The organism is Pantoea sp. Ap-967 (assembly GCF_011752565.1).
In the GTDB taxonomy this organism is placed as follows: domain Bacteria; phylum Pseudomonadota; class Gammaproteobacteria; order Pseudomonadales; family Pseudomonadaceae; genus Aquipseudomonas.
Window position 1 is genome coordinate 56,903 of record NZ_VWXK01000013.1, and the last position, 110,120, is coordinate 167,022.

Genomic DNA, 110,120 nt, shown 5'->3' on the forward strand with positions numbered 1-110,120 from the left:
GTGTCCACTTCCTTGGTGGTTGAATTCATGCCGAAAAAGTACCGGGGCTCTCGTCTAGCCATGTTGACCTTGGTCTGGTTTGCAGGTGCGGCTACAGCCTATTCTGTTGGAGAAATCATCTTCCGCACCATGGGCGTTGATGCGTGGCAATGGGTATTGGCAAGCTCGGCAGTGATTGGCCTGATCACCATCTTGATCCGCCTTGGCACGCCTGAGTCCCCGCGCTGGTTGCTGAGCAAAGGCCGCTTTGCTGAAGCCGAGGCAGTGCTAAAGTCGGTATACGGCAATGATTTCAGCCTCAAGAACCTTCCCGAAGAATGCCGTGAAAAGCGGGTAACGCTGTTTAGCCTGCTGCACTCGGGTTACGGCAAGCGCATGCTTTTTGTCCTGACTTTCTGGACATGCGCTATCGTTCCGATCTTTGCGGTCTATTCATTTGCACCCAAAGTCCTTGCTGCCTTGAACGTCAAAGGCGATGTAGCCTCCTTGGGCTCAGCACTGATCACGCTGTTGTTTTTCTCTGGCTGTTTGATTGCCACGCGCATCATCAACCTGATCGATCGCCGCAGCATGTTGATTTACAGCTTCCTGTTGTCCGCCATTGCCTTGTTGGGCCTCGGCTATTTCCACAACCAATCTGGTGGACTGATCCTGGCGTTGTTCGCTGGCTATGCCTTGTTCACGGGTGGTTCTCAGGTACTGATCCTGGTGTACCCGAATGAGATATTTCCCACAGAGTTGCGCACCTTTGCCGTAGGCATCGGCACTTCGATTTCGCGTATCGGCGCTGCGGTGGGTACTTACTTTGTCCCCATGTCGCTCGACACGTTGGGTATCGCCCAGACGATGTATATCGCGGCCATTATCTGCTTGATCGGCCTGGTTGTTTCGTTCGTGTTGGCACCTGAAACTCGGACACTTGATCTTCAGCAAGCAGCTTCGCTGAGCTGATCTGCAGGCTTTGCTTTAAACCAATTACTCACCCAGTCGTAAGGAGAATGTAACGTGGCTGAATTGCTGAGCAAGGAACAATACGCGGCCATTGCCGCCGATCTGCAACTGCGCACCAAGGCGTTCATCGACGGTGAATTCCGCGATGCCATCTCGGGCCGCACCTTCGTCACCACCAACCCGGCTACCGGCAAGCAGCTGGCTGAAGTCGCAGCCTGTGATGTCAACGACGTCAACGTGGCCGTGGCTGCGGCCAAGCGCGTGTTCGAGGAAGGCACCTGGTCGAAGATGCAGCCGAACGACCGCAAGCATGTGCTGCAGAAGTTCGCCCAGCTGCTCGAAGACAACGCCCATGAACTGGCGGTGCTGGAAGCGCTGGACAGCGGCAAGCCGGTCAGCGAGTGCCAGACCGTCGACGTGCCGGAAACTATCCACACCATTCGCTGGCACGCCGAGCTGATCGACAAGATCTACGACGCCACCGCCCCGACCGGCAACGCTGCCGTGACCATGGTGGTGCGCGAAGCCATCGGCGTGGTCGGCCTGGTGCTGCCGTGGAACTTCCCGCTGCTGATGCTGGCCTGGAAGATCGCCCCGTCGCTGGCTGCCGGTTGCTCGATCGTGGTCAAGCCGGCCAAGGAAACCAGCCTCAGCGCCCTGCGCGTGGCCGAGCTGGCCCATGAGGCCGGTATCCCTGCTGGTGTGTTCAACCTGGTGCCTGGCGGTGGCCGTGAAGTGGGTGAAGCCATTGGCCGCCACATGGACATCCCGATGGTCAGCTTCACCGGCTCCACCGACACGGGCCGACTGTTCCTGAAATACGCCGCCGAGTCCAACCTCAAGCGCATTGTCCTGGAACTGGGTGGCAAGAACCCTGCGGTCGTCATGAATGACTGCGAAGACCTGGACGAAGTGGCCCAGTTCGTTACCGCTGGTGCGTTCTGGAACATGGGGGAAAACTGCTCGGCCTCCTCGCGCTTGATCGTACATAAAGACGTCAAGAACAAGCTGCTGCAACTCATCATGAAACATCTGGGCGACTGGAAGATGGGCGACCCGCTTGATCCAGACAACCGCCTGGGCGCCATGGTCAGCAAGTCACACTTCGAAAAAGTGAAGTCCTACCTGGAATATGCAGCCGAACAGAAGCTGCACGTTGTCCACGGTGGCGAGACCGAAGATGGCGTCTTTGTGCATCCCACCATCGTTGATGATGTAGACCGCACCAACAAGCTGTTCATTGAGGAGATCTTCGGGCCGGTGCTCAGTGTGACCAGCTTCGAGACCATCGATGAGGCGATCGAGCTGGCCAACGACACCGTCTACGGCCTGGCCGCCTCGGCCTACACCGGCAGCCTGCGCAATGCGCTGCGCCTGGCGCGGGAAATCCGCGCGGGCGTGGTGACCGTGAACTGCTTCGGCGAAGGTGATGTCACCACGCCGTTCGGTGGCTACAAAGAGTCTGGTTTCGGTGGGCGCGACAAGTCCATCTGGGCACATGACCAATACACGGAGCTGAAGACCATCTGGATCAACGCTTCGTGACCTGAGCAAGACCGGTGCTGTTCTGACGGAGCTCAGCACCATCCGGCCACCGACTCCACGCGGGCGGTGGCCATCTCAAAGCAGGAAGTCGCGTGCGACACCCAGGCCAGTGGGCATCAGAGCCGCTTGCCTAGAAATGTGAAAGTATCCAGTCCCTGACTCGGCAGCAAGCGTCGTCTATCTTTTTTTCTTCGTTGAAGGTCAGGTAATGCTGACTGTCTTTGTGCACCAACTCTTCTTGTACAGGCCTGACGAGTGCGCCCTCTTCGATGAAAGGCTCCACCAGGTAATGCCAGCCTAAAGCCACCCCCTGCCCTCGCAAAGCGAGCTGAACAAGTGCATTGTAATCGTTAGAGCTAAATATCTGATTCTCGGTCATAGAGCGCGCATCCAACTCAACGTCGTGATAACCAAACCAGATATACCAATCGACATGCTCAGCAACTTGGGCCCGCCCATAAGGCGAGAGATTCAAAAGAGACCCAGACTTAATGCCGTCCAGCGTGCTCACTTCAGGATGAAGCCTCAGGTAATCCGGAGTACAGACAGGATAGATAACGTCATGCACCAACGGATAACTGCAGTACCCCTCTCGAATCCTTGAAAGCTTGGACACAAAAATGTCCGGACGCACGCCTGGTTCCATTGCCAAAAAGTTCTGAGTCGTTACGAGGTTCACATCGATATCTGGATTAACTTTCAAGAATTTTGAAAGTCTTGGCGTTAACCACAAACTGGCAAAAGCCGGTGTGCAGCAAACGGTCACAACTCGCTTACGATAGTTGTGCTTGCGAATGCGGTCGGAGGCTTGTGATATGTTCAGCAGCGACAATTGAACTGCATCGAAAAATATGGTGCCTGCTGAAGTCAAAGCAACTGTACGTCCTACTCGGTCAAATAGCTCAGCATTCAAAAAAATCTCAAGATCACGAATCTGTCTGCTGATGGCCGCCTGTGTAACACACAGTGATTCAGCCGCGCGCGTAAAATTCTGATATTTAGCAGCAGCCACGAAGGCCTTCACGGCTCGTAGCGAAGGCATGTTAATCAACGATTGATCAGGTTCTGTGTGCTTAACCATTACTCGACACCACTCGACATATATTGTTATTCAAAAACAAAAAGGGCCTGTCTAGGGCCCTTTCTGAATCTTGACTATGCGGTTTCACTCATCGCCGGCACGAAGTTCTTTGAACTTCATATTGGCTTTCGCCCCGATGGTCAAGAAAGGCTGCGGCGGCAGCTTTTTCGGCTTGTCATAGCCAGTGAATATCTGAAGAAGCTCACTGTTAACACCCAACGCCTTGTCGGCGGCCGCGATACCCGCTGCGCTGGATTTGGATGCTCCCAGGCCATTGCAACCGCAAGCCGCAATCACGCCGGAGGCGACCTCACCGAATGCAGGCACGCTGTTCCAAGTAAGCGCCATTGGCCCACCCCAACGATGCTCCATCCGCAGCCCTTTCAGCGTCGGGAATCGCGTCAGGAACTTCTCATCATGAACCCGTCCTGCGCTGTTCACCTGGCTATCGCCGATGGTAAGGCTCGGATTGTAGGTATACCGCCACCGCACCAGAATTCGATCGGCATTACCATCGCTGATGCGGCGCACGGTAGTGCCCATTGGCAGTGCCGGTGTGGCAGCCCATGTCCGCTGACCTGGCAATCTTTTCGGATCAAAGCGCTCAGTTAGAGACGCGTAGGTGAACACATGCAGCAGTTCACCTTTGAAGAAGCCGAAACTCTGCGCATGGCCGTTATTGGCGAGGATGATCTTCCCTGCAGTAACCACACCGCGCGGGGTCTTGATAACCCATGACCCCCCTACCTGATTGAACGACACAGCTGGCGTGCGCTCGTACAGCGTAACGGGCTCGCTAAACGAGTCCGCAAAATGACGTACATAGTCAGCCGGCTGGATCATCACAGTGCCAGGCATGAACATACCGGAGGTGTAGGCGTTGCTTCCCGTCACCTCACCAATTTCCTTGGTATTCAGCAGTTTGTAGGACTCCCCCAGAGCATCGAGCTGCTTCCCATAGGAGAGAATGTGCTCATCGCCATGGGCGCCGCGCGCCACGCTGAAACGTCCGCTGGGGTCAAAAATTTCTTTACCCCAGCCGTGTTCCTCGGCCAACTCCCTGCCCATATCGATAGCCGTGCGGTACATCTTGATGTCCCGACGGGCTCGATCCAGCGATCCACCGCCGAGGCCTTCCGCTGAAACTTCATGCGGCAGGTCGATAATGAAGCCCGAGTTACGACCGGATGCGCCTTCGCCTACCAGGCCTGCCTCCAGGATCACCACTTTCAGCTTCGGATCGAGACGAACCAGTTGGCGTGCTGCTGACAACCCTGCGAAGCCGGCGCCGATAATTGCGACATCGGCAGTAACCGAATTCTCAAGTGCGGGCTTTGGGATCCGGCGAGGCAGCATTTCCACCCAACCAGAGCTCCCATTGTTCTTGGGCAGTTTAGAGGCTACGAACATGATTCATGCTCCTTCGGCAATCACGAGGCGGAAGTTTCGCGCTCGATCAAAGGAGCCAGGGCATCACGCAAGGCCACTTGCTTTTCATCCGACAGACGAGCCAATGGGCGGCGTGGATTACCAGCACCGTACCCCATGATTTCTGCACCTGCGTAAACAGACTGGACGTAGTCGCCCTGCCAGATCAGTGACATGACTGGAGCCAGGGCTTTCCAGATTTGTTGCACCTCGTCCCACTTGCGCTCTTGGGCTGCATTGACCAAGGCCACGCAGGTTTTCGGAGCCATGTTGGCACCACCCCAGATCAGGCCTGCGGCACCGGCAAACAGGGCAAAAGGTACCAGTGGATCAGCACCGTTCATGGTCGGGAGACCAGTGCGAACCAACGAAGCCTGGGCCGCCAAGTCACCACTGCTGTCTTTCACGGAGACGAAATTGGGGATTTCGCTGAGCTGTTTGAACAGCGATGGAGTGACTTCCACGCCGACAGCCTGAGGTACGTTGTAGCCAATGATTGGCAGACCAGCTTCGGAGACACTCGAATAAAAATCGATGATCCCTTGGTCATCAGTCGGGCCTTCAAAGAACGGTGGCAGCACCATCACGCCGTCAGCACCGCAGTCTTTAGCGTGGCGAGTACGCTCTACCACTTCTTCAACCAACAGAGCGGAAGTCTGTGCAATGACTCGGGCACGGCCATTGATCACCTTGGCGCCGAATGCAACGAGTTCTTTGGACTCGTCTTTGCTGAGATACACATGCATACCGGTGCCAGAGCTGAGTACGAAGCCATGAACTCCAGCTGCAAGGTAGCGTTCGATCAACGCTTCAAATCGCGCACAATCAATCTTGTCGTTTGCATCGAATGGAGTAGTAATTGCAAGATTGACACCGTTAAACATGAATGCAGACATTATTCTATTTCCTATTCTTATCTTTCAACGAGCAACAAGAGATATGCGCAAAAGTCCTTCAAATGAACCTACGCATTCGAGCAGAATGATCAGAGCAGAGCATGTGAGCCCAATAGCTTTAGATAAAATCACCCTGTAGCAATTCGCTACGAATGAGCGACTTACTCAGTTTCTTTTCTCACCTGTCTTGTGGGAAAGGGTAGGCGTCATGAAGCCTTAAAAAAAGCGACTTTTAAGAAGAGCATGTGATGACAAAAAGTTATGGTTCCAGCGAATGCGAGCGACACTGATGCAGCGCTGGGCCACCCGTGAGCCCTTAGGAAAGGACTCCGGGCACAGGCTCAATCAGCCAAAGGACGCGACTGGACTGCTAAATGTGGACTCATCTGGAATGATGCCAAGGCCTGGCTTGCTCGGTACCGTGATGTGCCCGCTCTCAACCTTGATGCCATTTTCGGAGTCATAATTGCCTTCGATGTAGGGGGCCGCAATCCAGACACCCTCCAGCAAACGCGGTGCAACAGTGGCGCCGATATGGGTACACGCCGCCGCCATGATGTCCCCTCCCCAGGTGTCATCACAAGTATGCGGCAGGCCCCGAATCGCGCAGATATCACGCATGGCACGCATCATGTGCAACCCACCAAGCTGGGTAACCTTGAGCCCGAAGCCATCCACCAGGCCGGTACCTGCCGCGACAACGGCGGTGTTCGGGTTGATGGTGTTCTCATCCATGTAAATCGCATGCCGCACGATCGGCCTGATCGCCTGCAGGTCTTCCACATTGTTGCAGGGTTGTTCGATCACGAGGGGGATGTCGTGGCACTCGCGGCTGATGCTCAGCACATCTCGGGTCAGCAAACTCCGGTTTGCGTCTATCACCAGACGAACACTTTTGCTTCGAATGGCTTCCCACACTCTCCTGATCGTTTCGATGTCTTCTTCAACAGGACGCCCTCCGACCTTCAGTTGCAGTCGAGGGTATCCTTCTGCGCACTTGTCCAAGGCCTTTCGGGCAGCCTCCTCAGGGGATGCCACGTTTAGCGCGTAATACGAAGGCACCCGGTCAACCAGAGCTCCACCGAGTAAATCTGCGACGCTCAACCCCAGATGCTTACCCAGCAAGTCGTGGGCAGCGATATCGAGCGCCGCTTTCGCATACTGATGCCCCGTCAACAGATCATTCATCCGACGGTGCAGAGGGACTGGGAAGACAGACGTGCCGATCAACCCTTGGGCCATTTCGGCAATCGCACCAGCTGCCCCTGATGAGTAGGACTCGTTGTAGGTCGAGCCTACGGGGCACGTCTCGCCCCAGCCGAATTGGCCGTTGTCGGCAACGATCTTCACCAGTGTCGACTTCAGTGACCACACTGATGAATGTGACATTTTGTATGGCCCATTCACCACGGGAAGATCGACCTGGTAGACGTGAATCTCAGAAATTTTCATCTACAACCTCTTCTTATTTTCATGAGTTAGGGCTTAAAGAGAATCGGGGCGAGGCGAAGACCAGGATGAAGTTCGCCGGTCAAAGGCCCAGCTCATTCCTGCGGAGGCACAAGCACGAGCTTGCCGGTATGTTTCTTCTGCACGAAGTCATTCTGAGCGTTTGCGATTTCGGCAAGAGGATAAATCTTGCTTACAATCGGACGAATTTTTCCTTCCTCAACATAGCGCACGACATTTTCAAAGACGCAGTCTTCCTGCCAGGTACCGCCGAACAGCGATAGGTCTTTGAGATAAACGGTGCGTAGATCCAGTTCGACCACTGGGCCAGCGATTGCACCTGACACGGAATAACGCCCACCGATTTTGAGCACTTGCAGTAAGGCCGGCCATTCTGGCCCACCTACAATATCCAGCACCACGGAGACACTGTTCTTTCCGAGAGTTTTCACCAGATCGGAACCACGATCTACGACCTGGTCTGCACCGATGGCGAGAATTTGCTCTCGCTTGCTTTCGCTGGCGATGGCAATCACGTGAGCGCCCCGGCACTTCGCCAGCTGGACAGCTGCAGAACCAACACCGCCGCCTGCGCCCGTGATCAACACGATGTCCGAAGCTACGACGCTCGATCGATGGAGCATCAGTTCAGCGGTCGAATAGGCGCAGGGAATAGACGCAAGATCCGTGTCGCTCCAGTCGGAGTTGACGGTCAATACATCGCTGTCCGGCGCTACCGTGTATTGCGCAAACCCACCGTTGCATTCGGAACCAAACGTCCAGCATTCGTAGGGTCGACGCCCCACAGGAGCGCGAAGCATGTTGCGCACCAGAACACGCTCACCAATCCGTCCCTTATCGACCCCCTCACCTACCGCCACAATGTGACCGCAGCAGTCAGCCCCTTGGATGAGGGGGAATTGGAGAGGTACCCCAGACCAGGACGCATCGTCACTATCGATTTCTTCGAAGCCAGCGGAGCTGCCACTGTTTGTATCCGAGTTGACCTTCTTGGAGTACCAACCAATACGGGTATTAATATCGGTGTTATTAACAGCTGACGCCCCTACCCGAATCAACACTTCACCTGATTTAGGGGACGGCACTGGCACATCGGTTCGATACTCAAGCTTATCGGCACCACCATACCCTGTGAGCAAAACAGCGTGCATAGTGTCGGGTATTGTATTATTCATTATCACTCCCTTTATTGACCGATGTCTTATATTGAATACACAACTAGGAATTCAGATGCCAATTGCACAGCAACAGCGAGATATACACCACCGTATAGGCGGCATCTGAGCGGGCAAAGCAATTTTTTGTGCTACAAGCTGATGAGATTTTTTTATGGTCCGACCATGTCGCGGCAAGCACACTCTATGCCACGGAGCCCAATCGCGATTGCCTAGGTTACTGGCGGTGTTGCTTTGCACCAACTCAACCGGATAGTCTTATCCGTTTGCGGGAGAGCTTTCAATGACGACAAGGTCTTCGAGACTGAGATCTTTAGGCCCTGCTTTTATCGTTCTAGCCACATCCCTGATGGCGCTTCAAGACGTCATGGTAAAGATCTTCAGCGATTCGCTACCCTTGTGGCAGCTTTTCTTTTTACGTTCCATTGCGCTGATACCTTTTCTTCTATGGATGGCCAATAAAAATAAAATTAGCTGGCGTGATGTATGTGGCGTAGCGGTTAACCTCAGAAGCCTACTCATCGTTGCCATGTATGTCGCATTCTATGCGGCAATGCCAAGTCTCGACTTGCCCGTAATCGCTGCCTGCTATTACACGGCACCACTAATTATCACAGCACTCTCCGCAGCAATTCTTAAAAAGAAAATTTCCAAGACACAACTGGCCCTTATGCTCATCGCCTTTCTGGGTGTTTTGGTTGTACTCAGGCCGGACAAGTACAGTTTCTCACTCTTCATCTTGATACCCTTCGCTGCAGCACTGTTTTACGCAACGTCAGCCATCCTGACACGAAGCGAGGTGAGCCACATCTCCCCTCTGGCAATTCTGCTTTCGCTTAACGTCATCTTTGTTATTGTGGGTGGGATTGGCATAGCAGTTTGCTTTGCGCTTGATTCAGCAGAAAGCTATCCATTCTTGCTTACGCCTTGGCAGCCACTGGAAGCTGAGAATGTTGGGACAACCATACTTCTAGGGCTAATTTCCCTCGCCATCCATTACCTGCTGGCAAGAGCTTACCAGCTCGGCCCTACGACCGTGGTGGCAGGCCTGGACTTTTCCTATTTGGCATTCGCATCGCTGTGGAGCTTCTTGCTCATGTCCTTGACGCCCGAAATCCATGTGCTGGTTGGGACTGCTATGATTGCAGGAGCAGGTCTGGTCACAGTGTTAATGTCAACCTCTGCACCACTTACAGGGAACAGGCAGCCTCTCACAGACTAAACCAGGCGCAGCAGTTAAATAGAACATGCGAGAACACGATGGACTTAGTTTATATACTGAAGGTTTTCATAGCCATTGCAGAGCTAGGAAATTTTGGTGAGGCCGCTGCCAAACTAGACGTCTCTCCTGCCGCTATATCACGAGCTATCAACGCCTTGGAGAAACGGTTAGGTGCCTCATTAGTGCTTCGTACTACAAGAAACGTTGGCTTGACTGAGGCTGGCCTTCGTTATTTAGAGCATGCAAAAAACATCATCCAGATAGTCAGTGAAGCAGACCAATCAATCACAGAGATCAATGCCAATCCGACTGGAAACATCTGCGTGACCGCCCCTACCCTGTTCGGCAAATTTTTTGTCATGCCGACGATCAGGAACTACCTGGAAAAATACCCTCAAGTAGATATTTCCGCGTACTTTAATGATCGCATCATCAACTTGGTCGATGAGGGGGTGGATGTAGCCGTGCGGATCGGCCATCTACCTGACTCTGGTTTCAAAGCCATTCGAGTTGGAACTGTCAGAAGGGTTCTCTGCGCATCGCCTGCCTATTTGGAAAAACACGGAACACCCGCCACCCCTCGTGATCTTCCAAATCATGCCGTCATCGCTGCAAGCGGTGTAGCGCCCAGGGTTGAGTGGAAGTTTACAATCGAGAATGAGTCCACAGTAATGCGCATCACCCCTAGGCTAACCGTCACCAGCAATGATGTCGCTATTGAGGCCGCGACAGAAGGTTTGGGGATTGCTCGCGTGCATTCCTATCAAATCCTCACAGAGCTGAAAAACAACAAGCTTGCCTTGATACTAGAAGATTTTGAAAACGACAGTTACCCGATAACCATCTTGCACCGTGAAACCAAACAAAGCTCGATCAAAGTTCGTGAATTCATTGACAACTTGACCAACGACCTAAGATCACACGATCTCAATTAAAACCCATAAACCAAGGAGCATTCTTTCGCAAATCGAATAACTCTTCCTCGCAGCGCGTTGTTGCGCTCTGTCGCCTGTCAGCAAATCATAAACACACCCCACAGCCGTGGGTACCCGCTGTTTACCTATTCCCCACGAGCAAACGCTCTGCGCGAGAGGCTTGGTGATGAAATTTGCTGACAAAGTAGCTCTTGTAACCGGTGGCCGCAGTGGCATTGGCCAGGCCATTGCAAAGAAGCTTCGGCTCGAAGGTGCTCACGTATTCACAGCCCAACGAGGGGCTGACCCTGAATTCGATCATGTCCAGGCTGATTTTTCAGAGCCTGATAGTGCTGCGGCGTTGATACAGGAGGTCATCAACCGCGCTGGCAGGCTTGATGTATTGGTGAACAACGCCGGCATGATGCAGGAGGTACTCGCTGAGGATATGAGCCTGGAGGACTGGCACAGGAACCTTACCGTCAACCTCACGACTCCATTTGCCCTCATCAAATCGGCGTTACCCTATCTGAGGGACGTGCAAGGCTCCATAGTGAATGTTGGCTCAACCGAGGGGATTGGCTCCAACCCCAAGCATGCAGCTTATTGTGCCTCGAAAGCAGGACTTCACGGCCTCACACGCGCCATCGCCGTTGACCACAGTGCAGAGGGCATCCGGTGCAATGCTGTCGCACCTGGGTGGATCGACACTGATTTGAATATCGACTTTATCGAGAGCATGCCCAACCCGAAGAGCTTCCGCGAAGGGTTGGCCAAAATCCATCCGGTCGGCAGGACAGGTAGCCCAGACGAAGTGGCCAACCTTGTCGTATGGCTGGCGTCAACGGAAGCCTCCTTCATAACGGGCCAGGTCTGGAAGGTCGACGGTGGTCGCATGACCAAGTTGAGCCTTCCCAATTGAACTCCCTGCCATGCGGCGCTGCTGCATGGCGTTTCTAAAGTTGTAGGTAGGAACAGTAAATGCCCAAGGTCGGCATGCAGCCAATTCGCAGAAAGCAGCTAATTGAAGCCTCACTGCGCGTCATCCATGACGTCGGCTTGGCAGATGCCAGCGTGAAGCTTATAGCTAAGGAAGCGTCTTTATCTAATGGCATAATTAGCCATTACTTCCGAGACAAAGATGACTTGATATACTCAGCAGCACGTCACTTAACGCTAGAAATAAAATCAAAAATTGATCAGTCTTTTGAGGCTAACAACTCCACATGCCCGGTCGAGAGTACCTCCGCATTCTTATCGGCAATTTTTTGCGTTGAAAACTTCCGCAATAATCATGGTTCGGTTTGGGTTGGCCTGTACGCGAAAAGCTATCACCATAAGGATTTGGGGCGATTATTAACCATTAGCCGACGGTACCTACAAGGCTGCATTGACCATCTGCTCACCTCAGCAACCCTCACAGAAGCAAAAAGCGGTAGGAACTTAACAGTATTAATAGAAAGTTTTTTCCTGCACGCCTCAATTAATCCAAGCGGGCATGCCCTGGAACTTTTTAAGAGCATTGCTCTCGCTCACTTAAAGGACTGCTTCGAGAAACGCTAACGCTTGAAGAAAATCCATAATAATATATCTGCGGTGACTGTAATTATCAATTCGAACACATCGGATTCGCAGAGTGCGGGTAGCTATCTTCTTCTTCGATGGTGCTGACAGCCTTGTGGATTGTCAGCGACGCTGATTTTCCAGGAAAAAATTCGGACAGCGAGCTGACCAGTTTCTTCTTGGTGGCCGCTCGTTTCAAAGCACTTTAGGCACCTGCCTACTTGAGCCCCCAACCTTCGGCAGTCGAGCTCAGCCATTCGAACGGCATGTACTCATGCGCTCCCGCCGGCAGTAGTGGCTGGTCAGTGATCATCCGTTGATGAGCGCGCAAGCCATCCGCTTTTCGACATCGCTGACCATGCCTACATCATGGCCACGGTTGTCGAAGGTGAAACCTCAGCCCTGCGCTACTGGCGTTCGGTTGGACTGGAACCCAAGGTCGCGTTTCGCACGTCTTCGATGGAAGCGTTGCGTGGGCTTGTCGCTCACGGATTCGGTGTCACCATCCTGTCGGACATTCTGTATCGACCTTGGTCATTGGAGGGGCGAAAAATCGAGGCACGCCCGATCACGGATGTGATTCCGCCGATGGAGCTCGGTCTAATCTGGCGGGCGGGGGAACTGAGCGCAGTTGCGTCAGCCTTTCAGCAGTTTCTGATTTCGGCCAACGAGCTCTAAGCTTTGTAAGAAAAGTGCCTGCGCTACTGAGCAGCACTCACACGAGTGTCTGCAAGAAGTCCAAGAAGCTTTGGGTGGTAGCGCTGCGCATTTCGCGTGGGTGGGCGACTACATGAAACTGACGGCTTGCCCACGCATCCTCCAAAGGGACTCTGACGAGCGCTGGCCCTTCTGGCGACTCGCAGACCGCTCGATCAGGAATGACAGCGATGCCTAGCCCGCCCTGAACCATCCTGCAGACGGCATCAAAGCTTTGAAGATGCACACCATAATTGATAGTCGCCTGCCCGGCCTTGGCCGCTTTATCCAGGGTCTGGTATAGAGGGCTGTCGCGATGCAGGGCAATATGCCGGTAGGTCAGGGTTTCAGCGAACTCGATGCTGACCCGCTCGGCTAATGCATGATCTTCCCGCACGACCAACGCCAGACGATCGACGTGGTAGTCCTGGACAGTCAGCCCAACCTGGACAGCCGACTCCAGGCCAGCGCCGATTCCAAGATCACACTGGTTACCCAGAAGGTTCTCAACGACCTGCTCGCTAGTGCGCTCTTCAAGCTCGACATCCACGTGCGGGTGAGCAGACAGGAAGCTGCTCAAGTCATCAGGCAAGAACTGGATGATGCTCGAGCGATTCGCGTGAATCCTCACATGTCCTCGTTCACCACTGGTAAAACGCGAAAGGTCGGCACTCAGCTTGAGCATCTCAGCCAGCAATCGCTGTGCATGCTCCAACAGGCATGTACCGGCTGGCGTAGGCTGAACCCCTTTACTAAATCGGTACAACAGCGGTGAGCCGACGGCTTCTTCGAGCTCGGCGATGCGCTTGCTGACTGCGGAGGCGCCCATGCATTCACGTTCCGCTGCCTTGGCAAAGCTGCCCTCTTCACAGGTTGCGATGAAGAGCCTCAGGGTGGTCGGGTCGTAACGCCAAGTCGTGTGCATAGGTAACCGGAATTTTTATCGTGGCAAGCAAGAAGAAATATCGCGGCAAGCCTAAGGCATAGCTTCCTATGATGATCCCCGTTGAGGAGATGATCATGACAAAAAAAATACGCTTTGCTGGCCGGTTCCTGTTTTTATCCTGCGACAGCGCCGTAGTGCAACGCCAAATTGCAGGCGAAGACCTCGATCTGCGGGCTGCGCTGCCACTGCGTGACAACATATCCACTGATGAAATTACGCCTGTCGTTATCATGATGACGTACGACGAGCGCCTGGGCACTTACCCCTACGTTGGCTTCAAGACGGAAGGACAACTACCGATCGGCAACGACGCGGTGAGGAACGGCGGCTTCGAGATCACCGTCGCCGGCAAGCGGTATGGGAAAGGCTCTTCACGTGAGTCCAGCCCACTGGCCGAGAAATCCGCAGGCATTCGGTTGATCATCGCTGAGAGCTTTGAGCGGATTTATCGGCAAAACTGCGACAATATCGGCATCTACACGTCGACCGATTTCTCACTCATTGATCGCATTCGTGCAGGCGAAGAGATCGCCCTCGAAGAGTTCCTGGCCGGTCGCGATGCAGTTACTCAGGACGTGATTCGCGCTGGCGGGCTGTTGCCGTACAGCAAGCAGCAGTTGCCTCGCAATCCGGAGAAGGTGTTCAAACCGCTCGCTGGCAACCGACGCCCGATGACGCTGGTAGAGAAGATCATTGAACGACGACGCGTCGCTCCCCAAGGGGATCTGGCACGCGGGGACGGTGTTTTCCTGTCCGCCGATTGGCGTTTCAGCCATGACTATTTCACGGGCATGTGCGCACACCTGATGCACGGTGCATTTGGCCAAGCGCTCGAGCTAGCGCGACCCAGCGAGATCATCGCATTCCAGGATCACCTGATCCTGGCCAGCCAGAGTTTCCCTCATGTACGCGACAACCTACTGGCAGCGGTGGGTGGGCTCGCATCGGCCCACGACGAATTTGTACGACGTTATCCAGTTCGTGCCCATGGTGCGCTGGTTGGGCTGAGTGGATCGGAAGGTATCTGCCATGCCCTCTTGACCGAGCAATACGCGCTGCCCGGCCAGGTCGTGGTAGGTACCGACTCGCATACACCGCATTCCGGTGCACTGGGCTGCCTCGCGTTTGGCGCCGGCGCCACAGATATCGCCAACAGTTGGGCAACAGGCTTCATCCGTTGCCGTATGCCTGAGGTCATCAAGGTTGAGCTGACGGGCAAACTGCGCGCAGGGGTAACGGCCAAGGATATCGTCCTTGAGCTTCTGCGCAGCGAGCCAATCCGACAGGGCCAGGCCATTGGTGCAGTTTTCGAATATTCCGGCGAGGCTGTGGCCGCGCTGTCCATCGATGAACGAGCAACGTTGACCAATATGGTTGCCGAACTGGGTGGATTTACCGGCATTGTGATCCCTGACCAGAAGGCGGTCGACTTTATCCGTGAGCGCCGCGGCGTAGAGATCGAGCTGGAGGATTGGCTATTCAGTGATCCTGAAGCTGAATACAAAGAGCAGATCAGAATCGACTGCAATGCGCTCGCCCCGCTTGTCGCTGCACCAGGTGATCCGGGAAATGGCATGGCGATCAGTGATCTCGATGCCGCGATTCCCATCGACATCGCCTACGGCGGCTCCTGCACTGCAGGTAAGCGAGAAGATTTCGATTACTACCATGAGGTGCTTGCCTGGGGTATTGAACGCGGATTGCGCATCCCTGATCACACCAAGCTCTATCTACAGTTCGGTACCCTCGCCGTCCGCGATTACTGCAAGCAGCAGGGTTATCTCGAGACCTTCGAGAAAGCTGGAGTTGAACTGATCATGCCGGGTTGCGGTGCTTGCGCCAATTGTGGCCCGGGGTCATCGACACGGGCTGAGCAGGTAACCGTGAGTGCTATCAACCGTAACTTCCCTGGGCGCTCAGGCCCCGGCCAGGTTTGGCTTGCCAGTCCTTACACCGTCGTCGCAAGCGCCCTGCTCGGGAAGCTCGCCAGCTTCGAAACACTGCAAGAGGTCGTGTCCTCTGAAGTGGCTACAGCATGATATCTACCGCCGACCTTTGCGATATGCACTCTGGCCTTCTCGCCACTGGCGAGTTGCGAATCCTGCACGGAACTTGGCGCTGGTTCAGCGAAGCCCGCTCTCTTTGCGGACAAATCATGACGCTGGAAGCGCGTGGCTGTAATGCCGAGCTACGCGATCTGCTGGCACAACCTGGTCATGCGAGAGTCCTGATCATAGATGCCGGTAATGATTCAGGAGCGTTACTGGGTGACAACCTAGCCAAAGAGGCGCTTCGCAACGGCTGGGGCGGCGTATTCGTGAACGGCAATGTACGAGACTGCTCCGCGTTGGCATCCATCGCACTGCCAGTGCTCGCGATGGGAAGTTGGCCGCAGCGATCAAAGAACCAACGCGGTGGAGGTGTTGGAGCACCTTTAACTATTGGCGGCGCACCTATCTCTCCTGGCGACTGGATCTATGCGGACGAGGATGGCGTGGTGGTAAGCAAGAGCGAACTGAAGTCAGGCTGAAACTCCCGGGGCAGCCGCCTACGACCGTGAGCTGAAGACCTGATTAGTGGCTGATGATAGCCTCATCGGCCAAGCATATCTCCGACAAATACAACTATGGAGAATTTGAATGGCTACTCTGACCCAAGGCGCAACCCACGTTGCTTCGGATGTGCAAGAGCTGCTGCTTTATCGTCGCATTGCCTGGCGCATCCTGCCGCTGACGATTGTCTGCTTCCTGTTTTCCTACTTCGACCGAATCAACATCAGCTTCGCCAAGACCCAGATGCAGGCTGAGCTGGGCTTGAGCGATGCCGCTTATGGATTTGCCGCGAGCATCTTCTTCTTCGGCTATGTGATGTTCGAGGTTCCAAGCAGCTATGGGCTGAAGAAATACGGCGCGCCCAGCTGGATCTGCCGGATCATGGTGTCGTGGGGGCTTGCAACCGCCTGCCTGGTGTTCGCCTACAACGAGTACACCCTGTACTTCCTGCGTTTTCTGATTGGTGTGATGGAGGCTGGTTTTGGCCCGGCACTGTTGTTCTATCTCGCCTGCTGGTTCCCGAAAAAGAACCTGGCCAGCATGAACGGCATCTGGTTCCTGTCCATACCCCTTTCCGGTGTGCTAGGCGCACCAGTTTCCGGTGTCATTCTGGAGTACATGAACGGTTTCCTGGGGCTGGCTGGATGGCATTGGCTGTTCGTGCTGTCGGGCCTGCCATGTGCGCTGCTGGGCGTCATTGTGTTGTTCAAGCTGGATCGCGATATCCAGTCGGCCAAGTGGCTCACCCAGCCGGAAAAAGACCTGCTCCAGCGCAATCTGGATAACGACAGGAAGGACTCGAAACCGATCCACGCCTCCTTGCTCAAGGTAATCCTGACCCGCGAGGTAGCGATACTTTCGGCGATCTACTTCATGGTCAAGCTGATCGGCTACGGCCTGAACTTCTGGATGCCGCATCTGATCGGCTCATCCGGGGTGCAGAACCAAATGGCGGTAGGCTTTCTCACCGCCTTGCCCTATCTCGTCGCGGCCATCGGCATGATCTTTGTTACACGCCGCTCGGACGCGAGTGGGGAACGTAAGCGGTACCTGTGGCAATGCATGGTCGTGGGCGGTATCGGCTATTTCGCGGCATGCTATTTCAATGACAATCACTACTTGCTGACCGCATTCCTGGTGCTTGCCACGGCAGGTGTGTTCATCGCCATTCCAATTTTCTGGACAATTCCCCAGACAGCGTTCGCAGGGCTGGCCATCGCCGGTGGTATTGCGGCTATCAACACCGTCGGACAGCTGAGTGGCATGGTGGCACCACTGCTGGTCGGCTATATCAACGACCTCACCGGCAATACCTATATGGGCATGCTGGCGCTGGCGCCCTTCTGCTTTATCTGTGTTGCCCTGATCCTGTGGGGCATTCCGAACGATCGCAAGATCGCTTGATCCCTAGGGTACCCAGCACTTTTGCCGAACTGGTCAGCACGCGAGCCTTGGCGCCGCGTGCTGTGCTCTGACGTGTGTGCAACTGGAGTCGACAATGATAAGAACATGCTCTGGCACGCTTTTCGTACCCCTTCTGGGACTTGCCATCCCTTGCGTATCGCAAGCCGACTTCCTGAGCGATAGCAAGGGTACGCTTGAGGCCCGAAACTTCTATTTCAGCAGAGACTTCCGTAGCGACGCCTCTGCCCAATCGAAGCGTGAAGAGTGGGCTCAAGGCTTCATTCTTCGGACTCAGAGCGGCTATACGGAGGGTACTGTGGGATTCGGACTCGATGCCATTGCCATGCTGGGTAGCAAGCTCGACTCGAGTCCGGATCGCACGAGTACCGGTCTGCTGCCAAAACAGGGTGATGGACGCGCAGCCGATGAGTTTTCGACCCTCGCCCCAACCGCCAAAGTGAAAATCTCGGCTACCGAACTGAAGGTTGGCGCTCTGACGCCTACTTTTCCGCTGCTGGCGGCCAACTTCAGCCGACTCGTCCCCCAGGCCTTCGATGGCGCGCTATTGACATCGAGCGACATCGAAAACCTCTCTGTATCCGTTGGCCGAATCGAAAAAGTAAAAGCCCGCGACTCCTCGAACTTCGAAGATATGACCATTACGTCCATGTCGGGAGCGTTTTCCGGCTCTGCGAGCAGTAACGGGATGGACTACTTGGGACTTGATTACAAACTCGGCTCAAGGCTCATTCTGAGCGCTCACCACGCCACGCTTGATGACATCTATCGTAAAAACTACCTGGGGCTGCAGTACAGCCTGCCGATCGGATCAGGTCGGGCCTTTACTGAAATCCGCTATTTCGACGCTGGCAATGAAGGACGCGCCATAGCCGGGAACGTGGACAACAGAACACTGAGTACAAACCTGGGTTACAAACTGGGCCCTCACACAATCAGCGGAGGGTATCAAAAGAGCCGCGGGGCTTCGGCGTACCCCTACCTCGCCGGCAGTGATACCTACCTGTTCAGCGAAATGCTGGTTAGCACGTTCGGCATGGAGAATGAGCGGGCTTGGCATGCCAGATACGACCTCGACTTTGTCGCGTTTGGGATTCCTGGGCTCACATTTACGGCCAGGTACGTCCGAGGGGATCAGATCGATCCTGAGCAAGTGTCCGGAAGGAAAGCAGCCAATCTGCGCAGGTCGAACGACGACGGCACTGAATGGGAGCGCTCGACGGACATCACCTACATTGTGCAGTCGGGGCCGCTCAAGGATTTCTCGATCCGCTGGCGTAATGCGACGTATCGTTCGACCTACACGAATAGCGCAGACGAGAATCGGCTGATCGTCAGCTACCTCTTCAACTTCTAAGTCAGTTCTACCGTACATAGCCTGTATGAATTCAGGCAGAGGCTCAATCTATTATATGGTCAGGACGCCATTACCTTGAATCGAGGCGATTTTAAATATAATTATCAAGTAATTTCGATCACTTAAATGTGCTGCATAATTCTCACAGCTTGACCAACCCATTCAAGAGTTTTGAAATATTTTGTTTAGCCTCTGAGAATGAGGGGTACCCACCTGTCATACAGCCATGAACAGCAGCTCCTTCCACATAGGCATATAAAAATCTCGATGCAACGCAACCGTATCGTGAATTCAAAGCGCCGATGGCGACGTTTCTCCACTCATGCAAAATACCATGATGACATGGCTTCCCTAGCAAAAACCAATAAAACTCCATTACAGCCTTTTTGCTTGGACTGTTTTCTCGGTTTCCGCCAGATGCAACTAATGCTAAGTAATCGCCAACCTCTTCACTTTTAGAGCCAACTAAAATCTCTGTATCTAAAAATCCACCAACATAGGGGATATACCTTGCTGCTGCCTGGCCAATGACCTGATCTAAACCGTCGAAATAGTATGTGATTGTTCCAGGTGATACGTCCGTCCTCAAAGACAATTTTCGATAGGTCAACTTCCTTATGCCCTCGTCTAAAATAATCTCTACAGCAGCATCAACAATGTCTTGCCATTTCCCAGAGGTGCCATGCGCTCCTTTAGGTCTACCCCTTTTTTTCATAGAGCAGCAATCCTTAGCGCTAATAGAGTGCAAATCACAACAAAAAGGCTCACCCTAAACACCATTGGTGTCTTAGGCGAGCCTATCTCAATCTACAATTAACAGCTTGATTAGAACACGGTGGTCAAAACTTGCTTACTGACCGCTTCCTCAATGCTCAGTGCTGCAAGCCAAGAAGTCTTGACATTGTCGGGCAACGGATTGTTAGCAAGCCAAATCCCCAACTCGCCGAATGCACCTTTCACCTTAACTTCATGAACGTTCTTCTGGACGGTAGGGTCGGCGACCAATTCAACTTGAGTCGCATCAAACCCGACACCAGACAGAGCAACGGCTGCGGTGACGTTAGCATTTTTCGGGAACTTCATGGACGCTTCAGCTGCGGTACCACGGAAAATAGTTGTTGGGACGGTGATACCTGCCAAGTCAAACTCCTGCTCTGCCGGAGTACCAGTCCAAGCCTGCGGAGGCTTACGCCCGGTATAAACCACTTCATCCAGGCCTGCAGCCCGAGCTGAACGCATAGCGTCAAGGCCGCCAATTGCACCCGATACCAGAATCAAGCGAGCACCGCCTTCCTCTGCAGCAGCTTCAAGATCCTTAGCCAAGGCCTTGTCAGCCAATGCGCCGATCGAAGCAATGACAACGTCCACACCAGCCTTAAGCACAGGCGGCACAACATGAACCACAGCACCATGCCCTGCGCATTCAATAACGAGGTCAGGCTTCCAACTGATCAGACTTTGCGCATCCGAGAAAAGCTCAATGCTGCTTTCTTTAGCAAAGCCTACGGAAGCTGCGGATGGGTCGATTGCGGCGTATGTTGCCTCAGGGAGGTGCTGGGTCTTGAGTGCATTCAAGACGCGTTTGCCGATTGCACCAAGACCGATAATGCCAACACGGTTGATAGTCTTTGTAGTCATTTTTGCGTCTCCCAGAAATTACGCAGCAGGGATGTATATACAGAAGTACGAGTAACCGGCGCAAAATGCCCGCCGCTCAACTCAATAAGTTTCGCGCCTGGAATCAGACGAGCCAACTCTTCGGAATGGTGATAAGGAATGATAAAATCATCCTGAGCACCAATTACGCATGCAGGGAGAGCAATATGTTTCAATTCATCCCGGCGAGTATAGCTCTGCAGCATATCCATCCGAGCTTGAGTCATATCCACATCAACTTCGGATGGCGCGCTGTAATCCAGAGTCTCGTCAACAGCAAACTGCTCGCCATACCAGCTAGACGGATACGCCACTAAACGGGTCATCGCGTTATAAGCGGTACCGCCCAGATTAGCCAAGACAAACTGACGATAAGCAAAGAAATCCAAGAACCGCTTATCCGGCTTTGTCCATCCACTGCTCAAAACGATGGATTTAACCCGGTGCGAATGGTCAAGTGCCATTGCCTGTGTGACGAGCGAACCCGTCGAGTGCCCTACAATATGAGCACGTTCGATACCACAGGAGTCAAGGACAGAAAGCAAAGCATCTACGATACCGGGAATTGTCGGTTTCCCGACAATTCCACTCTGACCTACACCTGGGTGATCGAAAGTAATCACACGGTAATCGCCAACCAACTCATTGACAACGGGCTGCCAAAAAGCACTCAAACCGCCCAAACCGGAGACCAATACGACCGCTTCGCCTGCCCCCTGGTCTACCGAGTAGATATTCTTACCCATGGTGCACTCGCTTAATTCTTGGTGTAAGCAAACACACCGCTTGCTTCAATTTGTTCAATGTTCGATGGACGCTCAAACGGTTCCGGAGCTGGCTCGCCATGAGTACGAGGACGACCGACATCACGGAAGAAATCTTCCAGTCCGCTTGGGTTCATGAACCAAACCCAGTGAAGATCAACGTCGCCGGTGTTTTCGAAAGTATGCGAGTTGTGCTCACCCAGGAAGAGAGTAACGCCAGGCTCGAGCTTGTATTCCTTGCCATCTACAATGGCAGTGCCGGTGCCAGAGACGAAGTGCAAGACCTCTTCGTTGGTGGAGTGCGCGTGCTCACGTACACGACCTCCCGGTGGCATCATTTGAGTACCAACGGAGAAATTGCGATTCATTTTGAAAAGATTCGGGGACACGGCTACCGATACATAGCCGTTCGCTGGCTTCGGCTGCCAGTAACTAGCTTCGGTTTCGCGAGTCACGTAAACCAAGGAGCCTTTGGTTACCTGGGTTTCAGTCTCATTTACTGCTTGATTGCTCATAATTATTCCTCTTATCAAACCAATGCAAAGACAGCATTCACGGACTCGTAAACGATTACATTTTTTTGAATAGGAAAGCCGTGCTTCCTCGCCGTCACCTCAGACGCAAGCCCGGGTGGTCAACCGATGGAAAAAACGGCATCCCTCATGACACCTTTGTAATCGTTTACTTTTCCGCTTGCAAGCGATTTCGACCAGCGAGAGGCCTACTCTCCGATTGCTTTTTACCGCAGCGCCGCCCTAGAGCGGTTGACGCAGATCAACAAATTTTTGCCCACCGTCGAGCAGGCAGTCGCTCAGGAACCAAAGAGTTGTTGCCTTGGCTGTCAAAGCAGCCCGCATCGAGTAGGCAGGCCGATGAGGACATGCAAAGCCATGCCCGACACCCTGGTGAATCTCGAATGAAGCGTCCCCACTCATCTCGATAAGCGGCTGCAACGTCCTTACCTCATTCATCGTGATCAGATGGTCTTCTGCTGCAAAGTGAAACAGGAACGGAAACGCCATCGACCTAATACGCTCCGCTGTGCTAGCGATTCCACTTCCGTAGTAGCTGACTCCCGCACTGAGCTTCGGATTGTCTGCTAGCTCGTAAGCGAGCTTTCCACCCATACAGAAGCCAACAACCCCCATCCGACCTGTCACGGCATCAAGCCGCTCAAGAAAGTCGACAGCCAGATCAAGATCGCTCTTCGCCTGAGACACATCCAAAGACTGGTAGTGGAGGTATGCACGCTCAGTTCCGCTCTGGTCGTAGCCAAGCTCCACGCGATGCTCGCTTCTCCAGAAGACATCGGGAGCCAGCACAACAAAACCTTCAGCTGCGTACTGGTCTGCAAGCTCACGGATGTGCGCGTTAACCCCCCAAATTTCCTGTATCAACAGTAGGCCGGGCCCGGAGCCCTCGCGCGGCAAGGTCAAGTAGCCGGAAAAGCTGTCAGGGCCATGCCCGGAAATATCAATCCAACGCCCCACGGCAGCCCCTTGCGCAATCAGAAATAAAATCAAAATCAACGTAGAAAAAAAGCCCGCGTGAACGCAGGCGAACGAGTGTGAGAAAGCCTAACGAAGCAACGGCCCCCAGAGCCTACTAGCGGGTGACCAAACCCAGTAAACCTCCGCAGCCTCATGCTCCACCTCAGACCTGGGGCATGAAAACCAAGCTTGAGATGCATAAATGTAATCGTTTACAAGGCCGCTCGTCAACCGTGAAATCAAGTCCTGCTGAGATCCGAACACGTAATGGCCAAGCACTATCAATACGCCACTGTAATCGTTTACGATCAGATCAACAATGATAAATCAGGGAATTGAAATGCAGTTCTTGCAGCTTGGAATCAAAGGGCGGATTGTGCTGTTCTCAAGCCTATGCCTTCTAGCGGTCGTGGGGTGTCTCGTCAGCTTCTCAGTGATGCATCTACGCGTCTCAACCGGTGTTGTCTCGGATCTGAGCTCCAAGTCACTGAGCGACTCTGCCCTGCTTTACTTGAGCTCGGCAGCAAATGAACAAGCCCACGTCATCCAGGAACGCTTCATCGTTGGCAACACGTTTCTGAACACCGTCGGAAACCAGCTACTGCAGCTGCGAAGCTTGTCCTCTCTTGACTCCAAACTTTCCCGCCGTTTGGAAGCCTTCAACCTTATCGAAGGGCAAGTAAAGCTGACCCCAGCAGTGCTTGGGGTCGCCCTCGCTTTTGAGCCAGACGCATTCGACGGCAAGGATAGCGAATGGATCCGTGGGCAAAATCACACAGGTAATGAGACTGGAAGGTTCGCCGCGTTTACCTCCACAAAAGAGAGCTTCACGATCCCGGGAGCGGACTTGGTTGATGATGGTGCCCCGAGCAAAGAGTGGTACAACTGCGCGAAAAAGAGCCTGAAGACGTGCGTATTGGAGCCTTATAGCTACGTTCTAGACGGACACACTACCCTCATGACAAGCATCGCGACGCCCTTAGTTGATGAGGGTAATTTCGTGGGGGTAGTGAGTGTTGATCTGACACTGGAAGGCCTAGACCAAGGGGCTCGCGAGGCAAGCACCAATCTCTACGGCGGCAAGGGCAATGTGACTTACCTCAGCCCTAAAGGCCAAATCGCCGGCACCAGCGGATCGTCTGATCGTTTGGGCCAAGCCTGGAAAACCTCTGACAACACCCACTGGAGCAGCAATGTCGATCAAGCTCGTAGCCTTGGGCAGACTGTTGTCGAGAAGCACAATGACGAAACGCTCAGTGTAGCAGTCCCCTTCGTTCCTACCCCGACCTCCGCTCCATGGCAGGTTATCTTGAATGTACCGGTTGTCACTCTGATGCAGCCTGCTCAAGCGCTAGAGAAGACGCTGAAGTCCTCAAACGAATCGAGTATCCAAACCCAATTATTCTTGGGCCTAGGAGTAGCTTCTGCAGGGCTTCTTGCCATGTGGTTTCTGGGTAACAGCATCAGCTGGCCAGTGAGCCGCGTGTCGGAGATGCTGGAGCAAATCGCAAATGGCGACGGTGACCTCACTCAGCGACTAGCCAGCAATCGCCAGGACGAGATCGGCAGCCTAGCCAAGTGGTTCAATCTGTTCCTAGACAAGATCCAACCGGTTATCGCAGAGCTAGGAAATACATCTCTTCAAGTACAACGATCTGCAGATACAGCCGCCGATGCCGCGGCCCAAACGAGCAGTGATATGGAACATCAGCTCCGAGAGGTGGAGCAGGTCGCCACTGCCGCACATGAAATGAGTGCCACCTCCCAGGATGTAGCACGCAACACAGCACTGGCCGCCAGCGCAGCCAGAGAAGGTGATGAAGCAGCACGCCAGTGTCGCAAGCTTATGCTGGATACCCAATATGCCATTGAGTCGCTCTCAGAGGGCATGAACTCGGCCATGGCCGACGTCCATAGCCTGGCTCAAAACAGTTCCACCATCGGCGGGGTTCTGGAGGTCATCAGATCAATCGCAGAGCAGACAAACCTGCTTGCCTTGAACGCGGCAATTGAGGCCGCGAGAGCCGGAGAGAGCGGACGGGGGTTTGCCGTGGTAGCCGATGAAGTCAGACATCTTGCCAAGAGAACTCAGGATTCCATCAGCGAGATCCAGGTGGTGATCGAGCGCCTGCAAGATGGCACCCGAACCGTTGTGGAAGCCATTGAACATCAGCATCGAAGCGCCAGCAGCAGTGCAGCTCAAGTGGTGGGTGCCACGGCAGCACTGTCGAAAGTGAACGAAAGCATCGACGTTATCGCACAGATGAACCTCCAGATCGCAAGCGCCGCCGAAGAGCAAAGTGCCGTATCAGAAGAGGTGAACCGCAACGTCTCTGCGATCCGAGACGTAACAGGGGTCTTAGCGGGCCAGGCGAAATCCTCAGCAGAATCCAGTCAACACCTTAGCCAGCTCGCCGACACCCAACAGAAATTGGTTAGCCGCTTCCGAACCTAGTCGATTGGCGGGCATCTCAGATGCCCGCTCCCTCACACATTTTCGGGCGCTAGTTTTTTATCTTGAGCGCCACGCCGTAAATGACAGCCGATGCAAAAGCCAAGACGGAACTGATGCTGAGCGCCAGGGAAAACGATGAGGTTTGTTCCACTAGAACCCCGGTCACAATGGGAGCGGCAGAGCCCCCAAGGTACCCACCAAAAGTCAGCAAACTGCCCATGCTGGCTACGAATCGGGTATCGACCATTACGCCAACCATGGCCCAAGTCCCGACATTGGCAAAATAGATGAAGAACATCGACGTGGAGATGGCGATCAGGGCAACCGTTAACGACGGTGTGTAGGCCGCCACTAAAGTGGCAATACCCGCCCCCACCAAACCGCCGCAAACCGGAATTTTCCGACTTGCCGAAATGGAAAATCCTCGGCGAGCCAACGCATCCATCAAAAAGCCGCACGACAACTGCCCGACTGTCCCCAGCGCGTAGGGAATTGCAGCCATCCAACCTGCCGTTGCGATGCTGACATGTCGTTCCATCTGAAGATAAACCGGCAGCCACGACATGAACAGCCAGATGGTATAGATGACCCCTGCAGATCCAAAAATCATCGCCCAGGTGTTCAGTGATTTGAACAGGCCCAGCCACTCTGCAAAGTTGATCGGCCGCGTCTTCTCCACGCTCGCCACTGGAAGCAAATGGCTCAGCTGATCACGATTGCGATAAAACATGAGCCACGCGCAGCCTAACGCGATACCCAAGGCACCCAGGACGATGAACATCCCTCGCCAGCCCATCGTCAGCATCATGAACGTCAGCAGCGGGGGCGCCAGTGCGGGTGCCACTGTACCCGCAATGAGAAACAGACCTGTCGGCCCTCCTCGCTTTTCCTTATCGAACCATTCGCTGACAGCTTTGGCACTCGCAGGGTAGTGAGGAGACTCACCAACGCCCAGCACTGCGCGCCCGATCAGCAACTGTGTGAAGCTGTTAGCAAGTCCGCAGAATGCTTGTGCTGAAGACCATATGATCAGCCCCCACCCTAGAACGAGCCTTGCCCCCACTCGATCAAGCAGTAAACCAACCGGTAGCTGGGAACACGCATAAATTAGAGAAAACGCGGACAGTAAAACCCCCATCTGCGCAGGGCTGAGTGACAGCTCCTGAGAAATTAAGGGGTTGGCGATGGCAAGCGCACTTCTGTCCAGATTATTGATCAGGCCGGCAACAACCAGCATAGAAAGGGTCGTGACCTGCATCCGCTTTAGTGAAGCGGCGCGCCATTGAAGTGTTGAATTTGTTGTATCCATGGCAATAGTTTCCCATCCCGCCAGGGCTGGCAGAATTATCTGTGGTCAAAAAAAAGCCCAGCAGGCTAGCTGGGCTTGTCTTTCACTTGTTCTTACGCCAGGTGTCGCTCAGCGTGTAACCCGTAGGGAACGGGTCATTCGGATCAAGCACATACTGGTGGAAACCAGTCAGGAAAGCTTGACCCTTGATAGTTGGGCGAATGCCGGGAACACCACCAACTGTCAGCGTCTCGGCAATCTCGCCAACAAACTCGGTACTCAGGATCGACTCATGGATGAGCTTCTCGCCCACCTTGATCTGGCCGCGGGCATGCATGACAGCCAATCGAGCACTGGTGCCTGTACCGCAAGGCGAACGATCCATGCGACCTGGCGAAACGATCACGCCGTTTCGGGCGCGCTTACCTAACGGATCATCGCGAACAGGGCCGGCGAACAGCGTTTGGTTGATGGTATGGATCTCCGGCTGCTCTGGGTGCACGGCGGGCAACTGCTCGGCGGCAGCGGCTTTGATCTGCTCGCCGACAGTCACCAGATCAGCAGCTTCATCAGGAAGAATGCCAAACCCAAGCGCTTGAGCATCGGCCAGTACATACATCATGCCACCATACGCCGCGTCGACTTTCAGCGTACCGAGGCCGGGTACCTCGATCACTTTATCAAGGCCGATTACAAAGCAAGGCACGTTCGAGAACTTGACGCTCAACACCTTACCGTCGCGGCACTCAGCTTCGACGCGCACCAGACCACCCGGGGCCTCAAGGGCGAGATGAGTAACCGGCTCCACCATTGGGATCATTCCCGTTTCGAGAAGCACAGTTACAGTACAGATGGTGTTGCTGCCGGACATCGGAGGGTAGAACTCCGACTCCATGATCACAAAACCCGCATCTGCTTCCGGGTGATTGGAAGGCAACACCAGGTTGACGCACTGGGTGACAGTCCCTCGAGGCTCCTGGAGGATGAGCTTGCGCAAATCGTCTCCCTTCGTTTCGAGATACTTCATTTTGTCGAACATCGTTTGGCCTGGAACATCCAGCACGCCACCGGTGATCACGTCGTTACGCTCGCCGGCTACGTGGGCGCCGACCACGTTTACCATTCGTTTGAATTTCATTGTCGTTCTTCGCGTAAATGATGCTGACTGTCGTAGCGAAGGGTGGGTCGAACCCACCCTCCCCCTTGTTAGTCGACGGTATTCGGCAGAACAGGAGCACGCTCACCCATTTTGATGAAGGTGGACTTGGTCTCCATGAACTCGCGCAGGCCGTCTACACCATTTTCACGACCATAACCGCTCTTCTTGAAGCCACCGAAGGGCAGCTGCGGCGAAGTCTCGAGGTAGGTATTCACAAAAACGGTACCGCTTTGCAACCGCTGCGAGACCTTGATCGCCTTGTCGACGTCCTTAGTCCACAGGCCATTGCCCAAGCCGTATTCAGTGTCGTTGGCCAGCGTAATCGCTTCGTCGACAGTCTTGAAGGTGGTAACGGTCAGCACTGGGCCAAAGATCTCTTCTCGGAAGATACGGTGCTCAGGCTTCACGTCGGTGAAGATGGTCGGCCCGACGAAGTAGCCTTTGTCCAGACCATTGGCGGTCAGGCGATCGCCACCGTATACGAGACGAGCACCTTCTTGCTTGCCGATCTCGATGTAGTTCAGCACGCTTTCCATGTGTTGAGCATGAATCAGTGCACCCACTTGGGTCTCTGCATCCAGCGGCAGACCAACAACTACTCGCTTCGAGCGCTCGATCAGTTTGGTGACAAACTCTTCAGCAACGGATTCTTCAATCAGAAGGCGTGTGCCTGCAACGCATTCCTCACCCTGGTTGAGAATCACCCCGAACAGGACACCATCAAGGGCCGCATCCAGATCAGCATCTGCGAAGACCACGTTAGCTGCCTTGCCACCCAACTCGAGTGCTACACGGGTCAGATCCGATGCCGCTGTGGCTGCGATCTGCTTGCCCACACGGGTCGAACCCGTGAAGGAAATCATCGAAACGTCAGGGTGACGAGTCAGGCGATCGCCTACCTGCGCACCGGTACCCGTCACGACGTTGATCAGGCCAGCAGGGAAGCCGGCCTCAGCCGCCAGCTTGGCCACTTCCAGAGCGGTACCCGATGTCAGCTCGGAAGGCTTGATTACCACTGGGCAACCTGCAGCCAGCGCATACGGCAGCTTCTGGAACAGGCAGACCATTGGGAAGTTCCAAGGTACGATCAGACCAACGACACCACGTGCTTCATGGGTCACCAAGCCAAGCTTGTTATCGCCCAGGTGGCTATAAGCCTCGCCCTGGATGTTCCAGGCCAGCGAAGCCGCATAACGAGTCAGCTCAGCCGACCACAGCACTTCACCCTTCGCATAAACGACAGGCTTGCCCACCTCCTCGGCCTCGATCAGTGCCAGGCGATCAGCATCACGCTCGATCAGGTCAGCCAACTTGCCAAGCAGCTTGGCACGCTCCGAACCCGGAACAGAAGACCACGCGCCGCTGTCGTGCAGCGTCTTGGCTACCAGTACCGCGGCATCGACATCAGCTTCAGTGCCGGCGGCAAATTTGGCCAGCAGCTCACCGTGGGCCGGAGAAGTCCGCTCTACATATTTGCTTTCGGCGGGTGCGTAGGTAGCCCCATTGATCCAATGATCGTACTGACGAACGCTCATATCAAAACCTCTATAACTTTGTATTCGTTTACATTTCTGTCCAGCATACGCTGCTGGATCAGGCTCGAAAATCGCTCGAGGGCTGTTCGAGGCCCAAGGGTTGCAGACGACGCGTTTCAATGGCCACAGCTGCACTCAGCGTAAGCACCGGGGCTTCTTCCGTCGAGGTCATCGCGACCACTTGGTTGGGGTCGGAAAACTCTGTCCCCCACAAACCGCATAGACGCTTGCGGGCCTCTCCCTTAACGCCACCGATCTGCTGAATCACACTGGCTGCTTTACCCGTGGGGCAGCGATAGCTGTGCAGGTAACGTGCGGCCGCCAGGCCTGCCTCACCCTCATCCAGCTTGGGAATCAACACTTGGAGAAACTGCTGGCTGACATGCTGTGCTGCTTGGGGCAAAAACTTCTCGCGCCAGTCATCGATCTTGATCAATTCCGCACGAAGGTGCGTTCGGGCATCCAACGACTCATACCGCCATACGTGCCGGAAAGACACCGTGTCGCCGATACGGTCGTACCAAAGCCCTCGCAACTGACCAAAGTCATTGCCGCGGATGGGCATGCACATACTGGTGAACAGCTCCCAGTATTGCTCCCAGGCCTCCACACTGAAGGTGTACTGACGCAGCTCATCGATCATGGTTTATTACCTCACCAGGCGGTATAGCCGCCGTCGACAGTGAACATAGCGCCAGTAGCGAAGTTCGAGTCCTTGGACGCGAGGAACAGGATCATGTTGGCGATGTCGATCGGCTCACCCATCTTGTTCAGCGGCGAGCGCGCTTCCAGGCCCTTCTTGAAGGCAACCGGATCTGGCACGGTTTCAAAGATTTTGTCGTAGTAGCTCGATGCGATTACGCCCGGAGCCACGCTGTTGACGCGCACGCCATCCAAGGCGTGATCCAGAGCCATTGCACGCGTCAGCGCGGCCACGCCACCCTTAGCGGCGACGTAGGCTGCACGATCCTTGATGCCGACCACCGAGATGGTCGAAGCCAGGTTCACTACCGAGCCACCGCCACGGCGGATGATTTCTGGCACCGCGTACTTCGAACAGAGGAAGACGCCTTTCAAGTTAACGTCCACCACCTGATCCCAGGTGTCTTCATCCAGGGTCACGACGGTGCCGAGGGTACCGAAACCAGCGTTGTTGACCAGGATGTCGAGGCCGCCAAAATGAGCCACGGTTTTCTCAACCATTGCTTTGACTTGCGCGGCATCAGCAACATCGACCTGCACTGCGATCGCGGCTTCACCCAGCTCGTCAGCGACCTTGCTGGCGAGTTCGATATTGCGGTCAGCAATGACCACCTTGGCACCTTCCTGCACGAACAACTTGGCGGTGGCTTCACCGATGCCAGCGCCGGCGCCGGTGATCAGGGCTACTTGGTTCTTGAGCTTCATTTGTCTTTCCTTCAGGAGTTCACGCCCTGCCCGCTTCGGGGCAGAGCAGGCAGTTAATCAAGCGGGTACGTAGTACTGAGCTTTGGCACGAGGCAGAGCGTTACGACCGCGGATGTCATCTGCGATTTTCTCGGCCATCATGATGATCGGTGCATTCAGGTTGCCGCTGACGATCTCAGGCATGATCGATGCGTCGACAACGCGCAGGTTTTCCACGCCGTGGACTTTAGCCCTGGCGTCAACCACGCTGGTCGCAGCATCGGTACCCATGCGGCAGGTGCAGGACGGGTGATAGTTGGTACCCGCCAGTTGACGCAGAGCAGCCAGAATCGCCTCATCCGATTGGACGGCAACACCCGGGGTGACTTCTTCACCACGGTAAGGATCCCAAGCCGCCTGCGAAACGACGTTGCGGATAGCCCGCACTGCAGCAATCGCGTCTTCCTGGTCTTCTTTGGTCGACAGGAAGTTGAAGCAGAATTTCGGCGCAGCGAGAGGGTCTTTCGAGCCCAGCCATACGCGACCGGTGCTGGTTGGACGCATCAGGCTGAAGAAGTACTGGAAGCCGTTTTCCAGCTTCACGCTACCGTGTTGGAACTCGCCCAGCATGGGAATGAACTCAAACTGTACGTTCGGCACCTTGAGCTCTGGACGCGTGCGGATGAATGCGCCGACCTCGAAGAAGTTTGTCGCCCCCAGACCTTTTTTGAAGAACGTCCACAGGGCACCCAATTTCAGCTTCCCGATCGGGGTTAGCTGCTTGGCAATTGAAACGTTCTGAGTGGCCCGATACTGAACCGGGGCAGCAATGTGGTCTTTGAGACCCTGGCCTACAGCGGGCAGATCAGCCACGCATGGAATACCGAATTCGGCCAGATGCTCAGCATCACCGATGCCGGAAAGCATCAGGAGGTGCGGCGAATGGATGGCGCCAGCAGCCAGGATGACTTCGCTACGCACATCCACCACTTCCGGATTGCCGTTGCGAATGAAGTGAACCTTGGTTGCGCGCTTGCCGACGAACTCGATCCGAGTAACCTGAGCTCGATCGCAGACATGCAGGTTTTCGCGATCACGATTCGGGTGAATGTAAGCCTGCGACGTGCTCCAGCGGATGCCCTTGTGGACGTTTCGCTGGGTGACGTGAACACCCTCTTGGCGATACCCGTTATGGTCTTTGACATGGGGATACCCTGCCTGGACACCCGCTTCAAGGAACGCTTTGTACAGCGGGTTGTTGGCAGCACAGGTTTGGATGTGCATTGGGCCACTGTCGCCGCGGTAGTCATCTGGGCCCTGGTCAAAGGTTTCCGCCTTGCGGAAGTAAGGCAAGCAATCTTTGTAGCTCCAGCCTTTCAGGCCCATCGCTTCCCAGTTGTCGTAATCCCATGGGTTACCGCGCACCCAGTTCATGCCATTGATGGAAGACGAACCGCCGAGCACCCTTCCGCGTGCTTCATAGATGGTTCGACCGTCGAGCTCTGCTTCAGGCTCGGAATGCATGTACCAGTTGAATTTGTCATCCATCAGTGGGAAGCCCAAGGCTGCCGGCATCTGGATGTAAATGCTCTTATCGGAAGGCCCCGCCTCAAGCATCAGCACCGAGCGGTTTGTTTCCTCTGAAAGCCGGCCCGCCAGCACGCTACCGGCCGAGCCGGATCCGATCACGACGTAGTCGTAGGCTTTGAGGGTATTACGGCCGTTAATATCACGCATGTGGCTCACCTGAATCGCTATGAAATGGCGCGTTTTTGTAATCGTTTACAAGCGCAGCCAAAGGATACATAACAGCCCTTAGGTATGCTACCCCTGGGAGGCGCTTTTGCTCATAAAAGCCAAAGTCGTGCCAGAATCCAAATTTCATGAGCTGATAGCCCTAGTCTGCACGTTTCGGCTGTTTACGTGCACAATGGTGATGCATTGAGCTTGGGGCGCGCACTGCTTAGGTGCGAAACTTGGTAACGTTTACAGGTAACGATTACAAGTATCCGCTACTGCTGACCACGCGCAAAGAGAGCGCTTCAAATGGATCAAGGCTTATGAGGAGTCAGCCGCCTTCGCTGAGGCCTCCTTTTACAGGGCCTTCGCTCGACCTTGCGCAGCTTTGATCATGGATTGGCCTACCAGCCAATCCACATAGCGCGGGCCTGGTGCTGTCATCACTACCTCCATCAAAAATCTGACGCGTCAACCATGCGCTGATGCCCATCCGGTGAAATCATTCTGAAAATCGCGAATAAACAGCCCTCCGGGAGCGTCTACAGCAGGGACTCGGAAAAATTCGCGGTAATCGTTATCATAGGATGATCCGCAGTGGGTCTTTTGCACCACGCTGAGATCACTGAAGAGAGGTTGATGTGTCTACAACAATGAAAGCACCTGGCCGCGTGAAGGTCACTGACGTTGCGAAAGCGGCAGGCGTCTCGGTGGCGACCGTATCCCGCAGCTTCAATCTGCCCACTCATGTACGTGACGACGTCCGGGAAAAGGTTCTCTCGATCGCAGCCAAGCTGGGCTACAGCCCGAACCCAGCGGCGAAGGCGCTGCGCCTTCAAAAGACCAACATGATTGGCGCGATCATCCCGACGCTCGATCACGCGATCTATGCGACGATGGTTAAGAGCTTTCAAGACAAGCTCGCAGAGTACGGTTATGTGGTTTACGTCTTGAGCTGTGGCTTCGACGCCGGCTCCATTTTCGAGAAGGTCAAGCTCCTGGTCGAACGCGGGGTTGAAGGGCTGCTCATCGTAGGTGAGGTTGCCGACCCGGCACTGAAAAAGTACCTGCAGGAGTATCGGATGCCTGTCATCTGTACCTACTCCTACCTGAAGGACAAAGAATTCCCGTTCATCGGCTTTGATAACTACCAAGCGACGCAGCAGCTGGTTGAGTACCTACTCGGCCTAGGACATCGAAATTTTGCGATGCTTACTGGGCCAATGAAGGGCAACGATCGCCAGCAAGCCCGCTACCAGGCCTTTATCGACACGTTGAGTGACTACAAGGAGAAATGTGAGCACTTTAAGTATGAAAGCGAAGGCGGCTACACGATTGAGTTTGGAGAGCGCACCCTTCGCCGTATTCGTCTAGAACACCCTGAGGTCACGGCTGTGATTTGCAACAGCGACGTTATTGCGTTCGGTGTTCTTTCGGCGTGTAAGAAGCTTCAGCTCAACGTACCTAAGGACGTCTCGGTTGTGGGCTACGACAATCTGGAGTTCGCTGAGTACCTTGAACCTCCACTCACGACACTGGCAATCCCAGCAGGTGAAATGGGTGTGCGTAGCGCGGAGAGTCTCATCTCCAACCTGAAGCACGGAACGGAAATCAAACCGATCCTACTCGGCACCCAGCTCATGATTCGCCAGTCCAGCCATTCAGTTGATTGAGTTTCTCCTCTGCACTATGCCCCTAAGCCTACGTTCAGGCCATGGGGCTAGTAAGCATCGCGATTCGGCAGTCGCACTCCTCAATCGCCGGGCGCCCTCCCCTTGTATTCTGCTCTTCCCTGCATAAGTCCTTTGCAACCCCGGCATTTTCCACTCTGGCTTTACTCCTCATAGTCATCGTGCAAACCGTGACCAAATGAGGATGTACCCATGAACCTCCCCGCCATTACCGGTGCAGTACACGCCATCGACCAATCATCGGATGCGCAGTTCTACGAATACAGCAAGGCTGCCAACCCAATTGGCGCCGGCCTGACACCCAAAATCCCCTACAGCCTCTTCCCTGAAGCTCTTTATGACTCAGGGCCTTCAAGGCTTGTCCCGCTTGATCTCAGCGCAAAGCTTAAGTGCACAGCCCCAGCCACTGGCCCTGGGCTTTGTGCCAACTTCATCAGGCTCAATGCTGAGGACTCCATGGATCTGCAGCCAAACGCGACATCCCAAGTCATGTATGTGATCGATGGCTCGGGGGAACTTAGCTACGGAGAGACAAGGCTGAGCTGGGACAAAGGCTGCTTCATTGCGCTACCCGGGCTTGAAATCACACACCTTACCGCAAAGACAGACTCTCGCCTTTACTACGTGCATGACGAGCCACTCCTGCAATATTTGGGCGTGAAAATCAGCGCCGATCGATTTCGCCCCACGCTGTACCCTGCCAATGTCGCCCAGCAGAAACTTCGCGAGGCCGCAGATGATCCCAGGGCAGGTGACCGGAGCCGCATCAGCATCTTGCTAGGAAATCGTAATTTTGAGCAGACCCGAACAGTGACCCATGTGCTTTGGGCCATGTACGGCATCGTGCCTCCCGGAGCAATTCAGAAACCTCATCGCCATCAGTCCATTGCACTGGACTTCATCGTCGACTGCCCAGAAGGATGCTACACCTTGGTCGGTACGCAACTCGACGACTCAGGCCAGATCAAGAACCCGAGGAGAGTGGATTGGTCACCAGGGCTCGCATTCGTCACACCGCCAGGCTATTGGCATGCACACTACAACGAATCGGAAGCCGAAGCCTTCCTCATCCCTATACAAGACGCAGGGCTGCAAACCTACCTCCGCTCACTCGACATCCGGTTTACCTAAGGACGCCAAATCGCTATGGAGTACAAATGTGCTCCATAGTGAAATCAATAAATGATCGAACCTTTGTCGAGACAATTTTCTTAGGTGGATAGATGAACCACAGAGCTGTTGCTCCCTTCGCAGGGTTACATTTCCATTGAGGCAGGCAATCTTGAAGCTCACCGCAATTGAGCGCCTCTTCTACCAGCCATACCGGAAGAAATGCGATGCCCATTCCATGTCGAGCAGCAACCAACTGCCCTTCCAGATCATCAATCTGGATGCGGCGCACATGCACATGCCGGAATATGTCACTACCACGCGACCAAGCCAGCTCAATTTGCCCCAGCTTGTCTCCAATGATTTCCAACTCGTCGAGCTCGCGAGGATGCAGTAACCCTTTCTGCAAGTAGCTTGGTGATGCGCAAGCCACCCATCGCTCATCAGCAATCCTTCGCGCCTTGAGAGAGGAGTCGTCCAAGCGCCCTGCTCTCACAGCAAGATCTGCTCCGGCGTCGATGAGGTTGAATTCAGCATCGACGCAAGTGAGATGAACCCTCACCTCCGGATGCCGGGCCATGAAAGCGCCGAGCAGAGGAATGAGGTAACGCCTGGAAAAGGCAGAGGGGGCAATCAAGTGCAGATGCCCACGCGGATGCTGATTCAGAGCCGAGGCTGCTGCTTTCGCACGTCCAAGCCCGTCAAGCACCTGGATAGCATGCTCAAGGAACGTCCTCCCACCCTCCGTGAGCGCTAGAGACCGTGTAGTGCGATTAAAAAGCGCGATACCGAGATCAGCCTCCAGGTCTCTCACTGACCTGGAGACCGTAGAAGCTTTAACATCAAGCTTCTCAGCCGCCCTCGAGAAATTGCCAAGGTGGGCAGCCTCAACGAATGCGGACAGAGCAGCAAAGTAATCCAAGAATTGCGCCTCCAGAGCATGATGAGATGGCTTGCGTTAGTCCCTCACAACCTCACCGCAAGGCAGCCTTGGGGTCGGCAAAGACGCCTTGAATCGTTGCATTCTGACCTTTTGGAAGTGACTCCCCATTAGAAGGATGAATGCAACGAAGGGGATGACCATAGAGAGCTTCAATCCGAACGACTCGGAAAGGAAACCAATCACTGGCGGAGCCAAAAGGAAACCCGTGTAGCCCAACGTCCCGTTCATAGCCAGCCCAAGACCTGGAGCCCCGGGGTATGCCTTGCTCGCCTGACTGTAGAGCAACGGTGTCATATTGGAGAGCCCTACTCCAACCAGGATGAACCCTGCGATGGAGGTTGCCGGCAGCGGGAAGATAACTGCCAATGCGACGCCCGCGGCACCAATGCCGCCCGAAACAGCCAGGACGGTATTGGCTCCCAACTTTCGGATCAACACATCCCCGCCAAGCCGCCCGATAGCCATAGCGAAGCTGAAGGCACCGAAAGCAAAAGCCGCAATGTTCGCAGAGGTGTGACTCACATCAGTGAGATAGAGGGAGCTCCAATCAATCACCGTGCGTTCGATAAACAGCGCCAAGAACGTCAGGCTTGCGATACAGATCAATGCTCGATTTGGCCAGGCAAAGCTCTTCGCCTTCGTCACTGGCTGGCAATCATCTCCAACTTTGACGCAAGGTCTCAGATCGCCCAGCCAAAATGCTGCAAACAATGCAACGGTAGCGGTGGCAGCAGCCGAGATGATCAGACATTGAAGTAAACCCAATGTATTCGAGAGCAGGGTCGCAACCGCGGAAGCTCCTGCAAGCCCCCCGATACTGAAAACAGCGTGAAACGAGGACATCAACGATCGCCCTTTTCTCGCCTCAATCAGAGAACCATGGGTATTCATCGCAACATCTAGGATGCTATTTGCGACACCCAGTACGAAAATAGCAGCAGCAAGCGACCAAGCAGAGCTCGCAAGCCCGCAGAGAGGGAGCACCGCCGACACTAAGCCCGCCCCCAACAGAAGGGATTTACGGCTGCCAATGCGTGTTACTAGCGCACCAGCCAAGCACATCATCAGCATCGTGCCTGCAGCAAATGCACTAAGGGCGATTCCGAGCTCCGAATCACTTAGGCGCAAAGCCTGCTTCATACCAGGGATATTGGTCGCCCAAATGGCGAGCACGGCACCATTTGTGAAAAATACGGCGGATGTGGCCACGCGCGCGCGACCCAGGATTTTTTGTTCAGACACGTCTACCTCTCACAACTTCAAGCATAGCCACAAGCCAGACAAAGCGTCAGGCACGGCAAAGCACGACGATCAGGCTCCTTGGAAAAGGTAACACTCAATCATCACAGCAGAATTAGCAGGAAATGTTCCACACCGAAGCCAACCTCTCGTTAAAGCGGATGGATGGTGCTATGAAGGGCAGACAAGCATTCAAGGCATTAGGCACTGTGTTTCCCCGCGTAGCGATTTGTTATTGGTTCTGGGGTTCATGCCAGCGAGGGCATGCAGGGTGCTTTACGTAAGGGCCAGAAGAGATGGATCTCCTAGCATTCCGATTCACTAGCTTGTGGCCGGTGTAATCGTTTACAGCATGACAGCAAAATTAGCAGAAGCTCCCTACGCCGTCGACATTTTTTTACAGCGCTCGGTAAGAAGCTCAGCTGAGTCCACAGTCACAGGGGAAGGGTTGGCGCCTGCGAGACAGGCGCCAGGAAGAAAGCCAAGCCGCACAAGGCCTAACGATGCTTCTCAAACACTGGAATAAATGGATCTGCCAAGGGAGGGCCGAATGCAGTCGTTTTCTCGATATCGAGCACGTTCTTCGGGCGAGGGAATGGCTCTGGATCAGGTTGACCAGGATGCTTCTCGATACCAATGTCGCGGAAAAATACCTCCAGCCCGTTGGGCTGAATGAACCACAGCCAGTGCAACTCCTCATCGCTGTCGTTGATGAACATATGCCTGCGGTTTTTGCCGACAAAAATTGTCACGCCAGGCTCAACGACATGCTCAATCCCATCAATCCTTGCCTTACCTTTCCCGCGGATGAAATGCAGCACCTCATCATGAACCGGATGGTAATGCTCCCGGACATAGCTTGATGGTGGTAGCGTTTGGGTTCCTAGACTGAAAGGGCTTTGGATATCCAGCTCTTCTGGATCAATGCGGACTGAGATGAAGCCATTGGCCGGGACAGGCTGCCAGTAATCCTTACCATCATCTGGCCCCAGCACCAGGATGTCCCCGAGGTCTTCGTTACCTTTCACCACTTTGCTCATGCAGCGCTCCCTCTACGATTGGAGATGGCGTCGACACATGCCAGCAGTGCCGACCCCCAGAATGTAATCCTTTACATAGACGTTTTGCAAAGCGAAAGGTTTACTCTGTCGACCTAGGCTCTGACGAATCGACCCGACATTGCGACCAGGAGTAACCCGATAGCCACGACAGCCAACGAGACCCCGAGCGAACTTGCATGCGCAATGAACCCTATGAAAGCAGGCCCGACAAGAACGCCGGCGTATCCCACAGTCGTCATGGCCGGGATAGCAACAGCTTTGGGCATGGACTTTTGGTCAGCAACTGCAGAAAACAGTACCGGCACGATGTTTGCGCATCCCAGGCCAATCAGGCTGTACCCCATCAATGAAACCATCCATTCGGTCGTGGCAAGGGAGATGACTAAACCCAGAGCGGCAATTGCCCCACCCAGGCCTACGACCAGCTTGCGCCCTACCTGGGCCACAATTCGATCTCCTAAGAGGCGCCCGACTGTCATTGCCGTAGCAAACGTGGCGTAGGCGAGCCCGCTTAGCTCAGTCTGCAGATTTTGCTGGGTAATCAGGTACAACCCGCTCCAGTCCAGCATTGCCCCCTCTGCAAGAAAAACGATGAAGCACAACGCACCAAGGAAGAGCACTTCTCCTTTTGGTATAGCAAAAAGCGGAGCCCGCTTTCGCTCGCCGATAGTCAGCAGCCCGGCGGAGCTTCGGTACAGCACCAAAAGGCTTAAGCCATCCACGATCAGAACCGCATGTAGCGGCGTAACCGACAACTTCAGGAGAGCCGTCATAGTCAACGCACCCATGATACCGCCCAGACTGAACAGCCCATGAAAACTGGACATGATCGGCTTGGAACTCTGGGCGTTTACCTCCACCGCCTGGACGTTCATCGCGCAGTCGAGAGACCCCATCCCTACCCCAAAGACGATAAGAGCGGGAAGTAAAAGCTCAAGCTTACTGAGCGTCGCCAGGAGTGGCAGCATCCCCAAAAGCACGAACGTCCCCGCAAGGATGATTCGACGGCAGCCCCATCTGGATACAAGCGCACCAGCAACTGGCATTGCAATGATGGAACCTATACCCAAACCGAGCAGCAAAATGCCCAGAATCCCTTCATCGAGGCCTGCCCGTTCCTTGATTAAAGGCACCAGCGGTGCCCATGAGGCCAGGCAAAAACCTGCAATGAAGAAAACGAGTCGCGTGGAAACAACCTCTTTCGGCGTGCCCGCGAAAGAGACAGAAGAAGTGGTGTCTAGCATTAAAAACCAAAGTGTCGATAGGATCAGAGGACATGGCCAGAAACTGGCAAAGGATTTGCTTACAGAAAATGTAATCCTTTTCATGATAGACGCTTTGGAGGCTCCCATGCACGTGCTTTCTTCCCTGGCAGGTTCACGCTTCACGGACGCTCAGCCCGCGCAAACCGTGCGTAGCGCGGAATCTACATACCCTCAAGCGCAAGATATGCCATTGATGCGCTTACTCAAAACCTGGTGCCAGCCTGGGCCGCAAGCTCCGGCTAGAACGCGTAAAGGCGAGTAGTTAAGAAACACAGTCAACAGACAGAGGGCGCATTCGCCCTCTGTTTTTGGTAGCAACTAAATCGCAGCCAGGGCAAGCGGCAAGAATATCGCTGTTCCTACCCCCATAAGACTCATCGCGAGCGCAGCATAGGCGCCATGCTCCTGTCCCTCTTCCAGGGCTCTTGAAGTCCCCACGGCATGAGCCGTCAACCCCAGCGCCATACCCATAGCAGCCGGATGCGTCACTCGACACATACGCAACAGCGAGGGGCCGAACACTGCACCCAAGATTCCGGTCAGCAGGACAAACACTGCTGCTAGTGCAGCGATGCCACCAGCCTGATTGGCTACAAGCATCGCAATTGGAGACGTCACCGACTTCGGCGCAAGTGTCATCAGCAACTGATGGTCGATCCCCATCAACCCACCCAAGAGAAGCGTGGATGCAGACGCCACGATGCCACCCAGTACGACTGTAATCACAATCGGCCAGAGCAAGCGCCGAATACGCGAAAGGTTCTGGTAGAGCGGCACCGCGAGCGCGACGGTAGCCGGCCCCAATAGTAGATTCAGGATACTGACGCCTTTGAGGTATTCGTCGTACGAAATACCTGCAAAAGTGAGCACTGCAATGACCACCGCCGCACTGACCAGTACCGGCTGCAGGATGACAATTCCACTCACCTTGCTCAGGTGCAACGCAGCCTGAAACGCTATCAATGTCAGCGCAAGATGAAAAAGTGGGTGCCCCACTACAGGCTCCAGAAACGTACTCATTGGCCACCTCGCTGACTACGTTTGACCAGCGCCTGCATCAGCAGCCCGGCAAAAATCATGGTTGGGACTAGCGAAACACACAGAACGACCAGCAGCGCCCAACCCATTGGTTGTATCACTGAGTACCACGCCATGACGCCCACTGCCGCGGGAACCAGCAACAGCGGCATGCACCGTAGTAGCCAGCCTGCCGCCTGCTCAACGGACGAACTCAATTCTCCTCGCACACACAGGAATACCAGCAGTAACACGAGGCCAACGATTGGCCCAGGAACTGGCTTCAGAATGGATGAGCTAATCAAAGAGCCCATCAGCTGAAAAATCACCAGCTCCGTTAAACCTCTCAAAACCTGCATTTCAATCTCCCCTACTCACTAACGCAATTCACCCAACGATTCCTGCTCACTCGAACGGGCGCCTCGAACGATTGAAGGCAAAATGACCATGAGGCCACTAATCAGGATCATCGAGATGCCCCACCAACCAAGGACATCCGGAAAGGTTGAGTACATGAGGTACCCCAGCAACGCTGAACAGGGAATTTGAACGTAGGTAAATGGAGCTAGCCTGGCAGGGCTTGCTCGGCTGTAGGCTGCGGCGAAAAGCCAGTGCGCAGTTGTTCCAACGAGCGCCATGCCACTTAATCCTAACCACTGTAGCGCTGAAGGCGCCTCCCAAAACCAGGGCAGCATCGCGCTGCAGAGGGCCAGGGCAAATAACCCGAGCCATAGCGTTGCACTCTCCGGCGTATCTTGATTAGCCGCTGCACGAGTCGCGAGCTGATAACAGCTCAAGAAGAATGCGGCTCCGCAGGGAAGCAGCGCTGCCCATGTGAAAAGCTCACCAGCTGGATTTACCACAAGCGCCACACCTAGCAGACCGACAAGAACGGCAATCCACTGCGATGGTCGTATCGCTTCACTGAAGAAAAGCTTGCTGAGCACGAGTACGAAGAGCGGTGCGAGGAAGTTCAGAGCTGTCGCCTCTGCCAACGGTACAAACCGCAGACCGCCGATGAAACACAAGCTCAATGCCACAAGAAAAAAGGCCCTGAGAAAATGCAGGCCCGGTCGGCGGCACGTCCATGCAGCGAGACTTCTTCTCGAGATCGCCGCACTGCCCATGACCAGGGTTTGACCGAGGTAACGCACCCAGATCACAACAACAACCGGCAACCCCTGAACCATCTGCCGTGCAATGGCGTCATGCATGGAGAGGCATGCCACTGCAAGAACAATGAGCAAGGCGGCAGTACGAGTGACACTCGAATTCATAGACTTCTCGATGACGCTGGACGTGGGGTTGCACGATAGTTAGCCGAGGCTGCTCCTGCTCGCCCGGATCAGCTGAGCTGGAATAAAAAAGCCCACGGAGGCCGTGGGCAAAAGTGTCGATTACGGTCGATAGTCCGAAGGGGTACCGTCCCTTTCAGCAATACCGTGTAAACGATTACAAGCCGAGCAACAAGAGTATCTGGTGCCTTGATCTTTAGCAAGCTTCACTCAACCACCTTTCATCTGGCTCCTCTGATTAAGTGAAGTGAGAACACATTCACTCCCACCAATACTCGACCTGAACTCCAAAATTGCTGCCATGACGAGCGCTGTTGAACGCCCCCGTCGAAGACAACGCAGAACCCTCAGCAATCTCATCTGCAGCGATTTGCGCGGCGCGATTCCATTTTGCGTAGGTGTAGTAGAGCCGCACCTCAGGGCGATCCCAGAAACCGGGGCCTTTCGGAGACCAGGTCGGAGCAAACGTGATTTTGCTTAGCTTGCGAGTGCCGTCCGATGCCTCAATCTGATCATGTCCGACCTCGGCAACGAGCTTGAATTGATCCGAGATGGCATAGACTGGCCTCACACCAACAGAAACCCAGTCTTGCTTCTCCCCACCCTCTCTGTAGTCACGCTGCGTTACCACTTGGAACTGCCCACCAAATCGGGAGGTGACCTGCCAATCAAAGTAATCCAGCAGCCGCCAGCTTCGATTGCTGCGATCCAACTCAACATCCCCGGTGGTGCCCAGATTCGTTCCTGGGCCTTGACCATGCTGCAGAGCTACGGTGTTCGCGTTTCCCCCAAGTACATCACTTTGGCGATGTTGAACCGTGACGGCCCAGCCGCTATGGCTATCGCCTCGCTTCGGATCCTCGATGTAGCTGAAGCCGAACTCCAACTCCCCACCAGGGTTAGCGTCGATTCCACCGATGTTGAAATCATGTCGGTTGGTGTAGTCCTTCTGGAAAACGCTGTCTTTTCGGGAAAACGCATAGCTGTACTTCAGCCCGCCAAGCTCAACATCCTCGATACCGGCGCCAGTGCCACTCTGATCCCAGTAATAGAAATCTGAGATATGGATATCGTTACGCTTGTAAAAGCGTCGCCCCGCCCAGAGCGAGCCGTTGTTGAGGGCAGGTACCTTGCTCCACTCCACGTATGACTGAACGACCTTGGCATAGCCATTATCATCAGCAAACGTAGGCTTGTGCCCATAGCGACTGAGTAGAGCCACCATGCCCTCAACGCTGACCACCGACCCATCGTCAAGTGACACGAGATCCTGCCTCAGCCCCAGCTCCCCATACTGCTCACATTCGTTACCGAGCCGATACTTGGACGGCGCACCTGGAAGTTGAAAGCATGACTGAGATCCACCTGAGCTAGCTCCCCCTACCCCACTACGCAGGTATCCATTGAACTCTGCTGCTTCTGCAGCGACGGATGACAGCATGCTCAGCGCAGCCGAAAGCCCCAGCTTCTTGCCGTTGATCATTGGTATTCCTTAGTTTTGTTTTACGTAGCTAGACAGAGCAGGCGCAAATACCTGAAGACTGCCGCCCAAAAGGGGCGGCAGGAGAAACGCGGATTAATTTGTCAGCGGCTTGCCCGAGGTGCGCAGCTCCAGCTGACCTTTCCAGGCCACCAGGCTAACGATCAGCATGGCAACGAGCGGAAGCAGCATGCTGTACTGGAGGCCGATGTGGTCAGAGGTAGCACCAATGATTGGCGGGCAGACAAGGAAACCGAGATAGCCAATGGTGCCATTCATGGCCAACCCAAGGCTTGGCGCTTGAGGACACGCTTGAGCGGCTTTGCTGTACAGGATCGGAGTCATGTTCGAAAGCCCCAGCCCCACCAGCATGAAGCCCGCGATAGAGGTGGCTGGAGAAGGCGCCCCGATAGCCAGCGCAAAACCTGCAACGGCAAGCAGTCCGGAAGACACAAGCACGCAGTCACGACCGAAACGGATAATCAGCGGGTTGCCGGCCAGACGACCTACAGCCATGGCAAAACTGAAGCCGCCGAATGCAAATGCTGCAATGCCGGTGCTAGTGGTTGCCACGTCGGTCAAGTACTTGGCGCTCCAGTTGATCATGGAGCTTTCGGTGAACAGCGACATGATCGTCAGCATCGCCACGATCAGCAGCGTGATGCTTGGGCGAATGACGGCCTTTTTCTTGACCGACTCGGTGGCGCCATCCGGACGCAGATGACGTAATGGCGCAGCACATACAAGGGTAGTAACCAGCATCAACCCAGCAGCAAATGCGAGGTTGAACATCGCGGTAAGTTCGAAAGAGTCGAAGATCGACACGATGCCAGCACCTGCCATGCCGCCGAAGCTGAACGCAGCATGGAACCAGGACATCAAAGGCCGGCCTTCCTTCTCCTCGATGATGGACGCATGGGTATTCATCGAGATGTCGATCACACTGTTGCAGATCCCGAAGAACAGGAGGATGCCGAAGAACACCTCATAGGACGGAGACATCACCAACAGGGGCAACGAGATCGACAGCAGCACGCCACCCAAAACGATCGAAGCCCGGCTACCCAACTTGTTGGCCACACTGCCGGCCATGAAGATCATCAGCATGGTGCCCGCGGCAAACATGCTCAAAGCATTGCCCAGCTGACCGTCGGTAAGGCTGAGAGCCTTACTGATCGCCGGAATATTTGTAGCCCAGATCCCCAGAACCAAGCCGTTGACGAAGAAAATCAGAGTGGTGGCGTAGCGTGAAGACTTCAAATCGTTAATGAGGCCCATAGCCGTATCTCACTGTGTGGACATTCTTGTAATTGGGCACTGATACACGCAGCGGCCCTTATCTCAAACGAAACTGACGCAAAGCGCCGTAATCGTTTACATGCTAGCTCACACCGATTTTTGGGGAGGTTTACCTACCTGCCACGGCAATCGCGCCAATGCCAGTCGCAGTCAAACACCACGACCCTCCCATGCCGTCGGTATCAACTGGCAATGTAAACGTTTACAAGCATCGTTCATGCCAGACCTTCCTGAAGCATGTCTCCCCTGGGGAGCAGGCCTTATGCCACGCGGTTTAGACAGGGAATGTAGGTGTCCACACATCGATCAGAAGGGAGGTAGCGTTTGTATGCTTTGGTAACACCGACGCCCCGTACTGGGCCATTTTCACTCAGCTCGCACCTTCTTGAAGCGAAACGCACTCGAACCTTCACTTCACTCAGCAGACACCGCTGGAGAGCTCTGAGCCTTCTTCGGTGCCTCTAGGGCCAATGATCAGCCAACCCTGCCCAAAGTGAAAAATATCGTTGCAGGATGGATGGAAAACGTTTACAAAAAAATGTAATCGATAACAAAAGCATTGCTGTTCTTACTGCTGCATCTGCCCCACCACAACAAAAACCATCAACGGTACGGGAAGACAGACATGACAACACAAGGGATTACTCCGCCCCAAAACCCTGCCCTGCGCAAAGCCATCATCGCTGCTGCAATCGGCAACTTTATTACCTGGTTCGAGTACGCTTCCTACGGATTTCTAGCCGTCATCCTTGGTCGAGTGTTCTTTCCTGTCAGCACACCATCCGCCAGCCTTCTTGCCACCTTTGCAGCGTTCGGCATCTCATTCCTGATGGCCCCACTAGGGGCGCTATTTTTCGGCAGGCTAGGCGATCGGGTTGGTCGGAAAAAGATTCTGGCAAGCGTCATTCTCCTGATGTCCGGTTCGACCTTCGTCATCGGCCTTCTTCCCAGCTATGCAAGCATCGGCATCCTCTCTCCAGTTCTTATGGTTGCGATGCGCATGCTGCAGGGCTTTGCATCGGGAGGTGAGCCAGGAGGAGCAGCGACTTTTCTTGTTGAATCAGCCAATCCAGGGCGCCGGGCTTGGACTGTCAGCTGCTGGCATTGCTCAAGTTTCATCGCCAACGCAACGGCATCGGCCTTCATCCTAGGGTTGACAGCATCAATCAGCGAGGCAGCTCTGGAACAATGGGGATGGCGCATACCGTTCCTGCTGTCGGGGGTTCTAGGTGTCGTGGCGTTCTACATTCGCTCTCAGCTTGAAGACACCCACGCCTTCAAGACGCTCCAAGAAACCGAAGGTGTCAGCGAGGCGCCCATCAGCGACGCTGTAACTCGCCACTGGAGGCAAATTCTGCAGACGGCTGGCTGCATCGCGCTGCAAGGTGCAGCCTTCTATTTCATCTTCGTCTACATCGAGACCTACCTGAAGGTACAGCTCGGGTTGTCCTTCCTTCAGGCGTCAGTGTCGAATGTCACTTGTCTGGTCATGGCATCGCTCAGCATTTTCGCATTTGCACGAATCAGCGACCGAATTGGGCGCAAGCCGATCCTCCTATTGGGCGCTTTGCTTTGCACCTTGGCCATCTATCCTGTGTTCCTGATTTTCAGCACCGGAAATTATGGTCTGATCCTGATGGGGCACGCATTGCTGGGTATCTGCCTTGCCGTGTTCATGTCCGCCTCTGGGCCAGCGTTGGTGGAAATTTTCCCGACTCGTGTTCGCTACGCCGGCTTCTCGATCGGCTTCAACCTATCCGTCGCTGTATTCGGTGGCAGCGCCGCTTATGTCGCCACCTACCTCATAGACGTGACCGGCTCATCTCTCTCCCCTGCCCTGCTCGTATTGAGCACGGGATTAATCGCAACCTTCAGCGTCCTGACGCTGCGGGAAACAGCAGGCCGCCAACTTGAGCCAGACGGTTCATGCCCTGCATCGCTGACCAGCGCTAAGCGCGGCTAATCCAGTTCCTAACCACACCGCAATGTCTCTGAAGTAAGAGGTTGATATGAGCAAGAAACGTCTTCTGCACGAACGTTTAGCCGCATTGGTCAGCACTCTCCGACACGGGGAAATGATCTTTATCGCGGATGCTGGCAGCGGCACCTCGAGTGCGAGCCTGGTACCGCTTAACCCAGACGTCGAAATCATTGACGTGGCCATTCACACAGGCTGCCCAACGGTCGATCAGCTGTTACCTGTCCTGTGGGAGGTGGGTGATTTCGAAGCCGCATTTGTGACTGAAAACATGCGCCAGGCTAATCCTCCGATGAGGGAGTTGGTGCAAGGGTTGACTGGCCCGGATCATATTCATGAGCTGCGCTATTTGCCCGAGTTCTACGACCTGCGCAATCGATGCAAAGCCTTCATCCAAACCGGTGACTACGGCGTCCATAGCAACGTAATTTTGGTAGCGGGCTATCCCAGCCCACCGATCCCTGTTGAGTGGATGACCAACCCGAACTGGTTCGAAGAACTGCGTAAAGCACAGTCGAAGAAGGACTGAATCCATGCCCATTCAAAAAACAAAAACGGGTCAGTATTACTACCGAAACTGGGATTGCGAGGACGCCTTGGCCTCCGTCCTTCTGCTTCACGGTTTCGGTGAGCACACCGGACACTACCACCGTTTCGCCGCAGCATTGGTACACGCAGGCTTTGATGTCTGGGGCATTGATCATGTCGGCCATGGGATGACTGGAGGGGCACCTGGTCACTTCGAATCTATCAATCAATTGGTCGATCATGCCCGTGACCTGGCAACTTTCATCCGCACACAACACCCGAGTCGCCCATTGGTCATTGTCGGCCACTCACTTGGCGGCATCACCGGTGCAGCGCTTGCACTTTCACTTGAGCCAGAGGCGTCAGGTGTCGTCCTGACAGGCGCTCCCTTTGAAGGGCTTCCCGTAATCAAGGAAGGCATCGAGATGGTCATGTCACGAGACGCCGCCTACCTGGATGCGCTTGAGCATGATCCATTGAAATTCGACACAGCCCCCGCTGAGGCAAATCTATGGAGAGCAATCAGTGAGCAGACTGATGCACTCAGCAAAGGGCTTTCCAAACTCAGCATCCCTGTATTACTCATCAATGGGGAGCACGACGTTTTCGCCCCTCCTTCTCTCGCTCAGCGCTGGAGCAAACTCATTCCAAACGCACACGTCGTGGAGATTGCTGGGGGATACCACGACATTCCTAACGATACCGAGCACCGTAAGGTCGTCGGGCACGTCATCAGCGCGATCAATCGCTGGATAGGCGACAACGGCAGGAACGCCCCGCCCTATACCTGCTGCTAAGGCAAAGCTCTCTCCATCTTGAGGATGGGCCGCCCGGCCCATCCCGCCCCCTCTCGCCCGCTGGAGCACGACTGTGAACGACTCACGCTCTGCTATCTCGCTGTGCCCGCTCATTCTGCTTTCGTTGTTGACTGTTCAGAGTCATATCGCAAACGCCGATGAGCCATTTGCTCGCGATTCGCGATGGATGACAGGTGACTGGAACGGTTCACGCCAGGCACTTTCTGAGCAAGGCTATGATGTGACCTTGAACTACACCAACGAGCTTGGATGGAACGCCAACGGAGGCTTCAACCAAGACCGGAAGGTCGCCTATGCCGACGAGACCCTGCTAGGCCTAGGTATTGATCTCGAGCGAACGCTAGGTTGGCAGGGCGCATCAACTCAGCTGTACATCACAAACCGCAACGGCGAGGACATCACCAACCAACGGTTGATTGATCCACGTAGCGGTCAGCTGACCTCCACTCAGGAGGTCTGGGGCCGCGGTTCCATTTGGCGTCTCGCTGAGCTGTCGTATCGCCAGAACCTGCTCAACGACAAACTGAACCTACGAATTGGTCGCTTTGGACTAGGCGAGTTCGGAGAGTTCCCATGCGACTTCCAGAACCTGCTCTTCTGCGGGAACACAGGCGGCTCAAGCACCGGAACGGTCTGGTACAACTTCCCTGTGAGTCAATGGGGCTTGCAGCTGAAATACCATGTGTCGAATTCGCTGGCCGTACAAGCTGCTGTGTTCGAGCAAAACCCATCGCTACAAGAAAACAATAGCGGTTTCAAAATGAGCTTCTCGGGGGGTAAGGGTGTGATCATGCCTTTTGAAACCATCTATAAACCCAGACACGCACTGTTTGATTTACCTGCAGAGGTGCGAGTCGGCGCGTTCGTGTCGACGGCGGACGCAGATGATGTGTACATGGGTGCCGACGGTCAGCCCCAGCCGCTAACTCCAGATGGAGGGTATAAGCGGCACAGCACGAGCCACGGATTTTGGACGGTACTCCGCCAGCAAGTCGCGCTTATCAATGACGATCCAAACCGTCCCGTTGAGCTGTTCACCCAGGCACACTTCAACGAGAAAGACACAAGCTACATCCGCAGCTCTCTTAACCTCGGCATGACCATCGTGGGCCCATTCGACAGCCGCCCTTCTGATCAACTCGGGATCGCTGTTGGCCGCGTCGAAGTCAGCCCGCAGTTCGAAAAACGGCAGCGCTTACTCAACGCGATGTCCGGTAGCACCGACTACAACGACCCTACGTTCATCCCCGTACAAGACAAGGAGTACAGCGCTGAGATCTTCTACGGGGTGCAGGTGACCAATTGGTTGATGGTCAGGCCTAACCTGCAGCTTGTAAGCCATCCTGGTGGTGTAGATGAAGTCGATGATGCGGTCGTCATTGGCTTAAAGATTCAGTCTCGCTTCTGACAATGCTGGAGTTTCTCGATCGATAGTAGGAAATCCCGGGCCGGGGCACCTGAAAGATGCCCCGGCTCTGACTCATAGTATCGATGCGCGAATGGCCTTCTCGATCCCACGATAGATCCTCCTAGCACTGTCTTCCCTAGAGCTTTCCAGCGCCTCAAACGTCGATCCGTTCTCACACCCACCAAATGCAATTGCATTTTGCCATCACGCGAGCGCACACTCCCCGCCCTCGCACAACCCCAAGCGGCAAAACCAGGCTGCTAAGTTTACAAGGATCGAACATGAACGTATTACTCAGAATCATTGCACTCCCTGTGCTGCTGTACGGTGGGCTAGGAGCGATTTCCTCAATGATCACTGGCGATTGGTTCATGTTCTTCGTATTCGCCGGCTTTATGTTCGTGTACTTCAGCTTTGCAGAGTGGATCAGGTCTCGAACTCAGAACAAATTCAGCCGGCTGGTGAGTGCTCGGGGACTGCACCCTGATTTCATTTATCAATACGGCGGACAGGGCCTGGTGATTGACCTCGCAGCTCGGAAGCTCTTAATTGGAAGGGCACGGACTGGCGCGATTATTAACTTCAGCAGTGTCACTGAGTTTTTTACGAGCGACGTGCACAAGGGCAGCAATGTCTACATCAAAGAGATCAATGTGCGGACGAATGACTTCCACAACCCACTCATGACGGTGACCTTCGAGAACGAACCTCTGCGGAACATGGCATATGCAAAGCTTCATAGCGCTTTCAACTGCTAAAAAAGCTGCATGCAACACTAACGACTACCAGTAGATGTGCCTGAAAGCTTCGATCATACAAGCTTTGGCATCCATCACTCTATTGAAGATTACTACTCAAGATTTAAAGGCGTTCGGTAACCTGGTGAGAGAATCCAAGGCCACCCCGCCCGCGAAACACGAAATACTGATTCAAGGATTGCTCTAATGTTGAAATGCTCCATCACCCGTCTCGCTGCTTGCACCGTCCTGTCCGCGATGTGCTCCGGCATTGCTTTAGCGGGCAGTCGAACCTGCTCCGACCCACAGGTCAAGGAGGCTCTGACTCTTAAGGCTCAAAGCTCCCGCAACAGCTACGTTGACATGCTCAACCGACAAGGTCGCGGTGTCTGGGCCAAGGTTACAGGCATCCACGAGATCGAAAGCCTGTCGACCAACAAGGCGTCGGGCCGCAAGAAATGCTTTGCTAAGGCCTCGGTAGAATCCAACATGGGCATGCTGGCCCAGCCGGTTTGGATGACTTACACACTTGGCCAATACGATGACGGCAAGCAGTACACGGACATTCACGTGATGTCGGCAGACGAGCGCCAAAGCTTCGAACGCGACCACTGACTTCCTCGTCACCGAGCCGCAGGGCATGATCGACCTGTGAACTCGCAAAAATGTATGACTGCGCCCGTCATCCACAATGACCACACTGCACTAGGTTCAGAGGGTCGAATTTTCCGCGAAGCGGCTTAGCAAGCAGAGCGCGCAGGCGTGAGGATGGAAGCCCTCAGGGCCGAGACTAGGTAAACCTAGGCTCGGCTCACGACAGCCGTACCGCAGGTCACGCACTATTCCTCTCAAGCATCCCGGGCCCGGCGATTGCCCCTCTGCCAAAATTTGAAGAAATTATTCCTCAGCAATAATTATTGCCGAACCATAATTTGAGCTAATTGAGACCGGCATGGCGGTTAGCTACGCTTGCCATCACCATCTCGCGTAGCTTCTGTGACCCGACCGTAAGCCTCATCACCTAGGTTCTGTACGAAAACCTTTGAAACCCCGCAAAAGCCTCTGGAGGCCTGATTTTCCGTAGAGTTCTCGCCTTTTAGGCGAAGGATTCTGCTATGCCCAAGCGATACGAACTTTCTGACGAGCACTGGGCCATAGTCGCTGAGCTTTTTACTACACATCAACGTACAGGGCGCCCAAGAGCTGACGATCGCTTGATGCTCAACGGCGTGTTGTGGGTACTTTGCTCCGGCGCAACCTGGCGCGACATGCCTGAGCGATTCGGCCCGTGGTCAACGGTTTATCAGCGATTTCGAGACTGGCGAAACCAGGGCATCTTCAACCAGATGCTTAAACGGCTGCATATCAGGCTCAATGCTGAATGCCTGATTGATCTGGACACTTGGTGCATTGACTCAACGGCGGTCAAAGCGAGCCGAGCCTCATCTGGAGCAGGCAAAAAAGGGGGCGCAAGAACCTGCGGACCACGCGCTCGGTAGAAGCCGCGGAGGATTAACTACGAAAATTCATATGGTTTGCGACGCCCGAGGTGTTCCATTGCACTTCACCCTTTCTGGCGGACAAGCCAGTGACATCTCCCATGCCCAGCCTTTGCTCGACGGCGTCTACCTCCCGACCAAAGGGGGCCGGCCGCGCAAGCGATGCCGCATGCTGGTAGCCGACAAGGGCTACGACTCAGATGCTCTACGGCGGTACTGCGACCGGTATCACATGCAGCCGGTGATTCCTTTCCGAGCCATGAAGCGTAAGCCTAAACTTGGATTGCCACGCCTGCTCGACAATCCGAAGTACAAAGAACGAAACATCATCGAGCGGCTGTTTGGTTGGTTGAAGGAGCACCGTCGCTTGGGAACCCGTTACTGCAAGCTCGCGCAAAGCTACGCCGCCATGGTTACGCTGGCCTGTTGGCGGCGGTGTCTACGACATTACTTTTCGTACAGAACCTAACGTGAGGCTCATGTCCTACGCCGCCAAGTATGCGTCCGGCTTCTTCGGGCCGTTTCGGGATGCGCTGGGCTCTTCGGGGGCCCTGTTTGCCGTACCGACATTCGCCTATCAGGTCAGCGGCGAATATTCGATGATCAGGGCCGCGATCGACAACGGCTGGCTGGACCCGGATAAAGTCATCCTGGAGTCACTGATGGCATTCAAACGCGCGGGTTGCTGTGGCATTTTCAGCTACTTCGCGATCGAAGCCGCTGAACGACTCAAGCGCGGCTGACACCTGCGCACGGCCCACGTTGTATCAATAGGCGACTTTGGCAACGTGAGCCCTTACCTCAGAAGATGTCGGTCGAGGAAAAGTTTCATGATAAACCGCCACGGCGAGGCCTAGGATAAACACCAAAAGGTCATGTTCCCGCGCCTCAACTCCACAGGAAGTCAAAAATGATCGCTAACCTCGTCAAAGTTTCACTGCTGGGCGGTGTTCTGTTCCTGAGCGCCTGTTCGGTATCAGGCGTGAGCACCCGAAACGATTATTCGACCGACTCCGTGGCGCCAGCGGGGTTTGGCCCGGGGCCGACGAACAGTGGAAAGCAGATGAATTTCCACGGTAACGCCTTGAGCAACAGCTTTGGCGAGTACAGTTCCGGGTTGCTGCATGACGATTAACGAGCGCCTTGGACAGGCACCTCGCGAGCAAGGCCAGCCCTTCTGGCTAGCCCCCCGTACAGGATTGATCTAGAGCTCTACAACGATCTTGCCCACCTGGTTGTTTGATTCCATATAGCGGTGCGCTTCAACGATCTCGTCGAACTTGAACACCTTGCCGACAATTGGACGCAAGCTGCCATTCTCCAAACCGTCGGTGATAAACGCCTTGGCCCTGTTCAGCCGTGCCTCATCCTGGGTAACCTCGAAAAGCTGGTAACCCCGAAGGGTCAAGTCCTTGCCGAGCAGTTCCATCACCGGCACGCTGATGCCAGACGTTTCCAGCGCACCGTACTGGAAGAAAATCCCGAGGTAAGACAGCGACCGCAGGATATTTCCCACCTCGGGGCCACCCACGGGGTCGAAGGCCATGCGCGCCCCCTTCCCGTCTGTAATGCGAGCCACTGCGGCGACCAGGTCCTCCTCAGCCGTTGCGATCACGTGCACTGCCCCAGCATCCGAAGCTGAATTGACTTAGACACAGCCGGCCGGTGCATGTGGAGCGACTGTGCAGCGTTGGTAAAGCTGCCCGTCTCCACGACGCTCACGAACACCTGCATCGCATTCAGCACATCCATTGATGACTCCAGGTAAAGAGGTTGAACCGCCGCAGCTTACCAATGCTGTTCAGTCAAGCAACCTGTTGACCCAGCCGCACTGACTTGTGCATTATCCAAACGCACCGCTTTGCAACGGATCATCCATGATTCTCATCACCGACCACATGCTGACTGCCAAGGGCTTTTCTGCCCTGGCATGCGCATGCGTGTCCGTTGCCAAGAAATCCAAGAAACAGCCGCTCATTTGACCGGGGCGCTGTCCCGTCAGATGAGCTGACAGGACAGATAGCGCAAGGTCTCCTCCCCGCTTGATTCCCATCCCCTCCTCTGACGTCGACTATCGGTCTTCCTGAGGAGTAATGCATGTCTAATTTCCGCGGTATCTGGGTAGCGCTGGTCACACCTTTTCGTTTGGGCCAGGTCGATTTCGAGGCGCTTCAAGGGTTAGCGAAGAAACTGTTGGCTGAAGGTGTGAGAGGCTTGGTCGTGTGCGGTACTACTGGCGAAGCTGCCGCGATGAGTGAGGATGAGCAGCTCAAGGTGCTGGATGCCGTACTGAGGGTCGCCCACCCGAGCCAAGTCATCATGGGCCTCTCGGGAAACAATCTGCAGGAAGTGCTGGCGTTCCAGCAGAAACTCCAAAGCTATGCCATTGCCGGCATTCTAGTCCCCGCGCCCTACTACATCCGTCCCTCCCAGCAAGGCATCGAATCCTTCTTCAAAGCCGTTGCTGACGCGTCTTCCGCTCCTGTGGTGCTTTACGACATTCCTTACCGGACTGGCGTTAGGATCGAGCGGGCGACGATCAGACGGATCGTCCAGCACGCAAACATCGTCGCAGTAAAAGATTGCGGCGGAGACATCGAAACCACCATGGCGCTGATCAACGACGGCCATGCCCAAGTGCTCACGGGCGAAGACATCCAAATCTTCACTAACCTCGCCCTGGGCGGTGCTGGCGCCATATCAGCTTCGGCGCATATCCATGCAAGTCTCTACGTTCAGGTGGTGCGCGATCTGGACAGGGGGGCCATCCACGATGCTCGATCGCTGTTCTACCGACTGCTGCCGTGGATACAGTCAGCTTTCAGCGAACCAAACCCAGCTGTAATAAAAGCCGCGCTGGCTGTTGAAGGCCTTATCGCCAATGAGCTTCGCGAACCGATGCAGCCCTGCAGTGCAGTGACAATGGAGCGTGTTCGCGAAATGCTCCCGTCTATATCGCTGTAAAAACCCCATGCAGGCGGCTAAGGCTCATGGTTGCCTACTCTGCAAACCATGGTAACCGAGGGCGGCGCGGGCTTCCTTGAGGCGCTTTCCGCTGGCGATCTGCTCGCGGATCTGCGCTTCAACGTGTTCGATACGGCGTGCCGTTTCAGCCACTTCCTGGGCACGATCACGTGGGACGATGACGACACCATTGACGTCAGCGACGACGATGTCGCGTGCACAGACCCGGGCATGGCCAATTGAAACGGGCTGGTTGATGGCCACGACTTCCACGCGGTCCTTGCCGGTACGCATGAAGCGGCCCTTGCTGAACAGCGGGTAGCCTTCGCCCAGTGCCTTGTTCACATCGCGGCAGACGCCATCAATCACGGTGCCCGCGATACCGCGCGCCAGGGCGTACTGGGTCATGATGTCGCCCCACACCGTGCAATCGGTACGGCCTTCGTTGGCGATGACCACTACGTCACCTGGTGCTACCTCATCAATGAAGTCGCCCACCGTGCCGGGCGGCGTGCTCGCACTGACGTACTGCACAGTGAAGGCTGGACCGACCACCACCTGGCTATAGTTGGCCAGTGGTGCAATTCCGAAGGCCTGGCCTGGGAGGCCCAGTTTGTCCATCGCGTCGGACACGCCCGGGGTATCCAGGCCATCGAACAAGGCAACGAGATCTTTATCGCAAAGGCTCATGTCAGTGCTCCACCGTGATGGCTTCGAATTGGCTGTCGTGCATCACTTCCTCGACCGAGCGGCCGGCCCGGACGGCATCCACCATGCCGGCTTGGCGCCGGTCAATACGCTCGGCCAGATCGAGCACTTTCTCGATGGCGTCGGCCGAGACAAAAACGGTGCCGCATTCGTCGGCGATGACGTAGTCGCCCTCCTCAACCTCAACGCCGGCCATGCGAACGCCAACAGCCGCGTCGATCTGGATGAGCCGTTTACGTGCGCTGATCATGGTCACGCCGCGACCGAACACCGGATAGCCGATATCGGCGCTGCCGCGGATGTCACGGCTGAAGCCATCGATGATCGAGCCGCGGATGCCTTTGCGCTGGGCTGCGTTGGCCAGGATGTCGCCCCAGCTGGAGATGCCATCGGCGCCACCGGCAATCACCAGCACGCGGTCGTCGCTGGTGATCTGCTCCACGACCGGGGTAATCAGGTGAGCGGTGGGCGCCACGTCCTGCTTTGGCCCCAACTGCACAGTACTGGCGCGGCCAACGATCTTCGGGCAGTTCCAGAGCGGCATCAGGCCGTTGGTGGCGCCAGGAAGCTGGAGGAAGTCGAGCGCGTCCGACACCGTGTTGGTATCGAGCGCAGCCAGGCGATCAAGCGGGGCGTTCAAGCTCATGGGTTGCAGGCCTCTGGTAAGTGAGGCTTGAGTATCTGCGCCGATATTTGATACGTATATTACCAATAACCTAAGCTATCCATACTACAAACCTATGGAATAGCGCTGTGATCAACTTTCGCTTGATACGCCACCTCTGGTTGTTCCTGGCCGTTGCCGAGGACCAGAACTTCAGCCGTGCGGCCAAGCGCCTGGGCATGTCGCAGCCCCCGTTGACCGAGCAAATTCAAGCGCTCGAACACTCCCTTCGCGTTCAACTGTTCACCCGCTCTCGCCGTGGCGCCCAACTCACCGCCGCCGGCGCTGCAATCCTCCCTGCAGTGCGAAAATTTGCCGATCAACTGGAGCGGCTGGAGTTGGCGGTTCACGAGGCCGTGGCCGGGCACTCTGGCGTGCTGACCATCGGGGCGATCACATCGGCCATGATCGATGTGCTGCCGCAGCTGATCGAGCGCTTCAAGCAGGACCACCCGTTGATCACGGTTTCGGTTCGAGAGATCGATAGTGCGGAGGCCATTCCGGCGCTTGAGGCCGGCGATATCGATATTGCGTTCGCACGCCTGGAAGGCAACCTGGGCCGCCACCTGCAGTCGATGGCGCTGTCAGAAGACCGCCTGGCGGTCGCGATGCCCAAGGATCATCCTTTGGCCGCCCGTGAAGCCATCGACCTGAAGGCGCTTGCCGATGAAACGCTGGTGATGGCGTCCAGAGACGTAAGCCCTGTGTACTTCGATTACCTGGTTGGGCTATGCAAAGCCAGCGGCTTCGCGCCGCGCATCGTGCATCAGGTGCGCTCTGTTTCATCGCAGGTGGCGTTCGTCAGTTGCGGCCAGGGCATCGCCTTGGTGCCGACCTCGATGAACAAACTGGCGCCGGAAAATGTGCTGGTGCGGCCTTTGCAGCCGGAAGTGAAGGTTGTCACTACCGCCATGGCGTGGCATGGCGTCAACGGTAACCCGCTGGTGGAGGCGATGATCGATCAGGCCAAGCAGGTTTTTCCATCATAGGCTGGGCATATGGCTGGGTTCGCAGCTTCGTATTTTACAAAATGCCGGGCTGGACCGACATTGCGGCCTCTGTAAAAGGAGCTCCCACCGTGGCACACCCTGCTCGCTTCACTCACGAGAAATTGCCGTTGAACATCGATGGCGTGTTGCTGGACCTGGCAGTGCTCCATCGGTCCGGTCCCAAGGCACCCATCCTCTTCCTGCATGGGTTCGGTTCAACCAAGGAAGACTATGCCGACATCACCCTGCAACCGGCATTCGAAGGGCACCCCTTCATTGCCTACGATGCGCCTGGTTGCGGTGAAACCGAATGCAGCGATCTCGCTCGCATCAACATCCCGTTAATGGTGAAGACAGCCCTGGCCGCACTTGCACATTTTGGCGTCGACAGGTTCCATCTGGTCGGTCACTCCATGGGGGGCCTGACCGGGCTGATGCTCGCTGACGCCTCTGCAGAGCGCGTGTTGAGTTTCGTCGACATCGAGGGCAACATCGCGCCTGAGGATTGCTTCCTCAGCCGACAGATCTTTGAGCACAAACGCGAGGATGATGCACGCTTCATGCGCGACTTCATCGCGCGCACCCGGCTTGCCGCCGACCCTGCCAGCGCGCTTTACGCGGCGAGCCTCGCGCACAAAGTCCGTACCGGGGCGGTCCGTGGCATCTTCGAGTCCATGGTCGAGCTATCGGACAACGGCGGCCTGATGGAGAAATTCCTGGCGCTGCCTTTCCCGCGCCAGTACATGTACGGCATCACCAACGCCCACCTTTCCTACCTCGGCGACATCGCTGCCAAAGGGGTGCAACTGGCATGCATCCCCGATTGTGGCCACTTCCCGATGTATTCCAACCCGGCGCTGATGTGGCAGCACATCAAGGCACTGCAAGCGCGCGTCTGAGCTGATCGATGATGGCTTCAGGCAACGCATCATGCAGTTGCCCGAAGCTTGCAGATGTCAGTTGCGGGCGGACGTAAAGTCCGGGCGCGAGCGCCAGCCGGTGTTTTCCTCGACCGCACCGCAACCGTCAAGGTAGCCGTGCTTGCGCAAGTCGGGCATAAGCACCGCAGCCAGCAAGGTAATCGCGCTCATGGCGGCGACGTAGTAATAGAAAACCGACTCGACACCGGCGCCTCGCAACATCAGCGCGACGTACTCGGCCGTGCCGCCGCACAAGGCATTGCCAATGGCATAAGGCAAGCCAACACCGAGCGCACGTACCGTTGCCGGGTACAGGTCGGCTTTCAGCACGCCCGTCACTGGCGTATAGAACGCGGCGATCAGCAGGAGCACTGGGGCGGCCATGCCGACGGTGTCATAGGTGGGCAGTACCGCGATCATCAGCGAACCGCCGCACATCAGGAACACCGAGATAATCATGGAGAACCGTCGGCCGCGGGTGTCGGCCAGGTAGCCGAAGATCCATCCGCCCAGCGGGCGCATGAAGAAGCCGACGGCGAAGATGCCTGCCGTGGCGAGCAGTTGCGTGGTCTGATCGCCCTGAGGGAAGAACAGCGCGGCGAAGTAGATCGAGGCATAGGCGTAGATTATGCCTGGCGGGCATGGCCCGCCGTACTACGGGCGGGAGAGCCGTTGCTAATTGGGGCCGCTCTGCGGCCCACGCAGCGGTTCATCGCCACGACAAGCCCCATCTCCAGGCCAGCGCCGCCCCTGGTAGGAGCGAGCGCAGCTCGCGATGGGGCGCGCAGCGGCCCCAGGGTTTCAGCCTCGCGGCTCATAGTGCTGGGGCTGCTTTGCAGCCCATCGCGAGCTGCGCTCGCTCCTACCGGATCCTGTGGGAGCTGGCTTGTCGTGAAGTGAACAGCATTAGCCATAACGCTGTTTTCGGAAGGAGCACATCTGTACTCCAAGCATGTACAAAACCCACGCAATCTCGACAATGCCCAAGCTCAGCACGTCGCGCACTGCGGGCCATTGTTCCCACAGTGGGCCGATTCCCTGCTTAACTCACTCCTACCACTGCAGGAGCTGACACAATGAGAGCACTGACCTATCACGGCGCCAATGATGTTCGAGTGGATACCGTCGCCGACCCCATCATCGAACACTCCGACGATATCATTCTCAGGGTCACCGCCACCGCCATCTGTGGTTCTGACCTTCATCTTTACCACGGCAGGGTTCCAGAAACCGAAGCGGGTGATATCTTCGGCCACGAGTTCATGGGCATTGTCGAGGACGTTGGCGCGGATGTAACCAACGTCAAAGTTGGCGACCGCGTGGTCATCCCGTTTGTCATCGCCTGCGGCAGTTGCTTCTTCTGCCAGCACGACCTGTTCGCGGCCTGCGAAACCACCAACACCGGGCCCGGCGCCGTCATCCACAAAAAAGGCATTCCACCTGGCGCAGCGCTGTTTGGCTACAGCCATTTGTATGGGGGTATTCCTGGTGGGCAAGCGGATTACGTCCGGGTGCCCAAAGCCAATGTCGGGCCATTCAAAGTGCCAACTACCCTGGCTGACGACAAAGTGCTGTTCCTCTCCGACATCCTTCCCACCGCGTGGCAAGCCGTCACCAATGCCGAGGTCGGCAAGGGGTCGTCGGTGGCCATCTATGGCGCCGGCCCAGTGGGGCTGCTGAGCGCCGCCTGCGCACGAATGCTGGGTGCGAGCATCATCATCATGGTGGACAACAGCGACCATCGGCTGGCCTACGCCCGGGACGCCTACGGCGTCATCCCGATCCACTTCGAAAAGGATGATGACCCCGCCGACAGCATCATTCGCCACACACCCGGTATGCGTGGTGTGGATGCGGTGATCGATGCGGTCGGGTTTGAAGCCAAAGGCAGCGCCACGGATTCGCTGATGACCGCCTTGAAACTGGAAGGCAGCAGTGGCAAGGCCCTGCGCCAGAGCATTGCGGCGGTACGCCGTGGCGGCGTGGTCAGTGTGCCCGGGGTCTATGCGGGGTTCGTACACGGCTTTAGTTTCGGCGAAGCCTTCGACAAGGGCCTGACCTTCAAGATGGGCCAAACCCATGTTCAGAAGTACCTTCCCGAGCTGCTTGAGCATATCGAAGCTGGGCGCCTGCAGCCCGAGCTGATTGTCACCCACCGCCTTGCGCTAGAGGACGCAGCCAAGGGTTACAAGATGTTCGATCAGAAAACCGACAATTGCCGGAAAGTGATCCTTACGCCCGGGGCAGCATCAGGAACACTGGGCTCAGCCACCGACCGATAGCGGGTACAGAGTGATACACGGCGAGCCATTCCCGACATAACCCGGATAACCGCCGTTGTCACCATGGCGCCTCGAAACGCGGCAACTTCCCGTATGCCGCGTTGCCACTTCGGAGCCCGCCATGAACCGCCAAGTCAAACCCGCCAGCCTGCAAGGCTGGCCACTGTTCACCCTGTTGTCCCTGCTGGTACTGCTCGTCACCTCACTGGCCCTGTGGGCCCAGCCACATTGGGTGGACGCCCTGCGCAGCGCAATCCGAACCACAGCCCGCACGTCGTTCATCCTGTTCCTGGCCACCTTCCTCGCGTCGTCCGTTGCCGCCCTGGTGCCCACTGACTTCACCCGCAACCTGCTGCGCAACCGCCGCTTCCTGGGCCTGGCCTTTGCCTTTTCCCACGCGGTGCATGCGCTGCTGATCCTTCTCTATGTACAGTTGTTTCCCGAAACCTTCTGGCAGGGCCGCACGGCAGCTGCGAACATTCCCGGCTCAATTGGCTACCTGTTCATCATCCTGCTGACCCTCACCTCCTTCCCAGGCGCCATGAAACTGCTCGGCGCGCGTGCCTGGAAGGGGCTGCACAGCACCGGAACCTGGGTGATTGCGGGCATTTTCATGCTGTCGCTGTACAAGCGGATCCCTATGGGTTCCTGGTATCCGCTGGGCTTTGCGCTGATGGTCAGCGCCGTACTCTTCAAGCTCACCGCGAAGCTGGCCATCCGCGCACGCCGCAACCCCAAGGCCGCTACGGCATCAGGTAATGCCAGGTAGTGCCAGGGGCCTGTGCTTGAGGCCCCTGCTGCCCTACCCATCTGTGCGTCACTCACGCCCAGCGGTGCTTGCCTCGGGACGTGCCTCGGTAACCGTTGGCAGCCATTGCAGTTGCGTGGGGGTTCGGGTGAAGCTGGCCAGGTTCTGCGGCTCGCCCGGGTCGCACGCCAACCACAACGCCGGGGCCTGGCGCATGGCCGCCCACCTGGCCGACAGTTGCGCCTTGCTGCGCTCGCCAAGCACGCTGCTCATGCGCTGAACGCTGTTGTAGCCGTGCTCACCGATGACCATTTCTGCCCAGTAGCGATCGGCCAAAACATTCGCGCTCTGGACGCGGGCGTTGAGGTTGGCCACCACGGCGCCGCGCAGTTTGCCCAGCGACTGCTCGTCAAGCTGGGCGATGCGCTGTTCCACATTGTCGAGAAAGGCCTGCATGCGGCGGCGGATCTCGTCGCTGCGGTAGGCGCTCGATTGCACGGTCAGCCGTAACCCCGGGCGGCGCCAATCCGGGTGGGCTTCGGTGAAAACCAAGTAGCCGGTCTGCTGTTCTGTGCGCAGCGTTTGGTAGAACGGCGTACGAATCAGTTGCGCCAGCAGCAGGCTATCTGCCTGGGTTTCAAGCCCCTCGCCGGGCAGCGGCCAGAGCAAGGTCAGCCCGCTGTCGCGGCTGGTGCTCTCGGTGCGGGCCAGGGGCAAACCTGCGGCCAATTGCCGGTTGCGGGTAAAAGGAACCTGTGCGGCGGCAACCCGTGGGTGCAGCCGGCTTTCCAGCAACTGGCCGATGGCCTCGGCATCGTGCGCCGCCAGGTTGCCGACGGCCATGGCGTCCACATGCAATTGGCTCAGCCATTGGAGGCGCCATTGGCGAAACTCGGCGAGGGTGACCTGACTCAGCGCCTTGAGGCTTTCAGCAGGCAGCCAGTTGCCAGGGGACAGAATGAGCTGCACCGAACTGTCCATGGCTGCAGCCGGGGTCGAAGGGCTCTGCGGCTGCCAGTACTCCCGGGCTCGGCCAACCACCCGGTCGAAACTTGCGGCGTCGACCTCGGTATCGGCCAGCACTGCGAGCATGCTTTCGAGCAACAGCGGCTGGCGCTGGCGCAGGCCGTCCAGGCGCAGCATCAAGCCTCCATCGTCGATGTCGACAGTGCCTTGCAAACCCGCGCCACGGGCGTCGCGCAAGGTATTCTGCAGCCGGTCCTGCGCCCACAGCACGTAGAGGCTCAGGTAAACATATTCGGCCGCAGAGTCCGCAGCGGGCGTGCGCAGCGACAACCGCCAGGAGGCACGAGGAGCCTCGAAGCGCTGTTCAGGCGCGTGCCAAAGGCGCAGCCCAGGGGTGTCGATCAACTGGCGCGGGGCATGCTCGGCCAGGGGCAACAGCGTGAAGTCGTCGGCCACATAGGGGTTGGCTGGCGGCAACGCCAGCTCGCTCACCGGCTGGGCTGTGGGCCAGTCTGGCAGGCGTGCCAATGTGTAGGGCACGTTCATCCATGGCGTTGCCGTATCCGTCTGCGCCTCGGGCGATATCCAGACGCGCAGCAGGTTGTTCGGCGTCAGTGCTGCAAGCAGCGTGGCGGCCGGGCGCACGTCACTGTCGCTACGCCGGTAAGGGCCGAACAACCAGTCCTGCAGTGGGTAAGCCTTGCTGTTCTCGGCAATTTCGCGCACCAGTTGCAGCGGCTGGCGCGGCTGGAATTCGGCGAAGCGTTGCGCAGCCAGTTGGGCGTCCTGGCGCAACCGCCAAGGTTCCAGGCCCTGCTGGCGAATCAGATCGAGGTAGGCGAAGACGCTGGCCTGAACACGGTCAAGATCGGCGCGGGTGTGTAGCCCAAGGTCGATTTCAATCCCCAGCAATGCTTGCTGATGCTGGTGCAGCATCCAGTGAACGCCAACACCGCGAGCCAGCCCGGCCTTGCGCAAGGCGTCCTGCAAGCTGCCCGGCCCGCGTGCGGTGATCTGCGAAAGCACCACTGCCGTGTCTGGCGCCGCCGGTGCATTTCGATTGACGGGGAAGACAAACAACAGGCGCTGGGTTGGCTTGATCGGCTTCACGTTCAAGGTGGCCGGCAGCAAGCCCGGCGTCACCAGGTCAGCACTCGCCGAAGTCGCTGCCACCGAGCCTTGCGGGAGCTGGGCGAAGCTCTTGCTGGCCATCGCCTGCAAGGCATCAAGCGACTGCGGGCCGCTGAGCACCAGTTGCATGTTCAGGCTGCTGTAGTGCTCACGGGTGAACGCCGCTACCCGCTCGCGCAGACGCGCTGGGTCACCGCCCAAGGTCTGCAGGTTACCGATATGAAATGCCGCCATCGCGTGACGAGGGTTGAGGCTTTGGCCAAGCGCCTCGCCTACGCGCACCCCCTCCCAGTCAGCACGCAGGTGGAACTCGGCATCCACCGCATTGCGCTCACGGTCGACATAACGCGGGTCGAACAGCGGCGTCGAGAGGGTGGCACCCAGGCGATCCAGCGCCTCGGGCAAGGCGTTGGCGGGTACAGAGAAGTAGTAGTCGGTACTGTACAGGCTGGTGGTGGCGTTGAAGTTGCCACCTACCCTGCCCATGAACCCGCTGTAGCCATTGGGATCCGGGAACGGTTTGCTGCCGAGAAACACCAGGTGCTCGGTCAAGTGCGCCAGGCCAGGCAGGTCGGCGGGGTCGGCGGCGGCTCCGGTGGCCACCGCAACGTTCGCGGCGGCGTGGGTGGCGCCCGGGTCGTGGATGACCAGGACAGGTAAGCGGTTGGGTAACTGGAAACTGCGATACTGGTGTGGGTCCTTGGGCGAGACGATCAACGCCGTCGCCATCGAGGTGCAAGGTAACAGTGCTGCCATCAACAATGTTGGCAGACGAAAGCTGGGCAAGGCCATTCAACGCATCCATTCGAGTCAGAAACCTGTCAGTCCTGACAGGTATAAATGCGCCATGTTACAGAATGGCTTGCCGCACATGAAGCCATCAGGCCGGCGCCACTGCCCGGTTGGCCCGCAGCCTGATGGCCATGTAGCTCAGCGCAGAGCCGATACCCGCAGCGGCAATCACCAGGCACATCGGCCGCGGTGAATCATGGGCCAGGCTTCCCACCCAGGCACTGAACGCGGCGCCCAGGGCGAATTGGGCCGACACCGCAAGCCCAGCTGCAGCGCCTGCGTTTGCAGGGAAGCGCTTGAGCAAGCTGGCCACACAGTTCGCCCCCATCAGCCCCGTGACGCTGACGTACAGGATCACCAACCCGACGATGCCCCAGAGCGTCACCGACTCGCGGCTGCCAAGCACCAGCAGGCCCACGGCGGACAACCCCGCGAACAGTGCCCCGACGCCCAGCATGCGCAGGGCGCCGAGCCGGCTGACCAAGCGGGCGTTGGCCACGGTCATGATGATGACGCCGCCAATATTCAGGGCGAACAACCAACCATAGCCATGGGGCGAGACGCCAAAGTAGCCGATGTAAACGTAGGGGGACGCCGTGATGAAGGCGAACATGCCACCAAACGAAAGCCCCATGCACAGAATGTAGGCGATGGCCGTCGGGTCGCTCGCGATGCGCCAGTAACCCATCAGCGCAGCGACGAGCGACTGGCTGCGATTGTCGGGGTGATGCGTCTCGCGGATGCTGAACACACAGGCGAGCAGGCAGATGGCCGCGAACCCGAACAGCGCGGCAAATATCACCCGCCAACCCTCGATCAGCATCAGGAAGCTACCGGCCAGCGGCGCCACGAGCGTAGCGAGCATGGTAACCAGATGCATCAAGGACAAGGTTTTCGCAGCGTCGCCCAGGGAGAACAGGTCCCTGACGATGGTACGCGCCAGCACCGAAGCTGCAGCCCCGCCCAGCGCCTGAAGGAAGCGCCAGGCGATCAGTTGCTCCACGGAGCCTGCCAGCATGCAACCCACCGACGCCACCAGGTACAGCACCATGCCCCCCAGCAGCAAGGGCTTGCGCCCGTAACGGTCCGACAGTGGGCCGTAGAACAGCATGCCAATGCACAATCCCGCCAGGAACACGCCAATGGTCATCTGCACGCTGGCCGCACTGGCGTTCAAGTCCTCGGCAATGGATGGCAGGCTGGGCAGGTAGGTGTCTATCGATAACGGTGCAAATGCCACCAGGGCGGCCAGCACTATGATCAGGCGTCGCGGGTTGTCCAGCATGTGTGCTCCACTGCGAGTTCAAAGGTCGAGGAAAACGATAACATCTTAACGTTATGCGGGCACTTACTGCCTGCAGGCACCGTGACCCTAAGGCTCGATGCGCTTGAGGTCGTTGAGCAAGGCGATGAGCTGTTCCATTTTTTCCTGGCCGAATTGCGCGTGGATCCGCTGGTAGTTTTTCTCCATGTCACCGCTCATGGCCGCAAACAGCGCCTGCCCGCGCTCACTCAAACTCACGAAGACCCGGCGCTGGTCCTGCTGGGATTTCTGCCGCAGCACGATGCCATCGCGCTCCAGCCGGCTGAGCACACCGCTCATGCTGGGTTTCAGGATGCAGGCCTGTTGCGCCAGTTGATGGCTCTCCAACTCGCCCTGCTGGCTGAGAATCCGAATTACCCGCCATTGCTGTTCGGTGAGGTCATGCTCATTGAGCGATGGCCTGAAAAATGCCATCGCCGCTTCCCTGGCCTGCAGAAGTGTCAATGTCAGTGAAGGTCTAGGTTTAGCCATGATCCAACCATGTCAATTAAACGAAACGGCAGCTGGGAAGCATGCCGCCGTAGGTTTGGCGAAGGCCCTGCCAGCGTGGGCAGAACCCATGAAAAGTACAATTTCTCCCACGAAAACCTCATTTTCCAGCGCCGGCGAAGCTGCCACCATCGGGCTACAACAATCAAGATGGCCGGAGCCCTTCAACCGTGTCCAGATCAACTCAGCCCCGCGTGGCGCTGCCGATAGTCGCCAGGCGTCAAGCCGGCATAGCGCTGGAAGAATCGGCTGAAATAAGCCGGGTCCTTGAAGCCAAGCTGGTAGCAGACTTCGTTTGCCGAACTGCCACTGAACAGCAGCAGCCGTTTGGCTTCCTGCATCAGCCGCTCCTGGATCAGGCGCTTGGAAGGCAGGTCGGCAATGCGCCGGCACACATCGTTGAGCCTCGGCTCGGTCACACCAATGCCCGCCGCGTAGCGAGACAACGGCCAGTGCTCCCGGTAGTGCGCCTCGATCAGCTCGTTGAAGCGGTGGAATATCTTCAGGTCCTCGCGCCGCGCCGGGGTCGCTTTCGCGGAATGGGAGCACAGCCGCAGAAGGCTGATCATGATCAGCCGGGTCAGGTTCTCCAGGGCGGCGCCGCGCCCCACCCGCTGTTCGGCTATCTCATAGCTCAGTTCTTCGAACAACAGCTCAACGCGCCGCGCCTCGGCCTGGTAGATCGGCGCAAGGCCAGACAACGCCACGCAGGCCGGCGCCACCTGAAGCCCCGACGCCACCAGGCTACCGTCGGCCTCAAGCAATTGCCAGACCAGCTGCTGGCGCACGGTCAGCACATGCCCGTCGCTGTCGGCCTCGGTGACGAAGGAATGCGCGACCGTCGGCGGCGTCAGGAAAAACATCGGGCCGGCCTCGATGTACTGCTGGTCATCCAGGTACACCCGCACGGTGCCGGTCTTCACGTAATGAACCTGGAAAAACCGGTCGTGCCGGTGAACCGGCATGTTGCGCCCGAAGAACCCGGCCAGGTTGCCCAGGCGGTCGTAATGAACCTCGCTGTCGCTGTAGCGCTGGTCGTAGACCTGGCCAATGTTGATATTCGGGATGGGTTGCCGATCGCTCATCAAGGCGTACTCATTGTTGTCATCGTCCAAGCGGGCCGCCCGGCCTATGTTGCACCGGCCAGAACAGCAGCGCCACGCATGAGTGCTTGACGATCGTTAACATATTAAATATAACGTTAACACATTAACGAATTGCCGGTAAGGCTTTTCCGCCCTACCACTGCCAGGAGAGAAGCATGAGCCATGCCTTGCATGACGCTGCGAACGGCACCTTGTTTGGCGTTGCGCTGAACTACAACGGTCTGCTGCAGCAACGTCTCACCGAATTTGAACAGCCACCTTACAAACAGGCGCCGGTCAAGCCGGTGCTGTTCATCAAGACCCCGAACACCCGTAACGCCCATGGCGCCGATGTCATCCAGCCTGCCGGCGAGCGCCTGCAACCCGGCCCTGCGCTGGGCGTGGTGATCGGCAAGGACGCCAGCCGGGTGAGCGCCGCCGAGGCCCTGGCCCATGTGGCCGGCTACACCATCGTCAACGAATACAGCCTGCCCGAAGACAGCTACTACCGCCCTGCCGTCAAGGCCAAGTGCCGCGACGGGTTCTGCGCGATCGGGCCAGAACTGGTCCCCGCCGATGCAGTGAAAGACCCTCATCAGTTGACCTTGAAGCTCTACGTCAACGGCAACGTCGTGCAGGAAAACACCACGGCCAATTTCGTGCGCAGCATCCCGCAGCTGATCGCCGAGCTGAGCGAGTTCATGACCCTGCACGCCGGTGACGTGCTGATCACAGGCACCCCCGAGGGCCGTGTCGATGTGCAGCCTGGCGACTTCGTCGAGGTGGAGATCACCGGCTTGGGCCGTTTGGCAAATACCATCGTGGCTGACACAGAGGGCCAAGCATGAAACACGCGCGCATTCGCTATGAGGGCAGCGTCCAGGCTGTCACCGTCGAAGACAACAGTGCCGTTCGCCTCAACGACGGCCGGCTTGTCGCCGCCGACCAGGTCGAGTGGCTGCCACCTGCCAACGGCAGCATGTTCGCCCTGGGCCTGAACTACGCCGACCACGCCCGGGAACTGGCCTTCGCACCGCCCACCGAGCCCCTGGCCTTCATCAAGTCGCCGGGCACCTACACCGGCCACAACCAGGTTACCTGGCGCCCGGACAACGTCGAATACATGCACTACGAGTGCGAGCTGGTGGCCGTCATCGGCAAGCCGGCCAAGAACGTCAAGCGTGAAAACGCCCTGGACTACGTCGCCGGCTACACCGTGTGCAACGACTACGCCATCCGCGACTACCTGGAAAACTACTACCGCCCCAACCTGCGGGTAAAAAACCGCGACGCCACCACCCCGGTCGGCCCATGGATCGTCGACGCCGCCGATGTGCCGGACGTCAGCAACCTGAAGCTGCGTACCTGGATCAACGGTGAGCTGAAGCAGGAAGGCACCACCGCGGACATGATCTTCGACATCCCGCACCTGATCGAATACTTCTCAAGCTTCATGACCCTGCAACCGGGCGACATGATCGCCACCGGCACCCCAGAGGGCCTGGCCGACGTGGTGCCGGGCGATGAAGTGGTGGTGGAAGTGGAAGGTGTCGGCCGCCTGGTCAACCGTATCGTCAGCGAAGCTGACTTCTTCAAGAACAACAAGGCATGAGCAGCATGATCAAGCATTGGATCAACGGCCGTGAGGTCGAAAGCAAAGACACCTTCGTCAACTACAACCCGGCCACCGGCGATGCCATCTGCGAAGTCGCCAGCGGCGGCGCCGAGGAAGTCGCCCAGGCCGTGGCTGCGGCCAAGGAAGCCTTCCCCAAGTGGGCCAACACGCCCGCCAAGGAACGCGCCCGCCTGATGCGCAAACTGGGTGAGCTGATCGACCAGAACGTGCCGAAGCTGGCCGAACTGGAAACCCTCGACACCGGCCTGCCGATCCACCAGACCAAGAACGTGTTGATTCCGCGCGCCTCGCACAACTTCGACTTCTTCGCCGAAGTGTGCACCCGCATGGACGGCCACAGCTACCCGGTCGACGACCAGATGCTCAACTACACCCTGTACCAGCCGGTGGGCGTGTGTGGCCTGGTATCGCCGTGGAACGTGCCGTTCATGACCGCCACCTGGAAGACCGCGCCATGCCTGGCCCTGGGCAACACCGCGGTACTGAAGATGAGCGAGCTGTCGCCGCTGACCGCCAACGAGCTGGGCCGCCTGGCGGTCGAGGCCGGCATTCCCAATGGTGTGCTCAACGTGATCCAGGGCTACGGCGCCACCGCTGGCGACGCCTTGGTGCGCCACCCGGATGTGCGTGCGATCTCGTTTACCGGCGGCACCGCCACCGGGCGCAAGATCATGCAGACCGCTGGCCTGAAGAAATACTCGATGGAGCTGGGCGGCAAGTCGCCGGTGCTGATCTTCGAAGATGCCGACCTCGATCGCGCCCTGGACGCTGCGCTGTTCACCATTTTCTCGCTCAATGGCGAGCGCTGCACCGCCGGCAGCCGCATCTTCATCCAGGAGAGCGTATACCCACAGTTCGTCGCCGAATTCGCCGCCCGCGCCAAGCGCCTGATCGTCGGTGATCCGACCGACCCGAAGACTCAAGTAGGCTCGATGATCACCCAGGCGCACTACGACAAGGTCACCGGCTACATCAAGATCGGCATCGAGGAAGGCGCGCGCCTGGTTGCCGGCGGCCTGGAGCGCCCTGCCAACCTGCCGGCGCACCTGGCCAAGGGGCAGTTCATCCAGCCCACCGTGTTCGCCGATGTGAACAACAAGATGCGCATCGCCCAGGAAGAAATCTTCGGCCCGGTGGTGTGCCTGATTCCCTTCAAGGACGAAGCCGAGGCACTGCAACTGGCCAACGACACCGAGTACGGCCTGGCCTCGTACATCTGGACCCAGGACATCGGCAAGGCCCACCGCCTGGCCCGTGGCATCGAGGCCGGCATGGTGTTCATCAACAGCCAGAACGTGCGCGACCTGCGCCAGCCGTTCGGCGGCGTGAAAGGCTCGGGCACCGGCCGCGAGGGTGGGCAATACAGCTTCGAAGTGTTCGCCGAAATCAAGAACGTGTGCATTTCCATGGGCAGCCACCATATCCCGCGCTGGGGCGTGTAAAGGCCGCTCTCATGGAAAAATCATAAATTAAAGGGAATTTCTGTAGGAGCGGGCTTGCCCCGCGAATCGGGCGACGCGGTGCGTGGCACCGGCTTTGCCGGTGTTCGCGGGGCAAGCCCGCTCCTACAGAGATCGCGGCAACATCCCCGCTCCCACACGATAACAACAACGTCTTAACGGAGGCTTCCATGGGCAAAGTCGCACTTGCCGCCAAGATCACCCATGTACCGTCCATGTACCTGTCCGAACTGCCTGGCCCACGCCAGGGCTTTCGCCAGGCAGCCATCGACGGCCATTACGAGATCAGCCGCCGCTGCCGTGAGCTGGGCGTAGACACCATCGTCGTGTTCGACACCCACTGGTTGGTCAATGCCAACTACCACATCCTCTGTGGCGAACACTTCCAGGGGGTGTACACCTCCAACGAGCTGCCGCACTTCATCAGCAACATGCAGTACGAATTCCCCGGCAACAAGGAACTGGGCCTGATCCTGGCCGAGGCATGCAACCGCCTGAACGTCGAGACCATGGCCCACCACGCCACCACGCTCGGCCCGGAATACGGTACCCTGGTGCCCATGCGCTACATGAACCAAGACCAGCACTTCAAGGTGGTTTCGGTATCGGCGCTGTGCACCTCGCACTACCTGGCCGACAGTGCCCGCCTCGGCTGGGCCATGCGCAAGGCCGTGGAAGACCACTACGACGGCACCGTGGCGTTCCTTGCCAGCGGCTCGCTGTCGCACCGTTTCGCCCAGAACGGCCAGGCCCCGGACTTCGCCACCAAGGTGTGGAGCCCGTTCCTGGAAACCCTCGATCACCGCGTGGTGAAGATGTGGGAAAACGCCGAGTGGGCAGACTTCTGCGCCATGCTCCCCGAGTACGCCTCCAAGGGGCATGGCGAAGGCTTCATGCACGACACGGCGATGCTGCTCGGCACCCTCGGTTGGTCGAACTATGACGGCAAGGCCGAGGTCGTGACCCCCTACTTCGGCTCGTCGGGAACTGGCCAGATCAACGCCATCTTCCCGGTCACCCCCCAGGACGGTTCGGCGATCCCGCAAGCGCAGGCGGCCAATCCGGCCGCCGTGGCGTCCACCAGCCGCCTGTAACCCACCCGTTCGCAACTGGCCATCCCCGCGATGGCCGGGTGCTTCTCGCTGAGGATGCCCTCATGCCACACCTGGTTCTGCTCTACACCCCCGACCTGGAAACCGATGCCGACATTCCCGGCCTATGCCGCGCACTGGCCGACACCATGCTGGAACAGCGCGACGGCCAAGGCCACGCCGTGTTCCCAACAGGCGGCACCCGCGTGCTGGCCTACCCCGCCGCGCATTGCGCAGTGGCCGACGGCAAGGGCGAATACGGTTTCCTGTACGCCAACCTGCGCATGGGTACCGGCCGCAGCGCAGAGGTGCACAAGGCGGTAGGCGACAGCCTGCTGGCGGTGCTCAAGGCCCGCCTCGACCCGCTGCTGCAGCAACGCCCGATCGGCATCACCGTGCAGATCGACCACAGCACCGCCCAGGTCTACGACGCCAAGCACAGCACGCTGCACCCGCTGTTCAACCGCTAGCCCTCGGCACGCCCCGACTCATTACAGAACAAGTACAAAAACATGAGCACACTCGACCACGCCTCACCCAACGAGGCCCCTGTTGACCGGGCCGAAAGCACCCACCGGGCAGTTACCTGGCGGCTGATGCCGCTGCTGCTGGTGTGCTACCTGTTCGCCCACCTGGACCGCATCAACATCGGCTTTGCCAAGATGCGGATGAGCCAGGACCTGCAGCTGTCAGACACCGTCTACGGCCTTGGCGCCGGGCTGTTCTTCATCGCCTATGCCCTGTTTGGCGTACCCAGCAACCTGATGCTCGACCGGGTTGGCCCACGCCGCTGGATCGCTTGCCTGATGGTGGCCTGGGGCCTGCTGTCGACCGGCATGCTGCTGATTGAAAGCAGCAGCGCCTTCTACCTGCTGCGCTTTGCCCTGGGCGCGGCCGAGGCCGGGTTCTTCCCGGGCATCCTGGTGTACCTCAACCGCTGGTATCCCGCCGGGCGCCGTGCCCAGGTAACCGCACTGTTCGCCATTGCCGTGCCCTTGGCCGGCGTGATTGGCGGGCCCGTGTCGGGCGCTATCCTGGCCTTCATGCACGACACTGGCGGGCTGCGCGGCTGGCAGTGGATGTTCCTGCTCGAAGGCGCACCGGTGGTGCTGCTGGGCCTGGTGGTGCTGGCCGTACTGCCCGAGCGCTTCGAGCACGTCAGCTGGCTGACTGCGCAACAAAAGGCCACCCTGCGTGGCCAGTTCGGTGAGGAAGAACAGCGCAAGCCGCTGACCTCATTCAGCGCCCTGTTTGCCAGCCCCGCCGTGTGGCTGCTGGTGGCGGTGTATTGCGCGGTGATGCTGGCCGTGAACACCCTGGCGTTCTGGATGCCCAGCCTGATCCATGGCGCCGGTATCGGCAGTGATGCCAGTGTCGGCCTGCTCAGCGCCCTGCCTTACTTGGCCGGCTGTGTGTTCATGCTGGCCTGCGGGCGCTCCAGTGACCGCCAGCGTGAACGCCGCTGGCACCTGTGCGTGCCCCTGCTGATGGCCGCCGCCGGTATTGCCATTGCCGCCATCGCCCCGCAACAGGCAGTGCCGGTGCTGGCAGGCCTGGTGCTGGCCGGCATGGGCGCCAGCGCCGCCTTGCCGATGTTCTGGCAATTGCCCCCGGCCTTCCTCAGTACCCGCACCCTGGCCGCCGGTATCGCCCTGATCAGTTCGCTGGGCAGCATCGCCTCGTTCTTCACCCCCTACTTCATCGGCTGGGTACGCGACACCACCCACAGCGCAAGCCTGGCGCTGTACGTGCTTGCCGTGTTCATCGCCCTGGGTGGCCTGCTGGTGCTGCGCACCCGGGCTGCCATCGTCAACCCTTGAATCAAGAGACCGCTACCATGCTAGACAACGCTTTCATTCAACACGCTGCCGAACGCCTCGACCAGGCCGAACGCTCCCGCGAGCAGGTTGGCCAGTTTTCCCTGGAACAACCCGCCATCACCATCGAAGACGCCTACGCCATCCAGCGCGCCTGGGTTGCGAAAAAGATCGCTGCCGGGCGCAAGCTGGTGGGCCACAAGATCGGCCTGACCTCCCGCGCCATGCAAGTGTCGTCGAACATCACCGAGCCCGACTACGGCGCCCTGCTCGATGACATGCTGTTCGACGAAGGCAGCGATATTCCGTTCGAGCGGTTCATCGTGCCGCGTGTGGAAGTCGAGCTGGCGTTTATCCTCGGCAAGCCGCTGAAGGGCCCTAACGTGACGGTGTTCGACGTGCTCGACGCCACCGAGTGGGTGATTCCGGCGCTGGAGATCATCGATGCGCGCATTCAGCAGGTCGACCCGCTCACCCAGGCCACCCGCAAGGTCTTCGACACCATTTCCGATAACGCCGCCAATGCCGGCGTGGTCATGGGTGGCCGCGCCGTGCGCCCTACCGACATCGACCTGCGCAAGGTGCCGGCCGTGCTCTACCGCAACGGCGTGATCGAGGAGTCCGGGGTTAGCGCCGCCGTGCTCAACCACCCAGCCAAAGGCGTGGCCTGGCTGGCCAACAAGCTGGCGCCATACGACGTCACCCTGCAGCCAGGGCAGATCATCCTCGGTGGCTCGTTCACCCGCCCGGTTGCTGCACGCCCAGGCGACACCTTCCACGTCGACTACGACATGCTCGGCTCGATTGCTTGCCGCTTCGTTTGAGGACCTGCCCATGGACATGCCTATCAACCATTTCAAGCAGCGCCTGCGCAGCGGCGAGCCACAAATCGGCCTGTGGCTGGGCCTGGCCAATGCGTACTGCGCTGAACTGGCAGCCAATGCAGGTTTCGACTGGCTGCTGATCGATGGCGAACACGCGCCCAACGACCTGCGCGGCATGCTCGCCCAGTTGCAGGCAGTGGCGCCCTACCCCAGCCAGGCGGTGATTCGCCCAGTGATTGGCGATACTGCGCTGATCAAGCAGGTGCTGGATATCGGCGCGCAAACCTTGCTGGTGCCGATGGTCGAAAGCGCCGAACAGGCGCGCCAGCTGGTCAAGGCCATCCACTACCCGCCAACGGGTGTGCGTGGCGTGGGCAGTGCGCTTGCCAGGGCTTCGCGCTGGAACAGCATTGCCAGCTACCTGGATCATGCCGACGAACAGATGTGCCTGCTGGTACAAATCGAGAACAAGGAAGGCCTGGCCAACCTGGACGCGATCGTAGCCGTTGAGGGCGTCGATGGCGTGTTCATCGGCCCGGCAGACCTCAGCGCAGCCATGGGGCATCGCGGCAACCCTGGGCACCCCGAGGTTCAGGCCGCGATCGAAGCGGCCATCGTGCGCATCAGCCAGGCGGGCAAGGCCGCCGGTATTCTCAGTGCCGACGAGAAACTGGCGCGGCGCTACATCGAGCTGGGGGCTGCATTCGTGGCGGTTGGCGTGGACACCACCGTGCTGATGCGGGGTTTGCAAAGCCTGGCGGGCAAGTTCAAGGGAACTGCCGTGGCCACCACCGGTGGCGGCGTGTACTGATACTTCACGCCCGCGCGCGCCCCACCCCCCCCTGTAGGAGCGAGCGCAGCTCGCGATGGGCTGCAAAGCAGCCCCGGCGTTCTAAGCCGCGAAGCTCAAGCCCTGGGGCCGCTGCGCGCCCCATCGCGAGCTGCGCTCGCTCCTACCTGGGCAGCGTCGGTCTTGAGAATAGGCCTGATCAGCAGGCCAGCCCACGCACGCTCGCGCTTTGCGAGCGCAGTACCGCAGCGCCATAGATCGCCAGCACACTGATCGAGCAGGCCCCAGAGAACAACAGCACGGCCATGTAGCCATAGGTTTCGATCAGCAAGCCGCCAACCGCAGGCCCTACCGCCGCGCCGATCGACAGGCACAACGCGCCGAGCACCACCAGTCGCCCTGACACATCGAACTCGGCCGTCACCCCGAAGGTGTAGGCCAGCACGAAGCTGATGGAAAACAGGAAGCACATTACCCCGGCAACGTATGTGGCAAGCGAGGAAAACTGCGCCAGCAACACCAACCCGCCGACCTCCGCGGCGATGATCAGCGCCACCGGCAAAAAGCGCCCGGCCTTAAGGCCAATCGAAGACGCAATGAAACCGCCGCCCGCATTGATGATAAAGCCCAGCGCCAGCACCGTCCCGATGGTGTCCGATGACAAACCGCTCTTCTTGCCCATCAGTTCGAGAAAGGCCCACACCGACATGATGCCGGTGAGAAACACCAGGCTGGCCAGCAGGCTGAGCCAGGCAATGGTTTGGCTTTGCCGGCATACCGGCAACGGCTCCCCGGCCCCCGCCTCCTGGCGTCGTGCGCTGTGGCGAGGCACCCAGGGCAAGGAGGCAATGCCCATCAGCAGCATGCTGATCGCCAGCGTGATCAACATGCCCTGCAAGCCCCAGCGGGGCGCCAGCGCGACCGGCAGCACGATCAGCAGCAACGCGCCCGGCACGGTTTCCATGCCCAGCTTGAAGCCGAACGCACGCTCAGGTTGCGAGCTGTCCCCGAAAATGGTCATTGCCAGCGCATACAATGCGCCGGTTCCCGCACCTGCCAGGGCCATCAACAACACCAGCGCCGGGTAAGCCGGGCCACTGCACATGCCGATCAGCGCAGCGGCGACCAGCAGCGAAGCCAGGGTGGAAATGACCCGCCAGCTCACCCGCTGAATCCACAGTACCGACGCCAGGGCAACCAGCCCGAAGCCCAGGTTCATGGCCATCGCCAGGTTCCCCAGCTGTTGCTCGCCATAGCCGAATTGCTCGGCAAACGCGCCGAACAACACCGGGAGCACGTTGAGCAACAAGGCGCCGCCGGCCGATACCAGGCCTGCGCAGAGGTAAACGGAGGTTTTGTCGATCGGATTGGATATTATTGTTTTCATAGGCTGATCCTGGGCTGAATAGGCTTGTCTACAGCGGTTTCGCAACACTCCCTGTCGCCGTCGGGGCGAATTACCGGCGCCCCACCCGGTACGCATTGAGCTGGCGGCTGACCTTGCCAAGGCTGCAGATCACCGCACGGAAACGCTCCTTGCCGGGAATTCGGCGGCGCGGGATCGAGCGCATGGCGTGCCAGGCCGGCGAGCCGCCAGTCATGCCGTCGACGATGACCTTGGCAATCACCTGGCTGGGCGTGACGCCGAACCCGGAATAGCCCTGCACGTAGAACACGTTGTCGTGCTCCGGCAGCGTGCCCACTTGCGGGAACAGGTTGAGCGTGCAGTCCATCGGCCCGCCCCAGGCCAGGTCGATGCGCGTGTCGGCCAGGTAGGGGAACAGGCGCATGAGCTTGTTGTGGTTCCAGGCCTTCAGGTCACGGGGCACGTACTCAAGCAACATGCCGGCCGTGCCGTACATGAGCCGGTTGTCCGGCGTGATCCGGTAGTAGTCGATGATCGGCGTGATGTCGCTGAAGGCGCCGCGAATGGGGCTGATACGCTGGATCAGCGCATCGGACAACGGCTCGGTGACCGTGTTGAAGGCGTACACATTGATCGCCGTGCTGTCGAGCGAGCGGTCGAGCTTGTTGAGGAAGGCGCCGCAGCTGAACAGCAGCTTGTCAGCCCGCACCGTGCCCTTGGCGGTGCGCACGGTCACCTTCGGCCCATACTGGACCTGCAGCACCGGCGACTGCTCGAAGATGCGCCCACCATACTGTTCGGTGAACGCCTTCGCCTGGCCCAACAGCAGGTTCAGCGAATGAACCTGGCCATTGCCCATGTGCTTGAGGCCGCAGGTATAGATGTCAGCGCCCACGATACTACGCACCTCGGCGCCCTCCAGGTAGCTGATTTCCTGGTCGGGGTTGAGGCTTTGAAAATCCTTCGCCCAGGCCTGCAGCAGCTTGCCCTGGCGTTTGTTGAAACCCATGTAGCCATAGCCATGGCGAAAGTCTGCCTGGATGTCGTAGCGGGCGATGCGCTGCTTGATCAAGCTGGCACCCAGGTCGCTAATCTCGAATATCGCCTTCAAGCCCTCGGGGCCGACGTCTTTCTCGATGGTTTCCAGGTCGTGGCCGATGCCGGCCATCACATGCCCGCCGTTGCGCCCGGAGCCGCCAAAGCCCAGGTAGTTGGCTTCCAGCACCACCACGTCGGTAATGCCTCGTTCGGCCAACTCCAGGGCGGTGTTGATACCTGAAAAACCACCCCCGACAATGACCACCTGCGCGTCTATATCCCCTTCCAGGTCACCGTAGTGCAGGTCGTACTTGCGGGTCATGGTGTAGTACGAGGACGGGTTTTCCAACGAGAGCGACATGCAGGCCTACCTTATTGTTAGGAAATACGCACCTTCCAGGCTTGCGCAGCGAACCGGCTGCCCGGGGGCTCGGTGTGTTGCCACCCAACCAGTGTGCAACGCACGCAGGTGCGCGGCATGTACCGCCTTGCCGGACTTTTGGTCATGGTTGCCATTGCCGTCTGCCCGGGGCCCGGGCAGCCTGTGGCCGGTCAGAAACGCTCGGCGGGGTCGGTGGTCATCAGCATCTGTTGAAACCGCTCAAGAAAGATCGACTCCGCCTGGGTCAGTTTCTGTTCCCGGTTCCACAACAGGTAGATGTTGACGTCGATGACCCCCTCCCACGGTGGCAGGCGCCACAGCGCATTGCTTTGCACCTGCGCGGCGACGATATGCTCCGGCAGGCAGCCGATGCCATAGCCGGCATCGACCAGGCGCAGGATTTCATCCAGGCTCGGCGACGAGGCGATCAACCGCCCGGTAAAGCCGTGCTGGTCGCGAAACACCGTCAGCGGCGACAGGTTGCCGCCAATCTGGTCACTGGTGAAACTCACGAAGTTCTCACCCTGCAGGTCGCTCACGTTCAGGTTCTTGCGCCCGAACAGGCGGTGGCGTTGGCCACAGAAGAAGGCGTAACGCTGCTCCAGCAATACCCGCTGCTCCAGCCTCGGCTGGGGCGTGCGGCACAGGCTAAGGCCAAACGATGCGGTTTTCTGCAGCAGCCCGCTGACCACGTCGGCACTGCGCAGCACGTCGATTTCCAACTCCACCTGCGGGTAGTCGCTGTGAAACCGTGCAAGAAACTCGTCGTAGGCACGCGACTGGATACGGCTGATGCTCAGCAGGCGAATCTTGCCGGTGACCGTCTCGGCCGGGCTGTCCAGCGCCGGCCCCAGGCGCGACACCATGCCGTACAACTCAGCGGCAATCTGCATCACTTCCTCGCCTGCCTTGGACAACGTGATGCGCGGGCCGCGGCGCACCACCAGGGCGCTGGCCAGTTGTTCCTCCAGGCGCCTGAGCGCCTGGCTGACCGCCGGCTGGCTCAGGTGCAGGCGCGCCGCCGCACGGCTGATGCTGCCCTCCTGCCCGATCACCAGGAAGGTGCGCAGCAGGTTCCAGTCCAGCCGGTCGTTGAGAAAGCGCTTGGCTTCCGGGTCCCGGGCGGACGGCATGGCAGGCTTGGTCATTATTGGCCCTACTTATACTCAAGTATTTAAATTAGAAGCTTTTCGTAGGGTACGACTTGCCTCACCATCCGGCAATGCACCGCCAGAGTGCCGTGGTCCAGCCTGCGCCGGACGCCCTTTCTCCTGCCTATAGAACAATGACATCCAGGAGCCTCAGATGACGAGCCACACCCCCACCCCGCGCCGTGCCGCGGCGGCTGCCTTCATTGGCACCACCATCGAGTTCTACGATTTCTACATCTACGCCTTCGCCGCCGCCCTGGTGCTGGGGCAGCTGTTCTTCCCCAGTGAAAACCCGATGCTCAGCACCATGGCCGCGTTCGGCAGCTTCGCCGTGGGCTTTATTGCACGGCCATTCGCCGGCATGGTGTTCGGCCACCTGGGTGACCGTCTGGGGCGCAAGAAGATGCTGCTGGTGACCATCGTACTGATGGGCGTGGCAACCACCTGCATCGGCCTGCTGCCTACCTATGCCCAAGCGGGTATCTGGGCACCCATTGGGTTGATTTTCCTGCGCCTGTTGCAAGGCATCTCGGTTGGCGGTGAATGGGGCGGCGCAGTACTGATGGCCAGCGAACATGCGCCCAAGGGCCGCAAGGTGTTCTTCGCCTCGTTCGCCCAATGGGGCAGCCCGGCCGGCCTGCTGCTGGCCTTGATCGCCTTCCGCTTCATCACCGGCATGGAACAGGAAGCGCTGATGAGCTGGGGCTGGCGCATTCCGTTCCTGATGAGCGGGCTGCTGATGATCGTTGGCCTGGTGATCCGCTTCGGCGTACCGGAATCGCCGGAATTCGCCAAGGTCAAGGACAGCGCCCAGACCAGCGACAACCCGGTACTGGAGGTTCTGCGCAAGCACTGGCGCAACATCCTGTTCGCCGCCCTGGCGGTGACCATTGGTTCCGGTGGCTTCTTCTTCACCAACACCTTCATGATTACCTACGTCACCCAGTACCAGGGCATCGCCAAGACCACCATCCTCAATTGCCTGTTCGTGGTCACGATCCTGCAGTTTCTCTCGCAGCCCTGCTCGGCCATGCTGGCCGAGCGCCTGGGCGAGGGGCGCTTCCTGAAAGGGGTCGCCTCGCTGTGCATCGTCGCGCCCTACCCCATGTTCCTGCTGGTACAAACCGGCGACGTGGTCTACATGACCGCTGGCATTACCCTGGCCGTGGTCCTGCTTTCTGCCTTGTATGCCGTGATCGCCGGCTACATGGCCGAAGCCTTCCCGGCCCGGGTGCGCTATTCGGGCATTTCCATCGCCTACCAGCTCGGCAGCGGCCTGACCGGTGGCCTCACGCCGATGCTGGGCACCTTCCTCGCTGGCCAGTTCGCCGGACAATGGCTGCCACTGGCGCTGTTCTTCAGCGTGCTGGCCCTTATGTCGCTGACCGGTGTCATGGGCCTGTCGCGCTTGCGCAGTGCGCAGAAACGCCCGGCCGCCCTCTCCACTTCCCAAGGAATCGCCTGATGAGCAAGCCTCTTCTCATGTCGGATATCGAATGGCAAGCGCGCTGCGAGCTTGCCGCGCTGTACCGGCTGGTCGCCTACTACCGCATGACCGACCTGATCGACACGCACATCACCCTGCGCGTGCCCGGCCCCGACCGGCACTTTCTGATCAACCGTTACGGCGTGGCCTTCGAAAAAATGCGCGCCAGCGACCTGGTGCTGATCGACCTGGACGGCAACGTGGTCGACAGCCACTACAACGGCGGCAAGGTCAACGCGGCCGGGTTCGTCATCCACTCGGCCATCCACGAGGCGCGCCCGGACCTGCACTGCATCGTCCATACCCACACCGCCGCCGGCATGGCCGTGGCTGCCCAGCGTGACGGCCTGCTGCCGCTGACCCAGCACGCGCTGAAGTTCTACGGCAACCTGGCCTACCACACCTACGAAGGCATTGCCCTGTCGCTGGCCGAGCGCGAGCGCCTGGTGGCCGACCTGGGCCCGCACAAGGCGATGATCCTGCGCAACCACGGCTTGCTCGCGGCCGGTGGCAGCGTGGCGGCTGCCTTCCATGAAATCTACTTCCTCGAACGCGCCTGCCAGGCGCAGGTGCAGGCCATGTCCGCAGGCGTTGCGCTGAACGTGCCTTCGGAGGATGTGTGCCGGCACACTGCTGCGCAGTTCGGCCGTGATGGCATCGACGGCATCATCGACATGGCCTGGCAGGCCGCGCTGAGCCTGATCGACGAGCAACGCAGCAACTGGTGCAGCTGACATGGGCAAACTCATACTGCTTTGCCAGAACCCCGCGCTGACCGACTGGTTGGCCGCGCTGTTCGCCGAACACGCCCCGCAGCTCGATGTGCTGCGCCCAGGCGACGCCCAGGCACACCTGGCCGAGGTGGCCGTGTGCTGGTTCCCGCCCGCGGGCAGCCTGGGCCAGCTGCCGAACCTGCGCTTGCTGCACTCGATTGGCTCGGGGGTCGATCACCTGGCCCAGGACAGCTCGCGTGACCCGGCCGTGCCGGTCTGCCGGGTGGTCGACCCCGACCACACCTTGGGCATGAGCGAGTACGTGCATTGGGGCGTGCTGCACTTTCACCGGGGTTTCGACCAGGTAATTGCCGGCCACGGCCGGCAGCACTGGCAACGGCCGGTGCAGCGCAAGGCCGAGCACTTCAAGGTCGGCGTAATGGGCCTGGGTGCGATTGGCGCGCCGGTGGCGCAGCGCCTGGCCGGCGCAGGCTACGACGTGCGCGGCTGGGCCCGCACGCCAAGGCAGATCGAGGGCATCAGCACCTTCGCCGGCGCCCCTTCGCTGCACGGCTTCCTCGCTGGGCTGGATGTGCTGGTCAACTTGCTGCCGCTCACCGCCAGCACCCAGGGTGTGTTGAACCACGCGGTTTTCCGCCATATGGCGGACGGCAGTGCCCTGATCAACTGTGGGCGCGGCCAACACCTCGATGCCGAACACCTGCGCCAGGCGCTGGCCAGCGGCAAGCTGCGTGGCGCCTTGCTCGATGTGTTCGAGCAGGAACCCCTCCCCGCCGACGCGCCACTGTGGCACATGCCCGGGGTCTGGGTGACCCCGCACATGGCGTCGGCGGCGTCCGACCTGTGCATTGCCCGTCAGGTGGCCGACAACGTGTCGCGCCTGGCTGCCGGGCTTGAATTGAACAACCGAGTCGATGCCGAACTGGGCTATTGATCGCACGCTTTACCAGGAGGTCCTACATGAAGACGTTTTTCCACCCGGCGCAGCGCCTGCACCACCCCCGCTCCTACCTGTCGCGTGGCCAGATGCGCGAGCCCCAGGAGCTGCCCAGCCGCATCGACCCGCTGCTGGCAGTGGTCGAGCAACTGGGCTACCCGCTGCACCAGCCCGCCGACCACGGCCTGGCGCCGCTGGCAGCCGTGCACAGTGCGGCCTACCTCGACTACCTGAGCAGCGCCTACCAACAGTGGCACGAAGTGCCGGAAGACTGGGGCGATGAGGTGATGTCCAACATCTTCATCCGCGAAGGCAACCCGCTGCGGGGCATTCTCGGCAAAACCGCCCGCTACCTGGCGGACGGCAGCTGCCCGATTGGCGAGCACACCTGGCAGTCTGCCTATTGGTCGGCGCAAAGCGCCGTCGCTGCTGCCCATGCAGTGATCGAAGGCGACCAGGCCGCCTACGCCCTGTGCCGGCCACCGGGGCACCATGCCCGGGCCGAGGCCGCCGGTGGTTTCTGCTTCCTGAACAACGCCGCCATCGCCGCCCAGGTACTGCGCGGCAGGTTCGCCAAGGTGGCGGTGTTCGACACCGACATGCACCACGGCCAGGGCATCCAGGAAATCTTCTACGACCGGGATGACGTGCTGTACGTGTCGATTCACGGCGACCCGACCAACTTCTACCCGGTGGTCGCCGGCTTCGATGACGAAACCGGTACGGGGGCAGGTGCAGGCTTCAACCTCAACCTGCCCATGGCCCACGGCGCCAGCGAGGCGGACTTCTTCGCCTGCATGGACCAGGCCGAAGCGGCGCTGCGGGCGTTTGCCCCGGATGTGCTGGTGTTGTCGCTGGGCTTCGACATCTACGAGAACGACCCGCAATCGAAGGTTGCCGTGAGCCATGAAGGCTTCCGCCGCCTCGGCCAGCGGATCAAGGCGCTGGGCCTGCCGTGCGTGGTGGTTCAGGAAGGGGGGTACGACATTGCCACCCTGGATGAAAATGCCTCGCGGTTCTTCCACGGTTTGACGGCCTGACGGCCTGAAGGGTGTTCGCGCGGGTATTTGCAGCGCCTGGGAGATCGAGCGCCGCCCGTGCGGCGCTTCGCGAGCTGCGCTCGCTCCTACGTTTGTTTCGGGCCAGTGAGTCCTGGGGGTTTGGCACGCGAACGCCTTGGCGCATGGCGCAATATCGCGTCGTACCAACAAGGCGGTCGCGCGCGCCTGTCACAGGCGTTACTGGCCAAAAACAAACGTAGGAGCGAGCGCAGCTCGCGAAGCGCCGCGCGGGCGGCGCTCGATCTCCCAGGCGCTAAAAAACCAACGGCGAACACCTGGCGGCCCACACCCCCTCTCAAAACAGGCGCACAACGCTCACAAAATCCCCAGGCATTTCCTACAAAACCGCACTGGTAGCAGCACCACTCGCAAAATATCCTACAACCTCTGTCGGCTCGCGTCTGATTGTGACTGGAAACCCATCCTTCTAGGCTTTCCAGGTCGCTGAATAGTTCAGCGATCGGGGTGTGGAAACCCTGGCAATTCATATGGCTGCTGTTGTCATGACAGCCGTACACGGGAGGCTTCCGAGCCTACCGGGTTTGCCATGTGCCTGGTTTTCCACCCCGTGTACGGCTGTCACCCTAATGTGTGGAAACGGATGGGTGGCACGTGATCACATGGAGCTGCCATGAAACAAATCGTCCCCGACCCTCCCTACGAATTCAACCTGCCTGACGGCGTCACCCTCCCCCATGCTGTGATGATCGCCGCATGCACACCCACCATTCAGGGAGAGAACGCATGACCGCCGACAACCACACCACCCCCGGCAAAACCTGCTTCTACCAAGGCGATACCCTCAAACAGCCTTTATTCCAGATAGCACCTGGCATCCCTTGCCAGCATGCCCGCGACCAGGCCTCGGAACTGATGGGCTGCGTGCGCGACCTGACGCTTTCCGCCGTGATGGACAGCGATCCGCAATTGATCTGGGCTGCGCATTACTTGAGCGCGCTAGCCAAGGCCTTGCTGGATGATGCGGAGCTTGGGATGGGCCGCTAAATCTTGTGCCGGTGAATCCGCAATGTTTGAAATTGCGGGTGGGGCCGGCAGGTGTTCGCCGTTGGATTGTTTGCGCCTGTGAGATCGAGCGCCGCCCGCGCGGCGCTTCGCGAGCTGCGCTCGCTCCTACGTTTGTTTCCGGCCAGTAACGCCTGTGGCAGATGCGCGCGACCGTCTTGTTTGTACGACGCTATATCGCGCTATGCGCCAAAGCGTTCGCGCGCCAATCCCCCAGGACTCACTGGCCCGAAATAAACGTAGGAGCGAGCGCAGCTCGCGAAGCGCTGCGCGGGCGGCGCTCGATTTCACAGGCGCTGCAACTCCCTCGACGAACCCGCATCATCCCACCCCAACCCCAGCGACTTGTGCAAGGCGGCGAAATCCTTCAACAACTGCGCATCGCCCGCTACCCGGTTCTGCTGGGCGTCGAAGCGGGTGCGTTCGGCGTCCAGCCAATCCAGGGTACTGGCGGTGCCGGCGCGGTAGCGCTGGCGGGTCAGCTCGGCTGCGCGCTCGGCGCTGGCCTGAATGCCGCGCAGCAGCACCACGCTCTCACGCTGGTGGCCGTAGCGCACCAAGGCACTGTCGGCATCGCGCAGCGCTTGCAGCACGGTGCCACGGTATTGCGCCAGGGCAAGGTCGCGGCCCGCCTCGGCGCCTTCGACCGAGGCCTTCACCCGGCCAAAATCAAGGGCATTCCAGGTCAGGCGCGGCACCAGCAGCCAGGTGGCGTTGTCCTTGCGTGCCAGGTGGCCTGGGTCGGCGGCGCTGAAGCCCAGGTCGCCCAGCAGGCTCAGCTTGGGAAACCAATCGGCGGTCTTCTCGCCAATCTGCGCATTGGCCGAGGCCAACTGGCGCTCGGCTGCGCGGATGTCCGGGCGCGCCTTGAGCATGGCGGCCGGGTCGGCCAGCGGCACCTGGGCCGGCACGCTGGGTAAGGCGGCGGAAGCTTGCAACTGCGCGTCCAGCTCGCCTGGTTCCTGGCCGCATAGCAGGGCCAACTGGTCGAGGGATTCAACGATCTGCGCCTGCAATGGCAAGCGTTGCGAGCGCGTGGTGTCGGCCTGGGTAATCACCTGCTCCAGTTGCAACTCGCTGGCCACGCCGCGACTGCGGCGCTGGCGGGTCAGCTCCAGCACCTGCTGCTCCAGCTCACTGGACGCATCCACCAGCGCCAGGCGCTGCTGGCGATCACGCAAGTCGACATAGGCCTGCACCACTTCGGCGGCCAGCTGGACCTGGGCATCGGCCAGCTGCGCAGCACTGGCGGCGGCACTGGCATCGGCCGCCTCGATGGCGCGGCGGGTGCCGCCGAACAGGTCGACCTCCCAACTGGCATCGAAATCGGCCAGGTACAGGCTCAACGGCCCACGCCCGCCTCCGCCCCCTTCACCACCGGCGAATTGCGAGACATCCGGCGAACGCATGCGCAACATCGTGGCGTTGGCCGACACCTTCGGCCGCCCGGCGGCCTGCTCGCTGGCCAGGCCCGCACGCGACTGGCGCAGGCGCGCTTCGGCCTCGGCCAGGGTCGGGCTATGGGCCAGGGCTTGGTTGACCAAGGTGTCGAGCTGGGCATCCCCCAGGCTGTGCCACCACTGGGCCGCAGGCGGCGCATCGGGCCTGGCGGGCTGGTCATGGGCCAGGCGCCCGGCGGCCAGGGTTTTTCCGGCCACCTGCGGCGCGCCTTGGTAATCGGGGCCCACGGTGCAACCGGTGATTGCCGCCAGCACCAGGGTGGCCAGTAAAGTCTTCTGAATCATCGGGCATTACCTTGGGGTTTGCGGGTTTTGAGCAACAAGGCCAGTGGAATGCAGGCCAGCAGCGCCAGCCCCAGCAGTAGGAACGTTTCACCGTAGGTCATCACCAGTGCTTCGCGGGCGATGGTTTGCGCCAATTGCCCCAACGACTGCATCTGCGCGTGGGCCAAGTCACCACTGCGACCCAGGAAAGCAGCGGTACTGGCAGCCATCTGGTCCTGCACCAGGGTGCTGTTGGCATGCACCGACTCGCGCAGCACGGCATCGTGGTACTGCTCGCGGCGGTCGACCAGTACGCCGATCAACGCCAGGCCAATGGAGCCGCCGAGGTTGCGTGCCATGTTGTAAAGGCCCGCCGCATCGCCGGCCTCCTCGGCCTTCACCGCCGACATCGAGGCCTGGTTCAGCGGCATCATCGCCAGGATCTGGGCAAAGCCGCGCAGGATCTGCGAGCCCCAGAAGTCGTGGCCAACGCTGTCGGCAGTCAGGTTCACATCAAGCAGGCAACTGATGCAGAACAGCGCGAGGCCAAGGCTTACCAGCCAGCGCGCCGGATAGCGCCCCAACAGCCTGGGTAGAATAGGCATCAGCATGAAGGCCGGTATGCCCGACAACAGCATGATCGAGCCTGCCTGCTGGGCGTTGTAACCCGACACGTTGCCGAGAAACTGCGGCAGCAGGTACGAGATGCCATAGATACCCGCGCCCACCACCGAAACGATCAGGATCACGCTGGCGTAGTTGGCGTTGCGCATCAGGCTCAGGCGAATGATCGGCCGCTTGGCGGTGAGCTGCCCAAGGGTGACCAACACGAAACCGAGCACCGTCAGTAGGCTCAGCCAGATGATCATGTGCGAATCGAACCAACGCTCACGCTGGCCCTCCTCCAGCACCACGGTCAGCGAGCTGAGGCCCAGGGTCAGGCCGACGATGCCCAGCCAATCGGCTTTGAACAGCTGCTCAAGGTCCAGCTTGTCGCTCTTGAGCCCTGTCCACAGCAAGGTCACCAGGGCAATGCTCACCGGCAGGTTGAGGAAGAAGCACCAGCGCCAGCTGGCATTCTCGGTCAGCCAGCCGCCCACCACCGGCCCCATCAGCGGGCCGAGCAACACCGTCAAACCGAACACACTCATGCCAATGGGCAACTGATGCTGCGGCAACCGGGTGCGGATGATGGTTTGCGCCGTCGGGATCATCGCCCCGCCGGCAAAGCCCTGGCCGATACGGCCCGCAATCATTCCGGCCAGGCTCTCGGACATCCCGCAGTACATCGAGAACAGTGTGAACAACACGGCCATGCACATCAGAAACCGGCGCAGGCCGAACACCCGGGTCAACCAGGCGGCCAGCGGAATCATGACGATCTCGGACATCAGGTAACCGGTGCTGATCCAGGTGCCTTCGGTGCCGGTGGCGCCAATCTGGCCCTGAATTTGCGGCAATGCCGAGTTGGTGATGGAAATGTCCAGGGTCGCCAGTAGCGCGCCAAGCGAGCCCGCCGCCACGGCGATCCAGTCGGTCAGCGATGCATTGGCCGGGCGTGCCTGAGCGTTGCCTGCACTGAGCGCCGCCTCAGCCATGGTGGGCATCCGGGCCGGTGCGGGTGTCGACATCCACGGTCACCGACAGGCCGGGCACCAACGCCGGGCGCACTGCCTCGGGGATATCCAGCACGATGCGTACCGGCACCCGCTGCACGATCTTGGTGAAGTTGCCGGTGGCATTGGACGGTGGCAACAGCGCGAACTGGGCACCGGTACCGGGCGAAATGCTGTCGACATGGCCGCTGAGGTTTTGCCCCGGCAGCGCGTCGACGTGCACGGTCACCGTTTGGCCAGGACGCATGGCGCCGATCTGGGTTTCCTTGAAGTTGGCGGTCAGGTACAGCGACTGCACCGGCACAATGGTCATCAGCCGCGTACCCGGCTGCGCGAACTGGCCAACTCGCACGCTGCGGTCGGCCACGCGCCCGGCGATCGGGCTGGTCAGCAGGGTGTCCTGCAAGTCGATGTCCGACTGCCGGGCGCTGGCCTGGGACACCGCCAACTGCGCCTGGGCCTGCTGCAACTGGGCTTGCAGGGTGCCGACCTTGACCTGGGCGGCGCGCAGTGCGGCCTGCTTGGCGACCAGGGTGGCGTCGGCCCGTGACTGCTCGTTGGTCAGGTCCGCCAGGCGCTCTTCGGTTTCGGCGCCAGAGCGTGCCAGTGGCGCGTAACGCTGAACCTGCCCACGGGCATGGCGCAGGTCCGCCTCGGCACCGCTGAGCTCGGCCTTGGCCTGGGCAATGCTGGCGTCCTGCTGGGCAAGTTCGGCTTCGGCACGGGCCACGTCGGCCTGGCGAGCCTTGACCGTGGCCGTGGACTGGTCGGCCGCGGCTTGATAGTTGCCATGATCGAGGCGCGCGACCGGTTGGCCCGCCTCGACCTGCTGGTTATCGGCCACCAGCACCTCGGCGATGTAGCCACCGACTTTCGGCGCGACCGTCATGCTGTCGGCCTGCAGGTAGGCATCGTCGGTGGTTTCGATGTACTGCCCGACAAAGTACCAGTGCCCTCCCCAGCCCAGTGCGGCAACCGCGGCAATGGCACCGAGCGACAGCAGCACGCGCTTGGGACTGCGGCGCTTTTCGCTGGGTATTTCAGGGGCCTGGGCAGGCTGCAGACGGTCTTGCTGACCGAGGGGGCGATCGGAGGACATGCCGGGAAATCTCGAAATTATTCCAGTTGCTACAAAATGAGATTTTGGCACTTTTATGTCAAGTGGTATATTTTCACCACCCACTCCACCAGGTTGTTTTCATGGCCCGACACAAACCCACCGCCGAAGGCGGCTACCAACGCGGTGAAGAAACCCGCGCACGCATCGTCGACAGCGCCTTGCGGCTGTTTGGCGAGCGCGGGTTCGAGGGCGCCTCCACCCGTGATATCGCCACGGCAGCTGGGGTCAACGCGCCGGCGCTGCAGTACTACTTCGACAACAAGCAAGGGGTGTACACGGCCTGCATCGAGTTGATCCTCGACCGGGTCTGGGAGCAACTGGCCGCCCCAGTGGCCTGTGCCGAAGCGCTGGTGGAGGATGCCGCGTGCTCCGACGCGCAGCTGATCGATTGCTACCTGGGCCTTCTGGGCAGTTTCATCGCGTTCATCCATGACAGGCCCTCAGCCGTGGACTGGCGCCGTTTCATGGCGCGCGAACAGGCCGGCCTCGGCCCGCCCGGCACCCTGGCGCTGATGGACGAGCGCCTGCACCGGCGCCTGGGCACCGTCACCTGCACGCTCATCGGGCGCCTCACCGGGTACGCCGCCAATGATGAGCGCACCCTGATCCGCACTTTTGCCCTCAACAGCCAGGCCATGGTGTTCCGGGTGCTGCGCCCCCAGGTACTCGGGGTGCTGGGGTGGGATACGATCGATCAACAGCGCACCCAGGCGGTGCGTGAGGTGCTGCTGGGGCAGACCCGGCTGACCCTGCAAGCGCTGGTTGCCGATCGCGATGCGAGGCTTGCAAGGTAGCGCCTTGGCGATAAAAAGCCCCTTCCTACAGATTTGAGCCGCCTCAATCCCCTGTAGGAGCGAGCGCAGCTCGCGATGGGGCGCGCAGCGGCCCCAGGTTCTCAGCTTCACAGCACAGGATGCCGGGGCTGCTTTGCAGCCCATCGCGAGCTGCGCTCGCTCCTACCGGGCCGGATCCAGCGGCCGCGCTGGAAAGCGCGATTCGCAGCGCAGAATTTCGGCCACCACCTGCGCCGTTGCCGCCTCCAGGGTGCCCTCGTTACGGCACAGCACCCAGCCCTGCTCGGCCACCGCTCGCTCGAAGGCCTGGGTGCAGGCTGCCTGCTCTTCAACGGTGAACAGCACCGTACTGCCAAGGCCCCGTGTGCGGGCGGCCGCCCTGGCCCAGGAAATACGCGGGTCGGTGACCACGCCCACATGCAGGTCGGGCACCTGCACGCCCCGTTCCAGGTTCAACTGCAGGATGTCTGCAAAGGGGATGTTGCGGCGAAAGGCGGCATCGGACGGATACCAGCGGTCGATCAGGATGATGCTGTCCGCCGGCTGCCTGGGCAGCACATGCTGTGAAATCCAGGCGCGGCTGTCGGCAAGCCGCTCACACACGTTGAGTTCCAGCGCCCGCGAGGGCGCCCTTGCGAGGGCGTTGACCAGGGCCATGGTTTCGCCCCGAAAAGGGTCGCTTTTGCGTTCGCAAAGGCGGATGACCTTGCGCTTTTCTACGCGCAGGGCCTGGGTGACGGCCTCCAGCAACGTGGTCTTGCCGGTGCCCTTGGGGCCATCCAGGGAAACGAACAACGGACGATTCATGGTGCGATGAGGGTTTGGCGCAAGTGAGCGGGGGGGCAGGCATGATGCACGGAAAGTGGGTCAGGGTCGCCTTTTTTCGCCGCGCAGCTGTCGAACGATGCTGTACTGTACGTCAGATATCTCTCCAGGCACGGGCCCAATGACATTCGACCCCCAAGTAAACCTAACCAACTGCGATCGCGAGCCGATCCAGATCCCGGGCAGCATCCAACCCCATGGCTGCCTGCTTGCCTGCGATGCCTCAGCCCGCATGGTGTTGCGCCACTCGGCAAACCTGGCCTCGATGCTCGGTATCAGCGGGGAGATCAACGGCCAGAAACTGCATGCGGTGCTCGGCGACGAGGTGGCGCACACCCTTCGCAACGCGCTTGCGCGCACCCGGGAAGGGGCCCGGCCTTCGCTGACCTTTGGCGTGCAGCTCCCGTGCGGACGGGCCTTCGACATCTCCGCCCATGTGTTCAAGGGCACCGCGATCATCGAGTTCGAACCTGCCGGTGCCAGCATTGCCGAGCCCATCGAGCTGGCCCGTACCCTGATCGCACAACTGCGGGAAATCGACCAGACCCATAAACTGTTTCGCGACGCCGCCCGCTTCGTGCGGGCCGTGCTCGGCTATGACCGGGTGATGATCTACCAACTGGGCGCCGACGGCGCCGGCAAGGTGGTGGCCGAAGCCAAGCGCGGCGACCTGGAAAGCTTCCTCGGCCAGTATTTCCCTGCCTCCGACATTCCCCAGCAGGCCCGTGCGCTGTACCTGCGCAACCCCATCCGAATCATTTCCGACGCCCAGTTCAAGCGCGTGCCGGTCGAGCCGGTGCTGGACCTCTCAGGCGAACCCCTCGACTTGTCCTACGCCCACCTGCGCAGCGTCTCGCCGATTCATTGCGAGTACCTGACCAACATGGGCGTGGGCGCCTCGATGTCGATTTCGGTGATTGTCGATGGCCAGTTGTGGGGCTTGATCGCCTGCCATCATTACGCACCGCGCACCCTGGCCATGGGCCAGCGCGTCGCCGCCGAAATGTTCGGCGAGTTCTTCTCGCTGCACATCGAAACCCTGCGCACCCGGCAGCACCTGGAGGCCGCTGTCAACGTGCACAAGGCGTTGGATTCCTTGTTGCGCGATGCCAACCATTCCCAGGACATAGAAGCGTTCTTTCATTCACGCCTGGCCGAGTTCCAGTCGCTGATCCCCTGCGACGGTATCGGCATGGCGCTGCAGGGCCGCTGGACATCGGCCGGCCTCACCCCACCCAAGGCCGCCCTGCCCGACCTGCTGCGCCTGGCGGAGGTGGTCAGCGAAGGCCGCACCTGGGCGTCGAACCGCCTGTCGATGGCCCTGCCTGCTGCCCAGGCCTATTTCGCCGACGTGTCAGGGGTACTGCTGATCCCCATGTCGCAGCAGCCGCGGGACTACCTGATGCTGTTTCGCAAGGAAGTGGTGGAGACGCTGGATTGGGCCGGCGACCCGAACAAAACCTACGACAGCGGCGCGCTGGGCGACCGCCTGACCCCACGCAAGAGCTTTGCCATCTGGAAGGAAACCGTACACCAGCAATCGCTGCCCTGGAGCGAACAGGACCGCCAGTTCGGCGAGGCCATCCGCACCGCCGTGGTCGAGGTGGCGCTGCACAACAGCGAGCTGCTGGCCAACGAGCGTTCCAAGGCCGAGGTGCGCCAGCGCATCCTCAATGAAGAACTGAACCACCGGGTGAAGAACATCCTGTCGCTGATCGGCGCACTGGTGGCCCACCCGACCTCGGAAAGCCAAACCCTCAAGGACTACGTGGCAACGCTCAAGGGCCGAATTCACGCCCTGTCCCTGGCCCACGACCAAGTGGTGCGCGGCGACGGTGGCGGGCGCCTGGCGGCCTTGCTCGAAGCCGAGCTCTTGCCCTACCGCACTGCGGCGCAAGCCATCGAACTGTCAGGCCCCAACGTGATTCTCGATGCCCGCGCCTACTCGGTGATGGCGCTGGTGCTGCACGAATTGGCGACCAATGCGGCCAAGTATGGCGCGCTGTCGCGCGCTGGCGGCAAATTGTGCGTGAACTGGACACTGGACGCCGGCAATGCCTGTGACATCACCTGGCGTGAAAGCGACGGCCCAACGGTTCGCCCGCCGAGCCGCAGCGGCTTTGGCACGGTATTGATCGACCGCAGCATCCCCTTCGACCTCGGTGGCACAAGCAACGTCGAGTACCTGCCCGAGGGGCTGCGCGGGTTCTTCAGAATTCCGGCCAAGCACCTGTCGGTGGCACAGCAGCCAGAAGCCGCAAGCCCGGCCGCACCCTTGGCCCAGGCCCACGAGGCTTTCGCCGCGCGGGTGGACACCTGCGTGCTGATCCTCGAAGACCAGTTGGTGATTGCCGTGGGGCTGGAGCAGATCCTCAACGATGCGCAGATCAAGGATGTGATCACCGCCAGTTCCGAGGATGAAGCCCTGCGCCTGTTGGGCAGCCGGGTGCCGCATGCGGCGATCCTGGACATCAACCTGGGCACCGGTACATCGATCTCGGTGGCCGATGAGCTGCTGCGCCGGGGCATTCCGTTCCTGTTCGCAACGGGCTACGGCGACAGCGTGAGCATTCCCGAGCACTTGCGCCAGGTATCGGTGATCCGCAAGCCCTACGATGCCAATGCCATCCTGACCAGCCTGCAAAGCCTCCTCTGACCGCTCTCTGATTTAACCGATAACCCTGTAGGAGCGGGCTTGACCCGCGAACACCGGCTTAGCCGGTGCCATGCACTGCGGTGCCTGCTTCGCGGGGCAAGCCCGCTCCTACAGGGCAATGTTCCCTGCGCGACCGCGCCGTACCGAAGCTCCCCCCAAAGGGTGATTCCGGCCACCTGCACAGTGTGCGAGCATTCGACTCGCCCCACCTCCAGCGTCACCCCTGACTGAACTCCCTTGCCAGTAGCGAGCTTGCTCGCCTGCTGCGGCTTCCTGCATCCCCTTCCAGGAGTTAGCTATGCATACAACAACAACTACAGCCCAACCCCACCATCCAGCCTCGCCCACCGCCACCGACCGTTTCAGAAAGTCCATGGGCATGACCGCCCTGGTGCTGTTCGGCCTGGCCTACATGGTCCCGCTCGCGGTCTTCACCACCTACGGGCTGGTCACCCAAATGACCAAGGGCCACCTGCCTACCGCCTACATGCTCACCCTCGCCGCCATGCTGCTGACCGCCTACAGCTATGGGCGCATGGTTCAGGCCCACCCCTACTCGGGCTCGGTCTACACCTATACACGCAAAGCCTTCGGCAGCCATTTCGGTTTCATGGCAGGCTGGACGCTGCTGCTCGACTACATCTTCCTGCCGCTGCTCAGCTACCTGCTGATCGGCATCTACATGTCCGAATACTTCCCGGCCATTCACGCTTGGGTGTGGGTTGCAGGCTCGATTGCCCTGGTGACCTTCCTCAACCTTATTGGCATCGAGTCGGTCACCCGGGTGAACTGGGTGCTGGTGGTCGCGCAACTGGTGTTCATCGTGGTGTTCGTGGCGCTGTCAGTGCGCAACATTGGCGAGCACACCACCCCGGTGTCGCTGTTGGCGCCGTTTCACCATGAAGGCTTCAGCGTGCCGCTGATCATGACTGGGGCTGCGGTGCTGTGCCTGTCGTTCCTGGGCTTCGACGCCGTGTCGACCATGGCCGAGGAAACCAGCAACCCAACCACGCGCATCCCCCAGGCGATCCTGGCGGTGTCGTTGATCGGCGGCCTGTTGTTCCTGGTCGTGTCCTATTTCGCGCAAATGGTGTTCCCCGACTGGGGCAGCTTCGCCGACCCGGATTCAGCCTCGGTGGATGTGATGCGCCGGGTGGGCGGCGAATACCTGGTAACCGCCTTCACCGCCACCTATGTAGCCGGTTGCTTCGCCTCGGCCATGGTGTCCCAGGCGAGCGTGTCGCGGGTGCTGTTCGCCATGGGCCGCGACGGCGCGCTGCCACGGGTGTTCGGCCAACTGGTCACGAAGAAGCGCGTGCCGGCGACGGCGATCCTGCTGGTGAGCCTGCTGTCGCTGGTGGCACTGTTCATTACCCTGGACACCGTGGCCAACATGATCAGCTTTGGCGCGCTGTTCGCCTTTTCGGCGGTGAACCTGGCGGTGGTCAAGCATTACCTGGTGGACCAGCAGCTGCGTGGGCTGCGCAACTGCCTGCTGTACGGCGCCATTCCGGCGCTGGGGTTTCTCAGCACGATCTGGCTGTGGACCAGCTTGTCGCGCATGTCGTTCACCATTGGCCTGTGCTGGATGGCCGTGGGGTTCGTCTGCCTGCTTGGGCTTACCCGGGCGTTTCGGGTGAAACTGCCGGAATTGCAGATGGCCGAGTGATTGGCTGAGGCCTGGTAGGGCGCTTTCGCGTGTAGGAGCGGGCTTGCCCCGCGAAGGCGCCCGCCAGGATTTACCCTTTCGCCAACCAAACCTGCTGGCGGCCCAGCACGGAAGCGGCCGTCTCCCCCACCAATTCGGCATACACGCCCGGCGCGGTTGCACCTTCGGTGTTGATGAACAGCACCCGCGCATTGCCATCCAGGCCGAGCCTCGCCGCCTGCTCGGCGTCCTGCATCAGCGCCACAAGCCCTGCCAGCCCGGCAACCCCCGACTCCCCCGCCAGCAGCGGAACGTCCCGGGCACTGCCCGCCGCCAGGCGGCGCATGGCGGCCACGGCCTGTGCATCACTGATGGTCATGAACCCATCGACACTGGTTTCCAGGAACCGCCAGGCCAGCGGTGACGTCTCGCCGCAAGCCAGCCCCGCCATTACCGAATCCACGGAACCCGTGGCCCGGGCGGCCCGGCCCTGAACCGCGCTCTGCAACAGGCAATCGGCCTGCTCTGGCTCAACCATGACGAAGCGCGGGCGCTGCTGGCCATGCAACTCCCACAGGTAACTGACAATGCCCGCCGCCAGGCCACCGACCCCGCCCTGCAGAAACACATGGGTCGGCGCGCTGGCCTCGGCAATTTCCGCCGCGATGGTGCCGTAGCCCTGCATCACATCGCGCGGAATCACTTCGTACCCTGCATAGGACGTGTCCGACACCACGGTCCAGCCATTGTTGGCGGCCAGCTGCGCCGCGTGCGCCACCGACGCATCGTAGTTGCCGCTGATGCGCACGATCCGCGCGCCGTAGTCGGCAATCGCTTGCTCGCGTTCGGCACTGACCTGGGCATGCAACACGATCACGCAGCGGCAACCCACGCTCTGCGCAGCCGCCGCCAGGCCCTTGCCGTGGTTGCCATCGGTGGCGCTGATCACTGTGAAATCGGCCAGTGCCTGGGCGTAGCGCCCCTGCAACAGCCCCTGGGGGTCGAAGCCCTGCTCGGGAAAACTACGCAGAATCAGCCGCACCAGGGCGATGGGTGCGCCCAGCGCCTTGAAGCTGCCCAACGGCGAGCGCACCGACTCGTCCTTGACCAGCAGCTGGGCCACGCCCAGTTGCTCGGCAAGGCCCGGCAACGGGTACAGCGGCGTCGCGCCGGGGTTCAGCCGTGGCCAGGTCGCCAGCCACTGGCGGCTCTGCTCGGCACGGGCGATGTCCATCACGTCCTTGAGCGCGGACGGGTATGGCTGGCGCGTGGCCTTGGGGTTAAAAACGAACATCAGACACTCCTTTCAACAGGCAAGGGCAAGGCGACGGCCAACGACATCCAGCAGCACCTGGGCGCCCTGGATCAGTTGCGCGTCATCGGTGTGCTCGCGGGGGTTATGGCTGATACCGCCACGGCTGGGTACGAAGATCATCGCCGCCGGGGCGATGCGCGCGATCATCTGCGCGTCGTGGCCAGCGCCGGAGGTCATGCGCCGGTGGCTGAAACCCAGGCGCTTAGCCGAGGCTTCGATCTCATCGGCAAGGCCGGCATCGAAGGTCACCGGCGCAAAGCGCACCAGGCGCTCGGTGCTGATGGTCACCCCCTCCTGCTCGGCCAGGCTGGCCAGCAGCTCAGCCAGGCGCTGCTCGGCGCTCGCCAGGCGGGCCTCGTCGGGGTCACGCAGGTCGACGGTGAAGCGCGCCTTGCGTGGGATGACATTGATCACGTTGGGCTCGAACTGCATGCAGCCAACCGTGGCCAGGGTGGTGCCCGACGCCAGCGCCAGGCTGCGCAGTTGCGTGACAACGGCGCTGGCGACGTAGCCGGCATCATGGCGCAAGCGGGTTGGGGTGGTGCCGGCATGGTTGGCATTGCCCTGCACCTGCACCTGTTGCCAGGAAATACCCTGCAGGTTCTCCACCACGCCGATCAACGTGCCTTCGGCTTCCAGAATCGGCCCTTGCTCGATGTGCAATTCCAGGTATTCGTGGGGCACGATCGCGCCCGGCTCAAGTGTGCCGGCGTAGCCAATACGGGCCAGTTCGTCACCCAGCCGGGTGCCGTCGGTGCCCTGGGTATCCAGCGCCTGCTCAAGCCCCAGGCCCCCGGCGTACACCAGTGAGCCCATCATGTCGGGTTGGTAGCGCACACCCTCCTCGTTGGTAAACGCGGCCACGGTGATCGGGCGCGCCGGCAGCACGCCCGCAGCGCGGTAGGCACGCACCACCGCCAGCCCCGCCAGCACGCCATAACAGCCATCCAGGGCGCCCGCGTTGGTGACCGTGTCGATATGCGAGCCGATCATCAGCGGGCGCGGGTCGCCCTGCCCTGCGGCCGCCCCCAGGGTGCCGAAGATATTGCCAATGCGGTCTACCTGAACATCCAGTGCCAGCTCGCGCATCCACCCCACCAGCAGGTCACGGCCTGCTTTTTCCGCATCGCTCAGGGCAATGCGCGTGCGGCCACCGTGCGCGGCGTCCGCGCCCACCTGCCCCAGCACCTGGATCTGCTGGAGCAGTGTCGGGCCATCGAGTTGCAATTGCCTAGGTGCGTTCATCCGCTGTTCCTCAGTCACGATGGGGAAATTCTATTCGCCCCTAATGCATGAAAAACTTGATTTTCAGCCGTTTTGTGCAATTTCATTACGCTATCTACCGATCTTCACTCACCCACGGACGCTCGAACCATGGCACTCGATCATTTCGACAAGGCGTTGCTCGACGCCGTACAGCGCGATGCCAGCACGTCGCAACTGGACCTCGGCGCCCAGGTCAACCTTTCTTCGGCAGCGGTGAACCGCCGGCTCAAGAAAATGACCAGCGATGGGGTCATACGCGGCACCCAGGTGCAGGTCGACCCGACGATGCTGGGCTACACGCTGACCGTAATCACCGAGGTGGAGGTGGAAAACGAGCGCCTCGACCTGCTCGACGCCATGAAGAAGACCTTTCTCGCCTGCCCCCAGGTGCAACAGTGCTACTACGTGGCGGGCGAATGCGACTTCGTGCTGATCATGCTGGTCAAGCACATGGAGCAATACACCCAGTTGACCCGCGAGCTGTTCTTCGAAAGCAACAACGTCAAGCGCTTCAAAACCTTGGTGTCGATGAGCACGGTGAAGAGCGGGCTGTTCGTGCCAACCGATAACTGACCAAACAGTCAGCCCGAAAAGCCCGATTTAGAGCGGTTATTTCACTTTTTGTTACAGAAAAATTGCGCTACTCTCGCCCCGCCAAAACAACAGCAAGGAAGGAAAGGGGCATGAAAATCGAGATCGCGCAAAACGAGCACGATGCAGGCTGCAAGGTCATCATCGATGGGCATCCGGTGTCGTTTGCCAGCCTGGCAGACGCCGAAGCCTACGTAGCGCGCCTGACAGAACGCCTGCAAGCCGCGCCGCAGGCATTCGCCCCGGCCCCTGCAGAACCGGCCTGAGCCGCCAGCCTTACCTCCCACCCCACCGTGGGATGCTTGAATGGTATGATCCCACGTTAAACGTTTCAGTATGTTTCAAGGGATCCCAATGTCCGTTCAGGAATTACCGCCCCTCGCCGTTTCCAAAGGCGAAATCGGCAAGATGGAAGCTGCCATGGCACTGGGCAGCTTCGCCATCGGCACCGGCGAATTCGCCATCATGGGGCTTATGCCCGACATCGCCAGCAACCTGCAGCTCAGTGAGCCACAAGTCGGCCATGCCATCAGCGCCTATGCGTTGGGCGTGGTGGTCGGTGCCCCGGCGCTGGCGATACTGGGGGCCAAGCTGCTGCGCAAGCACATGCTGCTGTTGCTGATGGCGCTGTACGCCATCGGCAACCTGGCCACCGCCTTCGCCCCGTCGTTCAGCAGCATGGTGGCCTTCCGCTTTATCAGCGGCCTGCCCCATGGCGCCTATTTCGGCATCGCGGCCGTAGTGGCATCGAGCATGGTGCCAAGCAACCAGCGTGCAGGCGCGGTGGCCCGGGTGATGATGGGCTTGACCCTGGCGATGCTCCTGGGCAACCCCGTGGCCACCTTCCTGGGCCAATTCTTTGGCTGGCGTTCGGCATTCATCCTGGTGGGGGCCATCGCCCTGTGCACCATCGCCCTGGTGTGGCGCTACGTACCACAACCGGCTAATGAGGCCCGCAGCGACCCACGCAAGGAACTGCAAGCCTTCACCCTGCCCCAGGTATGGATGGCCCTGGGGATCGCCGCCATCGGCTTTGCCGGGATGTTCTGCGTATTCAGCTACCTGGCCCCGACCATGCTTCAGGTGACCCAGGTGTCGCCGGAGTGGATCCCCTTCGGCCTGGCAGCGTTTGGCGCTGGCGGCATCATTGGCAACATTGCCGGGGGCAAGCTGTTCGACCGCCTGCAGTTCCGCGCCGTGGGCATCGTGCTGGTGTGGTCGATGGCCGTGCTGCTGTTCTTCACCTTCGCCGCCCATGCGCTGTGGTCGGTGCTGCTGGGCATCGGCCTGGTCGGCACCATGATCGCCCTGGCCGCGCCCTTGCAAATCCGCCTGATGGACATCGCCCACGAGGCGCCAAGCCTGGCGGCAGCGTCCAACCACGCCGCATTCAACCTGGCCAACGCCCTGGGCCCCTGGTTCGGCGGCATGGCCATTACCGCCGGCCTGGGCTGGACCAGCACCGGCTACATCGGCGCCGCCACGGCACTGGCTGGGTTGCTGATCTACCTGGCAGCACGGCGGATGAAAGGCGGCCACTGAGTTGGCCGTGTTGTAGGAGCGGGCTTGCCCCGCGAACCCGGCGCCCCGGTGCCTGGCACGGGCTTCGCCCGTGTTCGCGGGGCAAGCCCGCTCCTACAAGAAAGGGTATGCGGCAGGGCCTCAAGGCATTTTTCACATTGCCCTCACTTGCTTACAACAAACGCCGTGGCATTATTGCAATGCGCATCCATTGACTGAATAAAATCAAACACTTCCTTAACTTTTGTTTCATACGAAAGTGCCATTTCGTTAATTGCTTTTCCCTTCCCAAGGCGTCGACAATCGCCCCCGCTCCGAGCTGAACGCCAGTACCTGCGCGCCCTTGGCACGAGCCTAGAAAACTACCCAGCCCGTGCCTTCGTCCCGAAGACAATCAATAAACTTTTCAGAGGAAGTTTATGAACGCGCCAGCCCACCCTATTAACTTCGCCCTTCACGAACATATCCTGCTGACCGGTGCCACTGGTTTTCTCGGCGGGTCGGTCACGGCTCAATTGATCGACAACGGCCGCAGCGCCAACCTGTGTTTCCTGGTGCGAGCCAACAGCCCGGAGCAAGGCCTGGAGCGCCTGCGCGACAACCTGCGCCAGCACGGCGTGAGCGAAGCAGACTGCCAGGCCCTGCGCGCCGAGCAGATCCTGTGTGGCGACTTCCTCGACACTCACTGGCTGGCAGCCGCCACACCGCGGCTGATGCAGATCGACCGTGTAATCAACTGCGCCGCCGTCGCCTCGTTCTCGAAAAACCCCAACATCTGGCCGGTAAACGTCGAAGGCACCTATGCGTTTGCCGAAGTGATGAGCCGCTCCACCCGCCTCAAGCGCTTCCTGCACGTGGGTACCGCCATGAGCTGCGGCCCGCAGCGCCAGTCGCCGATCAGCGAGTCGTGGGACTTCCCGGCCGCCGAGCAGCAACTGGTCGACTACACCGCGTCCAAGGCCGAGATCGAGCGGCGCATGAGCGAACAGCTGCCAACGCTGCCGTTGGTGGTGGCGCGCCCGTCCATCGTGGTGGGCCACCGCACCCTGGGTTGCCAGGCCTCGGCGAGCATCTTCTGGGTGTTCCGCATGGGCTTCGCGCTGGAAAGCTTCACCTGCGAACTGGACGAGCAGATCGACGTGATCCCGGTGGACTACTGCGCCGAGGCGCTGATTGGCCTGACCCTCAAACCAAGCCTGGAACACGACCTGTACCACATTTCCGCCGGCCACCAGGCCGCCTGTACCTTCGCTGAAATCGACCGTGCCTTCGCCCACGCCAATGGCGCGGCGCCGGTGGGTGAGCGCTACCGCAAGGTGAATGTCGACGACCTCAAGAGCCTGGCCCAGGACTTCGAAGCGCGCATTGGCCCGGCCAACCCACGCCTGGTACTGCGCGCCCTGCGCCTGTACAGCGGCTTTGCCGACCTCAACTACCTGTTCGACAACAGCCGCCTGCTCGAAGAAGGCATCGCCATGCCGCCGCGCTTCACCGATTACCTGGATGTGTGCGTCAAATCCTCCAGCGGGGTAAGCATCGCCACCCAGATGCAGTGGGACTTTAAATAACTGTGTAGGAGCGGGCTTGCCCCGCGAAGCAGGCACCGCGGTGCATGGCACCGGCTGCGCCGGTGTTCGCGGGGCAAGCCCGCTCCTACAATCAGATATTGGCGGGCGTGACCAGGTTCGGCGGCCTTTGCCCGCTCAGCGCGGCCAGCAGGTTGTCTACCGCGCAGCGCGCCATGGCCTCGCGGGTTTCATGGGTGGCCGAGCCGATATGTGGCGTGGCCACCACATTATCCAGCTGCAACAACGGCGAGTCCTGGGCCAGCGGCTCCTGTACGAACACATCCAGCCCTGCCCCGCGAATCCGCCGTGCCCGCAGCGCCTCGATCAACGCCGCCTCATCCACCACCCGGCCACGGGCGATGTTCACCAGGATCGCTTCGGGCTTCATCAGCCCCAGCTCCCGAGCACCGATCAAACCCTCGGTGCTGGCACTCAGGGGCACCGTCAGGCACACGTAATCCGCCTCCCCCAGCAAGGCATCCAAGGTGCAGTAGCGTGCACCATAACGCGCCTCGACCTGGGGCTTGGGCCGCTGGCTGTGGTACAGCACCTGCATCCCGAACCCGGCAGCGCCGCGCCGCGCCAATGCTTCACCGATACGCCCCATGCCGACGATACCCAAGCGCTTGCCATGCACATCGGTGCCGAAATGCGCTGGCCCCAGGCTCGCCTGCCAGTGCCCGTCGCGCACCCAGCCGGCCAGTTCCACCACCCGCCGCGCGGTGGCCAGCAGCAAGGCGAAGCCAGTATCGGCAGTGGTTTCGGTCAGTACATCGGGGGTATTGGTCAGCATGACCCCGCGCCGGTGCAGGTCGTCGATGTCGTAGTTGTCCACGCCCACCGACACACTGGCCACCACTTCCAGCTGCGGCGCCAGGTCCAGCAGTGCGCTGTCCAGGCGCAAGCTTGCGCCCAGCAGGCCGTGGGCGCCGGGCAAGGCGTCACGCAGGCGCGCCAGGCCGTCCGGCTTGGCCATGTCGACCCAGGTTACCTCCACCTGCGCCTGCAGTTGCGCCAGCAGCCCCTCGGACAGACACTTGTACAGCACGATTCGTTTTTTCATTGCGGCTTCCTATGGGCCCATGGCCCGATGAGGTTTTCAGTACGGCCGTCAACGCCACCGCGGTCAGCAGCGCCCCGGCCATGAACAGGTAGGACGCGCCCGGCCCGCCGGTCGCGCCATTGAGGTAGCCCACCAGCCACGAGCCGCCGAACGAACCCAGCGCGCCCATGCTGTTGATCAGCGCCATGGCGCCACCGGCCACGTTGGCCGGCAGAATTTCCGGCACGATGGCGAAGAACGGGCCATAGGGCGCGTACATGCACGCCCCGGCCACCACCAGCAAGGCGTACGACAACCAAAAGTGCTCGCTGCCCAGGGCGTAGGAGCCATAGAACGCCACGGCCGCGATCAGCAGCGGTGGCCAGACGAAGCGCTTGCGCTTCTGCAGGCGGTCCGAGGCCCACGACACGCCGATCATCGCCAGCACCGCCGCCAGGTACGGCACCGAGGCCAGCCAGCCGGCCTCGACGATATCCACATTGGCCGCCTGCTTGAGTATCGACGGCAGCCACAGCACGAAACCGTAAACGCCGATGCTCCAGCAGAAGTACTGCAGCGACAGCACGATCACCTGCGGCGAGCGAAACGCCTCGCGGTAGTTCTTCACCGGCCGGATGCCCTGCTGCTCGGCCGCCAGGGCCTGCTCCAGGCGCGCCTTGTCGGCGTCGCTCAGCCACGCCACCTGGGCGGGCCGGTCATCCACCAGGCGCCACCAGATAAACGCCCACAACACCGCCGGCAGGCCTTCGATGATGAACATCCAGCGCCAGTCGAAATGCTTGATCAGGTAACCCGACACCACCGACATCCACAGGATGGTCACCGGGTTGCCCAGCATCAGGAAGGTGTTGGCCCGCGAGCGCTCGGCACGGGTGAACCAGTGGCACAGGTACACCAGCATCGCCGGCATTACCGCTGCCTCCACCACGCCCAGCAGGAAGCGGATGGCGATCAGCAGGTAGACGTTGCTGATCATCCCGGTCAGGGTCGCCAACCCGCCCCAAAGAATCAGGCTGGCGAAAATCAGCTTCTTCACACTGCGCTTTTCGGCGTAGATGGCCCCCGGCACCTGGAAGAAGAAGTAGCCCAGAAAGAACAGCGCCCCCAGCAGCGACGACAGCGCCGGGGTGATCTTCAGGTCGTCGGCCATTCCCGAGGCTGCGGCGAAACCGTAGTTGGCGCGGTCCAGGTAGGCCAGGCTGTAGGTGATGAACACGATGGGGATGATGTACCACCACCGGCGTGGAGCAAGGCGGGACGTTTGCATGAATCGATCTCCTGAGCTTGTTGTTTTTGTCGCAACAGGGCCGGCGTGCCGGCGATCAGCGTTTCAAGCACTTCTGCGTAACAGGTGCGCCTCCAGCTCATGGCGCTGCGGCAGGCCTTCCATGTCGCCGCGCGATTGCACCGCGCGGCTGCCGCACCAGTTGCCGCGGGCCACCGCGTCATCCAACGCGCAGCCTTCGAGCAGCGCGCTGATGACACCGACGGCAAAGGCATCGCCGGCACCTACGGTGTCCACCACCTTGGCCACCGGCACCGGGGCGACCAGCCCTTGGCCCTGGGCATTGCGGTAGTAGGCACCCTCGCCGCCCAGCTTGATCACCACCTGCTCGACACCCTGGGCCAGGTAGAATTCGGCAATGTCGGCGGGCGCCTGCCGGCCGGTGAGCAGGCGGCCCTCCTCAAGGCCCGGCAGCACCCAATGGGCCTTGACCGCCAGGGCATTCACTTCGCGCACCATGGTGGCCGGGTCGGGCCACAGTGACGGGCGCAGGTTGGGGTCGAAGGAAATGCTGCAACCGGCGCTGCGCATGCGCTCGACCAAGGCGTGGGACAAGGCCCGGCAGCTGGCCGACAGCGCCAGCGGAATACCGGTGGCGTGCAGGTGGCGGGCCTGCAGCAAGGCTGGTGCAAGCTGCGCGGTAGATAATTGGCGGGCAGCCGAATGGCCACGGAAATACTCAACCGCCGGGTCGCTGCCATCATCGCAGCGGCCCTTGAGCTGAAAGCCGGTCGGCCATGCAGGGTCGACGTGCACATGGCTGCAGTCCAGGCCTTCCTGGCGCAGGCTGGCGAGCACGAAGCGGCCCAGCGAGTCGTCGCCGACACGGCTCAGCCAGCGCACCCGAAACCCCAGGCGGGCAAGGCCAATGGCAACGTTGCTGTCGGCGCCGGCGATGCGCTTGCTGAACGTCGCCACCTCCGCCAGGTCGCCGGTTTGCCCGGCAATGAACATCGCCATGGTTTCACCGAAGCACAGCACATCATGCTCAGGCATGGCTCACCTCCTCGCCCAGGCGGGCCAGGTTGTGCACCTGGGCCCGGGTTACCGCCAGCAGGTCGGCGCCCACCAACGGGAACTCCACTGCCCGCACAAGGCCGGCTGCGAATTCATCGAACAGTGCCTGCCAGGCCAGCAGGTCGGCGGCCTTGGGCGGTACGGCGGCCAGGCGGCCATCGTCTTGGCGCTGCACCGCCTTGCAGTGCACGTAGCGCACCCAGCGGCCGAGCTGGCGCGCCGCCTGCAGCGCCGACTCGCCTTGCCAGTGCCAGTTGCCGATATCGAACGTCATGCCCAGCGGCAACCCCCAGCCCTCGACGCGGCGCCAGAACGCCAGCATGGGTTCGATGCGCCCGCCGTGCTCGGTCTGGTCGTTTTCCACCAGCAGCAAGGGGCACCCGTGGCTGAGCATCGCCTGCAGGGCGCCGACCTCGCAGCGCTCGCTGTAATGCCCCAGGGACACTTTCAGCGCCACGGCGCCCAAGGCCTTGGCCAGGGCGAGCTTGGCTGGCAGGCGCGGGTCGGGTTGCCCGTCTGCGCCCCACAGTTCCAGTGGCGAGGAATACAGGCATTCAAGGTTGGCGGCGCGAATGGCAGCGCCGAGCGCGGCAGCGTCCGGTGCGCCCTCGAACAGCTCTTCGCGCAATTCGATGCGCGCCACACCGGCTGCAGCCAAGAGGTCGATGAAACTTTCCTGGCCACGCTGGCGAACCAGGCTGGCGCCGTAGCTGGAAAGGCTGATGGAAACGGGGTTCTGGTGCATTGTTGTTATCCTATGAAACCGGTTTCATTTTTTCAGGGCGTAATGCCCATGGCATTGCCGTGGGCAGGTTATTGCAGGTTCTGCGTGGACCCTCGAACGATCAGCTCGGCCTTGAAGTCGATTCGCCGTGGTGCTGGAGTGCCGCCGCGCAAGCGTTCGAGCAGGCACTCGAAGGCGGCCACGCCAATGCGGCCGGTAGGCTGGGCCAGGGCGGTAATGCCAGTGCCCACCAGCGGGTACCAGTCCAGTTCGTCGAGGGCGATCAGGCCCACGTCGCTGAACAGGTTGCACCCGGCGTCGTGCAGCACGCGGGTGACGGCCAGGGTGGCGACGCCGTTGAAAGTGAAGATCGCCTGCGGGCCGTGGCCTTTGCTGGCGAGAAACGCACCCAGCTTGGCGTGCAGGCCGCTGTCGACCTCCAGCAGTTGCTGGCGCATGCCGCTGCGGTTGCTGATGGAGGCGGTAAACGCCTGCACCCGTTCCAGCCGCGAACTGGTGCCGTCCAGCGGTTCGGTGACTGCCAGGATGTCGCAGTAGCCGCGTGCCTGCAGGTGATCCAGGGCTTGTTCGATGGCATCGGCGTTGTCCAGCCCCACCAGGTCGACGTTCAGCTCCGGCAGCTGCCGGTCGACCAGCACCATGGGAATGTCGCGCTGCAGGTTCAGCAGTTCGCCGGGGTGGCGGCCAAGGGTGTTCACGATCAGCCCCTCGACGTTGTAGGACTGCAGGGCCGTGAGGTGATGACGCTCCTGCTCGTCGTCGCGGTTGGTGTTGCACACCACCAGGCTGTAGCCGTGCTGGCGGCAAGCGGTTTCCACGCCATGCATCACCGCTACCGAATAGGGGTTGAGGATGTCCGCCACCAACATGCCGATCAGCCGCGTTTGGCCGCGCTTGAGGCCCCGGGCCATCTGGTTGGGCCGGTAGCCCAGGCGCTCGATGACCTGCTCCAGGCGCTGGGCGGTGGCTTCGGCCAGCAACTGCCGGTCGCCGCCGATATAGCGCGAAACCGTGGCCTTGGACACGCCAGCCTGGCGCGCCACTTCGCTGATGGTTACCCGCTCACGGGCATTGGAGGGTGAATCGGTCATTGCGGGCCCCTTGTGATTGTTGTCGGGTGACGGCGAATGAAACCGGTTTCAATACAGCAAAACCACGCGCGTTCGTCAACCCGTCGATGAACGAAAGTGTCACAGGGTGGGTGAGACAGAGCAAGAAATATACGGCGTAACTACTTGATATAGAGGGTGGTAGGAGCGAGCGCAGCTCGCGATAGGCTGCAAAGCAGCCCGACATCATGAGCTGTGAAGCTGGAACCATGGGGCCGCTTCGCGCCCCATCGCGAGCTACGCTCGCTCCTACCAGGTCGGCGCATTCTTGTTAGCGAAGGGCTTTCACATCGCTGGCGCTGACCGCACTGCCCTGGTTACCCCAGCTGGTGCGAATGAAATTCACCACATCCGCCACTTCCTGGTCGCTCAAGCGCCAGCCGAACGCCGGCATGGTGAAGTTCGACGGTGCACTGTGGGTGGCCGGCACCGTGCCACCCGCCAACACCACATGGATCAGCGAGGTGGCATCCGCCGTCTGCACCACCGGGTTGCCGGCCAGCGCCGGGAACACCCGGGTGTAACCATGGCCATCGGTACGGTGGCAGGCGGCGCAGTTGTCGACATACACCGACGCGCCGGCCTTGCTGTCGTCGCCGCGCCACAGGGCATCGGCCACTTGCTGGTCGTAGGCATGCGGCTTGTCGTCCGGGTTGCTCGGCGGCAAGGTTTTCAGGTAGCGGGCGATGGCCGTGAGGTCGGCGTCGTTCAGGTGCTGCAGGCTGTGCTCCACCACATCGCTCATGCCGCCGAATACCGCGCTGCGGTCACTGCGCCCGGTCTTGAGGAACTGCACCAATTGCGCCTCGCTCCAGCTCCCCAGGCCGTCCTTGTGGTCGCCACGCAGGCTCTTGGCGATCCAGCCTTCCAGCGGCGCACTGCCGGCCAGAAACTGCGCGCCATCCTGCGGGTTCAGGGCTTTTTCCTGCATGGTCAGCGCCCGCGGCGTATGGCAGGCCCCGCAATGGCCCAGGCCTTCGACCAGGTAGGCGCCGCGGCTGACCACCGGGTCCGCCCCGGCCTGGGGTTGCCAGGCCTTCGCCTCGGGGGAGAACAGCCCGCGCCAGATCGACAGCGGCCAGCGCATGCTCAATGGCCAGGGAATGTCGCTGGCCTTGTTCGGCTGCGCCACCGGCTGCACGCCCTGCATGAAATAGGCGTACAGCGCCTGCATGTCCTCGTCGCTGACGCGGGCATAGGACGGGTACGGCATGGCCGGGTACAGCGTGCTGCCGTCCCGGGCGATGCCTTTGCGCACCGCCTGGTCGAACTCGGCGAAGCTGTATTGGCCGATGCCGCTGGCATCGGGCGTGATGTTGGTGGAGTACAGCGTGCCAATGGGCGTTTCCATCGGCAGGCCACCGGCAAACGGCTGGCCACCCTTGGCGGTGTGGCAAGCCACGCAGTCACCGGCGCGGGCCAGGTACTCGCCCTTGCTCACCAGGGCATCGTCGGCGTGGGCAGTGGTGCTGGCACCCAGCAGCAAGGTGGCGATCAACAGGTTTCTCATGGTCATCGCTCCTCAAGCCTGAACCAGCGGGCCGGGGTTTTTCAGGTACTGCTCGCGGATCGCCCGCGCCGACCAGTAGGTCAGTGCCGCCACCAGGCCTGTCGGGTTGTAGCCCAGGCCCTGGGGGAACGCTGAAGCGCCTGGCACGAACACGTTGTGCACGTCCCAGCTCTGCAGGTAGCGGTTCAGCGCGCTGGTGTTGGGGTCGGTGCCCATGATCGCGCCACCGTTGAGGTGGGTGGTTTGATAGTTGGCGGTGTTGAAGTGTTCCTTGACCTTCTTGCCGAGGATGGCGATGGACTTGGGGTTCATCGCCTGGGCGATCTTGCTGAGCTTGTCGACCATGAACTGGTTCATCTTGATGTCGTTTTCCTGCCAGTCGAAGGTCATGCGCAGCAGCGGCTGGCCGTAGGCGTCGCGGTAGGTGGGGTCGAGGTCCAGGTAGTTGCCGCGGTACGACTGGTGCGCGCCGTGGGCATCCATCGACACCTGGTGGGTGTAGTAGTCGGCAGCGGCCTTCTTCCACGCACTGCCCCAGGCCGGGTTGCCTGCAGGCACGCCAGCCCCGGCGATCGGCCGGCTGCCGGCCTGGTTCACCCACATCGGCGAGCCGCCAACGAAACCATGCGGGCCATGGTCGAAGTTGTCGGCGTTGAAGTCATCGATGGCCACACCGTTACCGCCGGCGCCGATGAAGTTGTTGGTATGGGTGCCCTTGTCGAAGAACGCCTTGACCGTGCCCATGTTCTGGTAGGCGAAGTTGCGCCCGACCACGCCTTCGTTCTTGATCGGGTCGTAGGGCTTGCCGATGCCCGACAGCAGCATCAGCCGCACGTTGTTGAACTGGAAGGCGGCGAGAATGACGATATCCGCTGGCTGCTCGAACTCACGCCCCTGGGCGTCGACGTAGGTCACGCCGGTGGCCTTGCGCTTGCTGTCGTCCAGGTTCACCCGCAGCACATGGGCATTGGCACGCAGTTCGAAATTCGCCACCTGGCGCAGCGCCGGCAGAATGTTCACGTTCGGCGAGGCCTTGGAGTACATGTAGCACACGTAGCCGCTGCAGAACCCGCAGAAGTTGCACGGCCCCATCTGCGCGCCGTAAGGGTTGGTGTAGGGGCCCGAGGTGTTGGCCGACGGCAGGTTGTAGGGCTTGTAGCCCAGGCTTGCGGCAGCTTTTTCGAACAACTTGGCCGACACCACGTTCTTTTGCGACGCCAGTGGGAACGGGTTAGAGCGGTCGGGCGCGTAGGGGTTGCCGCCCTTCCCTTCGCCCACCCGCGTGCCGTTGACCGTCCAGGCCTGGCCGGAGGTGCCGAACACCTTCTCGGCAAAGTCGAAATGCGGTTCCAGTTCCTCGTAGCTCACGCCGAAGTCCTGAATGGTCATGCCCTCAGGAATGAAGCGCTTGCCGTAGCGTTCTTCGTAATGGCTGCGCATGCGCAGCTCCATCGGGTCTACCCGAAAGTGCACGCCCGACCAGTGCAGCCCTGCCCCCCCGACACCCTTGCCGGGCAGGAAGGCGCCAAGCTGGCGGTTGGGCAGCGCGACATCATTGACGCTGTGGCGAATGGTGACGGTTTCCTTCGAAACATCGACGAACAGTTTCTTGCGAATGCTGTAGGTCAGCTCGTCGATCACCTGGGGGTAGCTGCCGTCGGGATAGGTGTCCTGCATCGGCCCGCGTTCCAGCGCTACCACCTGCAGCCCAGCCTCGGTCAATTCCTTGGCCATGATCGCGCCGGCCCAGCCGAAGCCGACGATCACCGCGTCGACCTTTTTCATTGCATTGGCCATGCCTTACGCCCTCTCGCCACGAATCGATACTGCCGAGAACGGGTATGGCTCGTTGCGCTCCACCCAATCCATGAAATCTGCCCGCGCGCCGGGGAAGCCGATTTGCGTCCAGCCCACCATGCCCCTGTTGCCCCCGTGAATCGGGTCGCAGAAGAAGCCTTCGCGGGTGTTTTGCAGCAACAGGCTGAAAAAGGTCTTGGCCGGCAACTGGTCGAAAACGATCTCCCCGGCTTCGATCTTGCCGAGAACCTTGTCTCGGGTAGCGCTGTCTTGCTCGGCAAAGGTTTTGCCGCTGGCGTTCTTGCACCAGGCGTCGGTGGCAGCAATTCCCAGGCGGTAGATTTGCTGCGGGGTGAGTTGCAGCTGGTAGCCCAGCTCAGGCGCGGCATCGGCCTTGAAGGGGCCTTGCATGTACCACTGGGCGCCCGTGGCATACGGGGTGTTCATCTGGCGGTCGATGAATTCGCCAGCCCCGGCTTCCAGGGCGCCAGGGCCAAGTTCATCGGCGGGGATGAGACGCGACACGGCCGCTTGCACGAAGGCCCATTCCTCGGCGGTGAAGAAGGTCGGCTGGTAGTGGCTGGCGGGCGGCGTGGCCGGCACCTTGGGCTCGCGAACCGGGTCTGCCAGCAGTTGGCCGGCACCCAGGCCGGTGCTGGCCACGGTGACCACCGGGATCAGGGTCAGGGTTTTGCGCAGGAAGTCCCGGCGTGGGTTGTCGGGGGCATGGTCAGCCATTGTGGGGTCCTCATCAGCAAGGGGGCGGCCTTGAAATTGCGCCATCTGGTGTCCGGTCGGGCCGGAAAAGCCGCGTAATCTAGCCGGTTTTGCAATGCTTTGAAACCGGTTTCATCGCCTGCGGCATTCTGGACCTGGAACAAATCGTAATTATCTGATTTAACCGGAAACCCTGTAGGAGATCACCCAGCCCTCTTGGGGCTGCGCTGTCGCGCAGCAAACATGATGGTGCACGACTTCATATCTGCGTTGGCGCTGACATTTTGCAAAAGAAAAGGCGTCTGGCCCGTTAGGGCCA

96 protein-coding genes and 4 pseudogenes (1 of these 100 cut by a window edge) are annotated in these 110,120 nt (G+C 59.4%); 48 read left to right on the forward strand and 52 right to left on the reverse strand.

The window, feature by feature from the left end; genetic code table 11:
- Both F3J45_RS15610 and F3J45_RS15615 read left to right on the forward strand, forming a co-directional pair.
- A protein-coding gene (locus F3J45_RS15610) for an MFS transporter (protein WP_167064183.1) crosses the window boundary here: on the forward strand, positions 1 to 951 show its 3' portion. Its footprint begins 378 nt before the window's first position; the window shows 951 of its 1,329 coding nt (coding positions 379-1,329); its start codon lies off the left edge, out of view; it ends in the stop codon at positions 949 to 951.
- 54 nt (positions 952 to 1,005) lie between these two features.
- Positions 1,006 to 2,496 carry an aldehyde dehydrogenase gene (locus F3J45_RS15615; protein WP_167064186.1) on the forward strand — a complete coding sequence of 497 codons (1,491 nt, stop codon included), beginning with the start codon at positions 1,006 to 1,008 and terminating at the stop codon, positions 2,494 to 2,496.
- Between the two features lie 130 nt (positions 2,497 to 2,626).
- Here the strand turns inward: F3J45_RS15615 and F3J45_RS15620 are convergent, their stop codons facing one another.
- From F3J45_RS15620 to F3J45_RS15640, 5 genes are all read right to left on the reverse strand, one after another.
- Positions 2,627 to 3,577, reverse strand: a complete 951-nt coding sequence (locus F3J45_RS15620) for a LysR substrate-binding domain-containing protein (protein WP_167064190.1) — start codon at positions 3,575 to 3,577, stop codon at positions 2,627 to 2,629.
- 84 nt (positions 3,578 to 3,661) lie between these two features.
- Positions 3,662 to 4,987 (reverse strand): FAD-binding oxidoreductase, encoded by a 1,326-nt coding sequence (locus F3J45_RS15625; RefSeq protein ID WP_167064193.1) that lies wholly within the window; start codon positions 4,985 to 4,987, stop codon positions 3,662 to 3,664.
- Between the two features lie 20 nt (positions 4,988 to 5,007).
- Complete coding sequence (locus F3J45_RS15630) at positions 5,008 to 5,901, reverse strand: dihydrodipicolinate synthase family protein (RefSeq protein WP_167064196.1); 894 nt, start codon at positions 5,899 to 5,901, stop codon at positions 5,008 to 5,010.
- Between the two features lie 345 nt (positions 5,902 to 6,246).
- A complete protein-coding gene (locus tag F3J45_RS15635; RefSeq protein WP_167064199.1) occupies positions 6,247 to 7,353 on the reverse strand; it encodes a mandelate racemase/muconate lactonizing enzyme family protein in 1,107 nt (368 codons plus the stop codon).
- 92 nt (positions 7,354 to 7,445) lie between these two features.
- On the reverse strand, positions 7,446 to 8,546 hold the full coding sequence (locus tag F3J45_RS15640; protein WP_205300536.1) for an alcohol dehydrogenase family protein: 1,101 nt from the start codon (positions 8,544 to 8,546) through the stop codon (positions 7,446 to 7,448).
- A gap of 283 nt (positions 8,547 to 8,829) precedes the next feature.
- On the opposite strand from F3J45_RS15640, the gene F3J45_RS15645 reads away from it, so the two are divergent.
- The 5 genes and pseudogenes from F3J45_RS15645 to F3J45_RS15665 all read left to right on the forward strand — a co-directional run.
- Positions 8,830 to 9,768, forward strand: a complete 939-nt coding sequence (locus F3J45_RS15645) for a DMT family transporter (RefSeq protein WP_255432046.1) — start codon at positions 8,830 to 8,832, stop codon at positions 9,766 to 9,768.
- 38 nt (positions 9,769 to 9,806) lie between these two features.
- Positions 9,807 to 10,703: a LysR family transcriptional regulator gene (locus F3J45_RS15650; protein ID WP_167064205.1), complete on the forward strand. Its 897-nt coding sequence runs from the start codon at positions 9,807 to 9,809 to the stop codon at positions 10,701 to 10,703.
- Positions 10,704 to 10,869: 166 nt separating this feature from the next.
- Complete coding sequence (locus F3J45_RS15655; protein ID WP_205300537.1) at positions 10,870 to 11,604, forward strand: SDR family NAD(P)-dependent oxidoreductase; 735 nt, start codon at positions 10,870 to 10,872, stop codon at positions 11,602 to 11,604.
- A gap of 59 nt (positions 11,605 to 11,663) precedes the next feature.
- Entirely contained in the window at positions 11,664 to 12,245 is a 582-nt protein-coding gene (gene betI / locus F3J45_RS15660; protein ID WP_167064211.1) for a transcriptional regulator BetI, read from the forward strand.
- 339 nt (positions 12,246 to 12,584) lie between these two features.
- Positions 12,585 to 12,923: pseudogene (locus F3J45_RS15665) on the forward strand (LysR substrate-binding domain-containing protein); the annotation flags it as partial.
- 37 nt (positions 12,924 to 12,960) lie between these two features.
- On the opposite strand, the gene F3J45_RS15670 reads toward F3J45_RS15665, so the two are convergent.
- Positions 12,961 to 13,866 carry a LysR substrate-binding domain-containing protein gene (locus F3J45_RS15670; RefSeq protein WP_167064214.1) on the reverse strand — a complete coding sequence of 302 codons (906 nt, stop codon included), beginning with the start codon at positions 13,864 to 13,866 and terminating at the stop codon, positions 12,961 to 12,963.
- Positions 13,867 to 13,934: 68 nt separating this feature from the next.
- On the opposite strand from F3J45_RS15670, the gene F3J45_RS15675 reads away from it, so the two are divergent.
- The 4 genes from F3J45_RS15675 to F3J45_RS15690 all read left to right on the forward strand — a co-directional run bounded on the left by F3J45_RS15675 (position 13,935) and on the right by F3J45_RS15690 (position 19,218).
- Positions 13,935 to 15,926 (forward strand): aconitase family protein, encoded by a 1,992-nt coding sequence (locus F3J45_RS15675; RefSeq protein ID WP_240164618.1) that lies wholly within the window; start codon positions 13,935 to 13,937, stop codon positions 15,924 to 15,926.
- Positions 15,923 to 16,417, forward strand: a complete 495-nt coding sequence (rraA, locus tag F3J45_RS15680) for a ribonuclease E activity regulator RraA (RefSeq protein ID WP_167064217.1) — start codon at positions 15,923 to 15,925, stop codon at positions 16,415 to 16,417. The genes F3J45_RS15675 and rraA overlap by 4 nt, the downstream gene beginning before the upstream one ends.
- A gap of 109 nt (positions 16,418 to 16,526) precedes the next feature.
- On the forward strand, positions 16,527 to 17,843 hold the full coding sequence (locus tag F3J45_RS15685) for an MFS transporter (RefSeq protein WP_167064220.1): 1,317 nt from the start codon (positions 16,527 to 16,529) through the stop codon (positions 17,841 to 17,843).
- 94 nt (positions 17,844 to 17,937) lie between these two features.
- A complete protein-coding gene (locus F3J45_RS15690; protein WP_167064223.1) occupies positions 17,938 to 19,218 on the forward strand; it encodes an OprD family porin in 1,281 nt (426 codons plus the stop codon).
- 142 nt (positions 19,219 to 19,360) lie between these two features.
- Here F3J45_RS15690 and F3J45_RS15695 read toward each other — a convergent pair whose 3' ends face one another.
- From F3J45_RS15695 to F3J45_RS15715, 5 genes are all read right to left on the reverse strand, one after another.
- Positions 19,361 to 19,933: a TetR/AcrR family transcriptional regulator gene (locus tag F3J45_RS15695; protein ID WP_167064226.1), complete on the reverse strand. Its 573-nt coding sequence runs from the start codon at positions 19,931 to 19,933 to the stop codon at positions 19,361 to 19,363.
- A gap of 110 nt (positions 19,934 to 20,043) precedes the next feature.
- A complete protein-coding gene (locus F3J45_RS15700; RefSeq protein ID WP_167064229.1) occupies positions 20,044 to 20,856 on the reverse strand; it encodes an aspartate dehydrogenase in 813 nt (270 codons plus the stop codon).
- Positions 20,853 to 21,620 (reverse strand): alpha/beta fold hydrolase, encoded by a 768-nt coding sequence (locus F3J45_RS15705; RefSeq protein ID WP_167064232.1) that lies wholly within the window; start codon positions 21,618 to 21,620, stop codon positions 20,853 to 20,855. The genes F3J45_RS15700 and F3J45_RS15705 overlap by 4 nt, the downstream gene beginning before the upstream one ends.
- 11 nt (positions 21,621 to 21,631) lie before the next feature.
- On the reverse strand, positions 21,632 to 22,153 hold the full coding sequence (locus F3J45_RS15710; RefSeq protein ID WP_167064235.1) for a cupin domain-containing protein: 522 nt from the start codon (positions 22,151 to 22,153) through the stop codon (positions 21,632 to 21,634).
- A gap of 240 nt (positions 22,154 to 22,393) precedes the next feature.
- The gene (locus tag F3J45_RS15715) at positions 22,394 to 23,128 is read right to left on the reverse strand and encodes a dienelactone hydrolase family protein (RefSeq protein ID WP_167064238.1); all 735 of its coding nucleotides are present in this window, start codon (positions 23,126 to 23,128) and stop codon (positions 22,394 to 22,396) included.
- 340 nt (positions 23,129 to 23,468) lie between these two features.
- Between F3J45_RS15715 and F3J45_RS15720 the strand changes: the two genes are divergently transcribed.
- Positions 23,469 to 25,583, forward strand: coding sequence for a methyl-accepting chemotaxis protein (locus F3J45_RS15720; RefSeq protein WP_167064241.1), 2,115 nt, complete (start codon positions 23,469 to 23,471; stop codon positions 25,581 to 25,583).
- A 49-nt stretch (positions 25,584 to 25,632) separates the two neighbouring features.
- On the opposite strand, the gene F3J45_RS15725 is transcribed toward F3J45_RS15720, so the two are convergent.
- The 6 genes from F3J45_RS15725 to F3J45_RS15750 all read right to left on the reverse strand — a co-directional run bounded on the left by F3J45_RS15725 (position 25,633) and on the right by F3J45_RS15750 (position 32,688).
- Positions 25,633 to 26,892: an MFS transporter gene (locus F3J45_RS15725; RefSeq protein ID WP_167064244.1), complete on the reverse strand. Its 1,260-nt coding sequence runs from the start codon at positions 26,890 to 26,892 to the stop codon at positions 25,633 to 25,635.
- 82 nt (positions 26,893 to 26,974) lie between these two features.
- Positions 26,975 to 28,009 (reverse strand): proline racemase family protein, encoded by a 1,035-nt coding sequence (locus F3J45_RS15730; RefSeq protein ID WP_167064246.1) that lies wholly within the window; start codon positions 28,007 to 28,009, stop codon positions 26,975 to 26,977.
- Positions 28,010 to 28,077: 68 nt separating this feature from the next.
- On the reverse strand, positions 28,078 to 29,565 hold the full coding sequence (locus tag F3J45_RS15735) for an aldehyde dehydrogenase family protein (RefSeq protein WP_167064249.1): 1,488 nt from the start codon (positions 29,563 to 29,565) through the stop codon (positions 28,078 to 28,080).
- Positions 29,566 to 29,623: 58 nt separating this feature from the next.
- Positions 29,624 to 30,208 (reverse strand): NIPSNAP family protein, encoded by a 585-nt coding sequence (locus F3J45_RS15740; protein WP_167064252.1) that lies wholly within the window; start codon positions 30,206 to 30,208, stop codon positions 29,624 to 29,626.
- Positions 30,209 to 30,219: 11 nt separating this feature from the next.
- Entirely contained in the window at positions 30,220 to 30,987 is a 768-nt protein-coding gene (locus tag F3J45_RS15745; protein WP_255432052.1) for an SDR family oxidoreductase, read from the reverse strand.
- Positions 30,988 to 31,029: 42 nt separating this feature from the next.
- Positions 31,030 to 32,688: a choline dehydrogenase gene (locus F3J45_RS15750; protein ID WP_167064258.1), complete on the reverse strand. Its 1,659-nt coding sequence runs from the start codon at positions 32,686 to 32,688 to the stop codon at positions 31,030 to 31,032.
- A gap of 653 nt (positions 32,689 to 33,341) precedes the next feature.
- Between F3J45_RS15750 and F3J45_RS15755 the strand changes: the two genes are divergently transcribed.
- Together F3J45_RS15755 and F3J45_RS15760 are read left to right on the forward strand one after the other, a co-directional pair.
- Positions 33,342 to 34,361 (forward strand): LacI family DNA-binding transcriptional regulator, encoded by a 1,020-nt coding sequence (locus F3J45_RS15755; RefSeq protein ID WP_167064261.1) that lies wholly within the window; start codon positions 33,342 to 33,344, stop codon positions 34,359 to 34,361.
- A 210-nt stretch (positions 34,362 to 34,571) separates the two neighbouring features.
- Positions 34,572 to 35,510 carry a cupin domain-containing protein gene (locus tag F3J45_RS15760; RefSeq protein ID WP_167064264.1) on the forward strand — a complete coding sequence of 313 codons (939 nt, stop codon included), beginning with the start codon at positions 34,572 to 34,574 and terminating at the stop codon, positions 35,508 to 35,510.
- Positions 35,511 to 35,523: 13 nt separating this feature from the next.
- Here the strand turns inward: F3J45_RS15760 and F3J45_RS15765 are convergent, their stop codons facing one another.
- The 9 genes from F3J45_RS15765 to F3J45_RS15805 all read right to left on the reverse strand — a co-directional run bounded on the left by F3J45_RS15765 (position 35,524) and on the right by F3J45_RS15805 (position 45,067).
- Complete coding sequence (locus F3J45_RS15765) at positions 35,524 to 36,411, reverse strand: LysR family transcriptional regulator (RefSeq protein ID WP_167064267.1); 888 nt, start codon at positions 36,409 to 36,411, stop codon at positions 35,524 to 35,526.
- A 36-nt stretch (positions 36,412 to 36,447) separates the two neighbouring features.
- A complete protein-coding gene (locus F3J45_RS15770) occupies positions 36,448 to 37,674 on the reverse strand; it encodes an MFS transporter (protein WP_167064270.1) in 1,227 nt (408 codons plus the stop codon).
- A gap of 494 nt (positions 37,675 to 38,168) precedes the next feature.
- Positions 38,169 to 38,711: a cupin domain-containing protein gene (locus tag F3J45_RS15775; RefSeq protein ID WP_167064273.1), complete on the reverse strand. Its 543-nt coding sequence runs from the start codon at positions 38,709 to 38,711 to the stop codon at positions 38,169 to 38,171.
- Positions 38,712 to 38,824: 113 nt separating this feature from the next.
- A complete protein-coding gene (locus F3J45_RS15780) occupies positions 38,825 to 40,084 on the reverse strand; it encodes an MFS transporter (RefSeq protein ID WP_240164619.1) in 1,260 nt (419 codons plus the stop codon).
- A gap of 231 nt (positions 40,085 to 40,315) precedes the next feature.
- Positions 40,316 to 41,017, reverse strand: a complete 702-nt coding sequence (locus F3J45_RS15785; protein WP_167064276.1) for an LrgB family protein — start codon at positions 41,015 to 41,017, stop codon at positions 40,316 to 40,318.
- Complete coding sequence (locus F3J45_RS15790) at positions 41,014 to 41,373, reverse strand: CidA/LrgA family protein (RefSeq protein ID WP_167064279.1); 360 nt, start codon at positions 41,371 to 41,373, stop codon at positions 41,014 to 41,016. The genes F3J45_RS15785 and F3J45_RS15790 overlap by 4 nt, the downstream gene beginning before the upstream one ends.
- Positions 41,374 to 41,391: 18 nt before the next feature.
- Positions 41,392 to 42,291 carry a DMT family transporter gene (locus F3J45_RS15795; protein WP_167064282.1) on the reverse strand — a complete coding sequence of 300 codons (900 nt, stop codon included), beginning with the start codon at positions 42,289 to 42,291 and terminating at the stop codon, positions 41,392 to 41,394.
- A 277-nt stretch (positions 42,292 to 42,568) separates the two neighbouring features.
- Positions 42,569 to 43,792, reverse strand: coding sequence for a carbohydrate porin (locus F3J45_RS15800; protein WP_167064285.1), 1,224 nt, complete (start codon positions 43,790 to 43,792; stop codon positions 42,569 to 42,571).
- A gap of 93 nt (positions 43,793 to 43,885) precedes the next feature.
- A complete protein-coding gene (locus F3J45_RS15805) occupies positions 43,886 to 45,067 on the reverse strand; it encodes an MFS transporter (protein WP_167064288.1) in 1,182 nt (393 codons plus the stop codon).
- A 646-nt stretch (positions 45,068 to 45,713) separates the two neighbouring features.
- Here F3J45_RS15805 and F3J45_RS15810 point away from each other — a divergent pair.
- The 9 genes and pseudogenes from F3J45_RS15810 (at position 45,714) to F3J45_RS15850 (ending at position 53,191) form a co-directional block, all read left to right on the forward strand.
- Positions 45,714 to 47,051: an MFS transporter gene (locus F3J45_RS15810; protein WP_167064290.1), complete on the forward strand. Its 1,338-nt coding sequence runs from the start codon at positions 45,714 to 45,716 to the stop codon at positions 47,049 to 47,051.
- A gap of 46 nt (positions 47,052 to 47,097) precedes the next feature.
- Positions 47,098 to 47,595 (forward strand): RbsD/FucU domain-containing protein, encoded by a 498-nt coding sequence (locus F3J45_RS15815; protein WP_167064292.1) that lies wholly within the window; start codon positions 47,098 to 47,100, stop codon positions 47,593 to 47,595.
- Positions 47,596 to 47,599: 4 nt separating this feature from the next.
- Positions 47,600 to 48,391 (forward strand): alpha/beta fold hydrolase, encoded by a 792-nt coding sequence (locus F3J45_RS15820; RefSeq protein ID WP_167064295.1) that lies wholly within the window; start codon positions 47,600 to 47,602, stop codon positions 48,389 to 48,391.
- Between the two features lie 73 nt (positions 48,392 to 48,464).
- On the forward strand, positions 48,465 to 49,820 hold the full coding sequence (locus F3J45_RS15825; RefSeq protein ID WP_167064297.1) for a carbohydrate porin: 1,356 nt from the start codon (positions 48,465 to 48,467) through the stop codon (positions 49,818 to 49,820).
- A 281-nt stretch (positions 49,821 to 50,101) separates the two neighbouring features.
- Complete coding sequence (locus F3J45_RS15830) at positions 50,102 to 50,578, forward strand: hypothetical protein (RefSeq protein WP_167064299.1); 477 nt, start codon at positions 50,102 to 50,104, stop codon at positions 50,576 to 50,578.
- 186 nt (positions 50,579 to 50,764) lie between these two features.
- A complete protein-coding gene (locus F3J45_RS15835) occupies positions 50,765 to 51,172 on the forward strand; it encodes a hypothetical protein (RefSeq protein ID WP_167064302.1) in 408 nt (135 codons plus the stop codon).
- 500 nt (positions 51,173 to 51,672) lie between these two features.
- A protein-coding gene (locus F3J45_RS15840) for an IS5 family transposase (protein ID WP_167064305.1) occupies positions 51,673 to 52,525 on the forward strand; the annotation gives its coding sequence in 2 pieces (ribosomal slippage) (positions 51,673 to 52,028 and positions 52,027 to 52,525; 855 coding nt in all).
- A pseudogene (locus F3J45_RS15845) lies at positions 52,524 to 52,799 on the forward strand (porphobilinogen synthase); the annotation flags it as partial. The gene F3J45_RS15840 and the pseudogene F3J45_RS15845, both read left to right, overlap by 2 nt.
- A gap of 167 nt (positions 52,800 to 52,966) precedes the next feature.
- The gene (locus F3J45_RS15850) at positions 52,967 to 53,191 is read left to right on the forward strand and encodes a hypothetical protein (protein ID WP_167064308.1); all 225 of its coding nucleotides are present in this window, start codon (positions 52,967 to 52,969) and stop codon (positions 53,189 to 53,191) included.
- A gap of 69 nt (positions 53,192 to 53,260) precedes the next feature.
- Here F3J45_RS15850 and F3J45_RS15855 read toward each other — a convergent pair whose 3' ends face one another.
- Positions 53,261 to 53,677: a zinc-binding dehydrogenase gene (locus F3J45_RS15855; protein WP_167064311.1), complete on the reverse strand. Its 417-nt coding sequence runs from the start codon at positions 53,675 to 53,677 to the stop codon at positions 53,261 to 53,263.
- Positions 53,668 to 53,808, reverse strand: coding sequence for a LysR family transcriptional regulator (locus F3J45_RS15860; protein ID WP_167064314.1), 141 nt, complete (start codon positions 53,806 to 53,808; stop codon positions 53,668 to 53,670). Before F3J45_RS15860 ends, F3J45_RS15855 begins: the two co-directional genes overlap by 10 nt.
- 345 nt (positions 53,809 to 54,153) lie before the next feature.
- On the opposite strand from F3J45_RS15860, the gene dapA reads away from it, so the two are divergent.
- Complete coding sequence (gene dapA / locus F3J45_RS15865; protein WP_167064317.1) at positions 54,154 to 55,020, forward strand: 4-hydroxy-tetrahydrodipicolinate synthase; 867 nt, start codon at positions 54,154 to 54,156, stop codon at positions 55,018 to 55,020.
- 24 nt (positions 55,021 to 55,044) lie between these two features.
- Here the strand turns inward: dapA and F3J45_RS15870 are convergent, their stop codons facing one another.
- A complete protein-coding gene (locus F3J45_RS15870) occupies positions 55,045 to 55,710 on the reverse strand; it encodes an RraA family protein (protein WP_167064320.1) in 666 nt (221 codons plus the stop codon).
- 1 nt (position 55,711) lies between these two features.
- Positions 55,712 to 56,374: an RraA family protein gene (locus F3J45_RS15875; RefSeq protein ID WP_167064322.1), complete on the reverse strand. Its 663-nt coding sequence runs from the start codon at positions 56,372 to 56,374 to the stop codon at positions 55,712 to 55,714.
- Positions 56,375 to 56,481: 107 nt separating this feature from the next.
- Between F3J45_RS15875 and F3J45_RS15880 the strand changes: the two genes are divergently transcribed.
- Both F3J45_RS15880 and F3J45_RS15885 read left to right on the forward strand, forming a co-directional pair.
- A complete protein-coding gene (locus F3J45_RS15880) occupies positions 56,482 to 57,381 on the forward strand; it encodes a LysR family transcriptional regulator (protein WP_167064325.1) in 900 nt (299 codons plus the stop codon).
- 89 nt (positions 57,382 to 57,470) lie between these two features.
- A complete protein-coding gene (locus F3J45_RS15885; RefSeq protein ID WP_167064328.1) occupies positions 57,471 to 58,280 on the forward strand; it encodes an alpha/beta fold hydrolase in 810 nt (269 codons plus the stop codon).
- 57 nt (positions 58,281 to 58,337) lie between these two features.
- On the opposite strand, the pseudogene F3J45_RS15890 reads toward F3J45_RS15885, so the two are convergent.
- Positions 58,338 to 58,928, reverse strand: a pseudogene (locus F3J45_RS15890) (MFS transporter); the annotation flags it as partial.
- A gap of 449 nt (positions 58,929 to 59,377) precedes the next feature.
- Here F3J45_RS15890 and F3J45_RS15895 point away from each other — a divergent pair.
- Together F3J45_RS15895 and F3J45_RS15900 are read left to right on the forward strand one after the other, a co-directional pair.
- The gene (locus F3J45_RS15895; protein ID WP_167064331.1) at positions 59,378 to 60,583 is read left to right on the forward strand and encodes a zinc-dependent alcohol dehydrogenase; all 1,206 of its coding nucleotides are present in this window, start codon (positions 59,378 to 59,380) and stop codon (positions 60,581 to 60,583) included.
- Positions 60,584 to 60,704: 121 nt separating this feature from the next.
- Positions 60,705 to 61,352: a ferric reductase-like transmembrane domain-containing protein gene (locus F3J45_RS15900; protein ID WP_167064334.1), complete on the forward strand. Its 648-nt coding sequence runs from the start codon at positions 60,705 to 60,707 to the stop codon at positions 61,350 to 61,352.
- Positions 61,353 to 61,400: 48 nt separating this feature from the next.
- On the opposite strand, the gene F3J45_RS15905 is transcribed toward F3J45_RS15900, so the two are convergent.
- From F3J45_RS15905 to hpaA, 4 genes are all read right to left on the reverse strand, one after another.
- Positions 61,401 to 64,220 (reverse strand): insulinase family protein, encoded by a 2,820-nt coding sequence (locus tag F3J45_RS15905; protein ID WP_167064336.1) that lies wholly within the window; start codon positions 64,218 to 64,220, stop codon positions 61,401 to 61,403.
- A gap of 88 nt (positions 64,221 to 64,308) precedes the next feature.
- The gene (locus F3J45_RS15910) at positions 64,309 to 65,505 is read right to left on the reverse strand and encodes a Bcr/CflA family multidrug efflux MFS transporter (RefSeq protein WP_167064339.1); all 1,197 of its coding nucleotides are present in this window, start codon (positions 65,503 to 65,505) and stop codon (positions 64,309 to 64,311) included.
- 87 nt (positions 65,506 to 65,592) lie between these two features.
- Positions 65,593 to 66,015, reverse strand: coding sequence for a homoprotocatechuate degradation operon regulator HpaR (hpaR, locus tag F3J45_RS15915; RefSeq protein WP_167064342.1), 423 nt, complete (start codon positions 66,013 to 66,015; stop codon positions 65,593 to 65,595).
- A 197-nt stretch (positions 66,016 to 66,212) separates the two neighbouring features.
- Positions 66,213 to 67,118: a 4-hydroxyphenylacetate catabolism regulatory protein HpaA gene (gene hpaA, locus F3J45_RS15920; protein WP_167064346.1), complete on the reverse strand. Its 906-nt coding sequence runs from the start codon at positions 67,116 to 67,118 to the stop codon at positions 66,213 to 66,215.
- A 176-nt stretch (positions 67,119 to 67,294) separates the two neighbouring features.
- Between hpaA and F3J45_RS15925 the strand changes: the two genes are divergently transcribed.
- The 8 genes from F3J45_RS15925 to hpaI all read left to right on the forward strand — a co-directional run bounded on the left by F3J45_RS15925 (position 67,295) and on the right by hpaI (position 74,757).
- Positions 67,295 to 67,966, forward strand: a complete 672-nt coding sequence (locus tag F3J45_RS15925; protein ID WP_167064349.1) for a fumarylacetoacetate hydrolase family protein — start codon at positions 67,295 to 67,297, stop codon at positions 67,964 to 67,966.
- Positions 67,963 to 68,730 carry a fumarylacetoacetate hydrolase family protein gene (locus F3J45_RS15930; protein ID WP_167064352.1) on the forward strand — a complete coding sequence of 256 codons (768 nt, stop codon included), beginning with the start codon at positions 67,963 to 67,965 and terminating at the stop codon, positions 68,728 to 68,730. The genes F3J45_RS15925 and F3J45_RS15930 overlap by 4 nt, the downstream gene beginning before the upstream one ends.
- A 5-nt stretch (positions 68,731 to 68,735) precedes the next feature.
- Positions 68,736 to 70,196: a 5-carboxymethyl-2-hydroxymuconate semialdehyde dehydrogenase gene (gene hpaE / locus F3J45_RS15935; protein WP_167064463.1), complete on the forward strand. Its 1,461-nt coding sequence runs from the start codon at positions 68,736 to 68,738 to the stop codon at positions 70,194 to 70,196.
- Positions 70,197 to 70,384: 188 nt separating this feature from the next.
- Positions 70,385 to 71,308, forward strand: coding sequence for a 3,4-dihydroxyphenylacetate 2,3-dioxygenase (gene hpaD / locus F3J45_RS15940; RefSeq protein ID WP_167064355.1), 924 nt, complete (start codon positions 70,385 to 70,387; stop codon positions 71,306 to 71,308).
- A 62-nt stretch (positions 71,309 to 71,370) separates the two neighbouring features.
- Positions 71,371 to 71,775 carry a 5-carboxymethyl-2-hydroxymuconate Delta-isomerase gene (locus F3J45_RS15945; RefSeq protein ID WP_167064358.1) on the forward strand — a complete coding sequence of 135 codons (405 nt, stop codon included), beginning with the start codon at positions 71,371 to 71,373 and terminating at the stop codon, positions 71,773 to 71,775.
- 42 nt (positions 71,776 to 71,817) lie between these two features.
- Complete coding sequence (locus F3J45_RS15950) at positions 71,818 to 73,125, forward strand: MFS transporter (RefSeq protein ID WP_167064361.1); 1,308 nt, start codon at positions 71,818 to 71,820, stop codon at positions 73,123 to 73,125.
- A 17-nt stretch (positions 73,126 to 73,142) separates the two neighbouring features.
- Entirely contained in the window at positions 73,143 to 73,946 is an 804-nt protein-coding gene (hpaH, locus tag F3J45_RS15955) for a 2-oxo-hept-4-ene-1,7-dioate hydratase (RefSeq protein WP_167064363.1), read from the forward strand.
- 16 nt (positions 73,947 to 73,962) lie between these two features.
- Positions 73,963 to 74,757, forward strand: a complete 795-nt coding sequence (gene hpaI / locus F3J45_RS15960) for a 4-hydroxy-2-oxoheptanedioate aldolase (protein ID WP_304622152.1) — start codon at positions 73,963 to 73,965, stop codon at positions 74,755 to 74,757.
- 178 nt (positions 74,758 to 74,935) lie between these two features.
- On the opposite strand, the gene F3J45_RS15965 is transcribed toward hpaI, so the two are convergent.
- The 3 genes from F3J45_RS15965 to F3J45_RS15975 form a co-directional block, all read right to left on the reverse strand.
- Positions 74,936 to 76,123, reverse strand: coding sequence for an MFS transporter (locus F3J45_RS15965; protein WP_167064371.1), 1,188 nt, complete (start codon positions 76,121 to 76,123; stop codon positions 74,936 to 74,938).
- Between the two features lie 70 nt (positions 76,124 to 76,193).
- On the reverse strand, positions 76,194 to 77,501 hold the full coding sequence (locus F3J45_RS15970; protein WP_167064374.1) for an FAD-binding oxidoreductase: 1,308 nt from the start codon (positions 77,499 to 77,501) through the stop codon (positions 76,194 to 76,196).
- Between the two features lie 191 nt (positions 77,502 to 77,692).
- Positions 77,693 to 78,670 (reverse strand): LysR family transcriptional regulator, encoded by a 978-nt coding sequence (locus F3J45_RS15975; protein WP_167064377.1) that lies wholly within the window; start codon positions 78,668 to 78,670, stop codon positions 77,693 to 77,695.
- A 157-nt stretch (positions 78,671 to 78,827) separates the two neighbouring features.
- On the opposite strand from F3J45_RS15975, the gene F3J45_RS15980 reads away from it, so the two are divergent.
- The 5 genes from F3J45_RS15980 to F3J45_RS16000 all read left to right on the forward strand — a co-directional run bounded on the left by F3J45_RS15980 (position 78,828) and on the right by F3J45_RS16000 (position 83,896).
- Positions 78,828 to 80,138, forward strand: coding sequence for an MFS transporter (locus F3J45_RS15980; RefSeq protein ID WP_167064379.1), 1,311 nt, complete (start codon positions 78,828 to 78,830; stop codon positions 80,136 to 80,138).
- Complete coding sequence (locus F3J45_RS15985) at positions 80,138 to 80,893, forward strand: class II aldolase/adducin family protein (protein ID WP_167064381.1); 756 nt, start codon at positions 80,138 to 80,140, stop codon at positions 80,891 to 80,893. The genes F3J45_RS15980 and F3J45_RS15985 overlap by 1 nt, the downstream gene beginning before the upstream one ends.
- Position 80,894: 1 nt before the next feature.
- On the forward strand, positions 80,895 to 81,827 hold the full coding sequence (locus F3J45_RS15990; protein WP_167064384.1) for a glyoxylate/hydroxypyruvate reductase A: 933 nt from the start codon (positions 80,895 to 80,897) through the stop codon (positions 81,825 to 81,827).
- A gap of 26 nt (positions 81,828 to 81,853) precedes the next feature.
- Positions 81,854 to 82,870 (forward strand): histone deacetylase family protein, encoded by a 1,017-nt coding sequence (locus F3J45_RS15995; protein WP_167064387.1) that lies wholly within the window; start codon positions 81,854 to 81,856, stop codon positions 82,868 to 82,870.
- A gap of 765 nt (positions 82,871 to 83,635) precedes the next feature.
- The gene (locus F3J45_RS16000) at positions 83,636 to 83,896 is read left to right on the forward strand and encodes a DUF3077 domain-containing protein (RefSeq protein ID WP_167064390.1); all 261 of its coding nucleotides are present in this window, start codon (positions 83,636 to 83,638) and stop codon (positions 83,894 to 83,896) included.
- A gap of 305 nt (positions 83,897 to 84,201) precedes the next feature.
- Here the strand turns inward: F3J45_RS16000 and F3J45_RS16005 are convergent, their stop codons facing one another.
- Genes F3J45_RS16005 through F3J45_RS16015 form a run of 3 tightly spaced genes read right to left on the reverse strand, consistent with a single transcriptional unit; the run spans position 84,202 to position 88,353 of the window.
- Positions 84,202 to 85,659 (reverse strand): efflux transporter outer membrane subunit, encoded by a 1,458-nt coding sequence (locus F3J45_RS16005; RefSeq protein ID WP_167064393.1) that lies wholly within the window; start codon positions 85,657 to 85,659, stop codon positions 84,202 to 84,204.
- Positions 85,656 to 87,236 carry a DHA2 family efflux MFS transporter permease subunit gene (locus F3J45_RS16010; RefSeq protein ID WP_167064396.1) on the reverse strand — a complete coding sequence of 527 codons (1,581 nt, stop codon included), beginning with the start codon at positions 87,234 to 87,236 and terminating at the stop codon, positions 85,656 to 85,658. Before F3J45_RS16010 ends, F3J45_RS16005 begins: the two co-directional genes overlap by 4 nt.
- Positions 87,229 to 88,353: an HlyD family secretion protein gene (locus F3J45_RS16015; RefSeq protein ID WP_167064399.1), complete on the reverse strand. Its 1,125-nt coding sequence runs from the start codon at positions 88,351 to 88,353 to the stop codon at positions 87,229 to 87,231. Before F3J45_RS16015 ends, F3J45_RS16010 begins: the two co-directional genes overlap by 8 nt.
- Positions 88,354 to 88,454: 101 nt before the next feature.
- On the opposite strand from F3J45_RS16015, the gene F3J45_RS16020 reads away from it, so the two are divergent.
- A complete protein-coding gene (locus F3J45_RS16020) occupies positions 88,455 to 89,168 on the forward strand; it encodes a CerR family C-terminal domain-containing protein (protein WP_167064401.1) in 714 nt (237 codons plus the stop codon).
- A 162-nt stretch (positions 89,169 to 89,330) separates the two neighbouring features.
- Here F3J45_RS16020 and F3J45_RS16025 read toward each other — a convergent pair whose 3' ends face one another.
- Positions 89,331 to 89,975 carry a dTMP kinase gene (locus F3J45_RS16025; protein WP_167064404.1) on the reverse strand — a complete coding sequence of 215 codons (645 nt, stop codon included), beginning with the start codon at positions 89,973 to 89,975 and terminating at the stop codon, positions 89,331 to 89,333.
- A gap of 139 nt (positions 89,976 to 90,114) precedes the next feature.
- Between F3J45_RS16025 and F3J45_RS16030 the strand changes: the two genes are divergently transcribed.
- Together F3J45_RS16030 and F3J45_RS16035 are read left to right on the forward strand one after the other, a co-directional pair.
- Positions 90,115 to 92,649, forward strand: a complete 2,535-nt coding sequence (locus F3J45_RS16030; RefSeq protein WP_167064407.1) for an HWE histidine kinase domain-containing protein — start codon at positions 90,115 to 90,117, stop codon at positions 92,647 to 92,649.
- A gap of 298 nt (positions 92,650 to 92,947) precedes the next feature.
- Complete coding sequence (locus F3J45_RS16035) at positions 92,948 to 94,318, forward strand: APC family permease (protein WP_167064410.1); 1,371 nt, start codon at positions 92,948 to 92,950, stop codon at positions 94,316 to 94,318.
- A 70-nt stretch (positions 94,319 to 94,388) separates the two neighbouring features.
- Here F3J45_RS16035 and F3J45_RS16040 read toward each other — a convergent pair whose 3' ends face one another.
- Positions 94,389 to 95,591, reverse strand: coding sequence for a diaminopropionate ammonia-lyase (locus F3J45_RS16040; protein ID WP_167064413.1), 1,203 nt, complete (start codon positions 95,589 to 95,591; stop codon positions 94,389 to 94,391).
- A gap of 12 nt (positions 95,592 to 95,603) precedes the next feature.
- Positions 95,604 to 96,857, reverse strand: a complete 1,254-nt coding sequence (locus tag F3J45_RS16045) for a Zn-dependent hydrolase (RefSeq protein WP_167064416.1) — start codon at positions 96,855 to 96,857, stop codon at positions 95,604 to 95,606.
- 129 nt (positions 96,858 to 96,986) lie between these two features.
- Here F3J45_RS16045 and F3J45_RS16050 point away from each other — a divergent pair, with 129 nt between their 5' ends.
- The 4 genes from F3J45_RS16050 to cprA all read left to right on the forward strand — a co-directional run bounded on the left by F3J45_RS16050 (position 96,987) and on the right by cprA (position 100,558).
- Positions 96,987 to 97,451 carry an Lrp/AsnC family transcriptional regulator gene (locus F3J45_RS16050; protein ID WP_167064419.1) on the forward strand — a complete coding sequence of 155 codons (465 nt, stop codon included), beginning with the start codon at positions 96,987 to 96,989 and terminating at the stop codon, positions 97,449 to 97,451.
- Between the two features lie 110 nt (positions 97,452 to 97,561).
- On the forward strand, positions 97,562 to 97,735 hold the full coding sequence (locus F3J45_RS16055) for a hypothetical protein (RefSeq protein WP_167064422.1): 174 nt from the start codon (positions 97,562 to 97,564) through the stop codon (positions 97,733 to 97,735).
- An 88-nt stretch (positions 97,736 to 97,823) separates the two neighbouring features.
- A complete protein-coding gene (locus F3J45_RS16060) occupies positions 97,824 to 99,011 on the forward strand; it encodes an MFS transporter (protein ID WP_205299970.1) in 1,188 nt (395 codons plus the stop codon).
- A gap of 398 nt (positions 99,012 to 99,409) precedes the next feature.
- On the forward strand, positions 99,410 to 100,558 hold the full coding sequence (cprA, locus tag F3J45_RS16065; RefSeq protein WP_167064425.1) for a cationic peptide resistance protein CprA: 1,149 nt from the start codon (positions 99,410 to 99,412) through the stop codon (positions 100,556 to 100,558).
- Between the two features lie 91 nt (positions 100,559 to 100,649).
- Here the strand turns inward: cprA and F3J45_RS30095 are convergent, their stop codons facing one another.
- The 8 genes and pseudogenes from F3J45_RS30095 to F3J45_RS16105 form a co-directional block, all read right to left on the reverse strand.
- The gene (locus F3J45_RS30095) at positions 100,650 to 101,621 is read right to left on the reverse strand and encodes a D-glycerate dehydrogenase (RefSeq protein WP_167064428.1); all 972 of its coding nucleotides are present in this window, start codon (positions 101,619 to 101,621) and stop codon (positions 100,650 to 100,652) included.
- Between the two features lie 25 nt (positions 101,622 to 101,646).
- A pseudogene (locus F3J45_RS16075) lies at positions 101,647 to 102,888 on the reverse strand (MFS transporter); the annotation flags it as partial.
- Between the two features lie 63 nt (positions 102,889 to 102,951).
- Positions 102,952 to 103,902 carry a sugar kinase gene (locus F3J45_RS16080; RefSeq protein ID WP_167064430.1) on the reverse strand — a complete coding sequence of 317 codons (951 nt, stop codon included), beginning with the start codon at positions 103,900 to 103,902 and terminating at the stop codon, positions 102,952 to 102,954.
- Entirely contained in the window at positions 103,895 to 104,668 is a 774-nt protein-coding gene (locus F3J45_RS16085; RefSeq protein ID WP_167064433.1) for an AP endonuclease, read from the reverse strand. The genes F3J45_RS16080 and F3J45_RS16085 overlap by 8 nt, the downstream gene beginning before the upstream one ends.
- 68 nt (positions 104,669 to 104,736) lie before the next feature.
- Positions 104,737 to 105,759 (reverse strand): LacI family DNA-binding transcriptional regulator, encoded by a 1,023-nt coding sequence (locus tag F3J45_RS16090; RefSeq protein ID WP_167064436.1) that lies wholly within the window; start codon positions 105,757 to 105,759, stop codon positions 104,737 to 104,739.
- Between the two features lie 289 nt (positions 105,760 to 106,048).
- On the reverse strand, positions 106,049 to 107,287 hold the full coding sequence (locus tag F3J45_RS16095) for a cytochrome c (protein ID WP_167064439.1): 1,239 nt from the start codon (positions 107,285 to 107,287) through the stop codon (positions 106,049 to 106,051).
- A gap of 12 nt (positions 107,288 to 107,299) precedes the next feature.
- Positions 107,300 to 109,084 (reverse strand): GMC family oxidoreductase, encoded by a 1,785-nt coding sequence (locus tag F3J45_RS16100; RefSeq protein ID WP_167064442.1) that lies wholly within the window; start codon positions 109,082 to 109,084, stop codon positions 107,300 to 107,302.
- A gap of 3 nt (positions 109,085 to 109,087) precedes the next feature.
- Positions 109,088 to 109,822: a gluconate 2-dehydrogenase subunit 3 family protein gene (locus F3J45_RS16105; protein WP_167064445.1), complete on the reverse strand. Its 735-nt coding sequence runs from the start codon at positions 109,820 to 109,822 to the stop codon at positions 109,088 to 109,090.
- Positions 109,823 to 110,120: the final 298 nt, after the last annotated feature.

Coding starts and splice junctions, on each gene's coding strand:
- F3J45_RS15895 (WP_167064331.1), top strand. CDS start 59,378: ATGAGAGCACTGACCTATCACGGCGCCAATGATGTTCGAGTGGATACC.
- F3J45_RS15735 (WP_167064249.1), bottom strand. CDS start 29,565: ATGAGCGTTCGTCAGTACGATCATTGGATCAATGGGGCTACCTACGCA.
- F3J45_RS15900 (WP_167064334.1), top strand. CDS start 60,705: ATGAACCGCCAAGTCAAACCCGCCAGCCTGCAAGGCTGGCCACTGTTC.
- dapA (WP_167064317.1), top strand. CDS start 54,154: ATGTCTAATTTCCGCGGTATCTGGGTAGCGCTGGTCACACCTTTTCGT.
- F3J45_RS16005 (WP_167064393.1), bottom strand. CDS start 85,659: ATGATTCAGAAGACTTTACTGGCCACCCTGGTGCTGGCGGCAATCACC.
- F3J45_RS15805 (WP_167064288.1), bottom strand. CDS start 45,067: ATGGGCCTCATTAACGATTTGAAGTCTTCACGCTACGCCACCACTCTG.
- F3J45_RS15655 (WP_205300537.1), top strand. CDS start 10,870: ATGAAATTTGCTGACAAAGTAGCTCTTGTAACCGGTGGCCGCAGTGGC.
- F3J45_RS15870 (WP_167064320.1), bottom strand. CDS start 55,710: ATGAGCCTTTGCGATAAAGATCTCGTTGCCTTGTTCGATGGCCTGGAT.
- F3J45_RS16090 (WP_167064436.1), bottom strand. CDS start 105,759: ATGACCGATTCACCCTCCAATGCCCGTGAGCGGGTAACCATCAGCGAA.
- F3J45_RS15970 (WP_167064374.1), bottom strand. CDS start 77,501: ATGTCGCTCTCGTTGGAAAACCCGTCCTCGTACTACACCATGACCCGC.
- F3J45_RS15995 (WP_167064387.1), top strand. CDS start 81,854: ATGAAGACGTTTTTCCACCCGGCGCAGCGCCTGCACCACCCCCGCTCC.
- F3J45_RS15910 (WP_167064339.1), bottom strand. CDS start 65,505: ATGCTGGACAACCCGCGACGCCTGATCATAGTGCTGGCCGCCCTGGTG.
- F3J45_RS16080 (WP_167064430.1), bottom strand. CDS start 103,902: ATGCCTGAGCATGATGTGCTGTGCTTCGGTGAAACCATGGCGATGTTC.
- hpaH (WP_167064363.1), top strand. CDS start 73,143: ATGCTAGACAACGCTTTCATTCAACACGCTGCCGAACGCCTCGACCAG.
- F3J45_RS15875 (WP_167064322.1), bottom strand. CDS start 56,374: ATGAGCTTGAACGCCCCGCTTGATCGCCTGGCTGCGCTCGATACCAAC.
- F3J45_RS15790 (WP_167064279.1), bottom strand. CDS start 41,373: ATGCAGGTTTTGAGAGGTTTAACGGAGCTGGTGATTTTTCAGCTGATG.
- F3J45_RS15810 (WP_167064290.1), top strand. CDS start 45,714: ATGACAACACAAGGGATTACTCCGCCCCAAAACCCTGCCCTGCGCAAA.
- F3J45_RS16015 (WP_167064399.1), bottom strand. CDS start 88,353: ATGTCCTCCGATCGCCCCCTCGGTCAGCAAGACCGTCTGCAGCCTGCC.
- hpaE (WP_167064463.1), top strand. CDS start 68,736: ATGATCAAGCATTGGATCAACGGCCGTGAGGTCGAAAGCAAAGACACC.
- F3J45_RS15670 (WP_167064214.1), bottom strand. CDS start 13,866: ATGCACACGACTTGGCGTTACGACCCGACCACCCTGAGGCTCTTCATC.
- F3J45_RS15830 (WP_167064299.1), top strand. CDS start 50,102: ATGAACGTATTACTCAGAATCATTGCACTCCCTGTGCTGCTGTACGGT.
- F3J45_RS15795 (WP_167064282.1), bottom strand. CDS start 42,291: ATGAATTCGAGTGTCACTCGTACTGCCGCCTTGCTCATTGTTCTTGCA.
- F3J45_RS15905 (WP_167064336.1), bottom strand. CDS start 64,220: ATGGCCTTGCCCAGCTTTCGTCTGCCAACATTGTTGATGGCAGCACTG.
- F3J45_RS15635 (WP_167064199.1), bottom strand. CDS start 7,353: ATGAAAATTTCTGAGATTCACGTCTACCAGGTCGATCTTCCCGTGGTG.
- F3J45_RS15650 (WP_167064205.1), top strand. CDS start 9,807: ATGGACTTAGTTTATATACTGAAGGTTTTCATAGCCATTGCAGAGCTA.
- F3J45_RS15975 (WP_167064377.1), bottom strand. CDS start 78,670: ATGACCAAGCCTGCCATGCCGTCCGCCCGGGACCCGGAAGCCAAGCGC.
- F3J45_RS15645 (WP_255432046.1), top strand. CDS start 8,830: ATGACGACAAGGTCTTCGAGACTGAGATCTTTAGGCCCTGCTTTTATC.
- F3J45_RS15780 (WP_240164619.1), bottom strand. CDS start 40,084: ATGGGAGCCTCCAAAGCGTCTATCATGAAAAGGATTACATTTTCTGTA.
- F3J45_RS15785 (WP_167064276.1), bottom strand. CDS start 41,017: ATGAGTACGTTTCTGGAGCCTGTAGTGGGGCACCCACTTTTTCATCTT.
- F3J45_RS15620 (WP_167064190.1), bottom strand. CDS start 3,577: ATGGTTAAGCACACAGAACCTGATCAATCGTTGATTAACATGCCTTCG.
- F3J45_RS15925 (WP_167064349.1), top strand. CDS start 67,295: ATGAGCCATGCCTTGCATGACGCTGCGAACGGCACCTTGTTTGGCGTT.
- F3J45_RS15930 (WP_167064352.1), top strand. CDS start 67,963: ATGAAACACGCGCGCATTCGCTATGAGGGCAGCGTCCAGGCTGTCACC.
- F3J45_RS15700 (WP_167064229.1), bottom strand. CDS start 20,856: ATGACTACAAAGACTATCAACCGTGTTGGCATTATCGGTCTTGGTGCA.
- F3J45_RS16010 (WP_167064396.1), bottom strand. CDS start 87,236: ATGGCTGAGGCGGCGCTCAGTGCAGGCAACGCTCAGGCACGCCCGGCC.
- F3J45_RS15640 (WP_205300536.1), bottom strand. CDS start 8,546: ATGAATAATACAATACCCGACACTATGCACGCTGTTTTGCTCACAGGG.
- F3J45_RS15625 (WP_167064193.1), bottom strand. CDS start 4,987: ATGTTCGTAGCCTCTAAACTGCCCAAGAACAATGGGAGCTCTGGTTGG.
- F3J45_RS16100 (WP_167064442.1), bottom strand. CDS start 109,084: ATGGCCAATGCAATGAAAAAGGTCGACGCGGTGATCGTCGGCTTCGGC.
- F3J45_RS15630 (WP_167064196.1), bottom strand. CDS start 5,901: ATGTCTGCATTCATGTTTAACGGTGTCAATCTTGCAATTACTACTCCA.
- F3J45_RS15705 (WP_167064232.1), bottom strand. CDS start 21,620: ATGGGTAAGAATATCTACTCGGTAGACCAGGGGGCAGGCGAAGCGGTC.
- F3J45_RS16060 (WP_205299970.1), top strand. CDS start 97,824: ATGTCCGTTCAGGAATTACCGCCCCTCGCCGTTTCCAAAGGCGAAATC.
- F3J45_RS16030 (WP_167064407.1), top strand. CDS start 90,115: ATGACATTCGACCCCCAAGTAAACCTAACCAACTGCGATCGCGAGCCG.
- F3J45_RS16025 (WP_167064404.1), bottom strand. CDS start 89,975: ATGAATCGTCCGTTGTTCGTTTCCCTGGATGGCCCCAAGGGCACCGGC.
- F3J45_RS15710 (WP_167064235.1), bottom strand. CDS start 22,153: ATGAGCAATCAAGCAGTAAATGAGACTGAAACCCAGGTAACCAAAGGC.
- F3J45_RS16020 (WP_167064401.1), top strand. CDS start 88,455: ATGGCCCGACACAAACCCACCGCCGAAGGCGGCTACCAACGCGGTGAA.
- F3J45_RS16000 (WP_167064390.1), top strand. CDS start 83,636: ATGACCGCCGACAACCACACCACCCCCGGCAAAACCTGCTTCTACCAA.
- F3J45_RS16035 (WP_167064410.1), top strand. CDS start 92,948: ATGCATACAACAACAACTACAGCCCAACCCCACCATCCAGCCTCGCCC.
- F3J45_RS16045 (WP_167064416.1), bottom strand. CDS start 96,857: ATGAACGCACCTAGGCAATTGCAACTCGATGGCCCGACACTGCTCCAG.
- F3J45_RS15965 (WP_167064371.1), bottom strand. CDS start 76,123: ATGAAAACAATAATATCCAATCCGATCGACAAAACCTCCGTTTACCTC.
- F3J45_RS30095 (WP_167064428.1), bottom strand. CDS start 101,621: ATGAAAAAACGAATCGTGCTGTACAAGTGTCTGTCCGAGGGGCTGCTG.
- F3J45_RS15725 (WP_167064244.1), bottom strand. CDS start 26,892: ATGGATACAACAAATTCAACACTTCAATGGCGCGCCGCTTCACTAAAG.
- F3J45_RS15690 (WP_167064223.1), top strand. CDS start 17,938: ATGATAAGAACATGCTCTGGCACGCTTTTCGTACCCCTTCTGGGACTT.
- F3J45_RS15815 (WP_167064292.1), top strand. CDS start 47,098: ATGAGCAAGAAACGTCTTCTGCACGAACGTTTAGCCGCATTGGTCAGC.
- F3J45_RS15750 (WP_167064258.1), bottom strand. CDS start 32,688: ATGCGTGATATTAACGGCCGTAATACCCTCAAAGCCTACGACTACGTC.
- F3J45_RS15990 (WP_167064384.1), top strand. CDS start 80,895: ATGGGCAAACTCATACTGCTTTGCCAGAACCCCGCGCTGACCGACTGG.
- betI (WP_167064211.1), top strand. CDS start 11,664: ATGCCCAAGGTCGGCATGCAGCCAATTCGCAGAAAGCAGCTAATTGAA.
- F3J45_RS15860 (WP_167064314.1), bottom strand. CDS start 53,808: ATGGATGTGCTGAATGCGATGCAGGTGTTCGTGAGCGTCGTGGAGACG.
- F3J45_RS15980 (WP_167064379.1), top strand. CDS start 78,828: ATGACGAGCCACACCCCCACCCCGCGCCGTGCCGCGGCGGCTGCCTTC.
- F3J45_RS15730 (WP_167064246.1), bottom strand. CDS start 28,009: ATGAAATTCAAACGAATGGTAAACGTGGTCGGCGCCCACGTAGCCGGC.
- F3J45_RS15945 (WP_167064358.1), top strand. CDS start 71,371: ATGCCACACCTGGTTCTGCTCTACACCCCCGACCTGGAAACCGATGCC.
- F3J45_RS15685 (WP_167064220.1), top strand. CDS start 16,527: ATGGCTACTCTGACCCAAGGCGCAACCCACGTTGCTTCGGATGTGCAA.
- F3J45_RS16085 (WP_167064433.1), bottom strand. CDS start 104,668: ATGCACCAGAACCCCGTTTCCATCAGCCTTTCCAGCTACGGCGCCAGC.
- F3J45_RS16050 (WP_167064419.1), top strand. CDS start 96,987: ATGGCACTCGATCATTTCGACAAGGCGTTGCTCGACGCCGTACAGCGC.
- F3J45_RS15850 (WP_167064308.1), top strand. CDS start 52,967: ATGATCGCTAACCTCGTCAAAGTTTCACTGCTGGGCGGTGTTCTGTTC.
- F3J45_RS15675 (WP_240164618.1), top strand. CDS start 13,935: ATGATGATCCCCGTTGAGGAGATGATCATGACAAAAAAAATACGCTTT.
- hpaR (WP_167064342.1), bottom strand. CDS start 66,015: ATGGCTAAACCTAGACCTTCACTGACATTGACACTTCTGCAGGCCAGG.
- F3J45_RS15720 (WP_167064241.1), top strand. CDS start 23,469: ATGCAGTTCTTGCAGCTTGGAATCAAAGGGCGGATTGTGCTGTTCTCA.
- hpaD (WP_167064355.1), top strand. CDS start 70,385: ATGGGCAAAGTCGCACTTGCCGCCAAGATCACCCATGTACCGTCCATG.
- F3J45_RS15835 (WP_167064302.1), top strand. CDS start 50,765: ATGTTGAAATGCTCCATCACCCGTCTCGCTGCTTGCACCGTCCTGTCC.
- F3J45_RS16040 (WP_167064413.1), bottom strand. CDS start 95,591: ATGTTCGTTTTTAACCCCAAGGCCACGCGCCAGCCATACCCGTCCGCG.
- F3J45_RS15985 (WP_167064381.1), top strand. CDS start 80,138: ATGAGCAAGCCTCTTCTCATGTCGGATATCGAATGGCAAGCGCGCTGC.
- F3J45_RS16095 (WP_167064439.1), bottom strand. CDS start 107,287: ATGAGAAACCTGTTGATCGCCACCTTGCTGCTGGGTGCCAGCACCACT.
- F3J45_RS16055 (WP_167064422.1), top strand. CDS start 97,562: ATGAAAATCGAGATCGCGCAAAACGAGCACGATGCAGGCTGCAAGGTC.
- F3J45_RS15800 (WP_167064285.1), bottom strand. CDS start 43,792: ATGATCAACGGCAAGAAGCTGGGGCTTTCGGCTGCGCTGAGCATGCTG.
- hpaI (WP_304622152.1), top strand. CDS start 73,963: ATGCCTATCAACCATTTCAAGCAGCGCCTGCGCAGCGGCGAGCCACAA.
- F3J45_RS16105 (WP_167064445.1), bottom strand. CDS start 109,822: ATGGCTGACCATGCCCCCGACAACCCACGCCGGGACTTCCTGCGCAAA.
- cprA (WP_167064425.1), top strand. CDS start 99,410: ATGAACGCGCCAGCCCACCCTATTAACTTCGCCCTTCACGAACATATC.
- F3J45_RS15740 (WP_167064252.1), bottom strand. CDS start 30,208: ATGATCGATGAGCTGCGTCAGTACACCTTCAGTGTGGAGGCCTGGGAG.
- F3J45_RS15760 (WP_167064264.1), top strand. CDS start 34,572: ATGAACCTCCCCGCCATTACCGGTGCAGTACACGCCATCGACCAATCA.
- F3J45_RS15820 (WP_167064295.1), top strand. CDS start 47,600: ATGCCCATTCAAAAAACAAAAACGGGTCAGTATTACTACCGAAACTGG.
- rraA (WP_167064217.1), top strand. CDS start 15,923: ATGATATCTACCGCCGACCTTTGCGATATGCACTCTGGCCTTCTCGCC.
- F3J45_RS15775 (WP_167064273.1), bottom strand. CDS start 38,711: ATGAGCAAAGTGGTGAAAGGTAACGAAGACCTCGGGGACATCCTGGTG.
- hpaA (WP_167064346.1), bottom strand. CDS start 67,118: ATGAGCGATCGGCAACCCATCCCGAATATCAACATTGGCCAGGTCTAC.
- F3J45_RS15950 (WP_167064361.1), top strand. CDS start 71,818: ATGAGCACACTCGACCACGCCTCACCCAACGAGGCCCCTGTTGACCGG.
- F3J45_RS15755 (WP_167064261.1), top strand. CDS start 33,342: ATGAAAGCACCTGGCCGCGTGAAGGTCACTGACGTTGCGAAAGCGGCA.
- F3J45_RS15695 (WP_167064226.1), bottom strand. CDS start 19,933: ATGAAAAAAAGGGGTAGACCTAAAGGAGCGCATGGCACCTCTGGGAAA.